This window comes from Amycolatopsis sp. NPDC058340 (genome assembly GCF_042723975.1).
Lineage (GTDB): Bacteria > Actinomycetota > Actinomycetes > Mycobacteriales > Pseudonocardiaceae > Amycolatopsis.
Map to the genome: position 1 here is coordinate 1 of NZ_JBHXIB010000015.1, position 114334 is coordinate 114334.

The 114334-nt window shown below is 69.4% G+C and carries 106 protein-coding genes, 1 tRNA gene and 1 pseudogene (1 of these 108 cut by a window edge); 66 read left to right on the top strand and 42 right to left on the bottom strand.

What is annotated here, in order from left to right; all coding sequences use genetic code 11:
• Window positions 1-62: 62 nt before the first annotated feature.
• A complete protein-coding gene (locus ACFWIW_RS19080; RefSeq protein ID WP_378369633.1) occupies window positions 63-740 on the bottom strand; it encodes a TetR/AcrR family transcriptional regulator in 678 nt (225 codons plus the stop codon).
• 111 nt (window positions 741-851) lie between these two features.
• Between ACFWIW_RS19080 and ACFWIW_RS19085 the strand changes: the two genes are divergently transcribed.
• The 3 genes from ACFWIW_RS19085 (at window position 852) to ACFWIW_RS19095 (ending at window position 3441) form a co-directional block, all read left to right on the top strand.
• Window positions 852-1265, top strand: a complete 414-nt coding sequence (locus ACFWIW_RS19085; RefSeq protein WP_378369634.1) for an SgcJ/EcaC family oxidoreductase — start codon at window positions 852-854, stop codon at window positions 1263-1265.
• 129 nt (window positions 1266-1394) lie between these two features.
• Window positions 1395-2195 carry a siderophore-interacting protein gene (locus tag ACFWIW_RS19090; protein WP_378369635.1) on the top strand — a complete coding sequence of 267 codons (801 nt, stop codon included), beginning with the start codon at window positions 1395-1397 and terminating at the stop codon, window positions 2193-2195.
• A 10-nt stretch (window positions 2196-2205) separates the two neighbouring features.
• Window positions 2206-3441, top strand: coding sequence for a serine hydrolase domain-containing protein (locus tag ACFWIW_RS19095; protein ID WP_378369636.1), 1236 nt, complete (start codon window positions 2206-2208; stop codon window positions 3439-3441).
• Between the two features lie 55 nt (window positions 3442-3496).
• Here ACFWIW_RS19095 and ACFWIW_RS19100 read toward each other — a convergent pair whose 3' ends face one another.
• Complete coding sequence (locus ACFWIW_RS19100; RefSeq protein ID WP_378369637.1) at window positions 3497-4954, bottom strand: alpha/beta hydrolase; 1458 nt, start codon at window positions 4952-4954, stop codon at window positions 3497-3499.
• A 174-nt stretch (window positions 4955-5128) separates the two neighbouring features.
• On the opposite strand from ACFWIW_RS19100, the gene ACFWIW_RS19105 reads away from it, so the two are divergent.
• Window positions 5129-6616: an FAD-dependent monooxygenase gene (locus ACFWIW_RS19105; protein ID WP_378369638.1), complete on the top strand. Its 1488-nt coding sequence runs from the start codon at window positions 5129-5131 to the stop codon at window positions 6614-6616.
• 53 nt (window positions 6617-6669) lie between these two features.
• On the opposite strand, the gene ACFWIW_RS19110 is transcribed toward ACFWIW_RS19105, so the two are convergent.
• The 4 genes from ACFWIW_RS19110 to ACFWIW_RS19125 are packed head-to-tail and all read right to left on the bottom strand — an operon-like array spanning window position 6670 to window position 11418.
• Window positions 6670-7659: a TIGR03842 family LLM class F420-dependent oxidoreductase gene (locus tag ACFWIW_RS19110; RefSeq protein ID WP_038517097.1), complete on the bottom strand. Its 990-nt coding sequence runs from the start codon at window positions 7657-7659 to the stop codon at window positions 6670-6672.
• Window positions 7660-7668: 9 nt separating this feature from the next.
• On the bottom strand, window positions 7669-9054 hold the full coding sequence (gene hydA / locus ACFWIW_RS19115; protein WP_378369639.1) for a dihydropyrimidinase: 1386 nt from the start codon (window positions 9052-9054) through the stop codon (window positions 7669-7671).
• The gene (locus tag ACFWIW_RS19120) at window positions 9054-9896 is read right to left on the bottom strand and encodes a nitrilase-related carbon-nitrogen hydrolase (RefSeq protein WP_073846488.1); all 843 of its coding nucleotides are present in this window, start codon (window positions 9894-9896) and stop codon (window positions 9054-9056) included. Before ACFWIW_RS19120 ends, hydA begins: the two co-directional genes overlap by 1 nt.
• Entirely contained in the window at window positions 9847-11418 is a 1572-nt protein-coding gene (locus ACFWIW_RS19125) for an NCS1 family nucleobase:cation symporter-1 (protein WP_378369640.1), read from the bottom strand. Before ACFWIW_RS19125 ends, ACFWIW_RS19120 begins: the two co-directional genes overlap by 50 nt.
• 241 nt (window positions 11419-11659) lie before the next feature.
• Here ACFWIW_RS19125 and ACFWIW_RS19130 point away from each other — a divergent pair, with 241 nt between their 5' ends.
• From ACFWIW_RS19130 to ACFWIW_RS19140, 3 genes are all read left to right on the top strand, one after another.
• On the top strand, window positions 11660-12343 hold the full coding sequence (locus ACFWIW_RS19130; protein ID WP_038524060.1) for a response regulator transcription factor: 684 nt from the start codon (window positions 11660-11662) through the stop codon (window positions 12341-12343).
• Window positions 12340-13365 carry a HAMP domain-containing sensor histidine kinase gene (locus ACFWIW_RS19135; RefSeq protein WP_240594530.1) on the top strand — a complete coding sequence of 342 codons (1026 nt, stop codon included), beginning with the start codon at window positions 12340-12342 and terminating at the stop codon, window positions 13363-13365. The genes ACFWIW_RS19130 and ACFWIW_RS19135 overlap by 4 nt, the downstream gene beginning before the upstream one ends.
• A gap of 128 nt (window positions 13366-13493) precedes the next feature.
• Window positions 13494-15053, top strand: coding sequence for a DUF4153 domain-containing protein (locus ACFWIW_RS19140; protein ID WP_378369641.1), 1560 nt, complete (start codon window positions 13494-13496; stop codon window positions 15051-15053).
• 154 nt (window positions 15054-15207) lie between these two features.
• On the opposite strand, the gene ACFWIW_RS19145 is transcribed toward ACFWIW_RS19140, so the two are convergent.
• Together ACFWIW_RS19145 and ACFWIW_RS19150 are read right to left on the bottom strand one after the other, a co-directional pair.
• The gene (locus ACFWIW_RS19145; RefSeq protein ID WP_378369642.1) at window positions 15208-15573 is read right to left on the bottom strand and encodes an SSI family serine proteinase inhibitor; all 366 of its coding nucleotides are present in this window, start codon (window positions 15571-15573) and stop codon (window positions 15208-15210) included.
• Window positions 15574-15632: 59 nt separating this feature from the next.
• Window positions 15633-17255: a PucR family transcriptional regulator gene (locus tag ACFWIW_RS19150; protein ID WP_378369643.1), complete on the bottom strand. Its 1623-nt coding sequence runs from the start codon at window positions 17253-17255 to the stop codon at window positions 15633-15635.
• Between the two features lie 142 nt (window positions 17256-17397).
• On the opposite strand from ACFWIW_RS19150, the gene ACFWIW_RS19155 reads away from it, so the two are divergent.
• Complete coding sequence (locus ACFWIW_RS19155) at window positions 17398-18894, top strand: CoA-acylating methylmalonate-semialdehyde dehydrogenase (RefSeq protein WP_378369644.1); 1497 nt, start codon at window positions 17398-17400, stop codon at window positions 18892-18894.
• 62 nt (window positions 18895-18956) lie between these two features.
• Here the strand turns inward: ACFWIW_RS19155 and ACFWIW_RS19160 are convergent, their stop codons facing one another.
• Complete coding sequence (locus ACFWIW_RS19160) at window positions 18957-20183, bottom strand: lipase family protein (protein WP_378369645.1); 1227 nt, start codon at window positions 20181-20183, stop codon at window positions 18957-18959.
• A 239-nt stretch (window positions 20184-20422) separates the two neighbouring features.
• Between ACFWIW_RS19160 and ACFWIW_RS19165 the strand changes: the two genes are divergently transcribed.
• The 21 genes from ACFWIW_RS19165 to ACFWIW_RS19265 all read left to right on the top strand — a co-directional run bounded on the left by ACFWIW_RS19165 (window position 20423) and on the right by ACFWIW_RS19265 (window position 37085).
• Window positions 20423-21031, top strand: a complete 609-nt coding sequence (locus tag ACFWIW_RS19165; protein ID WP_378369646.1) for a DUF1707 domain-containing protein — start codon at window positions 20423-20425, stop codon at window positions 21029-21031.
• An 83-nt stretch (window positions 21032-21114) separates the two neighbouring features.
• The gene (hrcA, locus tag ACFWIW_RS19170; protein ID WP_240594524.1) at window positions 21115-22140 is read left to right on the top strand and encodes a heat-inducible transcriptional repressor HrcA; all 1026 of its coding nucleotides are present in this window, start codon (window positions 21115-21117) and stop codon (window positions 22138-22140) included.
• A gap of 42 nt (window positions 22141-22182) precedes the next feature.
• Entirely contained in the window at window positions 22183-23346 is a 1164-nt protein-coding gene (gene dnaJ, locus ACFWIW_RS19175) for a molecular chaperone DnaJ (RefSeq protein ID WP_240594523.1), read from the top strand.
• A 3-nt stretch (window positions 23347-23349) separates the two neighbouring features.
• The gene (locus ACFWIW_RS19180) at window positions 23350-24102 is read left to right on the top strand and encodes a 16S rRNA (uracil(1498)-N(3))-methyltransferase (RefSeq protein ID WP_378369647.1); all 753 of its coding nucleotides are present in this window, start codon (window positions 23350-23352) and stop codon (window positions 24100-24102) included.
• Between the two features lie 614 nt (window positions 24103-24716).
• A complete protein-coding gene (locus tag ACFWIW_RS19185) occupies window positions 24717-25067 on the top strand; it encodes a histidine triad nucleotide-binding protein (protein WP_378369648.1) in 351 nt (116 codons plus the stop codon).
• A gap of 114 nt (window positions 25068-25181) precedes the next feature.
• The gene (locus ACFWIW_RS19190) at window positions 25182-26267 is read left to right on the top strand and encodes a PhoH family protein (RefSeq protein ID WP_378369649.1); all 1086 of its coding nucleotides are present in this window, start codon (window positions 25182-25184) and stop codon (window positions 26265-26267) included.
• Entirely contained in the window at window positions 26264-26818 is a 555-nt protein-coding gene (ybeY, locus tag ACFWIW_RS19195; protein ID WP_378369650.1) for an rRNA maturation RNase YbeY, read from the top strand. Before ACFWIW_RS19190 ends, ybeY begins: the two co-directional genes overlap by 4 nt.
• Window positions 26819-26828: 10 nt before the next feature.
• Window positions 26829-28181, top strand: coding sequence for a hemolysin family protein (locus tag ACFWIW_RS19200; protein ID WP_378369651.1), 1353 nt, complete (start codon window positions 26829-26831; stop codon window positions 28179-28181).
• Entirely contained in the window at window positions 28174-28500 is a 327-nt protein-coding gene (locus ACFWIW_RS19205) for a cytidine deaminase (RefSeq protein ID WP_378369652.1), read from the top strand. Before ACFWIW_RS19200 ends, ACFWIW_RS19205 begins: the two co-directional genes overlap by 8 nt.
• Complete coding sequence (gene era / locus ACFWIW_RS19210; RefSeq protein WP_378369653.1) at window positions 28500-29399, top strand: GTPase Era; 900 nt, start codon at window positions 28500-28502, stop codon at window positions 29397-29399. Before ACFWIW_RS19205 ends, era begins: the two co-directional genes overlap by 1 nt.
• A gap of 156 nt (window positions 29400-29555) precedes the next feature.
• A complete protein-coding gene (locus ACFWIW_RS19215; protein WP_007034858.1) occupies window positions 29556-29897 on the top strand; it encodes a CD225/dispanin family protein in 342 nt (113 codons plus the stop codon).
• Window positions 29898-29922: 25 nt separating this feature from the next.
• Entirely contained in the window at window positions 29923-30273 is a 351-nt protein-coding gene (locus tag ACFWIW_RS19220; RefSeq protein ID WP_007034859.1) for a CD225/dispanin family protein, read from the top strand.
• Window positions 30270-30722, top strand: coding sequence for a DUF2752 domain-containing protein (locus tag ACFWIW_RS19225; RefSeq protein WP_126729486.1), 453 nt, complete (start codon window positions 30270-30272; stop codon window positions 30720-30722). The genes ACFWIW_RS19220 and ACFWIW_RS19225 overlap by 4 nt, the downstream gene beginning before the upstream one ends.
• Before the next feature lie 146 nt (window positions 30723-30868).
• Window positions 30869-32218, top strand: coding sequence for an RDD family protein (locus ACFWIW_RS19230; protein ID WP_378369654.1), 1350 nt, complete (start codon window positions 30869-30871; stop codon window positions 32216-32218).
• A 55-nt stretch (window positions 32219-32273) separates the two neighbouring features.
• Window positions 32274-32747: a CD225/dispanin family protein gene (locus ACFWIW_RS19235; RefSeq protein WP_378369655.1), complete on the top strand. Its 474-nt coding sequence runs from the start codon at window positions 32274-32276 to the stop codon at window positions 32745-32747.
• 38 nt (window positions 32748-32785) lie between these two features.
• On the top strand, window positions 32786-33217 hold the full coding sequence (locus tag ACFWIW_RS19240; protein WP_378369656.1) for a CD225/dispanin family protein: 432 nt from the start codon (window positions 32786-32788) through the stop codon (window positions 33215-33217).
• A 49-nt stretch (window positions 33218-33266) separates the two neighbouring features.
• A complete protein-coding gene (gene recO, locus ACFWIW_RS19245; protein WP_240594515.1) occupies window positions 33267-34028 on the top strand; it encodes a DNA repair protein RecO in 762 nt (253 codons plus the stop codon).
• Between the two features lie 40 nt (window positions 34029-34068).
• Window positions 34069-34890 (top strand): isoprenyl transferase, encoded by an 822-nt coding sequence (locus ACFWIW_RS19250; RefSeq protein WP_037342848.1) that lies wholly within the window; start codon window positions 34069-34071, stop codon window positions 34888-34890.
• A complete protein-coding gene (locus tag ACFWIW_RS19255; protein WP_005158775.1) occupies window positions 34887-35309 on the top strand; it encodes a hypothetical protein in 423 nt (140 codons plus the stop codon). Before ACFWIW_RS19250 ends, ACFWIW_RS19255 begins: the two co-directional genes overlap by 4 nt.
• 37 nt (window positions 35310-35346) lie before the next feature.
• Complete coding sequence (locus ACFWIW_RS19260; RefSeq protein ID WP_016332474.1) at window positions 35347-36363, top strand: permease; 1017 nt, start codon at window positions 35347-35349, stop codon at window positions 36361-36363.
• Window positions 36360-37085 carry a TIGR03943 family putative permease subunit gene (locus ACFWIW_RS19265; protein WP_378369657.1) on the top strand — a complete coding sequence of 242 codons (726 nt, stop codon included), beginning with the start codon at window positions 36360-36362 and terminating at the stop codon, window positions 37083-37085. Before ACFWIW_RS19260 ends, ACFWIW_RS19265 begins: the two co-directional genes overlap by 4 nt.
• Window positions 37086-37157: 72 nt before the next feature.
• Here the strand turns inward: ACFWIW_RS19265 and ACFWIW_RS19270 are convergent, their stop codons facing one another.
• Both ACFWIW_RS19270 and ACFWIW_RS19275 read right to left on the bottom strand, forming a co-directional pair.
• Entirely contained in the window at window positions 37158-37571 is a 414-nt protein-coding gene (locus ACFWIW_RS19270; RefSeq protein ID WP_020629376.1) for a Fur family transcriptional regulator, read from the bottom strand.
• Between the two features lie 2 nt (window positions 37572-37573).
• The gene (locus tag ACFWIW_RS19275; RefSeq protein ID WP_037343441.1) at window positions 37574-37957 is read right to left on the bottom strand and encodes a helix-turn-helix transcriptional regulator; all 384 of its coding nucleotides are present in this window, start codon (window positions 37955-37957) and stop codon (window positions 37574-37576) included.
• Between the two features lie 265 nt (window positions 37958-38222).
• Here ACFWIW_RS19275 and ACFWIW_RS19280 point away from each other — a divergent pair, with 265 nt between their 5' ends.
• From ACFWIW_RS19280 to ACFWIW_RS19335, 12 genes are all read left to right on the top strand, one after another.
• Window positions 38223-39293 carry a hypothetical protein gene (locus ACFWIW_RS19280; RefSeq protein ID WP_378369658.1) on the top strand — a complete coding sequence of 357 codons (1071 nt, stop codon included), beginning with the start codon at window positions 38223-38225 and terminating at the stop codon, window positions 39291-39293.
• 7 nt (window positions 39294-39300) lie between these two features.
• The gene (locus tag ACFWIW_RS19285; RefSeq protein WP_378369659.1) at window positions 39301-39930 is read left to right on the top strand and encodes a class F sortase; all 630 of its coding nucleotides are present in this window, start codon (window positions 39301-39303) and stop codon (window positions 39928-39930) included.
• Window positions 39931-40085: 155 nt separating this feature from the next.
• A complete protein-coding gene (locus tag ACFWIW_RS19290; protein ID WP_378369660.1) occupies window positions 40086-40748 on the top strand; it encodes a class F sortase in 663 nt (220 codons plus the stop codon).
• Window positions 40749-40839: 91 nt separating this feature from the next.
• Window positions 40840-42228, top strand: coding sequence for a glycine--tRNA ligase (locus tag ACFWIW_RS19295; RefSeq protein ID WP_378369661.1), 1389 nt, complete (start codon window positions 40840-40842; stop codon window positions 42226-42228).
• Window positions 42229-42374: 146 nt separating this feature from the next.
• Complete coding sequence (locus ACFWIW_RS19300; RefSeq protein ID WP_378369662.1) at window positions 42375-43298, top strand: ABC transporter ATP-binding protein; 924 nt, start codon at window positions 42375-42377, stop codon at window positions 43296-43298.
• Window positions 43295-44023 (top strand): ABC transporter permease, encoded by a 729-nt coding sequence (locus ACFWIW_RS19305; protein WP_378369663.1) that lies wholly within the window; start codon window positions 43295-43297, stop codon window positions 44021-44023. The genes ACFWIW_RS19300 and ACFWIW_RS19305 overlap by 4 nt, the downstream gene beginning before the upstream one ends.
• A gap of 15 nt (window positions 44024-44038) precedes the next feature.
• Window positions 44039-45235 carry a sensor histidine kinase gene (locus tag ACFWIW_RS19310; RefSeq protein WP_378369664.1) on the top strand — a complete coding sequence of 399 codons (1197 nt, stop codon included), beginning with the start codon at window positions 44039-44041 and terminating at the stop codon, window positions 45233-45235.
• A complete protein-coding gene (locus ACFWIW_RS19315; protein WP_063274610.1) occupies window positions 45232-45837 on the top strand; it encodes a response regulator transcription factor in 606 nt (201 codons plus the stop codon). Before ACFWIW_RS19310 ends, ACFWIW_RS19315 begins: the two co-directional genes overlap by 4 nt.
• 32 nt (window positions 45838-45869) lie before the next feature.
• Window positions 45870-46502 (top strand): YdcF family protein, encoded by a 633-nt coding sequence (locus ACFWIW_RS19320; protein WP_378369665.1) that lies wholly within the window; start codon window positions 45870-45872, stop codon window positions 46500-46502.
• Between the two features lie 38 nt (window positions 46503-46540).
• Window positions 46541-47812 carry a deoxyguanosinetriphosphate triphosphohydrolase gene (locus ACFWIW_RS19325; RefSeq protein WP_378369666.1) on the top strand — a complete coding sequence of 424 codons (1272 nt, stop codon included), beginning with the start codon at window positions 46541-46543 and terminating at the stop codon, window positions 47810-47812.
• 103 nt (window positions 47813-47915) lie between these two features.
• Entirely contained in the window at window positions 47916-48992 is a 1077-nt protein-coding gene (locus ACFWIW_RS19330) for a serpin family protein (RefSeq protein ID WP_378369667.1), read from the top strand.
• 9 nt (window positions 48993-49001) lie between these two features.
• Window positions 49002-50801, top strand: coding sequence for a glycosyl transferase (locus ACFWIW_RS19335; protein ID WP_378369668.1), 1800 nt, complete (start codon window positions 49002-49004; stop codon window positions 50799-50801).
• On the opposite strand, the gene ACFWIW_RS19340 is transcribed toward ACFWIW_RS19335, so the two are convergent.
• Window positions 50791-52032 carry an aldehyde dehydrogenase family protein gene (locus ACFWIW_RS19340; RefSeq protein ID WP_378369669.1) on the bottom strand — a complete coding sequence of 414 codons (1242 nt, stop codon included), beginning with the start codon at window positions 52030-52032 and terminating at the stop codon, window positions 50791-50793. The genes ACFWIW_RS19335 and ACFWIW_RS19340 overlap by 11 nt on opposite strands.
• A 176-nt stretch (window positions 52033-52208) precedes the next feature.
• Here ACFWIW_RS19340 and ACFWIW_RS19345 point away from each other — a divergent pair, with 176 nt between their 5' ends.
• Complete coding sequence (locus ACFWIW_RS19345) at window positions 52209-52775, top strand: carboxymuconolactone decarboxylase family protein (protein ID WP_378369670.1); 567 nt, start codon at window positions 52209-52211, stop codon at window positions 52773-52775.
• Between the two features lie 57 nt (window positions 52776-52832).
• Here ACFWIW_RS19345 and ACFWIW_RS19350 read toward each other — a convergent pair whose 3' ends face one another.
• A complete protein-coding gene (locus ACFWIW_RS19350) occupies window positions 52833-53771 on the bottom strand; it encodes a sigma-70 family RNA polymerase sigma factor (RefSeq protein ID WP_378369671.1) in 939 nt (312 codons plus the stop codon).
• Window positions 53772-53867: 96 nt separating this feature from the next.
• Between ACFWIW_RS19350 and dnaG the strand changes: the two genes are divergently transcribed.
• Genes dnaG through ACFWIW_RS19365 form a run of 3 tightly spaced genes read left to right on the top strand, consistent with a single transcriptional unit; the run spans window position 53868 to window position 57085 of the window.
• Window positions 53868-55772, top strand: coding sequence for a DNA primase (gene dnaG / locus ACFWIW_RS19355; RefSeq protein WP_378369672.1), 1905 nt, complete (start codon window positions 53868-53870; stop codon window positions 55770-55772).
• 2 nt (window positions 55773-55774) lie between these two features.
• On the top strand, window positions 55775-56287 hold the full coding sequence (locus tag ACFWIW_RS19360) for a hypothetical protein (protein WP_378369673.1): 513 nt from the start codon (window positions 55775-55777) through the stop codon (window positions 56285-56287).
• Window positions 56288-56320: 33 nt separating this feature from the next.
• Window positions 56321-57085 carry a trans-aconitate 2-methyltransferase gene (locus ACFWIW_RS19365; RefSeq protein ID WP_378369674.1) on the top strand — a complete coding sequence of 255 codons (765 nt, stop codon included), beginning with the start codon at window positions 56321-56323 and terminating at the stop codon, window positions 57083-57085.
• A gap of 80 nt (window positions 57086-57165) precedes the next feature.
• Here ACFWIW_RS19365 and ACFWIW_RS19370 read toward each other — a convergent pair whose 3' ends face one another.
• Window positions 57166-57345, bottom strand: coding sequence for a hypothetical protein (locus ACFWIW_RS19370; protein WP_007031230.1), 180 nt, complete (start codon window positions 57343-57345; stop codon window positions 57166-57168).
• Window positions 57346-57508: 163 nt separating this feature from the next.
• Between ACFWIW_RS19370 and ACFWIW_RS19375 the strand changes: the two genes are divergently transcribed.
• Window positions 57509-57581, top strand: a tRNA-Asn gene (locus tag ACFWIW_RS19375).
• Between the two features lie 554 nt (window positions 57582-58135).
• Window positions 58136-59008 (top strand): alpha/beta hydrolase family protein, encoded by an 873-nt coding sequence (locus tag ACFWIW_RS19380; RefSeq protein ID WP_378369675.1) that lies wholly within the window; start codon window positions 58136-58138, stop codon window positions 59006-59008.
• 59 nt (window positions 59009-59067) lie between these two features.
• Here the strand turns inward: ACFWIW_RS19380 and ACFWIW_RS19385 are convergent, their stop codons facing one another.
• From ACFWIW_RS19385 to ACFWIW_RS19430, 10 genes are all read right to left on the bottom strand, one after another.
• The gene (locus ACFWIW_RS19385) at window positions 59068-60759 is read right to left on the bottom strand and encodes an ABC transporter ATP-binding protein (RefSeq protein ID WP_378369676.1); all 1692 of its coding nucleotides are present in this window, start codon (window positions 60757-60759) and stop codon (window positions 59068-59070) included.
• Entirely contained in the window at window positions 60756-62390 is a 1635-nt protein-coding gene (locus tag ACFWIW_RS19390) for an ABC transporter ATP-binding protein/permease (RefSeq protein ID WP_378369677.1), read from the bottom strand. Before ACFWIW_RS19390 ends, ACFWIW_RS19385 begins: the two co-directional genes overlap by 4 nt.
• Window positions 62391-62410: 20 nt before the next feature.
• Window positions 62411-63409: an ABC transporter substrate-binding protein gene (locus tag ACFWIW_RS19395; protein ID WP_378369678.1), complete on the bottom strand. Its 999-nt coding sequence runs from the start codon at window positions 63407-63409 to the stop codon at window positions 62411-62413.
• Entirely contained in the window at window positions 63402-64214 is an 813-nt protein-coding gene (locus tag ACFWIW_RS19400) for an ABC transporter ATP-binding protein (protein ID WP_378369679.1), read from the bottom strand. Before ACFWIW_RS19400 ends, ACFWIW_RS19395 begins: the two co-directional genes overlap by 8 nt.
• Window positions 64211-65326: a FecCD family ABC transporter permease gene (locus ACFWIW_RS19405; protein ID WP_378369680.1), complete on the bottom strand. Its 1116-nt coding sequence runs from the start codon at window positions 65324-65326 to the stop codon at window positions 64211-64213. Before ACFWIW_RS19405 ends, ACFWIW_RS19400 begins: the two co-directional genes overlap by 4 nt.
• 237 nt (window positions 65327-65563) lie before the next feature.
• Window positions 65564-65842, bottom strand: coding sequence for an HPr family phosphocarrier protein (locus ACFWIW_RS19410; protein ID WP_378369681.1), 279 nt, complete (start codon window positions 65840-65842; stop codon window positions 65564-65566).
• A gap of 11 nt (window positions 65843-65853) precedes the next feature.
• Window positions 65854-67314, bottom strand: a complete 1461-nt coding sequence (locus ACFWIW_RS19415; protein ID WP_378369682.1) for a PTS fructose transporter subunit IIC — start codon at window positions 67312-67314, stop codon at window positions 65854-65856.
• Window positions 67315-67316: 2 nt separating this feature from the next.
• On the bottom strand, window positions 67317-67769 hold the full coding sequence (locus ACFWIW_RS19420) for a PTS sugar transporter subunit IIA (protein ID WP_378369683.1): 453 nt from the start codon (window positions 67767-67769) through the stop codon (window positions 67317-67319).
• Entirely contained in the window at window positions 67766-68710 is a 945-nt protein-coding gene (pfkB, locus tag ACFWIW_RS19425) for a 1-phosphofructokinase (protein ID WP_378369684.1), read from the bottom strand. Before pfkB ends, ACFWIW_RS19420 begins: the two co-directional genes overlap by 4 nt.
• On the bottom strand, window positions 68707-69465 hold the full coding sequence (locus ACFWIW_RS19430; RefSeq protein WP_378369685.1) for a DeoR/GlpR family DNA-binding transcription regulator: 759 nt from the start codon (window positions 69463-69465) through the stop codon (window positions 68707-68709). The genes pfkB and ACFWIW_RS19430 overlap by 4 nt, the downstream gene beginning before the upstream one ends.
• 103 nt (window positions 69466-69568) lie before the next feature.
• Here ACFWIW_RS19430 and ACFWIW_RS19435 point away from each other — a divergent pair, with 103 nt between their 5' ends.
• On the top strand, window positions 69569-71158 hold the full coding sequence (locus ACFWIW_RS19435) for a phosphoenolpyruvate--protein phosphotransferase (protein ID WP_378369686.1): 1590 nt from the start codon (window positions 69569-69571) through the stop codon (window positions 71156-71158).
• A 160-nt stretch (window positions 71159-71318) separates the two neighbouring features.
• On the opposite strand, the gene ACFWIW_RS19440 is transcribed toward ACFWIW_RS19435, so the two are convergent.
• Window positions 71319-74438: a family 43 glycosylhydrolase gene (locus ACFWIW_RS19440; RefSeq protein ID WP_378369687.1), complete on the bottom strand. Its 3120-nt coding sequence runs from the start codon at window positions 74436-74438 to the stop codon at window positions 71319-71321.
• 133 nt (window positions 74439-74571) lie between these two features.
• On the opposite strand from ACFWIW_RS19440, the gene ACFWIW_RS19445 reads away from it, so the two are divergent.
• Window positions 74572-74703, top strand: coding sequence for a hypothetical protein (locus tag ACFWIW_RS19445; RefSeq protein ID WP_378369688.1), 132 nt, complete (start codon window positions 74572-74574; stop codon window positions 74701-74703).
• Window positions 74704-74715: 12 nt separating this feature from the next.
• Here ACFWIW_RS19445 and ACFWIW_RS19450 read toward each other — a convergent pair whose 3' ends face one another.
• Window positions 74716-75342 carry a winged helix-turn-helix transcriptional regulator gene (locus ACFWIW_RS19450; RefSeq protein WP_378369689.1) on the bottom strand — a complete coding sequence of 209 codons (627 nt, stop codon included), beginning with the start codon at window positions 75340-75342 and terminating at the stop codon, window positions 74716-74718.
• A 76-nt stretch (window positions 75343-75418) separates the two neighbouring features.
• Between ACFWIW_RS19450 and ACFWIW_RS19455 the strand changes: the two are divergent.
• Window positions 75419-76264: pseudogene (locus tag ACFWIW_RS19455) on the top strand (alpha/beta fold hydrolase); the annotation flags it as partial.
• A gap of 39 nt (window positions 76265-76303) precedes the next feature.
• Here the strand turns inward: ACFWIW_RS19455 and ACFWIW_RS19460 are convergent.
• A complete protein-coding gene (locus ACFWIW_RS19460) occupies window positions 76304-76672 on the bottom strand; it encodes a VOC family protein (protein ID WP_378369690.1) in 369 nt (122 codons plus the stop codon).
• 116 nt (window positions 76673-76788) lie between these two features.
• Here ACFWIW_RS19460 and ACFWIW_RS19465 point away from each other — a divergent pair, with 116 nt between their 5' ends.
• Window positions 76789-77181: a hypothetical protein gene (locus ACFWIW_RS19465; protein WP_378369691.1), complete on the top strand. Its 393-nt coding sequence runs from the start codon at window positions 76789-76791 to the stop codon at window positions 77179-77181.
• Window positions 77182-77233: 52 nt separating this feature from the next.
• Here ACFWIW_RS19465 and ACFWIW_RS19470 read toward each other — a convergent pair whose 3' ends face one another.
• Both ACFWIW_RS19470 and ACFWIW_RS19475 read right to left on the bottom strand, forming a co-directional pair.
• Window positions 77234-82096: an RHS repeat-associated core domain-containing protein gene (locus ACFWIW_RS19470; RefSeq protein ID WP_378369692.1), complete on the bottom strand. Its 4863-nt coding sequence runs from the start codon at window positions 82094-82096 to the stop codon at window positions 77234-77236.
• A 168-nt stretch (window positions 82097-82264) separates the two neighbouring features.
• Window positions 82265-83059 carry a helix-turn-helix domain-containing protein gene (locus ACFWIW_RS19475; RefSeq protein ID WP_378369693.1) on the bottom strand — a complete coding sequence of 265 codons (795 nt, stop codon included), beginning with the start codon at window positions 83057-83059 and terminating at the stop codon, window positions 82265-82267.
• On the opposite strand from ACFWIW_RS19475, the gene ACFWIW_RS19480 reads away from it, so the two are divergent.
• From ACFWIW_RS19480 to ACFWIW_RS19490, 3 genes are all read left to right on the top strand, one after another.
• Window positions 83046-83606 carry an FG-GAP repeat domain-containing protein gene (locus ACFWIW_RS19480; RefSeq protein ID WP_378369694.1) on the top strand — a complete coding sequence of 187 codons (561 nt, stop codon included), beginning with the start codon at window positions 83046-83048 and terminating at the stop codon, window positions 83604-83606. The two genes, ACFWIW_RS19475 and ACFWIW_RS19480, sit on opposite strands and share 14 nt — an antisense overlap.
• 24 nt (window positions 83607-83630) lie before the next feature.
• Entirely contained in the window at window positions 83631-83924 is a 294-nt protein-coding gene (locus ACFWIW_RS19485) for a hypothetical protein (RefSeq protein ID WP_378369695.1), read from the top strand.
• A gap of 170 nt (window positions 83925-84094) precedes the next feature.
• Window positions 84095-85408 (top strand): PQQ-binding-like beta-propeller repeat protein, encoded by a 1314-nt coding sequence (locus ACFWIW_RS19490; RefSeq protein WP_378369696.1) that lies wholly within the window; start codon window positions 84095-84097, stop codon window positions 85406-85408.
• On the opposite strand, the gene ACFWIW_RS19495 is transcribed toward ACFWIW_RS19490, so the two are convergent.
• Window positions 85398-88088: an AAA family ATPase gene (locus tag ACFWIW_RS19495; protein ID WP_378369697.1), complete on the bottom strand. Its 2691-nt coding sequence runs from the start codon at window positions 88086-88088 to the stop codon at window positions 85398-85400. The two genes, ACFWIW_RS19490 and ACFWIW_RS19495, sit on opposite strands and share 11 nt — an antisense overlap.
• Window positions 88089-88164: 76 nt before the next feature.
• Here ACFWIW_RS19495 and ACFWIW_RS19500 point away from each other — a divergent pair, with 76 nt between their 5' ends.
• The 4 genes from ACFWIW_RS19500 (at window position 88165) to ACFWIW_RS19515 (ending at window position 92251) form a co-directional block, all read left to right on the top strand.
• The gene (locus tag ACFWIW_RS19500; protein WP_378369698.1) at window positions 88165-89529 is read left to right on the top strand and encodes an MFS transporter; all 1365 of its coding nucleotides are present in this window, start codon (window positions 88165-88167) and stop codon (window positions 89527-89529) included.
• A gap of 25 nt (window positions 89530-89554) precedes the next feature.
• Entirely contained in the window at window positions 89555-90406 is an 852-nt protein-coding gene (locus ACFWIW_RS19505) for an SDR family oxidoreductase (RefSeq protein WP_378369699.1), read from the top strand.
• Complete coding sequence (locus ACFWIW_RS19510) at window positions 90403-90816, top strand: Dabb family protein (protein WP_378369700.1); 414 nt, start codon at window positions 90403-90405, stop codon at window positions 90814-90816. The genes ACFWIW_RS19505 and ACFWIW_RS19510 overlap by 4 nt, the downstream gene beginning before the upstream one ends.
• Before the next feature lie 181 nt (window positions 90817-90997).
• The gene (locus ACFWIW_RS19515) at window positions 90998-92251 is read left to right on the top strand and encodes a DUF222 domain-containing protein (RefSeq protein ID WP_378369701.1); all 1254 of its coding nucleotides are present in this window, start codon (window positions 90998-91000) and stop codon (window positions 92249-92251) included.
• Window positions 92252-92671: 420 nt separating this feature from the next.
• On the opposite strand, the gene ACFWIW_RS19520 is transcribed toward ACFWIW_RS19515, so the two are convergent.
• Together ACFWIW_RS19520 and ACFWIW_RS19525 are read right to left on the bottom strand one after the other, a co-directional pair.
• Complete coding sequence (locus ACFWIW_RS19520; protein WP_378369702.1) at window positions 92672-95023, bottom strand: ATP-binding protein; 2352 nt, start codon at window positions 95021-95023, stop codon at window positions 92672-92674.
• 30 nt (window positions 95024-95053) lie between these two features.
• Window positions 95054-96043: a helix-turn-helix transcriptional regulator gene (locus ACFWIW_RS19525; protein ID WP_378369703.1), complete on the bottom strand. Its 990-nt coding sequence runs from the start codon at window positions 96041-96043 to the stop codon at window positions 95054-95056.
• A 78-nt stretch (window positions 96044-96121) separates the two neighbouring features.
• On the opposite strand from ACFWIW_RS19525, the gene ACFWIW_RS19530 reads away from it, so the two are divergent.
• Window positions 96122-96460, top strand: coding sequence for a YybH family protein (locus ACFWIW_RS19530; protein WP_378369757.1), 339 nt, complete (start codon window positions 96122-96124; stop codon window positions 96458-96460).
• A gap of 51 nt (window positions 96461-96511) precedes the next feature.
• Here the strand turns inward: ACFWIW_RS19530 and ACFWIW_RS19535 are convergent, their stop codons facing one another.
• The 5 genes from ACFWIW_RS19535 to ACFWIW_RS19555 form a co-directional block, all read right to left on the bottom strand.
• Window positions 96512-97303: a hypothetical protein gene (locus tag ACFWIW_RS19535; protein WP_378369704.1), complete on the bottom strand. Its 792-nt coding sequence runs from the start codon at window positions 97301-97303 to the stop codon at window positions 96512-96514.
• 260 nt (window positions 97304-97563) lie between these two features.
• Window positions 97564-98961, bottom strand: coding sequence for an amino acid permease (locus ACFWIW_RS19540; RefSeq protein ID WP_378369705.1), 1398 nt, complete (start codon window positions 98959-98961; stop codon window positions 97564-97566).
• Window positions 98962-99003: 42 nt separating this feature from the next.
• Window positions 99004-99618 carry a DUF2238 domain-containing protein gene (locus ACFWIW_RS19545; protein ID WP_378369706.1) on the bottom strand — a complete coding sequence of 205 codons (615 nt, stop codon included), beginning with the start codon at window positions 99616-99618 and terminating at the stop codon, window positions 99004-99006.
• 34 nt (window positions 99619-99652) lie between these two features.
• On the bottom strand, window positions 99653-100432 hold the full coding sequence (locus ACFWIW_RS19550) for an isocitrate lyase/phosphoenolpyruvate mutase family protein (protein WP_378369707.1): 780 nt from the start codon (window positions 100430-100432) through the stop codon (window positions 99653-99655).
• Window positions 100433-100458: 26 nt separating this feature from the next.
• Complete coding sequence (locus tag ACFWIW_RS19555; RefSeq protein ID WP_378369708.1) at window positions 100459-102276, bottom strand: glycoside hydrolase family 76 protein; 1818 nt, start codon at window positions 102274-102276, stop codon at window positions 100459-100461.
• Between the two features lie 173 nt (window positions 102277-102449).
• Here ACFWIW_RS19555 and ACFWIW_RS19560 point away from each other — a divergent pair, with 173 nt between their 5' ends.
• The gene (locus ACFWIW_RS19560) at window positions 102450-102755 is read left to right on the top strand and encodes a hypothetical protein (protein ID WP_378369709.1); all 306 of its coding nucleotides are present in this window, start codon (window positions 102450-102452) and stop codon (window positions 102753-102755) included.
• 4 nt (window positions 102756-102759) lie between these two features.
• On the opposite strand, the gene ACFWIW_RS19565 is transcribed toward ACFWIW_RS19560, so the two are convergent.
• A complete protein-coding gene (locus ACFWIW_RS19565) occupies window positions 102760-104004 on the bottom strand; it encodes a PucR family transcriptional regulator (protein WP_378369710.1) in 1245 nt (414 codons plus the stop codon).
• A gap of 89 nt (window positions 104005-104093) precedes the next feature.
• On the opposite strand from ACFWIW_RS19565, the gene ACFWIW_RS19570 reads away from it, so the two are divergent.
• Genes ACFWIW_RS19570 through ACFWIW_RS19580 form a run of 3 tightly spaced genes read left to right on the top strand, consistent with a single transcriptional unit; the run spans window position 104094 to window position 107328 of the window.
• Window positions 104094-105587 carry a flavin-containing monooxygenase gene (locus ACFWIW_RS19570; protein WP_378369711.1) on the top strand — a complete coding sequence of 498 codons (1494 nt, stop codon included), beginning with the start codon at window positions 104094-104096 and terminating at the stop codon, window positions 105585-105587.
• Window positions 105584-106483, top strand: coding sequence for an alpha/beta fold hydrolase (locus tag ACFWIW_RS19575; protein WP_378369712.1), 900 nt, complete (start codon window positions 105584-105586; stop codon window positions 106481-106483). Before ACFWIW_RS19570 ends, ACFWIW_RS19575 begins: the two co-directional genes overlap by 4 nt.
• Window positions 106480-107328, top strand: coding sequence for an SDR family NAD(P)-dependent oxidoreductase (locus ACFWIW_RS19580; protein WP_378369713.1), 849 nt, complete (start codon window positions 106480-106482; stop codon window positions 107326-107328). The genes ACFWIW_RS19575 and ACFWIW_RS19580 overlap by 4 nt, the downstream gene beginning before the upstream one ends.
• Here the strand turns inward: ACFWIW_RS19580 and ACFWIW_RS19585 are convergent.
• The 3 genes from ACFWIW_RS19585 to ACFWIW_RS19595 form a co-directional block, all read right to left on the bottom strand.
• Window positions 107325-107969, bottom strand: coding sequence for a TetR/AcrR family transcriptional regulator (locus ACFWIW_RS19585; RefSeq protein ID WP_378369714.1), 645 nt, complete (start codon window positions 107967-107969; stop codon window positions 107325-107327). The two genes, ACFWIW_RS19580 and ACFWIW_RS19585, sit on opposite strands and share 4 nt — an antisense overlap.
• An 87-nt stretch (window positions 107970-108056) precedes the next feature.
• Window positions 108057-109367 (bottom strand): lipase family protein, encoded by a 1311-nt coding sequence (locus ACFWIW_RS19590; RefSeq protein WP_378369715.1) that lies wholly within the window; start codon window positions 109365-109367, stop codon window positions 108057-108059.
• 88 nt (window positions 109368-109455) lie between these two features.
• Window positions 109456-110631, bottom strand: coding sequence for an MFS transporter (locus ACFWIW_RS19595; protein WP_378369716.1), 1176 nt, complete (start codon window positions 110629-110631; stop codon window positions 109456-109458).
• Window positions 110632-110685: 54 nt separating this feature from the next.
• Between ACFWIW_RS19595 and ACFWIW_RS19600 the strand changes: the two genes are divergently transcribed.
• The gene (locus tag ACFWIW_RS19600) at window positions 110686-111429 is read left to right on the top strand and encodes a helix-turn-helix domain-containing protein (protein ID WP_378369717.1); all 744 of its coding nucleotides are present in this window, start codon (window positions 110686-110688) and stop codon (window positions 111427-111429) included.
• 56 nt (window positions 111430-111485) lie between these two features.
• Here ACFWIW_RS19600 and ACFWIW_RS19605 read toward each other — a convergent pair whose 3' ends face one another.
• The gene (locus ACFWIW_RS19605; protein ID WP_378369718.1) at window positions 111486-112640 is read right to left on the bottom strand and encodes a Cys-Gln thioester bond-forming surface protein; all 1155 of its coding nucleotides are present in this window, start codon (window positions 112638-112640) and stop codon (window positions 111486-111488) included.
• Window positions 112641-112966: 326 nt separating this feature from the next.
• On the opposite strand from ACFWIW_RS19605, the gene ACFWIW_RS19610 reads away from it, so the two are divergent.
• Entirely contained in the window at window positions 112967-114151 is a 1185-nt protein-coding gene (locus ACFWIW_RS19610) for a PQQ-dependent sugar dehydrogenase (RefSeq protein WP_378369719.1), read from the top strand.
• A 118-nt stretch (window positions 114152-114269) separates the two neighbouring features.
• On the top strand, window positions 114270-114334 hold the start of the coding sequence (locus ACFWIW_RS19615) for an SON protein (RefSeq protein WP_378369720.1). 1189 nt of this gene lie beyond the right edge of the window; 65 of the gene's 1254 nt are visible here — the first part of the coding sequence; its start codon is at window positions 114270-114272; its stop codon lies off the right edge, out of view.

A 114334-nucleotide genomic window follows, 5' to 3' on the forward strand; every position in this document is an offset into this window, starting at 1 on the left:
TGGTGCCGAAGTACGCGGCCGCGGTCGAACTGCTCTTAGCCTCTTTAGTGTAATGGACGGTTCTAACCGTCCTTACCACTCACGAGGCCGCGCAGGAAGAGGTCGATGGCGAACTCGAAGCGTTCCTGCGCGGTCTCCGCGGTGAAGTACTCACCCGCGGCCAGCAGGTTCGGGAAGGCGCCGGGCGGGAACGACGTCATGTACTCGACCATCCGCTTGCCGCGTTCCTCCTGTTCGGCCAGGTCGATGTCGCCGTGTTGCCAGCCCGCGCCTTCGTAGGCGAAAGCCTTGGCGTAGAGCCATAAAGCGTCGGCTGCGAACAGGGCCCGCTTGAGGTCGAGGCCGCCCGCGCGCAGCACCGCGAGCATCGCTTCGGCCTGTTGCAAGGCGTTCGCGCCTACCGGGACCGGGATCGCCCACGCGATCTTGGCGATCCCGGGGACCGACGTCAGCGCGCGAACGTTGTCGCGCAGCAGCTCCTTCGCCTGTTCGACCCAGCGATCCGGGTCGGGTGCGGGGAACGGGCCGAAGGCGAGGACGTGGTCGACCATCAGCTCGTGGAGCTCTTCCTTGTTCGCCACGTGGGCGTAGAGCGACGCCGGACCGGTCTCCAGCGCCTGGGCCACGCGCCGCATGCTCACCGCCTCCAGCCCCTCGGCGGCGAGGAGGTCCAGTGCCGTCTTCACCACGAGCTCCTGGGACAGCACGGGTTTCTCGGCGCGACGCCGGGGCCTGCTCACTTCGTTCGCCTCCTGATCCGGGGTTCGCCGGGAACTCTACTTGACGCGAACACCGTTCGCCTGTAGAACGGTGTTCGTTAAACGAACAGCGTTCGTCAACTGGAGGAAATCATGACCGGACGACAGACCGAAGTCCTCGCCGTGCTGGGCAAGCTCGCCGACGCGTGGAATGACGGCGACGCGGCCGCGTACGCGTCGCTCTTCACCGAAGACGCCGACTACGTGACCTTTTTCGGGATGAACATGCCCGGCCGGGCGATGATCGAAAGCGCGCACCGGTCGCTGTTCGAGGGGCCGCTGAGGGGATCGAAGCTGCAGGCGGGCGGCGGCGAGCCCAAGGTGCGGTTCGTCCGGCCGGACGTCGCGATCGTCGTGTCCGGCGGCGGGTCGTCGCTGTCGGGAGGGAAGCCGGAGCCGGGCCGTGAATCGACGCTGACGTACGTGCTCGTGGAGGAGTCCGGCGGCTGGCGCGTCGCGTCGTTCCAGAACACCCGGGTGAGCGATCCGGCCGCGAAGGCTTCGTGAGAGCTCCTGGTCGATATCTCCGGTGTGGTCCGCGTTCCGCTTTGATCGGATGATGGGAGACCTACCCCGTCCCGGCGGCGGGAGGCGTACCCTCGGTTAGGTTCACCTAACCAAGGAAAGGGAGTGTGCATGGCCGAGGCGCGGAGGGCGGTGTCGGCGATCCCGTTGCGTGTGCTGCGCACCGAGCGGATCACCCCGCATATGGTCCGGATCGTCGCCGGGGGCGAAGGGATCGCCTCGTTCCGGCCCAACGACTTCACCGACGCCTACGTCAAGGTGCACTTCCGGGTGCCCGGCGTCACCTATCCCGAGCCGTTCGACCTGGCGCGTGTCCGCGAGGAGCTGCCGCGCGAGCAGTGGCCGCGGATGCGCTCTTACACCGTCCGCGCGTTCGACGCGAATCTCGGCGAATTGGTGCTCGACTTCGTCCACCACGGTGACGACGGTGTCGCCGGGCCGTGGGCCGCCGCCGCGAAACCCGGCGACGAGCTGCTGATCTCCGGGCCCGGCGGGGCGTACGCGCCGGGCGAGGAGGCGGACTGGCATCTGCTGGCCGGTGACGAGAGCGCCCTGCCGGCGATCGCCGCTTCCCTCGAGGCGATGCCGGCGGGTGTTCCCGTGCACGCGTTCGTCCTCGTGGAGGACGCCGCCGAAGAGCAGTCGCTGACCACCAAGGGCGACGCGCGGATCACCTGGCTGCACCGGAGCCGGGGCGACGATCTCGCGGCCGCCGTCCGCTCGCTCGAGTGGCGTGAAGGTGTCGTGCAGGCGTTCGTCCACGGCGAGGCCGGGTTCGTCCGTGACCTGCGGCGTCATCTGCTGGACGACCGGGGGATGCGGCGTGACCTGCTGTCGATCTCCGGCTACTGGCGGATCGGGAAGACCGACGAGGCGTGGCGACTGGAGAAACAGGCCGAGCGGAACGCGTAGCCTCGGTCGCATGATCGAGCTGAAGGTGGACGTCGACCCGGCCGAGGTGGGTTTCGACGCGGAGCGGCTGCGACGGATCGACAAGCATTTCGACGGATACCTGGAGCGGAACCGGCTTCCCGGCTACCTGGCCGTGGTGACCAGGAACGGGAAGGTCGCGCATCTCGCGGCGAACGGGCAGCGTGACATCGAGGCCGGGCTGCCGGTCGAGACCGACACCATCTGGCGTGTCTACTCGATGACCAAGCCGGTCACGTCGGTCGCCGCGATGATGCTCGTCGAAGAGGGGCGCATCGATCTCAAGGATCCGATCGCCCGCTGGCTCCCGGAGTTCTCGGAGCCGCAGGTCTTCGCCGGCGGATCGTCGTTGAAGCAGGCGACCGTGCCCGCCACCGAACCGATCCGGCTCTGGCATCTGCTCACCCACACGGCGGGGCTCACCTACGGGTTCCACCGCACGCATCCGGTCGACGCGGTCTACCGCGACGCGGGCTTCGACTTCGGCACCGCGCCGGGACTCGATCTGGCGGGCGTTTCCGAGGCGATCGCGCGGCTGCCGCTGCTGTTCGAGCCGGGTTCGGAATGGAACTATTCGGTCGCGACGGACATCCTCGGCAGGCTGATCGAGGTCGTCTCCGGTCAGCCGCTCGACGTCTTCTTCGCCGAGCGGATCTTCACGCCGCTCGGCATGCACGAGACGGGTTTCCAGGCCGCCGCCGGCGATCTCGACCGGCTGGCCGCGCTCTACGTGCCGCATCCGGTCACCAAGGCGCCGTTCCGTCACGACGAGATGGGCGCCCTCGGCCGGGTCACCCCGACGTGCTTCTCCGGCGGCGGCGGGCTGGTCTCCACCGCCGGCGACTTCCACCGCTTCACCCAGATGCTGGTGCGCGGCGGCGAACTCGACGGTGTCCGCCTGCTCGGCCCGCGCACGCTCCGGCTCATGGCGACCAACCACCTGCCCGGCGGCGTGGACCTGGAGACCTGCGGACGGACAGGGTTCTCCGAGGCGCCGTACCACGGTTTCGGCTTCGGGCTGGGCTTCTCCGTGCTCGACGACCCGGTGAAGGCGAAGACCCTCGCCAGCGCCGGGGAGTTCGCCTGGGGCGGCGCGGCGAGCACCGCGTTCTGGGTCGATCCGGACGAGGACGTCACGGTCCTGTTCTTCACCCAGTTGCTGCCCTCTTCCACCTACCCCATCCGCGTCGAATTGAGGAACCTGGTTTATCAAGCCTTGCTCGACTGAGGGGGAGCCACGTGGTCGGGGCCGTGTCCTCGCCGGCGAGGACACGGCCCCTCGCCTATCGGGCGTCGAAAGGCGCGTGATCCGGGGCGCAGACGGTGCCGCGCTCCGGAAGACGGCCATGGGCCAGATAGGCGTCGAGCGCCGCGTCGACACACGCGCTGCGGTTCGCGGCGCCGTGTCCCCAGGCGTCCAGCGTCAGGAGCCGGGCGTTGCCGAGGATGCGTTCGGTGCGCTTCGCCCCGGCGTACGGGGTTTCCGGGTCGCCCTTGCCGTTGGCGAGCAACAGGATCGGCGCGGTCGGCCGGTTCCACGGTCCCGTGTACCGCGCCGGATCGGCGGCGGGCCAGAAGGCGCACGGCAGGGAGAGATACGCGTCGTACGAACCGAATCCGCGGCTTTCCCGGTCACTCGCCTTGGCCGCGCGAGGCCAGGCGGCCGGGTCACGCGGGTTCGTGGTGTCCGCGCAGACCGTCCCGCCGCCACCCATCGCTGAATCGAAAGGGGTCGCGATGGCCGCGGCGGGTTTCGTCGCGGACTGGAGGAATTCCGCCAGCGCGGGGGAGCGGGCCTCGTCGGTGAGCGCGTTGTGGGTACGCCGGATGACCTCCTGGTAGGTGATCGGTCCCGGCGTGGCTTCGAGCCGGTCGAGGAGCGCGTCGTACTTGGCCCGCAGATCGGTCCCGGGTTCGCGGAACGCGCACCGGGTGTCGGCCGCGCACGCGTCGAGGAACGCCTGGAGCGCGCGGTCCGCGTCCCGGAAGCCGCCGAGCCTGGTGCTGAACGGGACGTTCGCGTCCTCCGGGCGATGCCCGGTGGACCAGGCGATCGGATCGTCGACGGCGTCCAGTGCCAAGGCGCCGACGCGATGCGGGAACAGGTTGGCGTACACCTCGCCGAGATAGGTGCCGTAGGAAAGGCCGTAGTAGCGCAACCGGGGCTCGCCGGCGGCTTCGCGCAGCCTGTCGAGGTCCCTGGCGACGTTCGCGGTCGACAGATGGTTCAGCAAGGGCCCGCCGTTGCGGCCGCAGGACGCGGCGACCTCGCGGACGTCGGCGAAATGCCGGGTCTCCTGCTCGGCGGTGATCGGGAAGTTCCCCAGAACCCGTTTGAGCGGCTCGGTCTCGGCATCGGACGTGAAGCAGCGGACCGGCGTGCTGGCGCCGACGCCACGCGGGTCGAAGCCGACGATGTCGAACTGCCGGTGCAGCGCCGCGGTCTGGAACTTGGTGAAGCGGCCGGGATTGCCGGGGCCGCCGGGATTGGTGAAGAGGGTGCCGCGTTTGTGCTTCCGGTCGGTCGCGGGAAGACGGCCGAGCGCGATGGTGATCCGAGGTCCGCCGGGGTCCTGATAGGACAACGGGACCTCGATCTCGGCGCAGTCGTAGCCCGGTGGCGAGCCGGACGGGCAGGGCCCCCAGGCGAGCCCCTTCGGCGCGGCCGAGGCCGCGGGCGTGAGCGTGACGGCGGCGAGCGCGGTGAGAGTGAGCACAGTGGCGATGCGGATTCTGGTCACCAGGCCAGCGTCTCGCCTCGCGGGCGCGCGATCCCTGGTGCTCGTACCCGGAAAAATGGTGGGGTACGCCCCTCCATGTTCAACATATAGCGCACCGGGGGGCTTGCGGCAAGACCCCGGTGATACCGCAGAATCCTCGGCCGTAGCCAGAACAGGCCGAACAGGAGTGAAGATTTGACGGACGTCGACGTGATCATCGTGGGTGCCGGCCCGACCGGTCTGATGCTGGCCGCCGAACTGCGGCTGGCCGGTGCGCGCCCGCTGGTCCTGGAACGGCGGCCGGAACAGGGGAAGACTCCGAAGGCCCATGGCCTCAGCGGGCAGATCCTGGACCTGCTGCACTATCGCGGCTTGCTGGAGAAGGTGCGAGGGCTCGTCACCGATCCCGTGCCGCCGCACCGTTTCCCCTTCGGCGGGGTGCACGTCGACCTCACCAGGTTCGACGAGCCGCCGTTGAAGGCGCTGTCGGTCCGGCAGCAGTCGCTGGAGCGGCTGCTGGAGGAGCACGCCACGGCGCTCGGCACGGAAGTGCGGCGCGGGCACGAGGTCGTCGGGCTGCGCCAGGACGAGGAGTCGGTGACCGCCGAGGTGCGCGGCCCGGACGGGGCGTACGAGGTCACCGCCCCGTATCTGGCCGGCTGCGACGGCGGGCGCAGTCCCGTCCGGTCGATGGCGGGGATCGGGTTCCCCGGCACCACCTATCCCGAGGTCAACCGGATCGGGCAGGTCAAGATCCCCGAGGGGCTGACCGTGCACGACGACGGCGACATCGAAACGCCGGAGCTGGGCCGGATCAAGGCGGGTTTCACGCGCACCGACAGCGGTGTCTTCGCGCTCGGTTCGCTGACGCCGGGGATCCTGTTCATCCAGACCACGGAGGACGATCCCGGCGAGGTCGACGACGACGTGCCGATGACCCTGGCCGAACTCGGGGACAGCATCCGCCGCGTGCTCGGCGGGGACGTCCCGCTGGGCGAACCGGTCCGGCTCTCGCGCTACCAGTTCTCCGCCCGCCAGGCCGAGCGCTACCGCGAAGGCCGGATCCTGCTGGCGGGCGACGCGGCCCACCTGCTGCCCTCCACCGGCACGGCGATCAACGTCGGCATGTCCGACTCGGTCAACCTCGCCTGGAAGCTGGCCGCCGAGATCCAGGGCCGGGCGCCGGAAGGGCTGTTGGACACCTATCACGCGGAACGGCACGCCGCCGGTGCGCGGGCGCTCCTGCAGTCCCGGGCGCAGGTCGCGTTGCGGCGAGGGCACGACGAAGCCGCCGAAGCGCTGCGCGCGGTCTTCCAGGAACTGCTGGACGACGAGCAGGCCGCGCGACGGCTGGCCTCCCACGTCGCCGGGACCGACACGCGCTATCCGATGCCGGGTTCCCCGCACGCGCTCGCCGGCACGTTCGTCCCGGATCTCTCCCTGGAGACCGACGACGGCCCGACCAGCGTCGCCGGGTTGCTGCGTCCGGCGCGGCCGGTCCTGCTCGACCTCGCCGGCCGACCGGAACTCCGCGAACTCGCGCAGGGTCGCGTGGACGTCCACACCGCGAAGGCCGAAGACCGGCCCGCCGACGTCCTCCTGATCCGCCCGGACGGCTACGTCGCCTGGGCGGGAGACGACGCCGACGGCCTCCGGGAGTCGCTCGCCACCTGGTTCGCGTGACGTCTCGTGAGTGGCAAGGACGGTTAGAACCGTCCTTGCCACTCACGAGCTTTTCACCGGTTGATGACCTCCGAGCCGTAGCGCTTCAGGGTTTCCTCGCGCTGGTCGTGCATCAGGTACAGCGAGAACTGGTCGACCCCGAGCGAAGCCAGCTCCTCCAGCCGTTCGACGTGCGCCGAAGACGGCCCGAGCAGGCAGAACCGGTCCACGATCTCGTCCGGGACGAAATCGGTCGACGGATTCCCCGCCCGTCCGTGGTGCGAGTAGTCGTAACCCTGCCGCTCACGGATGTAGTCGGTCAGCTCGTGCGGCACCGGCCCGGAATCGCCGTACCGCGCCACGAGATCCGCGACATGGTTGCCGACCATCCCACCGAACCAGCGCAGCTGTTCCCGCTGATGCGCCAGATCGTCGCCGACGTATGCCGGGGCCGCGAGACAGATCGTGATCCCGGCCGGATCCCGCCCCGCCGCGCGAGCGGCCTCGCGGACGGAACCGATGGTCCACCGGGCGATCGCGGGGTCGGCGCACTGGAGGATGAAGCCGTCGGCGTGTTCGCCGACGGTCTTCAGCGCCTTCGGCCCGTATCCCGCCATCCACATCTCGAGCCTGCCGTTGCGGATCCAAGGGATCTGCACCGGCTTGTCCCGTAACAGGACTTCCCGTCCTTCGGCCAGTTCCTTGACCACGTGCATGCACTCGCGCACGGTGGCCAAAGTGGACGGTGGCATACCCACCACCCGGTGCGCCGAGTCGCCGCGGCCGATTCCGCACACCGTCCGGTTGCCGTACATGTCGTTGAGCGTGGCGAAGGTCGACGCCATCACCGACCAGTCCCGCGTGGCCGGGCTGGTCACCATCGGGCCCACGATCATCGACGACGTCGCCGCCAGGATCTGCGAGTAGATGACGAACGGTTCCTGCCACAGCACGCACGAGTCGAAGGTCCAGCCGTAGCGGAACCCCTGGTCCTCGGCGGCCTTCATCAGCCGCACGAGATCGCGCGCGGGCGGATCGGTCTGGAGCACTATCCCGAAGTCCACGGCCACCCCTCAATTCAGATACTGGTTGAGGTCGCGCGAGAGGAATTTCCCGTGCGTCGTACTGCCCGAGAAACCGGACGGCGACACCACCACGCGCCCGCGCGAGAGCACGGTCTCGACCTTGCCGGTGATCTCCATCCCCTCGTAAGCCGAGTAGTCCACGTTCATGTGGTGCGTCTCGACCGAAAGGGTCTGCTTCGCCGCGGGGTCGTAGACGACGATGTCCGCGTCCGAACCCGCCGCGATGACGCCCTTGCGCGGGTACAGCCCGAACATCCGCGCCGGGGTGGTCGAGCAGGTCTCGACCCAGCGGCCGAGGGTGAGCTCGCCCGCCACGACACCCTGGTGCAGCAGGTCCATCCGGTGCTCGACGCCGGGGATCCCGTTGGGGATCGCGCGGAAGTCGCCGCGGCCGAGTTCCTTCTGGTCCTTGAAACAGAAGGGACAGTGATCCGTCGACACCACCGAGAGATCGTTGGTGCGCAGCCCTCGCCACAGATCCGCCTGATGCGACTTCTCTCGCAGCGGGGGAGAGGCGACGTACTTCGAGCCCTCGAAATCGGGCTTCGCCAAGTCCTCGATGGACAGATAGAGATACTGAGGACACGTTTCCGCGAAGACGTTCTGCCCGTCGTCCCGCGCTTCCGCGACCGCCGCCAGCGCCTGCGACGCCGAGAGATGCACGATGTACAGCGGCGCCCCGGTCACCTTGGCCAGCTGGATCGCGCGCGAGGTCGCCTCGCCTTCCAGTTCGGGCGGGCGGGTGAGCCCGTGCTGCACCGGGTCGATCTTCCCGGCGGCGAACGCCTGCGCCGCCAGCTGGTCGATCGCGATGCCGTTCTCCGCGTGCATCATGATCGTCGCGCCGATCTCGCGCGCCTTCTGCATGGCCAGCAGGATCTCGCCGTCCGTGGAGTAGAACACCCCCGGATAGGCCATGAACATCTTGAAGCTGCCGACCCCGCCGTCGACACAGGCTTGCATCTCCTTCAACGAAGAGTCGTTGACGTCGGAGACGATCATGTGGAAGCCGTAGTCGATGGCGCAGTGGCCGTCGGCCTTCTCGTGCCATTTGTCCATAGTGGACAGCAGGGACGTGCCCTTGGCCTGGACGGCGAAATCGATGATCGTGGTCGTCCCGCCCCACGCCGCCGCCGTCGTGCCGGTGCCGAAGGTGTCGACGGAATGCGTCCCGCCGAACGGCATCTCCATATGGGTGTGCGCGTCGATCCCGCCAGGCAGCACGTACTTCCCTGTGGCGTCGATCACCGAATCGGCGGGCCCGAGCGTCCCGGGGGCGCCGACGGCCGAGATCGTCTCGCCGTCGACGAGGACGTCCGCCGCCGAAGCACCCGCCGTGGACAGCACCTGCCCGCCGCTGATGAGGGTGGTCATCACGCCTCCGCGAGGGGTCCGTAGCTGTCGGGCCGCCGGTCCCGGTAGAAGGCCCACAGGTCCCGCACTTCCGCGAGCTTGCCCATGTCGAGGTCGCGGACGACGATCTCCTCCTCGGTGTCGGACGCGGCTTCGCCGACTAGCTGGCCGCGCGGATCCGCGAAATACGACTGGCCGTAGAAGTCGTTGTCGCCCAGGGGTTCCACGCCGACCCGGTTGATCGTGCCGACGTAGTACTCGTTCGCGACGGCGGCCGCGGGCTGCTCCAGCCGCCACAGGTACTCCGACAGGCCCCGGCTGGTCGCCGAGGGGTTGAACACGATCTTCGCCCCGGCCAGGCCCAGCGCGCGCCAGCCCTCCGGGAAATGCCGCTCGTAACAGATGTAGACGCCGATGCGGCCGACGGCGGTGTCGAACACCGGGTAGCCCATGTTCCCGGGCCGGAAGTAGAACTTCTCCCAGAAGCCCTTCACCTGCGGGATGTGGTTCTTGCGGTGCTTGCCGAGGTACGTGCCGTCCGCGTCGATCACCGCGGCGGTGTTGTAGTACACGCCGGGCTGCTCGACCTCGTACATCGGGACGACCAGCACGACACCGTGCCGTTCGGCGACCTCCTGCATGAGCTTCGTCGTCGGCCCGTCGGGGATGCCTTCGGTGTAGGAGTAGTAGTCGGTGTCCTGCACCTGGCAGAAATACGGGCCGTAGAACAACTCCTGCAGGCAGACGACCTGCGCGCCCTGCGAAGCGGCCTTGCCGATGGCATCGACCGCATTCGCGATCATGGACTCCTTGTCACCCGTCCACCGCTGCTGGATCAATCCGGCTCGGACCACGTCGCTCACTTGCATCCTCCTCGATTCCGGTGGTGCGCTTGCGTTCGGGCAGGGACAGCAGCAGGTAGACGACGAAGGCGCCCGCCAGGCCGACGACCCAGTTGTAGTCGTAGAGGGGTTTCAGGAACGGGATCAGCCCGTCGGCGGGGAACGGCCCGCCGTACGCGCCGCCGACCGCGAGCACCGCGCCGACCAGCGTCGCGACGAGCGCGCGCCAGTTCCAGCCGCCGTTGAACCAGTAGACGCCGCGTTCGGTGTACAGATCCCGCAGGCGCAGCTTGGTGCGGTAGACGACCCAGTAGCCGGCGACCATCACCCCGGCGACGGCGCCGAGCAGGCCGCCGTAGAAGCCGAGCCACGCGAAGATGTAAATGTTCGGGTCGGAGTAGAGCCGCCACGGCTGGATGACGATCCCGATGATGCCCGTGATCAGCCCTCCGACCGCGAAGGTGATCTTCTTCGGGAAGGCGTTGGAGAAGTCGTAGGACGGGCTGACCACGTTGGCCGCGAGGTTCGCCGACACGGTCGCCAGCACCAGTGCGATCAGCGCGACCACCACGACGACCGGGGAATCGAACCGGTCGGCCAGTTTCGCCGGATCCCAGATCTGCTCGCCGTAGAGGACGCTGCCGCCCGAGGTGGTCAGGATGGCCACGATCGCGATGAACGTCATCGTGGTCGGCAGGCCGAGGATCTGGCCGCGGATCTGTTTGCCCTGGCTGCCGCCGAACCGGGTGAAGTCCGGCATGTTCAGCGACAGCGTCGACCAGAACGCGATCATCGCCATCAGCGCCGGGGCGAACACCTTCCAGAAGTCCGGGCCCCAGCCGAGTTTCCCGGGCTCGGCCAGGATCGGGCCGAGGCCGCCCGCCTTGATCAGCACGTACCCCAGCAGGATCAGGAAGCCGACCGAGACCAGCGGCGCCGTCCAGTTCTCGAACTTCCGGACCGCCTCCATGCCGCGCCAGATGATGAGCATCTGGAACAGCCAGAAGAGGCCGAACGAGAGCCACAGCGTCCAGTGCTGGCCGAGGACGACGGTGGAGTTCTTCCAGCCGGATCCGGCCAGTCGCCCGACGATGATGTAGATCGCCTCGCCGCCGACCCAGGTCTGGATGCCGAACCAGCCGCACGCGATGAACGCCCGCAGCAACGCTGCCAGATTCGCGCCGCGCATCCCGAAGAAGGCGCGGGCGAACACCGGGAACGGGATGCCGTACTTGGTCCCGGCGTGGCTGTTGAGCAGCATCGGGATCAGCACGATCAGGTTGCCGATGGTGATCGTGAGCAGTGCCTGGACCCAGTCCATGCCGAGTGCGATCAGCGAGGCCGCGAGAGCGTAGGACGGGATGTTGTGCGCCATGCCCATCCACAGCGCGAAGTAGGTGTAGGTGGTCCAGGTCCGCTTTTCGACCGGGACCGGGGCGAGTTCTTCGTTGTAGAAGCGGCTGTCCTTCAAGGACTCGACCTCGCCGAGTTCCACCCGGCCATCAGGATGCACGTGCTGCGTACCGCGTGCCGTCGGCTCCATTGCGGAATCGTGCTCGCCCGCGCCGCGCGGGTGGGACTGGCAGACTGTTCACTGTTGATGGCGTCGGAGCGCAGACTGTCGATTGCGCTCGACGGGTCCGAGTGCATGACCTGCGTCACACATACGGACGTAGTGATCCGGCAAACCGGCCGAAACATCTCCACAGGATCTCCACAGCTCACCCGGATGGTCTCCACGGCCGATGCCTACAGTCATCCCCATGGAACTGGGAGGACGCCGGGTGCTGGTCGTCGAGGACGACGTGACCATCGCGGAGAGCATCGCCGCGCGTTTGCGGGCCGAAGGATTCTCGGTCGATCTGGCGCACGACGGGCCTTCCGGCGTCGAGGCGGACGCCGAACGGGAGCCGGACCTGGTGGTGCTCGACGTGATGCTGCCGGGATTCGACGGGCTGGAGGTCTGCCGCCGGATCCAGGCCCGCCGCCCGGTCCCGGTGCTCATGCTGACCGCCCGGTCGGACGAGACGGACATGCTGATCGGCCTCGGTGTCGGCGCCGACGACTACCTCACCAAACCGTTCTCGATGCGGGTGCTCTCGGCGCGGGTGCACGCGCTGCTGCGCCGGGTCGAACGGTCCGCGCGCGCCGAGGGCGAGGACGCGGGCACGAAGATCGTGCTCGGCGACCTCGAAATCGACGTCGACCAGCGGCGGGTCACGCGGGCGGGCACCCAGGCCCAGCTGACGCCGATCGAATTCGACCTCCTCGTCCACTTCGCGAAACGCCCGAGGGCGGTGCAGCCGAGGGAACGGCTGCTCAGCGAGGTCTGGGACTGGGACGTCGCGGGCACCGGTTCGGGCACCCGCGCCGTCGACAGCCACATCAAGGCGCTGCGCCGCAAACTGGGCGCGGACCTCATCCGCACCGTGCACGGCGTCGGCTACGCCCTGGAGGTGGGATCGTGAAGCTCCGCCCGCTGCTCGGCCGCGTCGTCGACGCGCTCCCGAGACCGCTCGACCCGGTCCGCTCCATCAAGCTCAAGCTCGCGATCCTGCTGGTGTCGTCGGGCGGGATCGCGTTCGCCTTCTTCAACTGGCAGATCGGCTGGCTGCCGCCGCGCACCACGATCGCCGCCATGGTGCTGGCCGTGGTCACGTCGCAGATCCTGGCGCACGGGATGACCAGGCCGCTGCGGGAGATGACCGCCGCGGCCCGGGCGATGGCCAAGGGCGACTACACCCGCCGGGTCCGGGCGACCGCCCGCGACGAGGTCGGGGAGCTGTCGCACGCCTTCAACCAGATGGCCGCCGACCTCGACGCCTCGGATCAGCGCCGCCGCGAGCTGATCGCGAACGTCTCCCACGAGCTCCGCACGCCGATCACCGCGCTGAACGGGGTGCTGGAGAACCTGGTCGACGGCGTCGCCGAGCCCGACCCGGCGACGTTGAAGACCGCGCTGCAGCAGACCGAGCGGCTCGGCAGGCTGGTTTCGGAACTCCTCGATCTCTCGCGGATCGACGCGGGTGCTTTCCCGTTGCAGCTGGAGGAGTTCGATCTCGAACTGCTGCTGGAGGAGGTCGCCGCCGAAGCCGGGGCCACGGGGCGCGGAGTGTGCTTCTCCGTCGACGTCCAGCCGCCCGGCGCGACCGCCGTCGCCGACCGCGGCCGGCTCTACCAGGTCGTGGTCAACCTGCTCGACAACGCCGTCCGGCACGGACCCGCCGGGGGGCAGGTCCGGGTGCGGGCGGAGGCCCGCGAGGCCGACGTCGTCATCGAGGTCGAAGACGAAGGCCCCGGGATCCCGCCGGGGGAGCGGGACAGCGTGTTCGAGCGGTTCACCCGGGGTGAGCGGGCGGGCGGCGGGGGCACCGGCCTCGGCCTCGCGATCGCGCGGTGGGTGGTCGACCTGCACGACGGCAGCATCGCCGTGGTCACCCCCGAGGGGCGGCCGGGCTGTGTCATCCGCGTCGTGATCCCCGTTCCCTAGCGGGGGGCTGAAGGGGACTTTCCCCGCATGTGACGGGGCGAAAGCGTCCTTCACCGCATGAGATGAGGCGAAGGACGCTTTCAGCCCACGTGACCAACTGTATGTGCTTTCGCAAACTGGAGGATTCGATGAGCGAAGATCAGGAGAAGCAGGCGCACGCGTCGCCGCCCTCGGCGACGACCACCCTGCCGCCCGCCCCACCGGTGCCGCCGGTGCCGATCCTGATGCGGCCACGGGTGCCGCCGAAGTCGGCGATCATCCCGCTGCCCGCCTCCGTGCTGCCCGCGGCGGTCGCGGCCGGGCTCGTCACCGCGTTCGTCATGCCGGACGACCCCGGAGCGGGCTGGTTCGTGGCAGGGCTCGCCTTCGCGGCGGCTGTCTACTTCGCCGACAAGCGCGCCCGCGGCGACGCCGAACCACATTTCAGGCTGGTCAACGCGGTGTGGGCGGCGGCAGCCCTCGGTTTGCTCGCGGTCGGGATGTTCCGCGCCTCGGTGTGGCTGAACGTGTTGTGCGTGCTGGCGGCCTTCGTCGCCGGGTCCCTCGCGGTGGTCGGGAAACGCACCGTGAACACGATCATTTACGACGTCTTCGCGGTCCCCATCGAGGCGCTGCTTTCGATCCCGTGGATCGGACGCGGGCTCACGAAGCTCGGCAAGAAACAGGAAGGCCGGACGCGGCCGAGGTTCCTGGTGCCGGTGCTGGCGAGCGCCGTGCTGTTGCTGGTGTTCGTGCCGCTGTTGCGGGGCGCGGACGCCGCGTTCGCGAGCGTCGTCGACGCGGTGATCCCCGAGCTGAACCCGGGGACCTTCGTGCGCTGGGGTTTCCTGTTCGTGGTGGCCGCGTTCGCCGTCACCGGGGCGTGTTACCTGCTGGCGGCGCCCCCGCTGCCCGCGGCCGACGACGCACCGCGCAAACGGCTCGCGCACCGGCTCGAATGGACGTTGCCGCTGGGCGTGCTGGTGCTGCTGTTCACGAGTTTCGTCGCGGTCCGCCTGGTCGTGTTGTTCGGCGGCACCGAATACCTCCTGGCCACGAGCGGTCTGACGGCCGCCGAGTACGCCAGGAGCGGGTTCTGGCAGCTCTCCGCCATCACCGTGCTGACCCTGCTGCTGGTCGCCGCCGCGTTGCGCTGGGCGCCGAAGACCTCGGTGGCCGATCGTGCCTGGCAGCGCGGGCTGCTCGGCGCGTTGAGCGTGCTCAGCCTGGTGCTGGTCGCGTCGGCGTTGAGTCGCATGTGGACATACCAGCAGGCGTACGGGTTCACCGTGCTGCGGCTGCTCGTGGAGGTCTGCGAACTCTGGATCGGGCTGATCTTCCTGCTGGTGCTCGCGTCCCTGATCCCGCTGAGGTCGGCCTGGCTGCCGCGCGCGGCCATCGGGGCCGCCGTCGCGGCGCTGCTCGGGCTGGCCGTGCTCGATCCGGAACGGTTCATCGCCGATCGCAACATCGACCGCCTCACGCACGGCAAGACGCTCGACACCGGTTACCTCTCACGGTTTTCCGCCGACGTGGTGCCGTCGGCGGACCGGCTGCCCGAGCCGCTGCGGTCCTGTGTGCTCGGACCGGTCGTCCGAGGAATCCCGGAAGATGATTGGCGCGAATGGAACCTGAGCCGGTCCCTCGCGCGTCAGACCCCCGTTACCGCGAAGGACGGGATCGGCTGCCGGTACCTGACCCGTCCTTGAGCCGTGACCCACGGCCTTGATCGCCCTCTTGGGGGTGAGGGCGATCAAGGCGGCGGTGAACGGCGCCGCCGGGCCACCGAGGGGGAGGTCCGGCGGTCACCTGTGCCACGACGGCCTCATCGGACAGAAGTCCTTCGTGGCAACGATTTCCGGGTCAGAAGGTGAAGACGCCCGCCGACTCGGCGTCGGCGACGCAACGGTTGGCGTACGAGGTGCGGAAGGTGACCGGTTCACCGCGCCATTTGCCGACCGCCGAGACGTCCACCGGCGAGTATTCGAGGGTGCACGCCCGGGGTTCAGGGCGGAGCTTGTCGAACTTTCCGTCCACTTCGGACAGTTTGCCGCAGGCGTTCCCGCGGGTGGGGTGGGAACCCCCGGTGGGCTCGCAGGTGAGCGAGACGGTGCCGATCCGGCCCCTGGTGTCGTGGCTGGTCAGCTGAAACGTGGATTCGGCGGGTTGCGCCGGGGCCAGACAGGCCAACGTGAGCACGCAGGCGCCGATCGGTTCGAAGAAAGCCATATCAACCCTATCGGCTGACGTGGCCCGATCACTGTGTTCCACGCTCGGGTGAGATTTGCTCACCCGGACGTGTGGTCGTCGGCATTTCGGATGTCGTGGGCGAGCAAAGCGACATAAAGCGAGAGCATCGACTCCGGATCTTCGAGCCGCACGCCCAGTACCTGCTCGATCCGGGCCAGCTGCTGGTAGTACGCGGTGCGGGAGGTGTGCGCGGCGGCGGCCGCCGCGGACTTGTTGCCGCCGTGCTCGCAGTAATGCCTCAACGCCTGAACGAGTCTGCTGCCCTGCGCGGCGTCCCGGCTCAGCAGCGGGCCGAGCTCCCGGGCGGCGAACGCGGTGATCCGTTCGTCGCCCGCCAGCAGGTGCAGCAGTCCGCGCAACCGGACGTCGTCGAGCCGGTGGACCACCCGTTCGACGTTCTCGCTGAGCGCGGCGGCGGCGACCTGCGCGGCTTCGACGAGTGTCCGCCGTGCTTCGGCCGGTCCGCTCCCCGTGGTCCCGACCGCGACCACGGCGGGCGCGCCGGCGCGGGCCTCGTGGACGTCGGTGGCCAGCCGCCTCAGTACCGCGTCGACCCCGGCTTCCGGGGAGAGCGCGATCAGCGCGCGCACCTGGGTGTCGTCGGTGGCGACCAGTGCGGACACCTTGGCGTGCCGCGCGGCGAGCACGGTCGCCTCCGCGAGTTCCCGCAGCAGCACCGGGGTGGACTGCGCGGTCTTGGCGGTCACGGTGATCCGGGGCCGCACGGCGACCCCGACCAGCAGCCGTCCGGTCAGCGGGACACCCAGCGCGGAGGCCCGCGCGGTCAGTTCGGCGGGCGGCACCGGGTTCGCCAGCAGTTCGGTCAGGATCGCGCGGTGCGCCTGGCGTTCGAGGCTGTCGGTGTCCTTGGCGACCAGCCGGTGGACCGCGAGCGCGGACGCGGCACGTTCGGCGACCACGACGTGCCGGTGCGGCGGCGGATCCCCGCAGACGACGACCAGCCGTCCCCAGTCGTGCCCGCGCGCGCCGACCACGGTGATCAGCCAGCCCGCGCCCTGGTGGTAGCCGGTCCGCTCGCCGACCTGCACCGGCCGCGACCGGGACGGCCAGCCGGGCAGCAGTTCGCCGGGGTCGGTCCCCGCCGTGTCGTAGGCGAGGACCTCGTGCGACAGCGTCTCCAGCACGACGGGGTGTTCGGTGAGCCTCGCGACCTCACGCAGGATGTCGCCCGGCTCGGCGCCGGCGACCGTCAGCGCGGTGAAGGTCTCGTGGACCCGCTCGGCCGCGCGCAGTTCGTCGACCTGGGCGTCGACGATCAGCCCGTTAACCGCCTCGGTGACCGACACGAACCGCGTCTCGCGCGAAAGGGTGATCAGCGGGACACCGTGGCGGTCCGCGGCGTCGACCAGCGCGGGCGGCAGCTTCTCACTCCAATGCCGGACCAGTTCGACGACGATCCCGGCGACCCCGACACCCGCCAGGTCGCCGACGTAGCGGGCCAGCGCGGCGCCGTCGTCGGGCAGCGCGACCCCGGTGGTGAGCACGAGTTCCCCGCCCCGCAGCAACGGGGCGATGTCCGCGACCTCGGCGACGTGCGCCCAGCGGACCGGCGCGTCCAGCCCCGCCGCCCCCGCCACCACATGGGGCCTGCCCTGACGCAGCACCGGCAGCGCGAGCACCTCGGCGACGGTCGGGTACATCGGCCTCCCACCCGGTTCGACAACGCTGGAGACAGACTGTACGGGCGGGACCGGGAGTCCGTACACGTTGACGATGGCGTCGGTGTGGCGCGCGCACCCAGACTCGACCGGGAGCAGGTATCAGGACCAGGAAGGCGGAACCGTGACCGACCGCATCAACCACTGGATTGACGGCAAACCGTGCGAAGGCGTGAGCGAACGATCCGGTGACGTGTTCGATCCGGCCACCGGCCAGGTGCGGGCGAAGGTCGCCTTCGCGGCGCAGGACGACGTCGACGCCGCCGTCGCGGCCGCGTCCCGCGCGCTGCCGGGCTGGCGCGGGACGTCGCTGGCCGGGCGGACGCGAGTGCTGTTCGCCTTCCGTGAGCTGCTTTCGGCGCGGCGGCACGAACTGGCGAAGATCGTCACCAGCGAACACGGCAAGGTCGAATCCGACGCCGCGGGCGAGGTCGCGCGCGCGATCGAGAACGTCGAGTACGCCTGTGGCGCGGCACAGATGCTCAAAGGCGGCTTCAGCGAGAACGCCTCGACCGGCGTCGACGTGTACTCGATCTCGCAGCCGCTCGGCGTGGTCGGCGTGATCTCGCCGTTCAACTTCCCGGCGATGGTCCCGCTGTGGTTCGTGCCGAACGCGCTCGCCTGCGGCAACACCGTCGTGCTCAAACCGAGCGAGAAGGATCCGTCCGCGGCCGTGTTCATCGCGGAACTGTTCGCCGAGGCGGGCCTGCCCGACGGTGTCCTCAACGTCCTGCACGGCGACAAGGTGGCCGTCGACGGGCTGCTGGAACACCGCGACGTCAAGGCGATCTCGTTCGTCGGCTCGACGCCGATCGCGAAGTACGTCTACGAAACCGGGACCAGGCACGGGAAACGCGTGCAGGCGCTCGGCGGCGCGAAGAACCACATGGTCGTCCTCCCGGACGCCGACCTCGACCTCGCCGCCGACGCGGCCGTGTCCGCGGGCTTCGGCTCGGCGGGGGAGCGGTGCATGGCGGTTTCGGTCGTGGTCGCGGTCGACCCGGTCGGCGACGAACTGGTCGCGAAGATCGCCGAGCGGATCAAGCGGCTCCGTGTCGGCGACGGCATGCGGCCCACCTCGGAGATGGGGCCGCTCGTCACCGCCGCCCACCACGAACGCGTCGAGTCCTATGTGGAGGCCGGTGTCGAAGCGGGCGCCCGGCTCGTCGTCGACGGCCGCGGCATCGAGGTCGACGGCGAGGACGGCGGCTTCTGGCTCGGCCCGACACTGTTCGACCAGGTCACCCCGGACATGTCCGTGTACACCGACGAGATCTTCGGGCCGGTGCTGGCGGTCGCGCGGGCCGAGGGCTACGACGCGGCGCTGGAGCTGATCAACGCCAACCCCTACGGCAACGGCACCGCGATCTTCACCAACGACGGGCGGGCCGCGCGGCGGTTCCAGAACGAGGTCGAGGTCGGGATGGTCGGCGTGAACGTGCCGATCCCGGTGCCGGTCGGCTACTACTCGTTCGGCGGGTGGAAGGACTCGCTGTTCGGGGACAGCCACGCCTACGGGCCGGAAGGGTTCCACTTCTTCACGCGGACGAAGGTCGTCACCTCGCGGTGGCCCGATCCTTCGCAGGGCGGGGTGAACCTCGGGTTCCCGCGTAACAGCTGACGACAGCGCCTCGTGAGTGGCAAGGACGGTTCTAACCGTCCTTGCCACTCACGAGGGGTGGGTCAGAACCGGCCGCAGTTGCCGTCGCCCGCCTGCCCGTTGAACACGCTCTTCAACCACTCGGCGGCGTTGGTGGACGCGGCCGTCATGCCCAGCGCGTGGGAGAAGAACGGCGTGAGGGTCGGCAAGTCCTTCCACTGGACGTTGGCGCCCTTGCCGCACCAGTCCTTCGCCATCTGCTTGCCGACGGCGGCCGGGATGACGTCGTCCATCGGGCTCTGTTCGACCAGGACCGGCATGGCGGGTTTGATCGTGCCGATCCGGTTCTCCGCCACGATCGCGTCGAACGGCGGCTGGGACAGGTAGGCCGACACCGGCTTGCCCTCCTTGGTCAGCGAGCTGGACTGCTTGTACATGAACTGGAGGACCGCGTTCATGGTGCAGGTCTGGCGGGCCTGCAGGAACAGTTCGGCGCCGGTCGGGTTGGCCAGGTTCATCAGTTTGGCCTCGGGGTAGGCCTGGTTGATGCCGATCAGCGCGTAGCCGAGGAACCCGAAATACATTCCGCCGTCGAGCGATTTCGAAAGCGCCGCCTTGTCCGCGGGCGGCGCGCCGGAATAGACGCCCTTGACGTTCAATTCGGGCGCGTAGGTGGCGGCCAGTTCGGCGGCGGCCGCGGCGGCACTGCCGCCCTCGGAGTAGCCGGCGATGCCCACCGGGCCGTCGGCGGGCAGACCGGTTCCGGGCAGCCGCTGCGCGGCGCGGACGACGTCGAGCACGGTGTGCGCCTCGGACAACCGGACGACGTACTGGTGGTCGCCGCTGCCTTCCACCCACGGCCCGATGTAGTCGGTCTGCGCCACGGCGAACCCGGCGCCAAGCAACGCGTTGACGAACCCGCCCTGGAAACCGGAGACCAGGTCCGAGGCACCCTCGCCCGCGAGGGTCTTCGAGGGGGCGCAGTCCGGTCCCATGCCGAACGTGAAGGGCGCGTAGGCCACGATCGGCCGTTCGCCGGGACCGTTCCACGGTTTGTCCGGCACCAGAACGGTGCCGCTCACCGCGACCTGCTTGTCCTTGTTGTCCCGTGACAGATATTGGATCCGGGTCGATTTCGCCCCGTTGTAGGTCGAGGGTTGGGACTTGACGATGTCGCCGTTTTCGCCGGCGGGAAGCGGTGAAGAGGAGGCGTACACCGAATTCGTGTCCGCGCTCGCGGGCGCCGCGCCCGCGGCGACCAGCGTCACGGTCATGGCGGCGATCAGGACATGGCGAAGGGAAGAAGTCATATCGAGCTCCACACTGAGTCGGAAAGTGGGCCGGTGGACGAAAACTCCCGCACGTGGCCCTGCGCGGTCAATGACCGTTCGTCGAATTGTCACGTCAGGACGGCTGTTCGCGTCCGGGATTGTCAGGCGTGGCGGTTTTGTCATTCCGGTCAGCATGGGGAAAACGAATTCACTCACGACGGTCCGTTCTGCGGTCGTGTGATTTCCGGAATTCGCCGGTCCCGGTTATCGTCGCGGTCATGTCGGAACCGAAGCGGTCGGCGATGCGGGTGGCCGATTCCGATCGCGAAAACGTCGCGCGACTGCTGTACGAAGCCATGGGCGCGGGACGGATCACCGCCGGTGAACTGGAAACGAGATTGGACGCCGTCTACGCGGCCAAGACCTTCGCGGAATTCGAACCCGTCGTCGCGGATCTGCCGCCCGGCGGGGCGCTCTCCCCGACCCACGCCGGCGACGAAGGGCAAGGCGGACGACGCTCGTTCGCCGTCATGTCCGGCACCACGCGGCGCTTCGACGGGCCACTGCCGTCGAAGCATGTCAGCCGCGCGTTCTGGGGCAGCGTGCGTCTCGACCTGCGGCAGGCCCGGATCACGGCCGGGTCCTGCACGATCAGGGCGGTGGCGATCATGGGCGGCGTCAAGATCGTCGTGCCCGAGGATTTCGCCGTCGACGTCCGGGGGATCGGCCTGATGGGCGGCTTCGGCACCGGCCGCGGGACGGGGCGACGGCGGCCGGAGCCGGGCGCGCCGGTGCTGCGCGTCACGGGTTTCGCCTGGTGGGGGTCGGTGAAGGTGATCCGAAGGCCCGTGGAGCCGCGGCGGCGCTCCCTCCGGCGGCGCGGCTGAGGGGCCCAAAGAAGTCCGGTGGCCCGCCGGGCACTCCACCTTCCGTAAACTCGTTGTGAGGACGAGCCGAGGGAGGTGTGCGGGTGGCCAACGCGGAAGAGCGCCGCTTCGAAGTGCTGCGCGCGATCGTCGCCGACTACGTGGCGAACCAGGAGCCCGTCGGATCCAAGGCGATCGTCGACAAACACAACCTCGGTGTGTCCAGCGCCACCGTGCGCAACGACATGGCGGCGCTGGAAGAAGAGGGCTACATCACACAGCCCCACACCAGTGCGGGCCGGATCCCCACCGACAAGGGGTACCGGCTGTTCGTCGACCGGATCGCCGAGGTCAAACCGCTCAGCGCGGCCGAGCGCCGGGCCATCACGGCTTTCCTCGACAGCGGCACCGACGTCGACGACGTCCTTCGCCGCTCCGTCCGGCTGCTCGCGCAGCTGACCAGGCAGGTCGCGGTCATCCAGTACCCGATGATGACCAACTCCGCCGTCCGCCACCTGGAAGTGGTGCCGCTCACCCCGGCCCGGCTGATGCTCGTGCTGATCACCGATTCGGGCCGCGTCGACCAGCGCACCGTCGACCTCGGGGACGTCATCACCGAGGAGAACGTCGGCAGGCTGCGCACCGTGCTCAACGGGGCACTCGCGGGCCGCCGTCTCTCCGAGGCCGCGGCGGCGGTCGCCGAACTGCCCGAAAAGTCGCCGGGCGAACTGCGTGACAGCCTCACCCGCGTCTGCACCGTGCTGGTGGAATCGCTGGTCGAGCACCCCGAGGAGCGGCTGGTGCTCGGCGGCACGGCGAACCTCACCCGCAACGTCTCGGACTTCCCCGGATCGCTGCGGCAGGTGCTCGAAGCGCTCGAGGAGCAGGTCATCGTCCTCAAGCTGCTCGCGGCCGCCCGCAACCCCGGTGCGATCACCGTGCGCATCGGTGAGGAAAATGAGGACGAGCAGATGCGCAGCACCTCGGTGGTGTCCATCGGCTACGGCATGGACGACCTGCTGCTGGGCGGGATGGGCGTCGTCGGGCCCACCAGGATGGACTACCCGAACACCATCGCCGCGGTGCGCGCGGTGGCGAACTACGTGGGGCAGATCCTCTCCGGTCGCTGAACGCGGCGGTGAGGTCGAAGTCAGAAGGAGAAGGCGAAGACGGTGGCGAGGGACTATTACGGCATTCTCGGGGTGGCGAAGAACGCGACGGATCAGGAGATCAAGCGCGCGTACCGCAAACTGGCCCGTGAACTGCACCCCGACGTCAACCCGTCGGAGGACGCCCAGCACCGCTTCGGCGAGGTGACCACCGCGTACGAGGTGCTGTCGGATCCGCAGAAGCGCAAGGTCGTCGACCTCGGCGGCGACCCGATGGACGGCGGTGCCCGCGGTGGCGGCGGAGACCCGTTCTCGGGCTTCGGCGGCCTCGGCGACATCATGGACGCCTTCTTCGGTGCCGCCGGAGGTGGTGGCGGCCGTGGCCGTGGCCCTCGCAGCCGCGTGCAGCCCGGCTCCGACGCGCTCATCCGCCTCGGCCTCACCCTCGAGGAATGCGCCACCGGCGTCGACCGCGAGATCACCGTCGACACCGCCATCGTGTGCGACCTGTGCCGCGGTGCCGGCGCGGCGGAGGGCACGAGCACCAAGACCTGTGACACCTGCGGCGGCGCGGGCGAGGTCCAGTCCGTGCAGCGGTCGTTCCTCGGCCAGGTCGTCACCGCCCGCCCCTGCCCGGTCTGCCGCGGCTTCGGCGAGGTCATCCCGGACCCCTGCCGCCAGTGCGGCGGCGACGGCCGGGTCCGCGCCCGCCGCAACGTCACCGCCAAGATCCCGCCGGGCGTCGGCGACGGCATGCGCATCCGCCTCTCCGGACAGGGCGAGGTCGGCCCCGGCGGCGGTCCCGCCGGCGACCTCTACGTCGAGATCGACGAAGCGCCGCACGAGGTGTTCGTCCGGCAGGGCAACGACCTGCACTGCAACTTCCGCATCCCGATGACCACCGCCGCCCTCGGCGCCACGGTGCCGATCGAGACCCTCATCGACGGCGACTACGAACTCGACATCGAGCCGGGCACCCAGCCCGCCACCGAACTCGTGCTCACCGCCAAGGGCATGCCGCGGCTGCGGTCCTCCGGCCGCGTCGACGGCCGCGGCGACCTGCACGTCCACATCGACGTCGTCGTGCCGACCAAACTCGACGACGCCCAGCGCGACCTCCTCGTCGAACTCGCCCAGCAGCGCGGCGAAGACGTGCCTTCGCTGTCCTCGAACGGCTCCAAGCCCGGCGGGTTGTTCTCCAAGCTGCGCACCAAGAACCACCGGTAACCCGTGCCCGAGACGACACTGCCGGTCTTCCTCACCGCCGCGCTGCCCGGTTCCGGGCGCACCACCCTCGACGGCGAGGAAGCCCGGCACGCCGCCACCGTCCGCCGCCTGCGCGTCGGCGAACGTCTCGTGCTCTCCGACGGCGAAGGCGGCATGGCACGCTGCGTCGTCGAAGCCGTCCAGGCCGGCCGCGACGCGGCACTCACCCTCGCCATCGAAGAACACTGGACCGAGGAACCTCCCGCGCTGCGCGTCATCGTCGCCCAGGCCCTCGCCAAAGGCGACCGCGGCGAACTCGCCGTCGAACTCGCCACCGAAGCCGGCGCCGACGCCATCGTCCCCTGGCGCGCCGCCCGCAGCGTCGCCCGCTGGGAAGAAGGAACCCGCGGCGACAAAGCCCTCACCCGCTGGCGCACCACCGCCCGCGCGGCCGCCAAACAAGCCCGCCGCGCCCACGTCCCCGAAGTCGCCGAGCCCGTCACCACGCGCGAACTCGCCGAACTCGCCCAGACCGTTTCGCGCGCACTCGTCCTCGAATCCGGCATCACCACCCGCCTCACCGGGATCGAACTCCCGGCACAAGGCGACATCCTGCTCGTCGTCGGCCCCGAAGGCGGCATCACCGACGACGAACTCGCCACCCTCACCGACGCCGGCGCCACCGCCATCCGGTTGGGCCCCACCGTTTTGCGCACCTCCACCGCGGCCGCCGTGGCACTCGGCGCGCTAGGGGTTCTCACCGACCGCTGGAAGTGAAAAAACACCCCACTAATTTGCGGCGAGTTATGGCGCGATCACGCAAACAGCCGTTACTCTCGTTAACTGACGCGCAACACACGGTTTCGGCGCGCTACTGGGGGATGAAGCCCGGTCGCGCGCGTGAATCCCCGCCGGGCACCTCCCCCCTCGGTCCGGCGGAGCCGCGGCGGCGGTGGGCCGACCCCCAGGGCCCACCGCGCCGCGGCATCTTTCATTTCGGGGCCTTCGCAAAGCGCTTCGCTCGTTGCTGCGCTCCGAATTCGCGCCCCACGGGCGAAGGGTGTCTTCAGGACCCTTCACGGACTTGGGAACACAGGCGCGGCGTGAGTGAAGGCGTGACTCGCGTGATCAGGGACGTGACTCGCGTGATTGGAGGCCGCACTCGGGGTCGAGGGGGCCTGCACGCGGATCTCGAGGTAGTGAAGGCCTCCTTCACTACCTTCAGGGTAGGCAAGGAGTCCTTCACGGACTGGGCTTGCGTTCAGCCACCGCCAGAACGACTACCTCGACCGAGAGGCGTGGACGCGAAGGGGACTTTCCTCGCGTGCGACGCGGCGAAAGCCCCCTTCGCCCCGTCCGCGTGGGGCTCTCGTGGGGGATAGGGTGGGGGAATGAGTGACGCGGAGACGTTGTTCGAGCGGATCATCGCGGGGGAGATCCCGTCCGAGAAGGTGTACGAGGACGCGACCACGTATGCGTTCCGGGACATAGCGCCGCAAGCGCGGGTGCATGTGCTCGTGGTGCCGAAGAAGCGGTACCGGAACTTGGCCGAGCTGGCTGCCGGCGACCCGCAACTCCTCGCCGACGTGGCCTCGACGGCCCGTAAGGTCGCGGAGATCGAAGGGATCGCCGAGTCCGGGTACCGGGTGGTGTTCAACACCGACGGTGACGCCGGGCAGACCGTCTTCCACGTGCACGCGCACGTGCTCGGCGGCGAGCAGCTGGGGCACTTCGGGCGCTGAAGCGCGCGGCCTGCGGAAACCGGACTGCGTGCCGCCACCCGCAACCAGTAACATCGAACTCGTCACTGTCGTTGAAAATCGCAGCGTAAGCGCAGGAAGTAGGCCCGAGGCCACGTGGCCGGAACCGTACCGGGTGAAGCCGCCCGACCCGACGTTCCCGCGGACGTCACCCCGACGAAGGCTGATGAAGCCGCGATCACCGAAGCGGCCCAGTCCCGATTCCCCATCCCCGACGCCGCCGCGCTCAGCCTGCTCGGCTCGAGGGACGAAAACCTCCGGGTCGCCGAAGAGCTCCTCGCCGCGGACGTCCACGTCCGGGGCAACGAGGTCACCTTGACCGGAGCCCCCGCCGACGTCGCCTTCGCCGAACGTGTCTTCGCCGAACTCGTGACGCTCGCCGGCCGCGGCCAGCAGGTCGACCCGGCCACCGTCCGCCGCACCGTCGGCATGCTCTCCACCGGTGACCACGAGTCACCGGCCGAAGTGCTGAGCATGAACATCATCTCCCGGCGCGGCAAGACGATCCGGCCCAAGACGCTCAACCAGAAGCGCTACGTCGACGCCATCGACAAGCACACGATCGTCTTCGGCATCGGCCCCGCGGGTACCGGCAAGACGTACCTCGCCATGGCCAAGGCCGTCCAGGCGCTGCAGGCGAAGCAGGTCACGCGCATCGTGCTGACCCGCCCCGCGGTCGAAGCCGGTGAGCGTCTCGGCTACCTGCCGGGCACGCTCAACGAGAAGATCGACCCGTACCTGCGCCCGCTGTACGACGCGCTGCACGACATGGTCGAGCCCGAGTCGATCCCGCGGCTGATGCAGGCAGGCACCATCGAGATCGCGCCGCTGGCGTACATGCGCGGCCGCACCCTCAACGACGCCTTCATCATCCTCGACGAAGCGCAGAACACCACGCCGGAACAGATGAAGATGTTCCTCACCCGGCTCGGCTTCGGCGCCAAGATCGTCGTCACCGGCGACGTCACGCAGGTCGACCTCCCCAACGGCCAGAAGAGCGGGCTGCGGGTGGTCCGCGACATCCTCGACGGCGTCGAGGACCTGCACTTCGCCCAGCTCACCAGCCAGGACGTGGTGCGGCACAAGCTCGTCGGCGACATCGTCGACGCGTACGAGAAGTGGCAGGCGTTGCAGGACAGCCAGGACAAGAGCAACGGCTGGAAAGGGCAACGCCGTTCATGAGCATCGAGATCGCCAACGAATCGGGCGTGAACGTCGACGAGGCCTCCATCGTGTCGGCCGCCCGTTTCGCGCTCGACAAGATGGAGGTCAGCCCGCTCGCCGAGCTGTCCATCCTGCTCGTCACCCTCGAGGTGATGGAGGATCTGCACGAGCGGTGGATGGACCTGCCCGGTCCCACCGACGTGATGGCCTTCCCGATGGACGAGCTCGACTCGTCGCGCCGCCCCGACGCGCCCGACGCCTCGCCCGCGCTGCTCGGTGACATCGTGCTGTGCCCGGCGTTCGCGAAGGACCAGGCCAAGACGGCCGGGCACGCGCTGATGGACGAGCTGCACCTGCTCACCACGCACGGCGTGCTGCACCTGCTCGGCTACGACCACGCCGAACCCGCCGAGGAACGCGAGATGTTCGGTCTGCAGAAGCGGATCCTCGGCGAGTTCCAAGCCGCTGTGGCCGCGCTGAACAAGCGTGACGCGCAGCGCTCCGCGGACGACAGGCTCCTCGGCACCGCCGGCCTCGACGCCGCGCCCGCCGACGAACCCCCAGCCTAGGCTCGCGGACATGGGTAGTCCCACGGCCCTGCTGGTCATCGCGATCGCGCTGATCCTGCTCGCCGGGGTGTTCGCGGCCGCCGACGCCGCGGTCAGCACGGTCTCCAAGGCCCGTGCCGACGGTCTCGTCCGGCTCGGCCGCCCCGGCGCGCGCCAGCTGTCGCTGGTCATCGCCGAACGGCGCCGCCACATCAACCTGATCCTGCTGCTGCGGATGACCTGCGAGCTGACCGCCACCGTGCTGGTCACCGTCGACATCCTCGGCTGGATCGAGCCGTTGTGGCTCGCCATCGTCGTCGCCGCGGGTGTGATGGTCGTGGTGAGCTACGTGCTCATCGGGGTCGGCCCGCGCACCCTCGGCCGCCAGCACCCGTACCGGATCGGCCTCGTCGTCGCGGGCCCCGTCCGCGTCCTCGGGTCGATCCTCGGGCCGCTCAGCAGGCTGCTGATCGTCCTCGGTAACGCCATCACCCCCGGCCGCGGCTTCCGCGAAGGCCCGTTCACCTCCGAAGTCGAACTGCGCGAACTGGTCGACCTCGCCCAGGAACGCGGCGTCGTCGAGGAATCCGAACGCGAGATGATCCACTCGGTGTTCGAACTCGGCGACACCGTGGCGCGCGAGGTCATGGTGCCGCGTACGGAGATCGTCTGGATCGAGCACGACAAGTCCGTGCGGCAGGCGCTCGCGCTGGCCCTGCGCACGGGGTTCACCCGGCTGCCGGTGATCGGCGACTCCGTCGACGACGTGGTGGGCGTGGTGAACATCAAGGACCTCATGCCCGCGTACATGGCCGAGGGCGGCTCGCAGCGGCAGGTCGAGGAGCTGATGAACCCGGCGAGTTTCGTGCCGGACTCCAAACGGCTCGACGACCTGCTCAAGGAGATGCAGCTCTCGCACAACCACATGGCGATCGCCGTCGACGAGTACGGCGGCACCGCCGGCCTGCTCACCATCGAGGACATCCTCGAGGAGATCGTCGGCGAGATCACCGACGAATCCGACACCGACGAACGCCCCGAGGTCGAGGAACTCGAAAACGGCGCCGTCCGCGTCTCGTCCCGGCTCTCGATCGACGACCTGGGCGAACTGTTCGGGATCGACCTCGAAGACCACGACGTGGAGACCGTGGGCGGGCTGCTCGCCGAGCGACTGGGTAGGGTCCCGCTGCCGGGGGCCGAAGCCGAGGTCGCCGGACTTCGGCTGTTCGCCGAAGGCGGTAAGGACCGGCGCGGGCGGATGCGGATCACCACGGTGGTCGTCCACCCCGCCGACGCGGACGCGGTGACCGACGCAGCCCAGGGCAGGCGCCGGACCCGGGTCCCGCAGCCCGATGAAAGTGACAGGAGTGTCGAACATGCCTGAGCTGGACGCCGAGGACCAGAAGCTGGTGACCCTGGCCAGGTCCGCGCGAGCCCGCACCCAGGCCGCCGAAGGCGCCGCGCTCCGCGACACCGACGGCCGCACCTACGCGGCGAGCACGGTCGACCAGCCGTCGTTCAAGCTCACCGCGTTGCAGGCCGCCGTCGCCGCCGCCGTTTCGAGCGGAGCCGAAGGAATCGAGGCCGCCGTCGTGGTCAGTGGTGACACCGTCCTGAACGACGCTTCGCTCCAGGCGGTGCGGGACATCGCCGAAACCGCCCCGGTCCATCTCGCGGATCCCAGCGGCAAGGTGCTGAGCTGATGGCCGAGCCGCATCGTTCCGGTTTCACCTGCTTCGTCGGGCGGCCCAACGCGGGCAAGTCGACGCTGACCAACGCGCTCGTCGGCAGCAAGGTGGCGATCACCTCCAGCAAACCGCAGACCACCCGGCACGCCATCCGCGGCATCGTCCACCGCGACGACGCGCAGCTGGTGATCATCGACACACCGGGGCTGCACCGGCCGCGGACACTGCTCGGCGAGCGCCTCAACGACATCGTCCACTCGACATGGTCCGAAGTGGACGTTGTCGGGCTTTGCGTGCCCGCCAACGAAAAAGTCGGTCCCGGTGACCGGTTCATCGCCGCCGAACTCAAGAAGATCGCCAAGCGGACCCCGGTGATCGGCGTCGTCACCAAAACGGATCTCGTGAAACCCGAACAGGTCGCCGAGCAGCTGCTCGCCCTGCAGGAGGTCATGGAGTTCGCCGAGCTGATCCCGGTGTCCGCTGTGGACGGTTTCCAGGTCGGCGCGCTCTCGGACCTGTTGGTGCGCCACCTTCCCGAGGGGCCGCAGCTGTATCCGGGCGGTGAACTCACCGACGAGCCGGAACAGACCCTGGTCGCCGAGCTGATCCGCGAGGCGGCGCTGGAGGGGGTCCGGGACGAACTCCCGCACTCGATCGCCGTCACCGTCGAGGAGATGCTGCCACACGAGGGCAGAGACGACATGATCGACGTGCACGCGTTCCTCTATGTGGAACGACCGAGCCAGAAGGGCATCATCCTCGGGCACAAGGGTGAGCGGCTCAAGGACGTCGGCGCGCGCGCCCGGCAGCAGATCGAGGGCCTTCTCGGTTCGAAGGTGTACCTCGACCTGCACATCAAGGTGGCCAAAGAGTGGCAGCGCGACCCCCGTCAGTTGCGACGGCTGGGCTTCTGACTGAACGGAATGTCTCGATTCGGTCGCGGAGACCGGTTGATGATGTGGAACCGGACGGGTGACCTTAGAGTCTCAACCCTTGACTCCGGGGATCGCTGATCGGGCGGCGCGCCCGGGTCGGAGTTCGACATCTCATTCGTGAAGGGAAAGCGGTAAATGACCGACAACCAGGGCCTGCCCAACTACTCCGGCGACCCTCAGGGCGGTGGCGGCTTCAACAACCCCGGCCCGCCGCCCAACAACAACCTGGTGTGGGCCATCCTCACCACGATCCTGTGCTGCCTGCCCTTCGGTATCGTCGCCATCGTCAAGGCGAACCAGGTGAACACCCTCTGGGCGCAGGGCCAGCCCGCCGCGGCGCAGGAAGCGGCCGACGCCGCCAAGAAGTGGTCGATCATCGCGGCGATCGTCGGTGGAGTCCTCATCGTTCTGTACGTTGTCCTCGTCGTCGTCCTGGGCGTCTTCGCGGCCTCGGTGGACGTGAACAACTACCGCTGATCCCGGCGCTCGAGGGGGAGACCTCATGACCGACCAGTACCCGAACTACCCGCCTCCGGGCGGGCCACCGCCGCAGCAGCCGTACTACGGCGGCATGCCGAACTACGGACCCCCGCCGGACAACAACCTGGTGTGGGCCATCCTCTGCACGGTGTTGTGCTGCTTGCCGCTGGGTATCGTCGCGATCGTGAAGTCGAGCCAGGTGCAGACGTTGTGGTCGCAGGGCTTCCACGCCGAAGCCCAGAAGGCCGCCGACGACGCGAAGAAGTGGTCCATGTGGGGAGCGATCGCCACCGGCGGCCTTTTCCTGCTGTACATCATCTTCATCGTGGTGATGGTCATCATCGGCGCGTCGGCGGGAAGCTTCACGCCGTGACGTCGTCCGTCTACACGGGATTCCCGGCGCGCGGGTTCAAAGCGAAGGCCCGCGCGCTGGGACCACCCCTCGCCATCGCGGCCGGGGCGGGCCTCGGCTGCGTCGTCCTCTGGCTGGGTGATCCCACCACTCCGGGCGGGCCGCTTCCGGTCTGTCCCACCAAGACTCTGCTGGGTATCGCCTGTCCCGGCTGCGGCGGCATGCGCATGGTCTACAGCGCGCTGCACGGGGACATCCCCGCCGCACTGCACTACAACGCGGTGTCCTTTGTGGTCCTTCTGCTGCTCGTCTGGAGCACCGTCGCCTGGGCGGTCGGCAGACTCCGCGGCCGCGCGGTGAACAGCTGGCTGCACTGGCGCTGGACGCCGCTCGCGTTCGGTGTCGTGTTCGTCGTCTGGTTCGTCATCCGTAACCTGCCTTTCGCCCCGTTCACCTCGCTCTACGTGTGAGTGCCGGGCCGAGGCCCGGATCGTCGGTGGTACCGAGTACGCTCCCGCGCACCGGTCTGCTCGGTGTGTACCCATGCCGTACATTCAGCCCGGGTCGCGCACGAGGCCCCGTGCGCCAGGGGCGAGGAACCAGCGAGGGGATTTCGATGACCACTCCCTACGGCCAGCAGCCGCCGGGACAGCAGCCGCCGCCCGGATCCGGGGACGGGCAGCAGCAGTCACCGGGACCGCAGCAGCCGTTCGGACAGCAGCCGTCGGGAGACCAGCCCTCGCCGTTCGGGCAACAGCCTCAGCAGCCGGTGGCGGGGGACCAGCCCTCGCCGTTCGGCCAGCAGGCCCCGGGAAATCAGCCTTCGCCGTTCGGGCAGCAGCCTTCGCAGCCGCAGCAGGGCGAGCAGCCTTCGCCGTTCGGGCAGCAGCCTGGGCAGGGGGCGCAGTCTTCTCCCTTCGGCCAGCAGCCCGCGCCGGGCGAGCAGCCGTCTTCGCCGTTCGGGCAGCAGCAGTCCCCGCCGCAGGGTGCCCAGCCTTCGCCGTTCGGTCAGCAGCCGCAGCAGGGCGAGCCGCCCTCTCCCTTCGGCCAGCAGCCGAGCCAGCCGTTCGGTGCGCAGCCGCAATCCCCGTTCGGGCAGCAGCCGGGACAGCCTTCGCCGTTCGGCCAGCAGGGCCAGGCCTCGCCGTTCGGCCAGTCCTCCCAGTTCGGTCCGCAGACCGACTACGCCCACTGGGGCCTGCGCGCGGGCGCGACGCTCATCGACTTCGGCCCGATCGTCGTCCTGCCGATCATCGGCGCGATCATCTCGGCGGCGGGGCCTGACACACTCGGCCTGTTCATCGCCGGCCTCGGCTATCTCGCCGGGTTCGCGTGGACCGTCTACAACCGGTGGATCAAGATGGGCACCACCGGCCAGTCGCTCGGCAAGAAGATCCTGAAGATCAAGCTCGTCCGCGAGAGCGACGGCCAGCCGATCGGCCCGCTGATGGCCTTCGTCCGGGATCTGTGCCACAACCTGGACGGCTGGGTCTGCGGCCTCGGTTACCTCTGGCCGCTGTGGGACGAGAAGAACCAGACGTTCGCCGACAAGATCCTCAGCACGGTCGTCGTGCCGGGTGAGGCCGACGCCGCGTCGGCGCCGTTCGGCCAGACACTGGGATTCCCCGCGCCGCCGCAGCCGGCTTCGTCGTCGTTCCCAGCGCCGCCCTCGCCCTTCGGGCAGCAGCCGCAGCAGCAGCCGTTCGGCGCGCCGCAGCAGCCCCAGCCGCCGCAGCCGTTCGGGCAGCAGCCGCAGGGAACCGCGGCGCCGTCACCGGAGTCCCAGCCTGGGCCGGCCCTGGGTGAGGCCGAGCCGACTCAGGTCCTTCGCCCGGGGCAGCAGCCTCAGCAGGCACCGTCAGGGTTCGACGAAGCCGAGCCGACGCAGAAGATCACCCCGGAACAGCTGAGGCAGCAGCTGCCCGGAGCGGATGGGCCGAACGGGCCTGGAACACCGCAACAGTAAGGAAAAACCGGCGGGATCCACCCGCCGGCAAATGCGACAAAAGTGGGGAACCCCGATGACGAACCCGTACGGCCAGCAGCCCGGCCCCGGCCAGCAGCAGCCCTATGGCCAGCAGCCTCAGCCCGGATACGGGCCCCCGTCCGGCGCCACCCCCGCGCCGTACGGCCAGCCCTCCGGGCCGAACCCGATGCCGTACGGCCAGCCGGCGCCGTACGGCCAGCCCGCGCCGTACGGTCAGCCCGCGCCATACGGCGCTCCGGGAGGTATGCCCGGCGGTGGCGGTGACATCAACTCGATCCCGGATTACAAGGGTTGGGCGATCGGCTGCATCTTCCTCTGCTGGATCATCGCGATCTTCGCGATCATGAAGTCCAACGAGGTCAACACGTACAAGATGCAGGGCAACTACGCCGCCGCCATGGACGCGTCGAAGTCGACGAAGACCATGTGCATGATCGCCTCGATCATCGGCGGTGTCGGCTGCCTGTTCTCCATTCTCTGGATCGTCCTGGTCGCCGCGAGCATCTAGCCCGACCCGTAGCCGAAAGAACGACGAGGACCACTTTCATGACCAACCCCTACGGCCAGCAGCAGCCCTACGGACAGCAGCCTGGCTATGGGCCGCCGTCCGGTGGCATGCCCGCCCCCTACGGCCAGCCGGCTCCGTACGGCCAGCCTGCCCCTTACGGCGCACCGGGCGGCATGCCCGGTGGTGGTGGCGACATCAACGCCATCAAGGACTACAAGGGCTGGGCGATCGGCTGCATCTTCCTCTGCTGGATCATCGCGATCTTCGCGATCATGAAGTCCAACGAGGTCAACACGTACAAGATGCAGGGCAACTACGCCGCCGCCGCGGACGCGTCGAGGTCCACGAGGACCATGTGCATGATCGCGTCGATCATCGGTGGCCTCGGCTGCGTGTTCGCCATCGTGATGATCATCATCTCGATCGTCGCGGCCGCGTCGGTGCCGAGCTGCTACGGCCGCTACTGCTGATTCCGGGGCGCACCACCCCGATGTCGGTCCCAGGTGGGACGATGTCGGGGTGGTGAACCTCTATCGCGACACCGGAGTGGTGTTGCGGACGCACAAGCTGGGCGAGGCCGACCGGATCGTCACCTTGCTCACGCGGCGGCACGGCAAGGTCCGTGCGGTCGCGAAGGGCGTGCGTCGGACGTCATCGCGCTTCGGGGCGCGCCTGGAGCCGTTCGGGCACGTCGACGTCCAGTTCTACACCGGCCGCTCCCTCGACGTGATCACCCAGGTCGAGACGGTCGACGCCTTCGCGCTGCCGCTGGTGGCCGACTACCAGCGCTACACCGCCGCGAGCGCCATCGCCGAGACCGCGGACCGGTTGTCCGCCGAAGAAGGCGAGCCGGTGCTCAAGCTCTACATGCTCGTCGTCGGAGCGCTACGGGCGCTCGCGGGCGGGGAACGGGACAGTTCCCTCATCCTCGACGCCTTCTTCCTGCGGGCCATGGCCTACGCCGGCTGGGCGCCCGCGATCACCGAATGCGCCCGCTGTGGCCTGCCCGGGCCGCACAAGGCGTTCAGCGTGTCCGCCGGCGGGTCGATGTGCCCGGATTGCCGGGTTCCCGGCTGTGTCCACCCGTCCCCAGAGGTGCTGACGCTGCTCGCGGCGCTCCTGCACGGCGAGTGGCCGGTGGCCGAGGCTTCGCTGCCGGTGCCGCGGCGGGACGCGTCCGGCCTGGTCGCGGCGCATCTGCAGTGGCATCTGGAGCGCCAGTTGCGGTCGCTGCCCCTGGTGGAGAGGCGTGCGCGGGAGAGCGCCACCGGAGCGCAGTAGGGTCGCAGGCACAGGTTTCACTCGATCAGGAGGCTCGAAGGTGCTGCGCAGGGGACGCGAGAACAAGGCGTCACAATTCGAACTTCGCGCGCCGGAGCCGCATCCGTCCGGTGCCCGGCCGCCGGAGATCCCCAAGGAACTCCTCCCGAAACACGTGGCGCTGGTGATGGACGGCAACGGCCGCTGGGCCAACCAGCGGGGACTGCCGCGGATCGAGGGCCACAAACGCGGTGAAGCGGTGATGATCGACGTCGCCAGCGGCGCCGTGGAACTCGGCGTCAAATGGCTTTCGGTGTACGCGTTCTCCACCGAGAACTGGAAGAGGAGCCCGGAAGAGGTCCGCTTCCTGATGGGCTTCAACCGCGACACCATCCGCCGCCAGGTCGACTACCTCGGCTCGATCGGCGTCCGCATCCGCTGGGCGGGCCGCCGCCCCAAGCTGTGGGCGAGCGTCATCAAGGAACTGCAGGTCGCCGAGGAGAAGACGAAGCACAACACGGCGCTGAACATGACGATGTGCGTCAACTACGGCGGCCGTGCCGAACTGGGCGACGCCATGCGCCGGATCGCGCAGGACGTCGCCGACGGGAAGCTGAATCCGGACAAGGTCACCGAGAAGACCATCGGCAAATACCTGTACCAGCCCGACATGCCGGACGTGGACCTGTTCCTGCGGCCGTCGGGGGAGCAGCGGACCTCGAACTTCCTGCTCTGGCAGTCGGCCTACGCCGAGATGGTCTATCAGGACACGCTCTTCCCCGACTTCGACCGCACCCACCTGTGGCGGGCCTGCCTCGAATTCGCGAAACGGGACCGCCGCTTCGGCGGAGCCGTCGACAAGGCTTCGGAAGGAACCTCATGACCACCGAGGCGGCGGATACGGCGGCCCTGCTCACCTCCGCGCGTGAAGCGCTCGAGCGCTATCTCGAAGTCCACGTCGACGACGACGGCGCACTGACCTTCTCGCACGCGGACGTCCCGTGCGTCATCCAGGCGACCCGGCTGGCCGAAGGCCTCACCGTGCTGAGCCTGACCTGCGTCGTCGCCTGGGATCTGCCGGACGACCCGGCGATCGCGGCCTCGGCCGCCGAACGCGCCGGGCAGGGCCTGTTCGGGACGCTCGGGGTCGTGCGTTCGGAGAAGGGCATCGACATCACGCTGAGGTACGCGTTCCCGGCCGAGGGCATGGACCCCTCGCCGCTCGGAACGCTGCTCATGCTGGTCGTCTCGACGGCGTCGCAGCTGCGTTCGGACCTGCTGGGTACCGCTCCCGGGGAGTGACCGCCGGAACACAGGGTCACCTGGCATCATCGCGCGCATGGAAACCATTTCCAGGAGCGCCCCGGAGAAGAAGCCGGCCCGGCGGTTCAAGATCACCTCGATCGAGGTGCTCTGCGCGATCCTGCTGATCGCGATCCTCGGGCAGAGCTGGCTCCAGCAGGTGTTCGACGTGCCCGCGCTGCGGACCGGCTCGACGGTGTTCGTCGCCGTCTGCGTACAGGCACTGCCGTTCCTGGTGCTCGGGGTGCTGATCAGCGGCGCGATCGCGGCGTTCGTGCCCGCGCGGGTGCTGGAGAAGGTGCTCCCTCGCCGGGCCGGTGCGGCGGTCGGGGTCGCGGGGCTGGCCGGGGTCGCCCTGCCGGGGTGCGAATGCGCGTCGGTGCCGGTCGCGCGGCGGCTGATCGGCCAGGGGGTCGCGCCCGCTGCCGCGCTGACGTTCCTGTTGGCCGCGCCCGCGGTGAACCCGGTGGTGCTGGTCGCCACGGCGGTGGCGTTCCCCGGGAATCCGGAAATGGTGTTCGCCCGGTTCGCCGGTTCGCTCGCCACGGCGATGGTGATGGGCTGGCTGTGGGCGAAGTGGGGCAAGCTCGACTGGATCGCGGAGCGGGCTCTGCGGCGACTTCCCGAGGTTCAGCACGGTTCGCGCTGGAAGACGTTCGCCGAGACCGCGCGGGCGGATCTGGTCGAGGCGGGCGGGTTCCTCGTGCTCGGCGCGATGATCGCCGCCGCGATGAACGTGCTGGTGCCCGCCAAATGGTTCGGGGTGCTGGGGGAGCAGATCGTGCTCGGCGTCCTGGTGATGGCGGTGCTCGCCGTCGTGCTGGCGCTGTGCAGTGAGGCCGACGCCTTCGTCGCCGCGTCGCTGACCGCGATGCCGCTGCTGCCGAAACTGGTGTTCCTGGTGGTCGGGCCCGCGATCGACGTGAAGCTGTTCGCCCTGCAGACCGGCACCTTCGGCAAATCGTTCGCGCTGCGGTTCGCGCCCGTGACGTTCGTGGTCGCGCTGTCCTGCGCCGTCGTGTCGGGTGTGCTGATCCTCGGAGGTGGGGCGTGAAACGCGAGACCCAGAACATCCTGCTGATCCTGCTCGGCGGCGCGCTGCTCAAGATCACGATCAACGGCGACTACCTGCGTTACGTCAAACCCGCGCAGCAGCCGTGGATCATCGCGGGCGGCGCGGTGATGGTCGCGTTGGGCGCGGTCGCGATCGTCCGCGACCTGCTGGCCGCGCGGGCCGCCGCCGTCGTGTCCGGTGACGTCCACGCGCACGACCACAACACCCGGTCGGCCTGGCTGCTGATGGTGCCGGTGCTGGCCGTGTTCCTGGTCGCGCCGCCCGCGCTCGGCGCCGATTCGGTGACCCGTACCGAGGCCAGGGCGCCGCAGAGCGCTTCGGCGAGCAACGCGGCCGCCTTCCCGCCCCTGCCCGCCGGGGACGTAGTGCCGCTGGAGGTCAACGAGTTCGTCAGCCGGGCCGGGTGGGATTCCAGCGGCTCGCTGAACGGCCGGACGGTGCGGCTGTCCGGGTTCGTCGTGCACAACGAGGGCAACACGATGCTCGCGCGGATGGTGATCGGCTGCTGCGCCGCCGACGCCTTCCCGATCACCGTGCGGATGGTGGGCGAGGGCGTGCCGGGCTACGGGAACGACACCTGGCTGGAGGTCACCGGGACGGTCGTGCCGGGGACCGCGGTGCGGGAGAACAGCTACACGCCGGACCTGACGCTCACGTCGGTGCGGCAGGTGCCGGCGCCGAAGGACCCGTACGAGTACTGAGCGGACCGTGTCACCTCGTGAGTGGCAAGGACGGTTCTAACCGTCCTTGCCACTCACGAGACGCACGGCTCGTCAGTGGTTCGAGCAGGTCCCCACGATCTCCACGGTGTGGCTGATGTCGGAGAACCCGTGCTCCGAAGCGATCTTCTCGGCCCACCGCTCCACCGCGGGCCCCTCGACCTCGACGGTGCTGCCGCAGAGACGGCACACCAGGTGATGGTGGTGGTGCGACGAGCAGCGCCGGTAGATGGCCTCGCCGGTGTCGGTGCGCAGGACGTCGATCTCGCCCGCCTCCGACAGCGACTGCAGCGTCCGGTACACCGTGGTGAGACCGATGCCGTCTCCGCGTTTACGCAGCTCGTCGTGCAGTTCCTGGGCGGAACGGAAGTCGTCGATCTCCTTGAGCAGCTCGACCACGGCGGCCCGCTGTTTCGTCGACCGGCGTCCCGGCACCGGCGCGGAACTGTTGGCCGTCGTCGGACTCATGCTCACTTCCCCTCCTGAACGTGGGCTACGGCGTCCACCACGATATGCGCAAGGTGATCGTCGACGAGCCGGTACACCACCTCACGGCCGCGTCGCTCACCCTGTACGACACCCGCGGTCTTCAGCACCCGCAGGTGCTGGCTGATCAGCGGCTGCGCCACATCGAGCGTGTCCACCAGTTCGTGCACGCACCTGTCCGCGTTACGCAGCTGCAGGACGATGGCGATGCGCACGGGCGCGGCGAGCGCCCTGAGCAGGTCGCCGGCGTCCGCGAGGACGGCGGGCGAAGCCGACGTGGCGGGTTCGGCGGGGGGACGGGCTGACGAATGCGGTCCGGGGTCTTCCGCGAGGCCCGGGGCGGCAGAGTCCGGGGTCACCGTAGCCATCGCCGCCTCCATGTCCATCATGATTTCCGAAGTCATTGCCAGTAACAGTCCAGCCCATCTTAGTGTTCCCGCCCCCGGTGGTCTGTTCGCCGACCGGGCGACCACTTGGCGGCGATGTTACTGCTCCATTCGGGTGACTTCGCAAAGAAATGACCATTCCACTTCGCATGTGGTCGCCAACGGTGCAAGGTTGTCGCGGAGCGTTTCGTCGCTTCTCGTACGCTGACGACCGCGCTCTGAGGGCCCGGAGAGGCAGTGGGGAGACATGACTCGTTTCGTGACGAAGCTGGCCGCCGCGACGGCGGCCGTCGCTTTGGCGTCGGTTCCGGGGCTCGCCTCGGCGCAGACGACGCAGGCCGTCGATGAGAAGACCGGCCCCGTGTCGTTCGCGAATGTGGCGTCCGTGCGCATCGGGAACCCGGGATCGCTGATCACCGAGACCCAGCGCTCGCCGCTGACGCCCGGCCAGTCGAAACTCTCCCCGGACCGCACCGTCGTCCCGCGCGACGACGGCGAGAAGAACACCTTCGGCGACAAATGGGCCGTCAACCTGGGCCGCTTCGGCGCGCAGAGCCCGTTCCCGCCCGGTATCGCCAGCCGTGACCACAACGTGGTCGCCGCGCTGCAGCAGACCACGGTCCCGACGGCGGTCGCCGAGAGCAACTACGCCCTGCTCGACAACGGGCGCGGGGGCGCGAAGCCCGCCGACAACACCGTGCTGGTGCTCGAAGGCGCGAAGAGCGCCGTCGACTGCTCGTCGCCGGGCAAGGTGACGTCGTCGACGAGCGTGGGCAAGATCTGGGTGCGGGACGAGACCGGCGCGCTCAAACCGTCCGGCGCCTCGGGTGTCGACGTCAAGGGGCTCAAGCTCGGCCCGCCGTCGGTCATCAAGAACGAGAACATCGGCAAGGACGAGACCACCTCCGACCTGACCGTGTCCCGTGTGACCGCCTTCGACCAGCTCATCCGGCAGGACGGCTGGCGCAACGGCGACGTGACCGCGGTGGCGGGCTGGAAGGTGGACATCGTCACGCACGTGCGCGACGACGCGGGCAAGGACCTGCGCGAGGCCCGCACGACGCTCGTGCTCGGCGGCGTGAGCTGCTCGATCCCCAAGAACTTCGTCGCGAAGCCCGCCGGCGGTACCGGACCGGGCGCGGCGCCCGAGCAGCCCGCGGTGCCGGGGACGGTGCCCGCGGGCGGTATCCCGCCGCAGGCCGAGGACTCGACGCGGACCGTGGTCGGGCTGGGGCTGCTGGGCGGCGGCATCATGATCGGCGCCGCGGCCATGCTGCTCTTCCGCCGTCGCAAGCCCGTTCCGGTGCGGGAGAAGTAGCGGCCCCGTGCGGCCCTGGCTGGCGGCACTGTCCGCCGTCGTCTCCGCGCTCGCCATCTCCGCGGGCGTGATCGTGCTGACCTGGATCCCGCCGGAACAGACGGTGTCGTTCGCCGAACCCGCGGTCTTGCCCGGTGAGGACGGCGCTCCCTTGGCGCTGCCCGCCGACAGTCACGTCCGCGGGCAGCGGCCCGGCACCATACGCCTGCCCGAAGGCGGATCGGCGAGGCTCGTGCGCTCCGAGGTCAACTCCACCGGCGTCCTCCCGATCCCGCGCGGGCTCGGCGACGCGGCCTGGTGGGGTGCGCGGCTCGGCGCCGAAGCGGGTACCGCGCTGATCTCCGGGCACGTCAACTGGGGCGGCGTCAAAGGGCCGTTCGACGAGCTGTGGCGGATGCGGGAGGGCCAGGAGGTGGCCGTCAGCGACGCGGCGGGCGGTATCTGGGTCTATCGCGTGCGGGAGATCGTCACGGTGCACAAGAACGACCTGCCCGCGCAGGCGGCGAAGCTGTTCGCGCAGAGCGGGCCGCACCGGCTGGTCCTCGTCACCTGCGGCGGCGACTACCTGGGCGGGACCGACGGCTACCGGGACAACCGGGTGATCGTCGCGACCCCCGTTTCGGGGCCTCCCGCCTGACCTGCGTTTCGTCCTCTGAATGCGGTCCTTGCGCGTGCAACTACCGCATTCAGAGGACGAAACGCGGAATGTCATGCAACCCAGGTCGGCTCGCGTCGCGTGTCTAGCGACACCGGCCGCTCCGGCGGCCAGACGCGAGCAAGGAGTAATACCCGATGGTGGGACAGTTCGACGACGAGACGGCGAGCGAGGAGCAGCCGAAGAAGCGCTCCAGCCTGGGGTTGATCCTCATCGGCGCCGCGATCTTCGTGGTGGCGGCCGTGGTCGCGGTGTTCGTGTTCACCGGAACGAGTGATCCTGTCGTCGCGGCCACGCAGGACCAGGCGAACACGTCCGCGGGACAGACGCCCCAGACCCCGGCGGACGCGGGACAGGCGCCCGGAACGGTCAAACTCCCCGGCGGCGGCACGGCGAAACTGATCCGCAAGGAGCTGACCGCGGACGGGACCCTTCCCATCCCCGAGGGCCTCGACGAAGCCACCTGGTGGGGCGCGAAACTGGGCGCCGAGCAGGGCGCTTCCCTGCTTTCCGGGCATGTGAACTGGAAAGGGCGGAAGGGCCCGTTCGACGAATTGTGGCGGCTCAAGACCGGCCAGGAGGTCGACGTCGTCGACACCGACGGCGGCAAGTGGGTGTACAAGATCGGCGAGATCGTCACCGTGCACAAGACGAAGCTGGCCGAGCAGGCGGAGAAGCTGTTCGGGCCGGACGGGCCGCATCGCCTGGTGCTGGTCACCTGCGGTGGCGAGTACGTCGGCGGGACCGACGGTTACGAGGACAACCGCATCGTCACCGCCTCGTTGGTCAGCAGGCCCTGAGCGGTCCGACCTCGCCGGAGGTCGTGCGGGGACGGGCGGTTAGTCTTGTCCTTCTAGCCCATACCCGTCCCCGCATGCTTCGGAGCGTGGAGTGCCCGCCAACACCATTGAGACCGTCGTCAGCCTGTGCAAGCGTCGAGGCTTCGTTTTCCCGTGTGGAGAGATCTACGGCGGTACCAAGTCGGCGTGGGACTACGGGCCCCTCGGTGTCGAACTCAAGGACAACATCAAGCGCCAGTGGTGGAAGACCGTCGTGCAGAGCCGCGACGACGTCGTCGGCCTCGACTCGTCGGTGATCCTGCCGCGCCAGGTGTGGGTCGCGTCGGGTCACCTCGACGTCTTCACCGACCCGCTGATCGAATGTCTCTCCTGCCACAAGCGGTTCCGCGCCGACCAGCTGGCCGAGGACTTCTCCGCGCGTTCGGGCAAGGAGGTGTCCGAGGACGACCTGTCCGAGGTGCCGTGCCCGAACTGCGGCAACCGCGGGCAGTACACCGCGCCGCGTGACTTCAACATGATGCTCAAGACCTTCCTCGGCCCGGTCGAGTCCGAGGAAGGCGTGCACTACCTCCGTCCGGAGACCGCGCAGGGCATCTTCATCAACTTCCTCAACGTGCAGACCACCGCGCGGAAGAAGCCGCCGTTCGGCATCGGCCAGATCGGCAAGTCGTTCCGGAACGAGATCACGCCGGGCAACTTCATCTTCCGCACGCGCGAGTTCGAGCAGATGGAGATGGAGTTCTTCGTCGAGCCGGGCGAGGACGAGACCTGGCACCAGTACTGGATCGACGCGCGCACCGAGTGGTACAAGGACCTCGGCATCAAGCCGGAGAACCTGCGCCACTACGAGCACCCGAAGGAAAAGCTCTCCCACTACTCGAAGCGCACCGTCGACATCGAGTACCGCTTCGCGTTCAACGCGGGCCAGGAATGGGGCGAGCTCGAAGGCATCGCGAACCGCACCGACTTCGACCTCACGACGCACTCGAACCACTCCGGCGTCGACCTGTCGTTCTTCGACCAGGCTTCGAAGCAGCGGTTCCGCCCGTTCGTCATCGAGCCCGCGGCCGGTGTCGGCCGGTCGATGATGGCGTTCCTCGTCGACGCCTACCACGAGGACGAGGTCCCGAACGCCAAGGGCGGCGTCGACAAACGCGCCGTGCTGAAGCTGGACTACCGGCTCGCGCCGTTCAAGGTCGCCGTGCTTCCGTTGTCCCGCAACGCCGATCTCACGCCGAAGGCGCGCGACGTCGCGGCGGCGCTGCGCAAGCACTGGAACGTCGACTTCGACGACGCCGGCTCGATCGGCAAGCGGTACCGGCGTCAGGAAGAGATCGGGACGCCGTTCTGCGTCACCGTCGACTTCGACACGCTCGACGATCTCGCGGTGACCGTGCGGGAGCGCGACACCATGGCGCAGGAGCGGGTCGCGATCGACAAGCTGGAGTCGTACCTGGCGGGCCGGCTGATCGGCTGCTGAGGTCGTATTGCGCGTGAAGGCCCCCTTCCCTCGGCTCAGCCGAGGGAAGGGGGCCTTCACGCGCTGTGCCACCCCTGACAACTGTCACCCTCAGGTCATGACGCGCGGCCCACGTCCGCGGCGCCCCCGCGCGACAAGCTCGAGGTATGCGAGAACAAGACATCACCGCGGGGGCGGCGGTACGGCTTTCCGGGCTGCGTAAGCACTATGGCGACGTCCACGCGGTCGACGGCGTGGACATGACGATCGCGCCGGGCGAGGTGGTCGCGCTCCTCGGCCCCAACGGCGCGGGCAAATCCACCACCGTCGACATGATCCTGGGCCTGAGCGTGCCCGACAGCGGCACGGTGACCGTGTTCGGCCGCGAGCCGGGTGACGCGGTCGGCGACGGGATGATCGGCGCGATGCTGCAGGGCGGCGCGCTCGTCGAAGATCTCACGGTCGCCGAGACCGTCGGCATGGTCGCGGCGCTGCACCGCGAGCCGATGCCCGTGCGGGAGGCGTTGCGCCGCGCCGGGATCGAGGACCTCGCGAACCGGCGCTCCACCAGGCTTTCCGGTGGGCAGAAGCAGCGTGTGCGGTTCGCCGTCGCGCTCGTGAGCGACCCCGATCTGCTGATCCTCGACGAGCCGACCGCCGCGATGGACGTCGGCACGCGCCGCGAGTTCTGGAAGTCCATGTACGAGTACACGGACTCCGGCCGCACGGTCCTGTTCGCCACCCACTACCTCGAAGAGGCCGAAGAGTTCGCCGACCGTGTCGTGCTGATGCGGTCGGGGCGGATCGTCGCGGACGGTTCGGTCGCGCAGGTCCGTGCGCTGGCCGGGGGACGCACGATCCGCGCGGTGGTGCCCGCGGCGGCGGAGCCGGTGATCGCGGGGCTGCCCGCGGTCACCGGGTTCGAACTCCGCGCCGGCCGGGCGGCGATCTCCAGTTCCGATTCCGACGTCACGCTGCGGGCGTTGCTGGCCCACGTGCCCGAAGCACGCGACATCGAGATCGGCGCCGTCGGCCTCGAAGGCGCCTTCCTTTCCCTGACCACCGATGCCACCGAGGAAACCGTCCGATGAACCCCACCTACCTCAAGACCGAGATCGTCCGCACCTTCCGGTCCACCCGGTTCGTGCTCTTCGCCATCGCCTTCCCGGTGCTGATGTTCCTGTTGCAGGCCAACGTTTTCGCCTCGGGCCAACTGAACATCGCCGGCGTGATCATGGTCAACATGATGGCCTTCGGCGCCTTCTCCGCCGCGATGACGAGCGGCGCGAAACTGGCCATCGAGCGGTCCACGGGCTGGCAGCGCCAGCTGCGGCTGACCCCGCTGACCGGCGCCGGCTACCTCGGCGGCAAGGCCCTCTCGGCGATGCTCGTCGCGCTTCCGTCGCTGCTCGTCGTCCCGCTGATCGGCGTCCTGTTCCAGGGCGTCCACCTCGACGCCGCCGGCTGGCTGCGGCTGGTGCTGGGCTGCTGGCTCGGCGCGATCCCGCTGGTGCTGCTCGGCCTGCTGCTGGGCCAGTTCGGCACACCGGAGTCGATGCAGCCGCTGAACATGATCGTCATGATGGGCATGGGTTTCCTGGGCGGCCTGTGGATCCCGATCGACGGGATGCCGTCGTGGATGGCCGACATCGCCCAGGTGACGCCGACGTACTGGCTGATCCAGCTGGTCCGCCCGGTGGTCACCGACCAGCTGACGGTGAGTCTCCCGGCCGCGCTCGGCGTGCTGGCGGCGTGGACCGCGGTCCTCGGGGCGCTGGTGATCAGGCGTTACCGTAAGGACAGTGCGCGGGTTTGAGAGATGGGTGAACCGGTGAGCGACTACCCGGGCAGGGTCGAGACGGGCTTGAACAGCCGGGAGAACTGGTGGGCGGACATGCCGCCGCGAACCGGCCGCGGTCCCCGGCCGAGGCGGTGGGTGCTCTTCGGTCTCGCCTTCATCGGGCCCAGCCTCGTCCCCGCGGCGGTCGATCTGGCCACCGACGGGGTGACCGGGAAAGAGCTGGTGATCGCCGCGCTCCTGCTCTTCTACGGCTCCTGTTACGTGCTGTTCCCGCTCAGCCTGCGGCCTTCCCGCCGGAAGCTGACCTACGTCTTCTCGGTGGTGATGCTGCTCATCGGTCTCACCCTGGTGTTCCTGCACGGCAACAACCCGTACATCCTGATCTACGCGACGGCGGTGCTGGCCTTCACGTTGCCGCCGGCGTGGGCGCTGATCCTGGACGCTGGCGCGCTGCTGGTGGTGCTGGCCGTCCACCTGGTCATCGGGAAGGACGACTTCGGCGACCTGGTGGCGGTCACCTCCATCACGGCGGCGATGTTCTTCATGGCGAACCTGGTCCGCGCGGTGCGGAAACTGGAGGCGGCGAACCGGGAGATCGCCACGCTCGCGGTGGCGGGCGAACGCGAGCGGCTGGCGCGGGATCTGCACGACATCCTCGGCCACAGCCTCACCACCATCACGGTCAAGGCGGGGCTCGCCCGCCGCATCCTGGAGAGCGGCAAGGACGACACCCGCGCGCTGCAGGAGATCCGCGAGGTCGAGAGCCTGACCCGCAGCGCGCTTTCGGATATCCGCGCCACGGTCTCCGAATATCGCGAGGTGTCGCTGCCGGCGGAGGTCGCCGGTGCGCGGGCGGCGTTGCGGGCGGCCGAGATCGACGCGGATCTGCCGCACGCGGTGGACGACGTCGACCCGGCCCTGCAGCGCATTTTCGGCTACGTGCTGCGGGAAGCGGTCACCAACGTGATCCGGCATTCCGGGGCGAAGCGGGTGAAGGTCCGTCTCGGCAAGACCTGGCTGGAAGTCGAGGACGACGGCGAAGGCGGCGAGGCGATGGAGGGAAACGGCCTGCGCGGCCTCACCGAACGGCTGGACGCGGTCGGCGGGACCTTGACCGCCACCACGCCGCCTGGGGGAGGATGGCTCGTCCGGGCGGACGTACCCGAGTCCGCGCTGCGGAGTGGCGTGCCCGCGCCGCTCTCCGAACCCGCTGGAGGCTGCGCGTGATCCGGGTCCTGCTCGCCGACGACCAGGCGATGGTGCGCGGGGCGCTGGCCACCGTGCTCGGCCTCGAAGCCGACATCGAGGTGGTCGCCCAGGTCGGCTCGGGCGACGAAGTGCTCCAGCGGGCGAAGGAGACCGCCCCGGACGTCGCGCTGCTCGACGTGCAGATGCCGGGCAAGGACGGTCTCGAAGCCGCCGCCGAACTGCACGGCGCGCTCCCGTTGTGCCGGATCATCATCTGCACCACCTTCGGGCGGCCCGGCTACCTGTCGCGGGCGATGGCGGCGGGTGCCGCGGGATTCGTGGTCAAGGACGCCCCGCCAGAACAGCTCGTCGACGCCGTCCGCCGGGTCCACGGCGGGCTCCGGGTGGTCGATCCCGCACTCGCCGCCGAATCGCTCGCCACCGGCGCGAGCCCGCTCACCGGACGCGAACACGACGTGCTGAAGGCCGCCAAGGACGGCAGCACGGTGGCCGATATCGCCCGCTCGCTGCACCTTTCCGAAGGCACCGTGCGCAACCATCTTTCGGCCGCGATGGGCAAGACCGGGGCGAGGACCCGGGCCGAGGCGGTGCGGCTCGCGGAAGAGCACGGCTGGCTCTGAGATCACCCTGCCGCTCTGCGAGAATCACCCCCGTGAGTACCGCCGAACGGACCAAACCCACCCGCGCGAACTGGGTGCGCCGGACCTTGGCGGGGTTCCTGCTGATCGTCGTCGCGCTGATCGGCGGAACGGCGTTCCGGGTCTGGCAGGTGGCGCGGGAGGACGTGCGCGACCGGGCCGACGTCATCGTGGTGCTCGGCGCGGCCCAGTACAACGGCAGGCCGTCGGAGATCTTCCAGGCCCGGCTGGCCAAGGCGAAGACGCTGTACGACCAGGGCGTCGCGAAGGTGATCGTCACCGCGGGCGGCAAGAAGGCCGACGACAACTACACCGAGGCCCACGCGGGCGCGCAGTGGCTGCGCAAACGGGGTGTGCCGGTGTCGGCGACGCTGCCGGTCGGTGAGGGCAGCGACACCCTGCGCAGCCTCCGCGCGGTCGCCGAGCAGGTGCAGCAGCGAGGCTGGAAGACGGCCGTGCTGGTCAGCGACCCGTGGCACTCGTTCCGGGCGCGGGTGATGGCCGACGACCTCGGGCTCGACGCCTGGACGTCGCCCACCCACCGCGGCCCGATCGTGCAGGCCCGCGAGACGCAGGCGCGCTACATCGTCCGCGAGACCGGCGCGTTGCTGTATTACCGCCTCACCAGGTTCCCCGCGGAGGTCTGAAGCCGATAAGTGTCGGTGATCGCGCCTAAGCTTGGCTGGTGAGCGACATCTACACCGAGGCCGACAGGGCGCGCCTGCTGCCCGAGCGGCCCAAGGGCGCGGCGCTGGAGGGCGCGGAAGACGGGCGGAGCGCCTTCGCCCGTGATCGCGCACGCGTGCTGCACTCGGCGGCCCTGCGGCGGCTGGCGGGCAAGACCCAGGTGGTCGGCCCTGGTGAAGGTGCCGAGGTCAGCGGCGTGCCGCGCACACGGCTGACGCATTCGCTGGAGGTCGCCCAGATCGGCAGGGGGATCGCGGACGAGCTGGGCGCGGACCCGGATCTGGTGGACACCGCCGGTCTCGCGCACGACATCGGGCATCCGCCGTTCGGGCACAACGGCGAGCGCGCGCTGGACGAGGTCGCGCAGCCGTGCGGCGGGTTCGAGGGCAACGCGCAGACCTTGCGGATCCTGACCAGGCTGGAGCCCAAGGTCCTGCTCGAAGGCGGGGCCGCCGGCGGGCTGAACCTCACCCGCGCCTGCCTCGACGCCTCGACGAAGTATCCGTGGACCCGTGAGGAAGGCAATCCGAAGTACGGCGTGTACGCCGACGACGCCGAGGTCTTCGCGTGGGTCCGGCGAGGAGCGCCGGAGCGCCGCACCTGTCTGGAAGCGCAGATCATGGACTGGTCCGACGACGTCGCGTATTCCGTGCACGACGTCGAGGACGGCGTGCTGGCGGGCCGGATCTCGTTGCGGGTATTGGCCGACGCGGAGGAACGCGCGGCGGTGGCCGAGGCGGCGCGGAGGTTTTCGCACCAGTCCCAGTCCACTTTGGAAGGTGCGGCGAAGGAACTGCTCGACCTGCCCGTGGTCGCGGAACTCACCGGACCGGGGCTCGACGGCTCGCTCAAGGCGCAGGTCGCGCTGAAACGGCTGACGAGTGAGCTGGTCGGCCGGTTCGCGACGGCGGTGGTCGGCGCGACGAGGGAGGCGTACGGCGAAGGACCGCTGAGCCGCTACGCCGCGCGCCTGGTCGTTCCGGAGCAGGTCGCGGCCGAGGTCGCGCTGTTCAAGGCGCTCGCGCTGCGGTACGTGATGAGCGACAGGCGGCGCCTCGCGATGCAGGACGGCCAGCGTCAGACGCTCGCCGAACTGGTCGGCGCGCTGTGCCGCCGCGCGCCGGACGCGCTCGACGGCCTGTTCCTGCCCGCCTGGGAGGCCGCCTCGGACGACGCGGCCCGTCTGCGCGTGGTCGTCGACCAGGTGGCGTCGCTCACGGACGCCCAGGCGTACGCGTGGCACGCCTGGCACACCGGCCGCCACGGCTGAGGTCCTCGTGAGTGGTAAGGACGGTTCTAACCGTCCTTACCACTCACGAGGACCTACCTTCGGACAGGAGACGGACGGGCCCGTGCACGGTACGGTCTGCGGCATGGGAGCTGTCGAAAGCCACCTCCGGTTTGGTCTGGACCTCTATCGGGTGCTGGCGAGCCGCGGGCAGAACGCGTGCTTCTCGCCGTACTCGATCGCGAGCGCGCTCGGCCTGGTGACCCAGGCCGCCAAGGGGAAGACCCGCGAGGAGCTGATCGCGCTGCTCGGCGACCCGGACGAGCTCGCCGACCTGCTGGGCAAGGCCTCGTCCCTGCTCGAAGACGGTCCCGAACTCGCGGTCGCGAACACGCTCTGGGCCTGGGACGGGCTGCCGCTCGAAGACTCCTTCCGCGACGAACTCGCGACCTGGCCGGGCGGGAAGGTCGAGAGCGCCCCGTTCGGCGAAGATCCGGAGGCCGCGCGACGGCTGATCAACGCCGACGTCGCCGAGGCCACCCGCGAACTGATCCCCGAACTCCTGAAGCCGGGGACCGTCGCGCGGGACACCGTCGCCGCGATCGTCAACGCCCTGTATCTCAAAACCGCCTGGACCAATCCGTTCTCGCGTGACAACACCGCGCCCGCGGACTTCCACGCGCCGTCCGGCACCCGTACGGTGCCGACGATGTGGCTCGAAAAACAGCTCGACCACACCCACGAGGACGGCTGGCAGGTCGTCCGGCTCGGCGCGGAGGGCGGGGTGGAGGCGATCGTCCTGCTGCCCGACGGCGACCTCGACGACGCCGAACTCGACGCGGCGAAGCTGGCGCGGCTGCTGGAGAACACGCGGTCCAAGACGATCGCGCTGTCCCTGCCGAAACTCGATCTCGACGTCGACAGCCCGTTGACGTCGAAGCTCCAGGATCTCGGCGTGCGGACGATGTTCACCGGCGGCGCCGACCTCACCGGGCTCGCCGACGACGACCGGCTCGAAGTGTCCGAGGTGCTCCACCAATCCGTGCTCCGCATCGACGAACAGGGCCTCGAAGGCGCCGCCGCGACAGCGGTGCTGATGCGGCTGACGTCGCTCATCGTCGACGAACCCCTGGAAGTCGCCGTCGATCGCCCCTTCCTTCTGCTCGTGAGGCATGCCTCGACGGGTGTGATCTACTTTCTCGCCCGCGTAGTCGAGCCGTGAGGACGGTCAGTGAGTCTTTTCCAGGCTGAGGCGGACGTGGAAGCCGGGGACACTCCCACGAGACCTCGCCGGTTCGCCGCCGCCGACGCCGCCATCATGGGCGGCTTCCTGCTGTTCGCCTTCCTGCTCTACAACGGGCTCTGGCTCGACCTCAAGGAAGGCTATCTCTGGAACAGCGCGTCGGATCAGAACCTGTGGGAGTGGTTCTTCTCCGTCACCGCGGACAACGTGCTGCATCTGAGGAATCCGCTCAGTTCGCATTTCCAGAACCATCCGCTCGGCGTGAACCTGATGGCCAACACGGCGATGCTCGGCATCGGCATCCCGCTCTCACCGGTCACGCTCACCTTCGGCCCGACGGTCACCTGGGCCATCGCGCTCACCGGCGGTCTCGCCGGCACGGCGGCGGCCTGGTACTGGGTCTTCTCACGGCATCTGGTCACGCACCGGGTCGGCGCGGCCATCGGCGGCGCCTTCGCCGGCTTCGCCCCGCCGATGATCTCGCACGGCAACGCGCACCCGAACTTCGTCGCGTGGTTCGTGCTGCCGTTCATCGCGTTGAAGGTCTTCAAGATCGCGCGCGGCGAACGCCCGGTCCGCAACGGGATCTTCCTCGGCCTGCTGGCGGCGTACCAGATCTTCCTCGGCGAAGAACCGCTGCTGATCTTCGCGATGGCGTTCGCGATCTTCGCCATCGCCTACTTCGCGACGAACTACCGCGAGTTCCCGCCGATGGCGAAACCACTGGGGATCGGCGTCGGCATCGGGGTGCTCGTGGCGCTCGTGCTGTGCGCTTTCCCGCTGTGGTGGCAGTTCTTCGGCCCGCAGAGCTATCAGGCGATCGAGCACGGCCCGGTCGGGAACGACACGGCCGCGTTCACCCGGTTCGCGACGCAGTCCGTCGCCGGGCAGCCGCAGGCGGCCGCGGACGTGTCGATGAACCGCACCGAGGAGAACGCCTTCTTCGGCTGGCCGTTGATCGTGCTGATGGTGGTCGTCACCGCCTGGCTGTGGCGCGAGGTGTTCGCGCGGGCGCTGGCGATCTCGATGTTCGTGATGGCCTGGCTTTCCCTTGGTGTGCAACTGATCGTGGTGCACGAGGAGACCGGCATCCCGGGGCCGTGGAAGCTTCTTTCGGAACTTCCGTTGTTCGAGTCGCTGCTGGAATCGCGGCTGGCGATGGGCTGCATCCCGCTCGTCGGCGCCTTGCTCGCGCTGGCGACCGAACGCGTGTACACGGTCGCCTCGAAACTGCCCGAAGTGCCGGGGGAGCGGCGATTCCCGTTGCGGCTGCTGTGGATCGGCGTCGTCATCGCGGTCCTGCTGCCGATCGCGCCGACGCAGCTGGTCGTCAAGGATCGGCCGCCGACGCCAAGGTTCCTCGCCGACGGCACCTGGCGGAACTACGTCGCGCCCGGCGGGACCGTGGTGCCCGTGCCCTTGCCGAGTTCCGGCGAATCCGAACCGCTGCACTGGCAGATCGACGCGGGGCTCGGCTATTCGATGCCGGAGGGCTACTTCGTCGGCCCGAGCGGGCCCGACGACAAACGCGGCCGCTACGGCGCCATCCAGCGGCCGACGTCGGTCATCTTCGACCAGATCAAGCAGACCGGTGTCCCGGCGACGATCACCGAATCGCAGCGGGTGCAGGCGCTGGCGGATCTGCGGTACTGGAACGCCGACGTGCTCGTGCTGATCCCGCGCGAGCACCAGGACGCCTTCCGGACCACCGTGGACCTTCTGCTGCGGAAGCCCGCCGAATTCGTCGACGGCGTCTGGGTGTGGGACGTCCGGACGATCACTCCCTGAGGTCCTGACGGCTCGCGGACCATCGCGAGCCGGCGAACGGTTCGACGGCCCGGTGTTCGTTGACCCGGACGGTGCCGCGAACGAGCCGTGCCGCGACCTCGGCGGCGTGCTCCTCGTCCGCGCCCCACACCGATCCGCACAAGCCGGGCGCCGTGGCGTTCGCGAGCCCGACCGCTTCGTCCACTGTGGAGCACCGGACGACCGGCAGCACCGGCCCGAACTGCTCTTCGGTCACCACTCGCATCCCGTCGTGTGCTTCGGCGAGGATCGCCGGGGCGAAGAAATAGCCCGGCCCGTCGAGCGGTCCGCCGGTGACGATCCGCGCGCCGCTCGCCCGCGCTTCGTCGGTGAGACCGGTGACGCGGTCGTGGCGCGGCCGGTTGTTCACCGGGCCGATCTGGGTCCCCGGTGTCCTTCCGTCGCCCACCACGACTTCCGTCGCCATGGCCGCCAGCGCCTCGACGACGCCGTCGTAGACCGGCCCGACGGCGTAGACCCGCTCGACCGCCACGCCGATCTGCCCGCAGTTGGCGAAAGCGCTCCAGAAGAGCCGTTCCGCGATGGCGGCCGGGTCGGTGCCGGGAAGGACGATCGCGGGATCGTTGCCGCCCAGTTCGAGCGCCAGCCGCCGCCATTCCGGCGCGGCCGACACCCGCTTCCCGGTTTTGGCCGAGCCGGTGAAGGCGACCTGCCGGATCCCGGGATGCGCGATGAGGAGCTCGCCGAGGGGATCCTGGCCGGTGAGCACGGTCAGCACGCCCGGCGGCAGCACCTCCGCCAGCATCCGGCCGAGGTGCAGGGTGGTGAGCGGGGTGCGCGGCGAAGGCTTGAGCACCACCGTGTTCCCCGCGGCGAACGCCGGTGCGAGCATCGCGACGGCCAGCTGCACGGGGAAGTTCCACGGCGCGATCGCGGCGACCGGTCCGTCGCCGGCGATCCGGGATCCGGGCCGCGCCCCGGCGAAGTACCGGAACCGGGCCGCCGCTCCGGCGAACTCGGCTTCGGCTTCGCGAAGCGGTTTCCCTTGCTCCTCGGTGAGAACGGGGGCCAGCACGGATGCGGCCTCCTCGACGACAACCGCGCACGACATCAAGGCCGCGCGCCGGTCCGCGGCGCGCCACGCGGGGGAGGCGGCCGCGGCGGCACGTACCGCTTTGTCGACTTCGGCGGGCCCGCAGTCGGGGACGGTCGTGATCCGTTGTCCGGTGGCGGGATCCTCGACGGCGAGCATCGGTCCTCCTCGGTGGAAGGAAAAAGTGCCGATTTACCAGCCTACCGGCGATGATCGACTGGCGGTTCCGGCGAAAAGGCGAAAAAGACGGCGTGGTGCGCGTCACCGACGGTGCTGTCACGTCCGCGCGGGCCGCCTCGTCCAGTCGGTGAACGCACTCGCACGAGGAGGACACCATGCCGCGCATTCCCGCCGTGAAGACCGCCGACGCCGGCTTCCTGCTGAAGCTGTTCTACAAGTTCGCAGGCAAGCGGTTCGGCGCCGTGCCCGAGCCGATGGCCGTCTACGCGCACCACCCGGCCCTGCTCCGGGCGAACGGCATGCACGAGATGATGGCGGAGAAGGCCAGCAGGACGCTGCCGTCGAACGTGCGCGAGCTGGCCGTGTACCGCGTCGCCACCCGGCTCGGCTGCTCGTGGTGCATCGACTTCGGGACCATGCTGCAACTGCACGAGGGTCTCGACATCGAACGGCTGAAGAACATCGACGACTACGCGAAGTCGCCCGCCTTCACCGGCCAGGAACGGCTCGCGCTCGCGTACGCCGACGCGATGACCGCGAGCCCGGTGACCGTCACCGACGAGCAGGTCGCCGAACTGGAACGCGAGTTCGGCCGCAAGGGCGTCATCGAGCTGACCTACCAGATCGGCCTCGAGAACATGCGTGCCCGGATGAACAGCGCGCTCGACATCACCGCGCAGGGTTTCACCTCGGGCGACGCCTGCAAGATCCCGCTCCCCTGACCACCCGCGTTTAGTCCTCTAAATGCGCTTTGGGCGCATTTAGAGGACTGAACGCGGTCAGGAGCCGAGACGGGTCCGCGCGGTGGTGAGCTTGTCCGGGTTCGCCATGTCGTAGATCGCCACGATCTTCCCGTCGCGGATGACGAAGGCGTCGACGTGCTCGTCGAGCGCCCGGTACCGCTCGGACCCGGGCTGCGGCGGGAGGTAGTACCCGAGGTCGCCGTTGACCAGCGCGAGCCTCGCCTGCTCCATCCCGGCCGGGTCGTACATCCGCATGAGGCCCTGGAACAGCCGGGTGACCTTGTCGAACCCGGCGACCGTGTGCACCGCCGTGCGCGCCTTGCCGCCGCCGTCGCCGACGAGGACGACGTCGGGATGCAGGACCTCCGCCACCGCCTGGATGTCCCCGGTGAGCATCGCCGTCATGAACTTCTCGATGATCTGCTGCTGCTCGGCGAGCGCGGTCCGGGGCGGCGGATCGGCGTCGGCGACCGCGCGGCGGCCGCGGGAACCGTGCTGGCGCGCGGCGTCCGTCGTGCAGCCCAGGATCTCGGCGATCTCGCCGAACGGCACCGAAAACGCGTCGTGCAGGACGAACGCGACACGCTGTTCCGGCGTCAGCCGGTCGAGGACCACCATCGCGGCCATGCGCATGCCGTCGTCGCGGACGGCGACGGCCAGCGGGTCTTCCGACGAAGGTGTGCCCAGCGGGCCGAGGACCGGCTCGGGCAGCCATTCCCCGACGTACCGTTCGCGGCGTACCACCGCGGACCGCAGCCGGTCGAGGCAGATCCGGCTGACGACGGTGGTCAGCCAGCCCTTGTGGTCCTCGATGGCGGAGCGGCGGCGTTCGTCCATGCCGCTCAGGCGCAGCCACGACTCCTGTACCGCGTCCTCGGCGTCGGACAGCGTGCCGGTGAGCCGGTAGGCGACCGACACCAGATGGGGCCGCAATGCGGCGAAGTTCCCGGCGAGTTCGTCCAGGGCGGTGCTCATTCCCCGAGTGTGCCGCACAGTGCTCGGCGAGCGGGGACTAGGCCGTGTCCGATCACGAAGCCCATCGAAGCGACGAACCGGACACGGCCTAGAGTGATGAGCGTGGCAGGACGGATTCGGGAGAGCGACATCGCGGAGGTGCGCGAGCGCAACCGGATCGACGAGGTCATCGGTGATTACGTGGCGCTGCGCAGCGCCGGCGGGGGCAGCCTGAAAGGGCTTTGCCCGTTCCACAACGAGAAGACCCCGTCGTTCAACGTGCGCCCCACTCACGGCACGTTCCACTGCTTCGGCTGCGGCGAAGGCGGTGACGTGATCAAGTTCATCCAGAAGATGGACCTGATCTCGTTCGTGGAGGCCGTCGAGCGGCTCGCGGATCGGGTGGGTTTCCGGCTCACCTACGAAGGCGGCGGCGGAAGCGTCCAGCGTGATCGCGGCACCCGCGCCCGGCTGATCGAGGCGCACCGCGCGGCCCAGGAGTTCTACGCCGAGCAGCTGCTCACCCCGGACGCGCGTGCGGCGCGCGACTTCCTGTCGGAACGGGGTTTCGACGCGGCCGCCGCGCAGACGTTCGGCTGCGGGTACGCGCCGGCGGGCTGGGACAAGCTCACCAAACATCTGCTCAACCGCGGGTTCGAGGTCAAGGAACTGCTCACGGCCGGGCTGGCCAAGGAGGGGCAGCGCGGGCCGATGGACCGGTTCAACCGGCGGCTGCTCTGGCCCATCCGCGACGTCGGCAACGAGGTCGTCGGGTTCGGCGCGCGGCGTCTCTACGACGACGACCGTGTCTCGGCGAAGTACCTGAACACCGCGGAGTCGCCGATCTACAAGAAGTCGCAGGTGATGTTCGGCCTCGACCTGGCCAAACGCGAGATCGCGAAGCGGCACCAGGTCGTCGTCGTCGAGGGCTACACCGACGTGATGGCGATGCACGCCGCCGGGGTCCCGACGGCCGTCGCGTCCTCGGGGACGGCGTTCGGCGAGGACCACATGAAGGTCCTCCGGCGGCTGATGATGGACGACGACGCCTTCCGCGGCGAAGTGATCTTCACCTTCGATGGTGACGAAGCCGGTCAGAAGGCGGCGTTGAAGGCCTTCGAGGGCGACCAGACCTTCGCCGGGCAGACCTACATCGCGGTCGCCCCCGACGGCATGGACCCGTGCGAACTGCGGCTCGCCAAGGGCGACACCGCGGTGCGCGACCTGGTCGCGCGGCGGATCCCGCTGTTCGAGTTCGCGATCAAGAGCATGCTCAAGGCCTTCGACCTCGACTCCGTCGACGGTCAGGTCGCGGCGCTGCAGAAGACCGTTCCGCTGGTGGCCGGGATCAAGGACCGCGCCAGCCGCGACGGCTACGCGTCGAAACTCGCCTGGTGGGTCGGGTGGCAGGACGCGGCGCAGGTGGTGAACCGGGTGCGCGGCAGCGCCGGGGCGGCGGCGAAACGCTCCGCCACCATCGAGGTGCGGCGGCCGGCCACCGCGGCCACCGCGACCGCCGAAGAGGACCTGCCCAGGCCGGCGCCCGGGGATCCCCGGTTCATCGCGCAGCGCGAGGCGCTCAAGGCGGCTTTGCAGCAGCCGATGCTCGCCGGAGCTGAGTACGACGCGCTGCCCGAGGACGCCTTCACCCATCCGGTTTACGTCGCCATCCACAAGGCGTTGCTGTCCGCCGGGGGAGCGGGTTCCGGCCTGACCGGGCCCGCCCTGCTCGACGCGGCCGCCCCGCACTGCCCGCAGGGAACGGTGCGGCGAGTGCTCAGCGAGCTTTCGGTGGAACCGTTGCGCGCCAAGGGCGAGGTCGACTCGCGCTACATCTCCGCACAGCTCGCGGCGGTGCAGGAAAGCCTGGTCGGCCGCCAGATCAACGAGATCAAGTCGAAGCTCCAGCGGCTTTCCCCGGTCGAGGCGCCGGACGACTACCGCGCGCTGTTCGGCGACCTCGTCGCGCTCGAGCAGTACCGGAAGGCGCTGAAGGAACAGGCCATCGGCGGATTGGACTGAGCATGGGCTGGCTGCGTCACCTGATGGGTGACCGTGTCCCGGCGGATTTCGACGGCACGCTGGACGACGGCGAGCACGTGGTCGGCAGCGCCGCGGTCGAAGGCGGCGGATATCTGCTGGTCACGCCGCTGGGACTGTGGATCCCGGGCCCGCGCCGGGTCGGCTGGCATCTGATCGGCAAGGCGGCGTGGTCCGCCGGGGTGCTGACCCTGACCGAGTCCGAGGAGACCGGCATGGCGGGGGAGGCCGTGCTGCTGGCCGACAAGGCCCCGGTCCGGTTCGAGCTCGGGCGGCCCGGCAAGGTCCCGATCCTGATCCGGCAGCGGGTCGACGGCTCGATCCGGGGGCGGTACCGCAAGGATCTCGGGACCGGGGGAGCGTGGTTCGTCGAGCGCAAGGTCCCCGGCCGGGACGGCACGGTGCTGCAGGTGCGGCCCGACCCGGGCACCGACGCCGGCGTGGTCGAGGCGATCGCCGAGGAGGCGGCCAGGAAGCTGGCGAAGCCGGACAGCTAGCAGTACGCTCGTACTGTATCGCTGGGAGGCGCCATGTGGGATCCGGTCAAGTACCTCGACTACGCCGACCTGCGGGCCCGGCCGTTCCACGACCTCGTCGGGCGGATACCGGCCAAGGCGCCCCGGCGCGTCGCGGACCTCGGCTGCGGCCCCGGGAATCTGACCGCCGGCCTGGCGGAACGCTGGCCGGACGCGATCATCGAGGCGAGCGACAGTTCACCCGAAATGGTCGAAGCCGCACGATCACGCGGTGTCGACGCGCGCGTGCTCGACGTCAACGACTGGGTGCCCGAACCGGACACCGACGTGGTCATCTCCAACGCCGTGCTCCAGTGGGTCCCGGAACACCGTGACCTGCTCCGCCGCTGGGTGGAGCTCCTGCCGTCCGGGGCGACGCTCGCGTTCCAGGTCCCCGGCAACTTCGACGCCCCGTCGCACGCCCTGGTCCGCGCCCTCGCGCGCACCGACGAGTGGGCTCCGCGCCTCGCCGACGTCGTCCTGCGGGAGAACGAAGCCGTCGACAGCCCGCTCGGCTACGGGAATCTGCTCGCCGACGCGGGATGCGCCGTCGACGCCTGGGAGACGACGTATCTGCAGCGGCTGTCCGGTGAGGACGCCGTACTCGAATGGATCACCGGCACGTCGCTGCGGCCGGTCAAAGAGGCCCTCTCGGGGGAGGACTGGGACCACTTCCGCGCGCAGATCGCCCGCAAACTGGACGAGGCCTACCCGCCGCGCCCCGACGGGACCACCTGGTTCGAGTTCCGGCGGGTCTTCGTGGTCGCCGTCGTGGGCTGAAAGGGACTTTCACCGCGTCAGATGCGGCGAAAGGGCCCTTCACCGCGTCGGACGCGGTGAAGGGCCCTTTCGGTCCGGGGTCAGCGCTGAGGCCGCCCGAACCGCTCACCGACCTTGGCGCGAGCGACCCCGGCGGCGCCCTGCACCATGGGGTGGTCGGCGATCTTGCGGTAGGTCCGCACGATCTGCTCGTACCGCCCGCGGCCGGCCTTCGCGCCCAGCACATAGCCCGCGGCCGCACCCAGCAGGAACATCTTCATCCGAGTCCACGCCTCCGTTCGATCTTGCTCCGGCTGTCATTGTCCCTCAAAACGCGAGCTTGACGAGGTGATGTCGAAAGTGGGGGGTGGGTGCGCGGCCGCCGGAGGGCATAGGCTAAAGTTCTCTCATCGGTCGGAGCGATCCGGCCGGTACGGAGCACGATCCCCTGTAGCTCAACTGGCAGAGCATTCGGCTGTTAACCGGAGGGTTCTTGGTTCGAGTCCAAGCGGGGGAGCTTAAGCCCAGGCCTGATGGCCTGGGCTTCTTCGTGTCTGGGGCCTGCTCGTACTTCATCGCGAACTTCACGCGCTTGAACGACTCTTCGGAGAGTGAGGAGCTGGAGCGAGCGCGACAAACACGTCTTCGGCCTGATCGACGCGCTTCCCGCCGAGCCCGACTCGAACACGTCGTCTACCGGGCCCCGTCTGTCCGCTGATCGGCGACGAGCCGGCGCGGCCGAGCGGTCGGTCACGAGCTGGTCGTAGCGCGCGAGACGCCGGCTCTTCGATCGCGATTTCATGCCGTGGATGACAATTCCGGTATTCCGAACTGTTCTCGGCGTGATGGCCCGCGTGCGAACGTATCCGTTTCTCTTGTTGTCACTCTTCGAGAACGATAGCGTACGCGAAGTACGAAGCAGTACTTCGAGTTATTCGCCGCGCCGGCCATGTCACCGCGAACAGGGCGGGTTTCGTAATGCGCGGAGTTCGCTTTGGCGGCCGTCGATCGATATGACAGACCATTCCCGCTTCCGCCGTCACGGCTATTCGGCTGAGGAGTAGTACGAATATGCGAATTCGGAACAAGATAGCGGCCGCGATGGCCGCCGCGGTCGCGTTCGCGATGCTCGGTTCGGGTGTGGTGCCCACCGATGCCGTGGCCGGCCAGGACGAGTCCTATCAGCGGGGCCCGGATCCCACGATGGCGAGTATCGAGGCCGAACGAGGGCCGTTCGCGGTGACAGAGATATCGGTCGCCCGTGGGAACGGGTTCGGCGGCGGCACTCTCCACTTCCCGAACGACACAAGCCAGGGCACCTTCGGCGCGGTCGCCGTCGCGCCCGGTTTCGGCGAGTCGGAACTGTTCCTGCGCTGGTTCGGGCCCCGGCTGGCTTCGCAGGGGTTCGTGGTCCTGACCGTCGAAACCAACTCGGTGTTCGACTTTCCCTCCGCTCGCGCGGATCAATTGCTGGCGGCGCTGAAGTTCATGGTGGAACAGAGCCGGGCCAAGGACCGGATCGACACTTCCCGGCTGGCGGTGATGGGTATTTCGATGGGCGGTGGCGGAACACTGGAGGCGGCGGTCCGCAATCCCGCGCTCAAAGCGGCCATCCCCATCGTCCCGTGGAATATCGGAGGCGGGTACGCGGGTATTCGCACGCCGACCCTCGTCATCGCAGGCGAAGGCGACATCATCGCGCCGACCCCGATCCACGCGAAGGCGTTCTACGACAGCCTCGCCCCCGGGCTGAACAAGGGCTATGTCGAGATCGCGGGCGGAGGCCACATCGCTCCGGCGCTGCCGAACGTCACCACCGCCAAGTACAGCATCTCCTGGCTGAAACGTTTCGTGGACAACGACACCCGGTACGAGCAGTTCCTCTGCCCGATTCCGAAGGACCCCAAGACCTCGGCTTTCCTCGGGAACTGTCCGCACTCCTGATCCCGGATGGTGCTCTGTCCCGCGCGCCGGCGGTCCGGTGGCTGTCGCCGGGGTGGCGGTCACGCCTGTCTCGCCGGGTCGATGCGGGGGTGGTGGGCCGTCCGGCGCACCGATCCTTCTCGCAGCGCGACCACGCGGTGGCAGCTGGCCAGTGTGGCGGGGCGGTGGGCGATGACGAGGACACCGATGTCGTTCCCGGCCGCGGCGAGTGCCGCGGTGATGGCTTCGTCGGCTTCGGGGTCGAGGTTGGCGGTGGCCTCGTCGAGCACGAGGATCCGCGGATTGATCAGCAGCGCCCTGGCGACGGCGACCCGTGCTCGCTGGCCACCGGACAGCCCGTCGCCGGCCTCGCCGACGGCGGTGGCGAGTCCGGCGGGGAAGCCGGCTCCCGGGTCGAGGATCCCCGCCCGCCGCGCGGCCCGTTCGACCTCGGTGTCGTCGGCTTCGGGTTTTCCGAGCCGGATGTTGGTGGCGATCGTCCCGGTGAACAGGCCGGGTTCCTGGGGAACGGCGCTGATCGCGTGGCGGAGGTCGTCGTCGGCCAGTTCGGTGAGGGCGACGCCGTCCAGGGTGATGTGACCGGTGTCGGGATCCCACATCCGGGTCGCGAGCAGCGCGCACGTGGTCTTGCCCGCGCCGGACGGCCCGGTGAGGGCGACCCGTTCGCCGGGGCGGACGGTGAACGACACTTCGCGCAGGACAGGTGGAGCGTCGTCGCGGTAGCCGAAGGACACGCGGTCGAAGACGAGTCCGGTCGCGCGGTCGCGGGGCGGAAGGGGCCGGGGCACGCGGGGCTCGTGGACCGCCGGTGCCCGGTCGAGGATTCCGGTGATCCTGGTACCGGCGGCGCGCAACGTGCCGACGTTGCGCAGCAGATCCGAAATCTGCGCGATCGGGCCGAGTGCCGCGGTGGCCAGCACCATGGCGACCGGTGCGAGCGCGCGGTCGATCGTGTCGAGATTCGCCGCGCAGACCGCGAGCGCGCCGATCGCGCCGATCGCCAGAGCCGCGTCCGTGACCGCGCGTTCCCCGCCGATCCGGGAGCCGATCCTCGTTTGCACGGCGGTCATCGCCCGCGTCTGTTCCTCCAGGGCGGCGATGCGACGGTCCAGGGCGCCCGCGCTGCTGAGTTCGCCGAGGCCGCGGACGGTGTCGACGAGTTCGGCGTTGAGGGTGGCGGCGGCCTCGGTGAGTTCGGTGCCCTGCCGCGTTCCCGCTCGGCCGGAGAGCCACGGCAGCGCCGCGGTCACGGCGACGAACGGTACCCACGCCAGCAGCAGCCACGGCGTGACGAGGAGCGACAGGGTCGCGGTGGCGGCGACCATCATGGCCGAGGTGAGTGCCTGGGCGGCGGTGTGGGCGTAGAGCCATTCGAGACGGTCGATGTCGGCGAAGGCGACGGAGACGAGGTCGCCGCTCCTGCGTGGCTTCCGGCGGTCGGGCAGGCTCACGCGCAACCGGTCGAACACCCGGGCGCGCAAGGTGCCGATCAGCCGGTAGGCCAGATCGTGGGAGACCCAGGACTCGCGCCAGGTCATCGCCGCGGTCACCACGGCAAGGCCGCACAGGACGGTCGCGACGAGGGCCAGTGGCGCGGTGCCGGTCGCCGCGGCCCGCCCGGCCAGCCACGTGCCGAGCACGGTCGTCGTCAGCGCGCCGAGTTGGACGGCCGCGTTGCTCACGACCGTCCAGACGAAGGTGGCCCGTTGCTCGCCGACGACCGGCAGCAGCCGCCGGAGCGGCCCGCTCACGAGCGGACCGCCTGTCCGGCGACGCGGCCGGACTCGATCGTGACGATCGCGCCGGCGTCACGCAGGGCGGTCTCGCGGTGGGCGATCACGATCCGGGTGGTGCCGTCGCTGTGCTCCGCGAGCCGGGTGAGGACGCGGTTCTCGGTGTCGACGTCCAGGGCCGAGGTCGCTTCGTCGAGCAGCAGCACCGGAGGCGCGGCGAGCACCGCCCTGGCGATGGCGAGACGTTGCCGCTGACCGCCGGACAGCTGGGCCCCGTTCTCGGTGAGGACCGTCGCGAAGCCCTGGGGGAGTGCCTCGACGAACTCGATCGCGTCCGCGACGTGGGCGGCGGCGCGGATCTCGTCGTACGTGGCGCCGGGCCGGGCGAGCCGGAGGTTCTCTTCCACGGTGCCATGGAAAAGACAGGTGTGCTGGCCGACGACGCCGATGCTCGCGCGCAGCGCGGCGAGGGTGTACCCGGTGATCGGGGTTCCGTCGAGTTCGATCGTCCCCTGCTGCGGGTCGGCCTCGCGGACGAGAAGCCGGGCGATCGTGCTCTTCCCGGCACCCGACGGGCCCACGATCCCGGTCGTGCTCCCCGGCGCGCATTCGAAGCCGATGCCGGAAACGCCCGCGCCGTTCGGGTACCGGTACCCGACGTCCCGCAGCAGCAGCCGAGCCCCGTGCCGGGCGGGTTCGGTGCGGGTGCCGGTGTCGGCGACCTGCGGGCGCGCGGTCATGATCTCGTCGATGCCCTCGACCGCGCCCAGTCCTTGATAACCGACGTGCCAGTGGGCGGACAGGTCGAGTACCGGGCGGAAGCATTCCCTGGCGCACAACAAGAACAGGAACACCGACGCGGCGGGCGCCGGACCGCCGACGACCCCGGCGCACGCGACGACGATCGTGGCCGCGAGGCCGAGGTGCAGTGCCAGGGCGCTGACTCCCGCTTCCACCAGCGAGACGCGCAGCTGGGCCATCGTGACCCGGTGCAGGCGGTCGCCGCGGTGGGCGAGTGCCTCGCCTGCCCGGCGTCCCGCGCCGAAGAGCCGGAGGACACCGATCGACTGGGTCGCCTCCAGATAGTCGGCGGCCAGCTTTTCGTAGGCGCTCCACCGGGTTCGGCCCGTCCGGAGCAGCCGGGCGTCCCAGAAACGGGGGACGGCCACGGCGCACAGGACCGCCGTCGCGAGGATCGCGGCGGCGGGGACCGACACGGTGAACAGCCACCCGGCGACGGCGGCGGGAACCAGACAGGTCACGAGCAGCTGCGGCAGATAGCGGCTGTAGTAGGCGTCGAGGGCTTCGACCCCGTCGACGACCGTGTGCGTGATCGCGCCCGCGCGCTCTCCCCGCGTCCAGGCCGGTCCCAGTGCGGCGATGCGGCGCAGTAGTTCGCCGCGCAGCCTGGTGCGGATGGCGATGCCGAACCTGGCCGCGGCGACCTCCCGCGTCCACAGCAGGACCGCGCGCACCGCGACGACGCCGGTCAAGGCCGCGATCGCGGGTGTCACGGTCGCGAAGTCCCCGCCTCGGGTGAGTTCGGTGAGGACGGACGCAGTCAGGACCGCTCCGCCGACGTAGCAGGCCGACACGAGTATCGACAGCAGCGCGAGCAGCAGGACGGGCGCGAGGACGACACCCGCCAATCGCAGGAGCCTGCGATGGATCACCGGGTGAACGCGTCCGCGTGGAGTCGTTGCGCGATCTCCCGCACCACCGAGATGTTCCCGAGGGTGCCGGGATAGGTGTCGGCCGCGTCGATCGCGATCAAGCGCTGTTCGCGGACGGCGGTCATGGCGGGGAAGGTACGGGTGAGGTAGTCGATGCTCGCCTGCTTCTGCGCGGCCCCGTTGACCGCGAACACGATCGCGCCGGGATTCTTCGCGGCGAGCGCCTCGGGGGTGATCTGCGCGGCGAAGAACTTGGCGAACTGCGGGTCCTTCGGCGAGAACACGTTGTCCCCGCCCGCCCTGCGGATGATGTCGTACTCGATGCCGGCGCCGATCGCGGTGACGGTGGTTCCTTCCAGGAACACCTGGGCGACGGTGGGACGGGGACGGCCCGCGATCGCTTTGTCCACAGTGGCCAGATCCGTCCGGCCCTGATCGACCAGAGCCTTCGCCTTGTCCGGCACGGCGAAGATCCTGCCGAGGTTCTCCAGGTCGGTGAAGAGATCTTCGACCGTGCCGTTCATGCGGCGTTCGGCGCAGCCGCCCGCGGCGACATAGGCGGCGACTCCGCTTTGCCGCAGTTGCTCCAGGCTGGCGAAGCCCTTCTCCGCGGTGAATTCGTAGGTGGTGGGGGAGAAGACGAAGTCCGGCTTCGCGGACAGGAGCTTCTCCCTGCTCGGCGGTCCCGACTCGCTCAGCACCGGGACGGCGGCGGCTTGGGCGGCCACGTCTTCCGGGAGCGGCGCGGTGGCGGTCTGCGCCTGTCCGACGAGCGAGCCCGCGAGACCGAGCCGCAGCAACAGTTCCGTCTGCGACGGGCTGAGCCCGACCGCGGCGCGGGGTACGGCATTGACGGTGACGTCCCGGCCGCAGTTGGAGACGGTGACCGCCGTGCCCGCGTTGTTCGGCGGCGCGGCCGGAGTGACCGAGGTACCGCAACCCGCGATCAGCGACAGGCAGGCACCGAACGCGGCGAAGGACAGGGTTTTACGCATGGTTCTCATTTCCGGGTGTGCCGAGAGGTGAACGGGTTTCCGCACGACGGCCGAAGACCAGCACCGGCCTGCCGTCGCGTGGATGGGTGAGCTGGTCGACGGCGACACCGAACACGTCTTCCACGACGCGTGGGGTGAGCGCTTCGTCCGGCGTTCCGGTGGCGACGACGCGGCCGGCGTCGAGCACCGCGATGTCGTCGCAGTAGGTGGCGGCGAGGTTGAGGTCGTGCAGGGCGGCGACGATGGTGCGGTCGAGCCCGGCCGCGATCCGCATGAGTTCCAGCTGGAAGGCGATGTCGAGGTGGTTGGTCGGTTCGTCGAGGACGAGGACGGGGGAGTCGGCCGCCAGCGCGCGGGCCAGCATCACCCGCTGCCGCTGTCCGCCCGAGAGCCGTCCGATGGGCCGGCCGGCGATGTCGGTGGCGCCGACCCGGTCGAGCGCGGCCCACGCGAGATCGAGGTCGGCTTCGGTGTCACGGCCGAATCCGCGCTGGAAGGGCACCCGGCCCAGCAGCACCACGTCGAGGACCGTCAGGTCGAACTCGGACGACGTCTCCTGAGTCATCACCGCCACCGCCCTGGCGACGGTCCGCCGGTCGGTGCGCCACACGTCGTGCTCGCCCAGCAGCACCCGGCCCGATGACGGCGCGACGGCGCGGTAGAGCGTGCGCAGCAAGGTCGACTTGCCGCTGCCGTTCGGGCCGACGAGCCCGAGGAAACGGCCGGAGCGGACCTCGATGTCCACGTTCCGCAGCACCCGGTCGCCGCCCAGCGTGGCGCTGACCTCGTGGAAATGGACCCTCACCGGCCGAACCCCGCCCGCGTGGCCGTGTCCCGGCGCATCAGCCACAGGAAGAACGGCGCGCCAACGACCGCGGTGAGGATCCCGATCGGTATTTCGCCGGGCGCCGCGACCGTGCGCGAGAGCAGATCGGCGACCATGAGGAACAGGGCGCCGCCGAGTACCGCGACCGGCAGCATCCGGCGATGGTCCGAGCCGACGAGGATCCGCGCCACGTGCGGGATCACGAGACCGACGAAACCGATGCCGCCGCTGACCGACACGATCGACCCCGTCAGGAGGGCGGCGGTCACGAGAAGCATGGCGCGGAGACGGTTCACGTCGACTCCCAGCGCCGTCGCGGACTCGTCGCCGCTCAGCAGCGCGTTCATGGCCCTGGTCCGCAGTCCCACGACGACACAGGCGGCCGCGAACGCCGCCGCCGGTACGGCCAAGGAAGCCATCGAGGCGGCGGAAACGCTGCCGAGCAAGAAGAACAGGACGCTGAAGACGTTCTGTGCCTCGGTGGTCAACGTCAGATAGCTCGTGATCGCGCTGAACAGGGAACCCAGGGCGACACCGGAAAGGATCATCCTGGTCGGCGACAGGATGCCGCGATGCCGGGCGACGAGCGCGACGCACACACTGGCCACCAAAGCCCCGGCGAAGGCCGCCGCGCCAAGGGGGAGCCCGCCCACGGCGGCCGAACCGAGGGTGATCACGAGGACCGCGCCGACACCCGCGCCGGACGACACGCCGAGCAGGTACGGCTCCGCGAGCGGGTTCCGCACGATCACCTGCATGATCGCCCCGGCGAGCGCCAGCCCGGCCCCCGCGAGCCCCGCCAGTAGCGCGCGGGGGAGCCGGAACTGCCATACCGCCTGGTCCTGCAACACGGTCAGGCTGCCGTCCGACATCCACGGCACGTTCGGCACCAGATGGCCGATCACGATCCGGGCCGCGTCCACGAGCCCGACCTCGACCGTCCCCACCGAACCGGAGACGACCAGCAGCGCGAGGATCGCGACGGCGAGGACCGTGACCGTCCCCCGGAGCAGAAAGCGGGACCGGGCAAGCGCCGCCTCCCGGTCGCGAACGCCCGGGGGCGACGCGGACGGCCGCGAACGAACAACCATGGGGACGCCGATCGATCTGTGGTGGAAGGACACCGGAGCTTAACTGCACTCGATAATCGTTATCAACAGTTCGGGGATCGGCTGCCCGTGGAATTGGCAATGATTATCATCACTGTGTGACGGCGATGGCAGGCTTCGACCCGCTCGCCGGTGGCAAGCTCACCGGAACCTCCCCGCCGTCGCAGGGTTTCGTGTCGAGAGCACGACAAGCGACGCGATCTCGTACGCGGGAGACGGTCAGGCGTCGAGGTCGGCGGCGATGAGTTCGGCGAGGGCGTCGACCGCTTCGCGGGCCTGGTCGCCGTCTGCGCTGAGTTCGATCTCGTCGCCGTGGGCGGCGCCCAGGGCGAGCAGGCTGAGGACGCTGCGGGCGTCGACCGCGTCACCGGCGGTCCCGTCGGTGACCTTGGCGATCCGTACCTCGGCGGGCTGGGCGGCGGCGGTTTTGGCGACCAGGCCGGCGGGCCGGGCGTGGAGGCCGACGGAGCTGGCGACGAGGGTGCGGCGTTGGTACACAGTGGACTCCTTCAGGCGTTGACGGGGCGGGTGGTGACGGTGGAGCGTTCGGCGCCGCGGAAGCGCAGTTGCTTGAGCAGGATCACCGAGGCACTGGCGACGGCGGTGCCCGCGATCAGCGCCACGACGAACGGCAACGGGCTGCCGATGAGCGGGACGACGAAGATCCCGCCGTGCGGTGCGCGCAGTGTCGCGCCGAAGGTCATCGACAGTGCGCCGGTGACGGCCGAGCCCAGCATGATCGACGGGATCACCCGGAATGGGTCTGCCGCGGCGAACGGGATGGCGCCTTCGGTGATGAAGGACGCCCCGAGGAGCCAAGCCGCGCGGCCGTTCTCCCGTTCGGCTTCGGTGAACAGTTTCTTGCGCACGGTGGAGGCCAGGGCGAGCGCCAGGGGCGGCACCATTCCGGCGGCCATCACCGCGGCCATGATCTGCAACGAGGCGGTGGTGCCGGTGGTCAGGCCGCCGACGGCGAACGCGTAGGCCGCTTTGTTGACCGGCCCGCCCATGTCGAACGCCATCATCAGGCCGAGCAGAGCGCCAAGCAGCAGTGCGCTGGCGCCGCTGAGGCCGTTGAGCCAGTTCGTCAGTCCCGATGTCGCGGCCGCGATGGGCTTGCCGACCACGACGTACATCAGGACACCGACCACGATCGATCCCAGCAACGGGTAGACGACCACGGGCATGACCCCGCGCATCGCCTTGGGGACCTGGATCCGTTTGAGCGCCATGACGACGCCACCGGCGAGCAGCCCGGCCACGAGCCCGCCGAGGAATCCGGCGCCGACGGCCACCGCGATCGCGCCACCGGTGAAGCCGGGTGCGATCGCGGGCCGGTCGGCCATCGCGAAGGCGATGAATCCGGCCAGTACCGGCACGAGGAAGTCGAAGGCCGCGCTGCCGATCTGGAAGAACAGCGCCGCCCAGCCGTTGAGCGAAGCGGCGTCGAAGTGTTCGGTGACCTTGGGCGCGTCGACGATCTGGTAACCACCCAACGCGAAGCTGAGGGCGATGAGGAGACCACCGGCGGCCACGAACGGGATGAGGTAGCTGACCCCGGTCATCAGCCACTGGCGGACACGGGTGCCGAGCCGGTCGTTGTCACCGGCCTTCGTGGTCAGCTCCGGAGCCGAGGGGGGAGCGGGGGTGGCGGCCGGGACGGGTTCGCGGGCCGCGGCTTTCGCGCGTTCGAGCAACCCGGCCGCGTCGTTGATCGCCGTCTTGACCGGTGCTTCGACGATCGGTTTGCCGTCGAACCGTTCCCGGCCCTGTACGGCGAGGTCGGCGGCGAAGATCACCGCGTCGGCGGCTTGGATGTCCTCTGTGGACAGTGGGATGGAGCCTGCCGAGCCTTGTGTCTCCACGACGATCGTGTCGCCGTTGGCCTTGGCGGTCTGTTCCAGGGATTCGGCGGCCATGTAGGTGTGGGCGATCCCGGTGGGGCACGCGGTGATGGCGACGAATTTCATGGTCAGGCCACCTCGCTCACGATGTAGTCGGCGACCTCTCCGGGGTCGGTGGCGTCGAGGAGGTGTTGCTTGAACTCGGCGCGGACGAGCCTCCGTGCGATGGCGGCCAGTACTTTGAGGTGTTCGCTGCCGCCGCCTTCGGGGGCGGCGATGAGGAAGATCAGTTTCGCCGGGCCGTCGGGTGCGCCGAAGTCGACCCCTGCCGTGCTGCGCCCGAAGGCCAAGGTCGGTGTGGTGACGGCGGCCGAGCGGCAGTGGGGGATGCCGATGCCGCCTTCCAGCCCGGTTGCCATCTGCTCCTCACGGGCGGCGATGTCGGTGAGGAACACGTCGAGGTCGGTCACCCGGCCCGCGGAGACGAGCCGTTCGGCGAGCGAGCGGATGGCCACCTCCTTGCCGGGGGCGTCGAGTCCGAGGTCGACCAGGTCGGCGGTGATCAGGTCTGAGGTGGTCATGCGGCGGCTCCGCGGAGGGTGAAGGTGGGATCGGCTTCGAGCAGGCGCACCTGGTCCGGGTGCACCTCGTGCGGGGCAGGCATCCGACTGCCCTCCTGCGTGACCGCGGCGGTGCCGTAGGCGACCGCGGTCCGCAGGGCTTGGGGGCCGTTTCCTCCCGCGTGGAGGAAACCGGCGAGGGTGGCGTCTCCGGCGCCGACCGTGCTGCGCACCGCGACCAGCGGTCCGAGCGCGTGGTGGGATTCGGTCTTCCCGACGAGTACGGCGCCGCGCGCGCCGAGGCTGACCAGCACTCCGCCGACACCGCCGGAGATCAGCTGCCGGCTGAAGGTGATGACGTCGCCGAGTGTCGGCAGCGGGTGGCCGGCGAGTTCGGTGAGCTCGTCGAGGTTGGGCTTGACCAGGTCCGGGCCTGCCGCGCAGGCCGCCGCCAGTGGTGCGCCCGAGGTGTCGACGGCGACTTTCGCCCCGGCTTCGTGTGCCAGCGCGGTGAGCCGCGCGTAGAAGTCGTCCGGTACCCCCGCCGGGAGACTTCCGCAGCACACCAGCCATTCCCCGCGGGCGGCCAGTTCGACCGCCCGGTTCTCCAGCGCGGCCAGTTCGGCGGGGGAGATCTCCGGGCCGGGTTCGTTGATCTTGGTGGTGGTCCCGTCGGCTTCGACGAGCGTGATGTTGCTCCGGGTCGTCCCGGCGATCGGCACGGCCACGACCGGAACGCCTTCGGGGGCGAGCAGGTCGGCGAGCCGCTCGCCCACGGCCCCGCCGGCGGGAAGCAGCGCGACGGCCGGGGTGCCCGCGGCGGTCAGCGCGCGGGCGACGTTGACACCCTTACCGCCAGGGTCGAGCCGGACACGCGTCGCGCGGAGCACCTCGCCGCGGCGCAATTCGGTCAGCCGCGCCGTCCGGTCGAGGCTCGGGTTGGGGGTCACGGTGACGATCACGCCAGCACCACCTCGGGGCCCGCTTCGGCGAGTTCGCCGACCGCGGCCGGGTCGATGCCGCTGTCGGTGATCAGCACGTCGATCTCGGAAAGCGTGGCGAACCGGCTGAGCTGGTCGGTGCCGTACTTGGTGTGATCGGCCACCAGGACACGCTTCCGGGCGGCGGTGACCACCGCGGCCTTCACCGCGGACTCGGCGATGTCCGGTGTCGTGCAGCCGTGTTCGGCGGAGAAACCGTTGGCGCCGACGAAGGCGACGTCGACCAGCAGACCGTCCAGCATGCGCAGGGTCCAGTCTTCGACCGCGGCGAGTGTGGTGCCGCGGACCCGGCCGCCGAGGATGTGCAGCGTGATTCCCGGGCGGTTGGCCAGGATCGAGCTGATGGGGATCGAGTTGGTGATCACCGTCAGCTCGCGGTCGTGCAGCAGGGTCGCGATCCGGCTGGTCGTCGTGCCGGCGTCGAGCAGGATCGAGCCGCGGTCGGGAACGTGATCCAGCGCGGCGCGGGCGATCGCGTCCTTTTCGGCGGCGTTGGTCTGGTCGCGCTGGGCGACTTCGGGCTCGAAGTCGAGCCGTTCGATCGCGACCGCCCCGCCATAGACCCGGCGGACGGTGCCCTGGCGCTCGAGGACGCCGAGGTCGCGGCGAATGGTCTCGGGCGCGACACCGAGTTCGGCGGCGATGTCGCCGACGTCGATACGACCGTCGCGACGTGCGCGCTGAGCCAGGAGCTGATGCCGTTCAGCGGCGTACATGCCCGTTCCTCTCCGAAGTTTGCCCGTTGTCATTTGATTGTGCCTGTTGTTACCTTGATGTCAATCCCCTGTTTCAGGCTTCATCCCTCATGGAGGTCATGCGATGCAGCTGTCCGGAGTCGGAGTCAGCCCAGGTCGGGCCGCTGGTCCTCGGGTTCTCGTTGCCGTCGGCCTCCCGGAACCCGCCGCCGGTCCGGCGCCGGACGACGTCGAGGCCGAAGCGGGCAAGATCGGGCCCGCGGCCGCCGAAGTCGCCGCCCTGTTGTCCGATCGGGCCCGGTCTGCGACCGGTGAGGCACGGGCCGTTCTCGAGACGACCGCGTTGATGGCAGGCGACCCGGCACTGGTGACGACCGCGGAAAGGCTCGTGCGGGAACGATCGTTGCCGTCACCGCGGGCGGTGTGGGACGCGGCCGCGGAATTCAGCGAGGCCCTCTCGGCGAGCGGCGGCTATCTGGCCGAACGGGTCCGCGACATCGCCGACGTCCGCGACCGGATCGTCGCCGCGCTGCTCGGTGTCGACCCGCCGGGCATTCCCGAGCTGACCTCGCCGAGCGTCCTGGTGGCGCGTGATCTCGCACCGGCCGACACCGCCGGTCTCGATCCGGACCTCGTGCTCGCACTGGTCACCGAGGAGGGCGGCCCGACCAGCCACACCGCGATCCTGGCCCGCGCCTTGGGGATCCCCGCCGTCGTCGCCTGCGCCGGCGTCCTCGCACTGGACGGTCCAGGGCTCGCGGTCGACGGCGATTCCGGCACCGTCGTCGCCTCCGACGGCACGGTGCGGGCCGTCGCCCGGACGCCTCGCGCCACGTGGGACGGAATCGGCAGGCTCGCCGACGGGCATCGTGTGAAACTGCTGGCCAACGTGGGCTCGGCCGCCGATGCCCGCGCCGCCGCCGAAGCGGGGGCGGAAGGCATCGGCCTGTTCCGCACCGAGTTCTGTTTTCTGTCGGCGCCCGAAGAACCGACGGAAGCTCGCCAACGCGAGGCATACGGCGCGGTGCTGGAACCGTTCGCGGGGAAGCCGGTCGTCGTCCGCACCCTCGACGCCGGATCCGACAAACCACTCGCGTTCCTGGCCATGGGCACGGAGCCGAACCCCGCGCTGGGCGTGCGTGGCCTGCGGATCGCTTTCGACCGGCCCGACGTGCTGGACCGCCAGCTGGCCGCGATCGCCGGAGCGGCCGAAGCCACCGGCGTCGAGCTGTCGGTGATGGCCCCGATGGTCGCCACCGCGGCCGAAGCGGCGTGGTTCGCCGCCCGCGCCCGCGCGGCAGGCGTCCCGCGCGTCGGCGTGATGATCGAGATCCCCGCGGCGGCCTTGTGCGCCAAGGAAATCCTGGCCGAAGTCGACTTCGTTTCACTCGGCACGAACGACCTGGCCCAGTACCTCTTCGCCGCGGACCGGCAACTCGGCGCGGTGGCGGAACTGAACGCCCCGGACCAGCCGGCCTTGCTGCGCCTGGTGGGCTCGGTGGCCGAAGCGGCCGAGGGGGCAGGGAAACCCGCCGGGATCTGTGGTGAGGCGGCGGCCTCGCCCGCGCTGGCCCCGGTCCTTGCCGGGCTGGGAGTCACCAGCCTCTCGATGAACGCCGTCGCGCTGGCCCAAGTCGGCGCCGCCCTCCGCGCCGTCGACCTCGCGACCTGCCGGGAGGCAGCGGCGAAAGCGAAGGAGCTCGTCGGCGGCTGACCGGCGTCGCGTGATCGTCATGGACGCCACTGGTTACGGCGGTTCGCCCCGGGGCGTACCGGCTGAGCACGGGAAGCCCGACGTGAAAGTCTCCTGGTGACTCGAGAGCCCGCGCGAGACGCGAGAACTTCCTGTGGGCACCGCGTGTGCCGGAAGACGCTCACACGGCGCGCGTCGTCCCGCAGACCTGCCGGATCGGCCGTGGTGTGACGCCTTCGAGGGTCGGCGTGACCGGCACGATCCGGCCGTCCCGGGTGAAGGTCAGTCTGTCGATGGCGGTCTCGCGGTGCGTGCCGTCGCCGCCGGGAATGGCGAAGCGGTGGTAGGCGATGTACCACTCGTCGGTTCCGGGCACCCGCAGCATCGAGCTGTGCCCGGTGCCCTTGATCCCGCGCGCGGTGTCCTTGTTCAAGATCAGCCCGCGGTTCGTGAACGGGCCGGTCGGGCTGCCGGCGGTGGCGTAGGCGACCCGGTAGTTCTCGCTACGGGTGTCGTCGATCGACCAGGTCAGGTAGTACGTGCCGGTCCGCTCGACCATGAACAGGCCCTCACGGAAGTCGTCGAGCCCGGTGATCCGCTGGACGGCGGCCGGATCGAACGAGACCATGTCGTCGTTGAGCGGAACGACGTAGGCTTCGCCGTTGCCCCAGAACAAGTACGGTTTGCCGGTGCGGTCGATGAAGACCGCCGGATCGATCGCCTGGCCGCCGCCGGGGTTCGTCGCGATCAACGGTTCGCCGGTGTCGGTGAAAGGGCCGGTCGGCGAGTCGCCGACGGCGACCCCGATCTTCGCCTCCGCGCAGAAATAGAAGTAGTACTTGCCGTTCCGCTCGGCGATCGCCGGTGCCCAGGCGTTCTTGTCGGCCCAGCCGACGCCGGGTCCGAGGTCGAGCGCGACCCCGTGGTTCGTCCAGTCGACGAGATTCTTCGACGACCATGCCGAGAAGGTGGTGCTGCCCCAGCCGTCGAAACCGTCGGCGGTGGGGTAGAGGTAATACGTGTCGCCGAACGCGACGATGTTCGGGTCGGCGTTCAATCCCGGCAGAGCCGGGCCGCGGAACTCGCGGGCTTCGACGGTCCAGACGCGGGTGCGGCCGTCCGGCGCGACGACGGTGTACTTCTTGGGCCGCCGCAGATCGACCGGGCGGTCGTCGCCGGGAGCGATCCGCGCGCCTGGAGCGAGCGTGAACTTCGGGTTCAGCCGTCGCAGGTCGGTGCCCGGCCGGACGGGGAGCACGATGGTCCCGCCGGTCGTGTCGACGACGGCAGGCACTTCGAGCGCGTCGAGGGCGACCGAACGGATCACGGTGCTGTTCGACGGCAGCCCGGCGATCTCGGCGCCGGACAGCGCCCGGTTGTGGAGCCGGACGTCCTTCATCCTGCCTTTGAAGGTCTTGTCGGCCGAGTAGACGGAGCGGCCGAGATAGTTCGCCGCCGTGACCCCACCGCCGAGGTCCGACGGTCTGATGGTGACCTTGTCGTCGCGTCCGACTTCGACGCCGTCCAGGTACAGCACCGCGCTGCCGCCGCCAACGGTGAGCGCGACGTTCTTCCAGACTCCCCGCGGCAGCCCGCCCTTCGAGGCCGCGCCTTGTTCGGTGGTCCAGTTCCCGGACGCGATCGCACCGCGGAAACCGTCGCCGTCCGTTCCACCGGTGCTGAAGAGGTAGCCGTCTCCCGCGCCGGACGGGCCGGTGTTGCCGAACCCGTACAGGAAATAGGGCGTCTGCTGTCCCGGGTCGACGAAGACGTCGGCGGACACCGTGGCGGCGGCCGCTCCGTTCAGGAGGTTGTTCGGCAGTTGCACGTGTCCGTTGCCGCCACCGAACTCCAGCGAGCCCCCGGACCACTTGACGTCACCCGCGGGAGCACCGTCGTAACCGTGACCGGTGGCGTCTTTCGCGTTGTCCTTGAGCGGCCAATGCGCGACGAGGCCGTCCTTGTCCGCTTTGGCGGGGGAGGGCGGCGCGGTCAGCCGGTCGAGTTCGGCTTGGGTCACCGGCAGGACCGTGCCGTGCCGCGGTGACGCGGGCAGCTTCGCGCCCGCGGACATGGTCCACTTGCCGGACGCGAGATCGGTGGTCTCGAACGGGACGTAGCCACGCCCGCCGTATTCGTCGATGAACAGGTACCACTTGTTCTCGGTGTTGGATTTGAAGCCGGTCGGGCCTTCGCCGCGGTCGAGGCCGGGGTTTCCCTTGCCGATGCAGTCGGCGACGAAGTCGTAGGACAGGTCGAGAAGGTCGGTGGACTTCTCGGCGGTGATGTACTTGCTGCACGGCGAGGACGAGGTGGGATTCCGCTCGTCCTTGGTGAAGCGGTAGTAGGTGCCTTCGTCCTGGATGATCGTCGAGTCGATCACCGAGTAACCCGGATCGATCCACACCCGCGGCGCGCTGAAGGTGTGGAAGTCGCGAGTGGTGGCGTAAAGCATCCGGTTGTAGCTGTCGCCGGTGTGCGCGGGATCGTTTTCGGCGTAGAGCTTCGATGCCCAGTACACGACGTAGGTCCCGCGCTTGGCGTCCCAGAACGCCTCGGGCGCCCAGGTGTTCCCTGCTGTCGGCGGCGAGACCTGCACGCTGCGCTGGCGTGACCAGGTGACCAGGTCGGTGGATTCCCACACCATGATCGACCGGCTGCCGGTGCGCTGCGCGGCGTCCCAGCCCCGGCCGTCGTGGATCTTGAGATCGGTGGCGAGCAGGTAGAACTTGTCGCCGTCGGGGGAGCGGAGGATGAACGGGTCGCGGACGCCGAGTTCGCCGAGGCTCGACCTCAGTACCGGCCTGCCGTTGTTGAGTTCGGTCCAGTTCAGCGGGTCGTTGCCCTTGCTCGCCGCCGTGTAGATCTGTTCGCCGTCCGGTGTTCCTTCGCCGGTGAAGTAGAAGAAGCTGTAGCCCGCCAGCGGCTGCCGGACCGGTTTCGGCGGGACCGTCGCGGTGAAGTCGCGGGTCACCCTGTCACGACCGTCGGCGATTTCGGCGGTCAGGGTCACTCGGGTCGTGGAGCCGCCGGCGGCAGGCCTGCTGACCTCGCCGGTCGGCGTGATGACACCGGGATCCGAAGACCGCCAACGGATCTCGGTGCCATTCGGCCCGGCGGCGGGCAGCACCAGGTTCCCCCGGACGTCGTCGATACCGGGGATGGTGAGCGCATCGGCGGTGGTCCGGGCCCGGTTCCGCTCCGGCGTGGACGCCGTCGCCGGAACAGGGATCGCCGCCGTGGCCAGAACCGCCACGGAAACGAACAGGACGCCGAGACGGCGTGGACGCAAGGGGATCATCGTCGAGTGCTCCCTTGACCGGAGTAGTGTTAACGTTAACACCCGCTGGTGTATCCAGACGTTAGAGCCGGTACCTCCTCGGGGTCAAGGGGTGCGACGGCTTCTCTCGCAGGGGCAGGGTGGGCCGAATTTCGTGCGGAACGCGATTCTCGGGCCGCTCGCGGACAAACGGGCGGCGGCGATCGACCGGATCGCGATCGCCATCGGCCGCGCCGCGGGGAAACCTGCCGGTCTCGGTGACCTCGCGCGCTGCTCGCTGAGGTGATGGGGCGCCCGTTCAGGCGGCGAAGACGGTGCGGACGACGGACTCGTCCCCGTCGATCTCGACCAGTCCGAGGGCGCGCGCGTCTTCGAGGGTGAGAGCGCCGGCGGCGAGTCCGAGGACGCAGGCGGGGACGGCGTGAACGGTGGCGTCGAGTTCGCGGCCGTCATGCGGATCGACCTCGAAGCCGGAGCGTGTCGCGCGGAGCTGGTACGGCGGGCCGCCGATTTCGAGGCCGATCGTCACCGCGGAGCGGATCTTCACCCTGGCACTGAGCAAGGTGGGGACGGCGAGGGCGAGCCACTCGGGCCGGAACGAATCGTCGCCGGGACCTCGGGTCATCAACGGGGTGGACCAGCGGATCAGGCTCTCGATCGGCTCGCGGAGCTCGGCGCCCCACGGTGTGAGGGCGTACTCGACCACGCTGCCCGTGCCGGCCAGCCGCCGCTCGACCACGCCCGACGCCTCCAGGTCGCGGAGCCGGTCGGCCAGCAGATTGGTCGCGATACCGGGCAGGCCGTCGAGCAGCTCCCGGTATCGGGCGGGGCCGATGAGGAGCTGGCGGACGATGAGCAGATTCCACCGGTCGCCCACGACCTCGAGTGATCGGGCGAGCCCGCAGTACTGGCCGTAGCTCCGCATCGTGTCCTTCAGCTTGTTTTTCTCAAGTGTACGTGACAAGCTCAAGTCTACCGGAAGCCAGCGGAGAGGGGCCGCCATGTCGGATGTCACCGCGAACGTGAGGCCCTCGTGGGTCGATGACCGGCTGTTTCCCTTCGAGAGCCGTTTCGTCGACATCGACGGGAACACCGTCCACTACGTCGACGAGGGGGCAGGCCCGACACTCCTGTTCCTGCACGGCAACCCGACCTGGTCGTTCCTGTGGCGGGACGTGATCCGCGCGCTACGCGAAGACTTCCGGTGCGTCGCCCTCGACTATCCGGGCTTCGGGCTGTCGACGCCGAAGCCCGGATATCGTTACTGGCCCGAGGAACACGCCGACGTGGTCACCGCCTTCGTCGACGCGCTCGGCCTCGAAGAGGTCACTCTGGTCGGGCAGGACTGGGGCGGTCTGATCGGCCTGGCCGCCGTGCAGCGGCGGCCGGAGGTCTTCACCCGGCTGGTGCTCGCCAACACCTGGGCCTGGCCGGTGAACGGCGTCTTCCACTTCGAGTACTTTTCCCGGATCTTCGGCGGTCCTCCCGGCCGCTTCCTGGCTCGGCGGCTGAACTTCGTCGTCAACATGTTCGTCCCCTTGGGACACCGGCGCCGCAAGCCGAACGCGCTCGAGATGACCCATTACCGGCGGCCGATGGACGATCCCGGGCGACGCCGGGCTTCCGCCGTGTTCCCCAACCGTGTCCTCGCCAGCCGCGCTTTCTTCGCCGAGATCGAGGCCGGGCTTCCGGGCATCGCCCACTATCCGACGCTGATCGTGTGGGGCGACAAGGACATCGCTTTCCGTCCCCAGGAACGTGAACGCCTGGAGGCCACCTTCGCCGACCACACGACCGTGATCGTCGAAGGCGCGGGCACCTACGTGGAGTCCGACGCGCCCGAAGAGTTCGTCGCCGCGTTCCGCGACTGGACGGCGGCGCTCGCCTCAGGCGCGGTCGTGGAGGGTGATCCGGTAACCGTCGGGGTCGGCGAAGGTGAACGTCCGGCCGAAGGGGCCGTCGATCGGCGCGGAGACGATGGTGTGCCCGTCGGCGACGAGGGCGTCGTGAATGGCTTGGACGTCCGTGGCGTGGAGCCAGATCGCGGTACCGATGCCGGGCTGGGCGACGGATCCCAGGTCGGTGCCGGGAATGACCTCGCGGAGCGCGAAGGCGATCGGCTTCGTCTCGAAGACGACGGCGTGCGGAGGTCCGGCCGGTGAACGGACGAGGCCGAGGTACTGCTCGTAGAACGCCTGCGAAGCATCGAGGTCGCGCGCTTGCAGTGAAATGAAGTCGGGGCCGGTGGCGGGCAAGGTCGTGCTCCTTGTCGTCGTGTCAGTGTCCTGACATAGGGTATGTCAGGACACTGACACGAGTCAAGGTGGCCGCCGGTTGACCTCTAGTTAGGTCGAGGTTGAAGTATGGCGGCATGACTCTCGAAGCGGACGAAATGCTCCTGTTCCGGAACACCATGCGGATCACCGACGGCCATCTGGAGGAGTTCACCGCCGCGGTGCGCGAGGCGATCGACTTCGTCGAGCGCAACGCGCCGCAGGTGATGGTGCAGACCTTCGTGGACGCCGACCGGATGCTGGCCTACAGCCACCAGATGTACGCCGACTCGGCCGCGGTTCTCGAACACTGGCGGATTTCCGAGGACCGGATCAACGCCGTGTCGGCGCACTGCACGGTGGTGGACTTCCAGGTGCACGGCTCGCCGGACGAGCGGGTGCTCGCGGGAATGCGGGGCATGATCGACGACGGCACCGCCGTTGTCACACCGCGGATCGCGGGCTTCGTGCGCGGCGTGGTCGGCCCTTGAAACATCATCGTGCCAGCGGGCGTGAGTGGCTCTCCCTGAGGTACGACGTCGGTCACAGCGGTGGCTTGAACTCGCCGCTGATCGTGTCCATCCGCGTGCCCACCGGCGGGAATTTCGTCAGGAAGTCGTCCTTCATCCGGAAATCGATGAACTTCTGCAAATCGGGCGTCAGGTTCTTGTATTCGGCGCTGAGCACGAGGTGTTCCCGGATGCCGCGCTCTTCCGGGTTGACGGCGTCCGGCCATTTGACCTTGTCGCTGGCGGTGACCGAGTAGTCCACCTCCAGGCGCCCGGCCTCTTGCCGGAACTCCGCCGGGGTCTTGTTGATCCCCAGTGCGTCCAGCTTTCGCTGCAGCTCCGGATCCTTCATCCCGCCGACGGCTTCCTTCACCTGGCCGATCTTGATGTCGGCCTCCTTCAGCTTCCCTTCGAAGTTGCCCGACATCTGGGCGTTCGCCTTACGGGACAGGGTGGTCATGTTGTCCGCGGTGCCGGAGCCGCCGAGCACCTGGTTCTGCAGGTGTCCCTTGATGAAGTAGCCGTTGGGGTGGTCGGGTTTGTACCCGATCTTGTCGTTGGGATCGGGCGAACGCAGCTTGTCGAGCTCGGCCTGCAGGCGCGGGTCGTAGTTCGAGTGACCCTTGCCGTTCAGCCCGTCGACGTCGGTGAGATGGTTGCCCGCGGGCTCGGTCCCGCCGGGGTACTGGCCCTTCCCGGAGCCGTCGAGCGTCCCCTTGCCCTCCTTGCCGCCGCCCTCCATCACCGTGCGGCCGGAATCGCCGTGCGACTTGTTGGCATCGCCGGTGATCGGGGGTTCGTACCTGCTGGTCTTGGGCCGCTTGGCGAAACCGGCGCCGTTGCCCGCGTTGCCCGTCCCCGGGTTCTGGTTCACCGCCGGCCTCTTGGCCTTCTGGCACGGGGCGGGGGCGTTGAAGGTGTCGTCGTCGTCGAGGTAGGCGTACGGGTCGTCGGCGTAGTTGGTCTGCTTGCCCGAGTTCCTGGTCAGGCCGAGCGGGTCGGCTTCGAGGAACGGGTCGTCGACGTAGGTCTCCGGATTCGGCCCGGGGGTCAGGCCGAGCGGATCCGGGGAGAGGTAGCGGGCGTTGACCGGGTCGTAGTAGCGGAAGAGGTTGAAGTACAGCCCGGTTTCCGCGTCGTGGAACTGGCCGGGGAACCGGAGCGGCGTTTCCGGGCGGGCGCCGGGGGCGACGAGGCCCCAGACGCTCGTCCGGACCGGGCTGACCCGGCCGTCCGCCGGGCCGACCAGCTCCGTCGGGGTGCCGATCTCGTCGGTGATCACCGCGGCGACCTCGGTCCGCCCGCCGGGCAGGGTGCGCGCCTGCGCCACCACCCGGTCCCCGTGCGGATGGCGGATCCAGGTCAAGGTCTCCACCGGGGCACCGCCGAAGCTGTGCCGGGCTTCGACGAGATCGTTGCCGTCCCAGGTGAAGTCGACCCGTTCGGCGACCGCGCCCGCGAGGTCCAGCCGCTCCTTGGCCACGCGCCGGTCCAGCGCGTCGTAGCGGTATCGCCACCGGCCGCCGTCCGGCGTGTGCACGGTGACCAGGTGGTCGTGCGCGTCCCAGCCGAACACCCAGGTCAGCTCGGTCCCGTCCGGTGCGGGCAGGGTCCGCCGGATCACCCTGCCCTGCCCGTCGTGGACGTAGCGCGCCGCGCCGAGTGACGAGGAGAGCAGATTGCCGAGCACGTCGTAGGCGTAACGTTCGGCGGCGGCGTGATGATGCGCCGCGGTGATCCGGCCCGCGTGGTCGTACTCGTAGCGCACTCCGCCCGCCGGGTCCTCCCGTGCGGCGACGCTGCCGTCCGGCCGCCGGTGGTAGCGCTTGGTGCCGGCCGGGGTGTGCTGCGCGACGAGCCTGCCTGCCGCGTCGAATTCCTGCCGCAGCAACGGGTTCGGCCCGGCGGAGAGGGCGACCGTGCGACCGGCGGAGTCTTCGCGCAGGGTCAGCTCGGTGCCCGCGATCCGCAGCAGCTCCGCCCCGTCCCCGGTCTGTCCCCAAAGGACGTCCACTCCGGACGGAGTGCGCATCGTCTTGGTGCCGCCGGAATAGCCGACGGCGGTGTCCCCGGCCCCGCTCGTCTGGCGGACGACCCGGCCCGCGTCGTCGTGTTCCAGTTCCAGGACACCGTCCGGGCCGGTGGCGCGCACGAGGCGGCCCACCGGGTCGTAACGGTAGGTCTCGGTACCCGACGGGCTGATCCGCTCGATCGGGTTGCCGAGCAGGTCGTAACGCCACTCCACGATCTCGCCGTCGGCGCCGACCCGCCGCACCCGCTGCCCCGCGGCGTCGTAATCGCACCGGGTGATCCGGCCCGCGAAATCCTGCTGCGTGAGCAGCCGTCCTTCGGCGTCGTAGGTGAAGTGCCAGGTCTGCCCGGCCGGGTTGGTCACCGCGACGAGCCGCAATTCGGTGTCGTAGCGCCAGATGGTGCGTGCGCCGGCGGGATCGATCGTGGCGGTGATCGTGTCCATCGGGCCGTTCTCGGTGCGGAAGGTCCTGCCGAGTTCGTCGATGCGGGCTGTTTCCCGGCTCTCGCCGTCGAAGGCCCACTGACGGCGGGTCCCGTTCGCGGCGACGACCTCCCGCAGGGAGCCCTCCACCGTCCACGCGTAAGTGGTCCGGCCGTCGGCGTCGTCGATCGCGCGCGGCCGCCCGAAGAGATCGACCTCGAGCCGGGGCACCACTTCACCCGGGCCGGGTTCGTCGCCGTAGGTGTCCTCGAGGTGCTGGTCTTCGGTGACCCCGAGCGGGTCCGTGTACGGATCCGGCACGTTCGGGGCCGTGTACCGCCGCCGGAACACCCGGTCGCCGTCGGCCACCTCGATCGCGAGCTCGGTGTGGGTCCATTCCGTGAGCACCACGCGGGAGCCGTCGGCGCGGAGCACCGAACGCAGCCGCCCGGCCGCGTCGTGCTCGAACACCGTCCGCCTGCCGAGCTGGTCGGTGCGGTTGAGCAGCACGTCGCGCGGGCCGTACTCGCTCCGGGTCACGCCGCCGAGCCGATCGGTCACCCCCGCGGTGTTGCCGTCCTCGTCGAACTCGTACACCGTGCGGAAGCCGAAGGAGTCGGTGACCGTGGTGGTCCGCTCGCCGAAGACGAGCGACGTGTCGAGGTAACCCTGGTCCCCGACGCCCCGGACACAGCGGCCGTGTTCGTCGTAGACGTAGCGGTACCAGGCGCCGCTGTGGTCGGTCCAGCCGGTGATCCGGCCCTCGGCGTCGTGGCTGTAGCGGGCCGGAAGGGGCGAGGAATTCGCGCGGGAGCTGAGATGTCCACGCGTGTCGTAGTCGTAGCGGGCGACGGGGACTTCGGTGGCTTCGGCCAGCGCGCGGATCGCGCGGATCCGGCCGTCGGCGACGTCGAAGGCGATCCAGGCGCCGCCGGAGTGCCTGAGCGTCGAGGGGGCGCCGTGGTCATCGTGTTCCAGCTCGACGTAGGCGTGCTCCTCGGTGCGGATCTCCTTGAGCAGGAACAGATCCGGGTCGCCGTCGGCCGGGGCGAACCGGCGTTCGGTGCCGCGCCCCGGATCCGTCAGGAAGTACTCGGTGCCTTCGCCGCGCAGCCGCCGGAGTGGTCCGTGCAGCGCGGTGGTCTCCGTTCCCGGCGCGGGCACCGGGAACCGCAGGATCATCGCGTCGGCGGAATAGTAGGTGACGGTCCCGTTCGCGATGGTCAGCCGCTCGTCCACCAGTGTCGCCCACGACGGGCCGAACCAGCGGCCGCCCCGGTAGGACGAGACGTGGTTGCGGACCACGAGCTGGCCCAGCGGTCCCGGCACGACCAAATCGCTTTCGGTGACCAGCACGTCCCCGCTCTGGACGTCGATCGGGTCACCGCTGCCATCCTTGCAGCCCGGTTCCTTGGTCTCGGACGGATTCCGTTTGTCACCACTACCGGTTTTCGCGCCGGAGGCCGTGGTCGAGCCGCCGCCCGGCGGACCGTCGAGGCCACGCGAGTTGTCCGGCGGGTCGTTCTTCGGCGGCTCGTTCTTGGGCGGCGGGTCGGTCCTCGGCGGGTCGTTCTTCGGGGACGAGTGGTCGCCGGACGGCGTGGTGGACTCGTCGCCGTTCTTGTCCTTGGGCGGGCCCTTGGGTTTCGTGTCCAGATCCTTCGGCTTCCCCGAAGGAGTGACCTTGCCGCCCTTGAGGTTCTTCAACGCCTTCGCCGCGTCGTCGAACAGGTCCCCGGCCTTCTTCAGCAGCGGGACCAGCGCCTTGAGCGCCTTCACCAGTTTGGTCGTGAGGTCGGTGATCTTCGCCGCCGTCTTCGCCACGGCCGCCACCACCTGCGGCACCACCCAGGTCAGCCCGATGCCGAGGGTGAACACCACCTGCAGCGCCCACGAGATCAGATGCCCGATCAGCTCGGCGATGATGTCGCGCACCAGGGTCCGCACCGCGGCGACGACCTCGCCCGCGGTCTTCACGCCGGACGACGCGCCTTCGGATCCCTTTTGCGCGGACTGGATCACCGTGGCGGTGTCGGCCGCCTGTGCGCGGTAGGCGTCCGCCGCCTCGCCCTTCCACGACTCGAGGTCCTTCTTGACCAGGACGGTCAGTTCCTCGCTGACCTCGCCCAGTTCCTTGGCCACGTTCGCCCACGTCTGCGCCTGCGCCTGGACCTCGTCGGCGTTGCCCGCCAACGCGTCCAGCGCGTCCTTGAGCGGACCCACGTGCTCCATCAGCCACGACACCCCGGCCGCCAGGATCGCCCCGAACGGGTCCAGCGCCATCGACAGCGCGTCGAGCGCGGTCCCGACCACGCCCATCGCGACGCCCGCCCAGTCCCCGGATTCGATCGCCGTCTTCAGCCCGTCCGCGGTCTCCAGCAAGGAGACGCCGGTGAACCACTTCGTCGAATCCTGAGTGGGCGCGATCAACGGATTGGACACGTGACTTGCCTCGCTTCAAGATGATCGGAACGCCGGGGTGACAACCTTGTCATTCAATCATCACGAGCCCGGCCGGATCAGGCGGCCTGTCCCGGGATCGCCGATGAGGCGGGAAAAGTCTGCCCGAACGGGCAAGGGACTCGGACGTTCGAAAACCGCGTTAGGCGCTCAAAGGGACATCGGCGACACGGGGCCGGCCTTGCGCACCAGCGCCGCGCCGAGGGTGCGGGCGGCGCGGGCGACCGTGTCGGACAGCGCGGCGAGTGGCTGTGGCGGCGCGAGCACGGCCGCGATCGAACCGACCGCCCTGCCGTTCGGCAACCTGATGGCCGCTTCGATGGCGACGAGCTCGTGTTCCGCCTGCCAGACCGGGCAGAAGCGGCCGATACGTTGCGGCACGGTCGATCCAGGGCGGAAAAGGAGGTGGTCTTCCGGCCGGGCGAGGCTGGCGGCGGCGATCAGGATGTTCCCGTCGCAGGGCACGGCGAGCACCGAACTCGCTCGTGTGGTCGCGGTCAGGCGCCGGAGCTCGCCGCGGGCCAGCTCCAGCAGGCGCGGATAGGGTTGCCACGATTGGCCGAGCCGGAATGCCTGCACGCCGACGCGATAGCGGTTTTCGCTGCGCTGGACAACCTCCAGTTCGGTCAATTGCTCGAGTAATCGATGTGCCGTCGCTTTCGGTATCGAGCAGGAATTCGCCAGCTGGGTCAAGCCCGCTTCACCTTGATGCCGTACCAAGGCATCCAATAGGGTGAAAGCGCCTTCGAGGACGCTTCTCGCTCTTCTCTTGGTCTCCATTGAAATCCCCTCGCGCGGTCCACTGGACGGAAACCTTGCTGACAAGGCCAACACGTCGGTGTCAGGGTGGAACGGTCCCGGTGCGTATCTTCGGTCAAAAAGCGCGGACTGGGAAGAGTGCATCCACCGAACGGAAAGAGGTTCGAGCAAAATGCGAAGATCCATTCGGCTGGGGACGGCGTTGGCGGGTTTGCTCGCCGGTCTGCTCGTGGCGCCCGCGGCGGCCGCGGACGAGGGCGATGTCCGCGTCGCGGCCTCGCCCCCGTCGCAGAAGACCGCCGCGGACTTCGACGGCGACGGGTTCGCCGACAAGGCGGTTTGGCGCCCTGGCAACGGTGTCTGGTATGTGATCCGCAGCAGCAACGGCAGTGTGGTGACACAGCAGTGGGGTGTCTCGGGTGACGTGCCGGTCGCCGCGGACTACGACGGTGACCACCGGGCGGACTTCGCCGTCTGGCGGCCGTCCAACGGTATTTGGTACATCATCCAGAGCAGCAACGGCGCGGTGGTGACCCAGCAGTGGGGTGTGGCCGGTGACGTTCCGCTGACCGGCGATTTCAATGGCGACGGCCGCTCCGATTTCGTCGTCTGGCGGCCGAGTAATGGGACCTGGTACGTGCTGGGTATCGCCACCGTGCAATGGGGGGTGGCCGGTGACGTTCCGGTGGCGGGTGATTTCAACGCGGACGGACGCGCCGACTTCACCGTTTGACGGCCGAGCGACGGTGTCTGGTACGTGCGGGGAATCGCGACCCAGCAATGGGGTGTCGCGGGCGACATTCCGGTGGCGGGCGATTTCAACGCGGACGGACGGGCGGATTTCGCCGTCTGGCGCCCGGGTAACGGCGTCTGGTACGTGCTCGGTATCGCCACCCAGCAATGGGGGGTGGCGGGCGACGTGCCGATGGCGGGTGACTTCGGCGGCGACCCGCGGGCGGACTTCGTGGTGTGGCGACCGTCGAACGGGACCTGGTACGGCCTGAACCTGTTCACCACCCAGTGGGGGATATCGGGCGACATCCCGGTCTGAGCGCCGATCCGCCGCCTTCCGGGCCCGGAAGGCGGCGGGCCGGTCTGCCCCGCCTTGACCAGCGAATAGTGACACTTTGGCGCAAAGTGCCACACGAGGGGTGGAAGTTCGGCTAACGTCCTGCCGCGGCTCCGACCGGAGCGAAGAACCGAGCAGGAGAAGGTGCGCGCATGCGGCGATTTCTGGTCATCGTGGCCTGCCTGGGGGCCGTGCTGACGGCGTCAGGCTGCGGAACGGACGGCGACCCGGCCCCGGTATCGAGCGGCACGCCGCCCGCCGGGCAGCCGCCCGCGTCGGCCACGCCGGAGGCGAAGACCGCCGATCCGCCTCTGTCGTTCGACAAGAGCGCGCCGGTCGGGCTTCCGGCGGGCGCGTTGCGCGCCAACGTGGCCGGCAACGTCACCTCGCTGTTCACGACGTTGCGCGGCCGCACCGGCCACATCGTCACGCCGACCGCGCTGAACGCGGTGGATGTGCTGACCGGGCAACAGAAATGGACCGTCCCTTTCGAACAGCGGCCGGGTGACCCGTACAACCAGAGCGGGCCGTTCGTCAACACGACCGGACCGCGCCCGCCAGCGGTCGGGGACAGGCTCGTCGTCGCCGCCGTCCCGGTCGCCATTCCGGAGCAGGGCACCACGCCCGGCTACATCGCGCTGTCGGTGATCGCGGCGGACGTGGAGAAGGGCACCAAGGTCTGGCAGTCCGAGACCAGGGTCTCCAAGGACGAATACGGCAGCGCGAGCAACGCCGTCACCGAGGTCGTCGCCATCACCGACAAGGCCGTCGTCGCCCGTTACGGCCGCTCGGACGACCACATCACGGTCGCGCTCGACCCGGCCAGCGGTAAAACCCTGTGGCAGCGCGAAGACTACGAAGCAGGCAGCGTGCACGGCGACGTCGTCGTCGGCGCCGACTTCAACGTCGCCGAGAACTCTTCGATGGTCCAGGCGACCGCGCTCGATCTGATCACGGGTGAGCAGAAATGGGTCGCCGCCGCGAAGTCTTCCCAAATCGGCGTGACCCCCGCCGATCCGGCGCTGGTCGTGCTCACCAGGACCGACTACGGCAGTGGCGACCCGTCGCTGCTGTTCCTCGATCCGGTCACCGGCGCGGAAAAGACCAAGGTCGCGGGCGAGGGCGGGTTCGGCTCCAGCTCGTACGGAACCTGTTACCACGACAAGCGATCGGTGCTCGTCTGCGACGCGGGCGGTGTGCTCACCGGCTACGACGCCGCGACCGCCGCCAAGCTCTGGACCCTGCCGGACAAGGCGGCCGACCGGGTCGCTCCCGGTATCACGGTGGCGTGGCACGGCGCCGTCTACGGGAAAACCGGCGGCGGCAAGCCGATCGTGCTGGACGCCAGGACGGGTAAGGACCTGGCCACCGACGACGTCGGCGTGGTCCCGGTGCTCGTGAGCGAATACGCCGGGATCGGCGCGGGCGAAAACGGGGCTCCGTCGGCCTATCCGGTCAAGAAGTGACCCCGGCGTCGAGGAGATCGGGCATACCCCTCAGCTGCCTGCGCGAGGTGATGCCGAGTTTGCGGAAGATGTTGCGGAGGTGGGCATCCACCGTGCGGGGACTGAGGAACAGGCGCGTGGCCACCTCCTTCGAGGTCGCGCCCGCGGCGACCTGGCGCGCGATATGCGTCTCCTGCATGGTCAGGTGGTCGTAGGAATGCCCGGTGCGGCTGCGGGCGACCTCCCCGGTCGCGCGCAGCTCGCCGGCCGCCCGCCGGGTGAACGCCTCCAGCCCGATGTCCGACAGCCGTTCGTGTGCCGTGCGCAGATGCTCGCGTGCCTCACGACGGCGGCCCTCGCGGCGCAGCCACTCGCCGTACCGCAGCTGCGCCCGGGCGAGGTGCACCGCGAGCGGGCCGTTCTCCAGCTGCCCGAGCGCTTCCAGATGGTCGGCCTCGGCGTCGGTGACCAGTGCCCGCGCGGCCGCCGCGATGCCGAGGGCGAAAGCGGTTCCGGCGGCTTCCGTGCGTTCGGCCAAGGCGTCCAGCGCCGACCGGGCGGCGGCGTGCTCCCCGCACCGGACCGCGGCCTCCACGAGCTCGGGCAGCGCGATGCCGGTGAGGAAGAGGTCACCGCTCGCCACGGCCCGGTTCGCCGCGTCGAACGCGGCCGGGTACTCGGCGAGACCGTTGTACAGCACGGCCGTCGCCCAATGGACGTTCGCGGTCAGCTGGCCGTTGCCCCGGGTCGTCGCCTCGGCGAACAGCTCGAGCACTTCCTCACGACGGCCGCGCATGGCCGCCAGATGCACTCGGGGATAGAGCTGCGGCGCGTCGCCGACGGCGTCGGCGATCGCCTCCTCTTCCGCGATCGCGGCCATCGCCCGGCCGAAGTTCCCGGTGAGCACCGCGTGCAGCGCCACCTGCGACAGGCCGAGCCGGATGGTCATCGGCGATCCGGTGTCCCGCCCGGTCCGCACGAGCCAGCCGACGATCGTCGCGTGCAGATCGATGTCCCACAGTTCGCCCGCGAGCACGGTGGCCAAGGCCGGCGTCCTGGTCCAGCCGTCGTCGTCGCCGGTGAGAACCCGGCGAAGCGCGGGCACTCCGGCATGGTGTCCTTCGGTGGTCAGCCGCACGAGCGCATCGAGGAGGTCCGGCGGCCCTGGAGGCGCCGAGCGGGCCGCGTCGAGAACGCGGTCCAGCACTCCCGCGGCCCTGCCGACGACGAGCCCCATTTCCAGTGCCAAGACGAAGAACTCGCGCGATCGCTCCGGATCGACGTCGGCGAGCCGTTGTGCCGCCCGCAAAATGAGTTCCGGCCCCCGGACGGCGCCCTCCGCGCCTTGGACGAAGGCGATCCGCCCGCGCAGCAGATCGACGGAAGCGTGCTGCGGGACGTCCAGTGTCTCCGTGTCGACGCTGGCGAGCAGATCCGCCGCCGCGTCCGTCCCGCCCGCTTCGAGCGTCGTCCTGGCGGCCGCGAGGGTGCGCTCGGTCTGCTTGGCGGGATCGAGCGAAAGCGCGGCCGCCCGCTCGAGGAACGCGGCGGCGGCCGCCACGCCACCACGCGCCTGCGCACGCGACGCCGACAACTCCAGCTCCGCCGCGACCTCTTCGTCCGGTCCCGTGGTGGCCTGGGCACGGTGCCAGGCCCGCCGGTCACCGGCGGTCTCCGGATCGGTGACCTCGGCCAGCGCCCGATGCGCCGCGTGACGCCGCTCCGGTTCGGCCGCGCGGTACGCGGCGGACCGCGCCAGCGGATGACAGAAGCGCGCCCGCGTGTCGAACCGGATCAGCCCGGATGCCTCGGCGGCGGCGCTCGCGGCGGGCACTTCGATGTCCAGCCGCCGCGCGGCCGCCCACAGCAGGCCGGGGTCGCCGGTGGGATCGGCGCTCGCGAGGATCAGCAGCCGTCGCGCGTCCACCGGCAGTTCCGCCATCCTGGCCAGGAAACTGCGCTCGATCCGGCTCGCGACCGGCGACGGCTCCGGCAGCGCGAAGCCGCCCGCTTTCGGCAGCTCGATCAGGGCGAGCGGGTTGCCGCGTGCCTCGGCGAGCAGGCGGTCACGCACCCGCTCGTCCAGCGTCACGGTCTTCTCCCCGGCCAGCAAGGCGCGCGCGTGCGTGTCGGTCAGCCCGCCGACCGTCAGCCCGGGCAGTTCGTCCAGCCCACGGACCGGATCCCGGTCACGCGCGGCGAACACCATCGCGATCGGCTCGGCCGCGATCCGCCTCGCCAGGAACGTCAACGCCCTCGCCGACGCGGTGTCCAGCCAATGCGCGTCGTCGACCAGGCACAGCACCGGACGCGTCCCGGCGGCGGTCGCCAGCAGTTCGAGCGCGGCGAGGCCGACGCGGAACGGGTCCGGCGCGCCGTCGGCCAGCCCGAAGGCGACGAGAAGGGACTCGCGGTACGGAGCCGACAGCGCGTCGAGGTGCTCGAGCGCCGGAACGCACAGCTGATGCAGCGCCGCGAACGGCAGCTCGCCCTCGAACTCCGACCCGGACGCGCGGATGAGCTGGAATTCCCCCGCGGTCGCCTGTTCGACGTGGTCCAGCAGCGCGCTCTTGCCGATCCCCGGCTCACCACGGAGGACGAGCACCCCGCCCTCGCCCCGGGCGGCCGCGCGGACCAGGGCGAGGAGGCGATCGATCTCGTCCCGCCTGCCGACGAGCGGGCGGGAGGACGTCGTGGGCATGGCCTGAACCCTAGCGAGGAGAACTAGGTGATTGTCGCCGACGCGAGCGGAGAGGGGCTCGCGCGATCGTTGCGGCATGACAGTACGGGAGACGAAACGGATCTCGCGCGGCGTGGCGATGGCAGGCCTGGCGAGCGCCATGTTCCTGGTCATCCTCGACGCCGCGATGGTCAACCTCGCCGGCTCGACCATCCGGCAGGGCCTGGGACTCACCGCCGCCGAGCTCACGGTGGTCGTGGACAGCTATCTGGTGACCTTCGCCGGCCTGCTGCTGCTAGGCGGCAGGCTCGCCGACGTGCTCGGCGCCAGGAAGGTGTTCCTGACCGGAATGGCGGGCTATCTCGCGGCGACGGCCTTCTGCGCGCTGGCCACCGGTGGCGGGATGCTGATCGCCGGGCGGATCGGCCAGGGGATCGGGGCCGCGATCCTGATGCCCGCCGCGCTTTCGCTCGTACTCGGCCTCTACCCGTCTCCCGCGGAACGCACCAGGGCGATGGGGATCTGGGGCGCGATCGCGGGGGCGGGCAGCCTCGCCGGCGTCTTCCTCGGCGGAACGCTGACCGAACTGCTCGGCTGGCAGGCGGTGTTCGTGGCCCCGGTGCCGTTCGGTGTCGTCGGCGCGTTCGTCGTGTGGCGGGCCGTGCGGCCGGTACCCGGAAGGCCGGGCCGGTTCGACGCGCTGGGCGCCGTCACGATCACCATCGGGATCTCCGGGCTCGCGCTGGGCATGGTCTCCGCCTCGGACGCCGGCTGGACCGCTCCCGGCACCGTCGCCGGGCTCGCCGCGGGTCTCGTTTCGCTGGCGGCGTTCGTGATCGTCGAGCGGCGTTCCGCGCGGCCACTGGTCCCGCTCGGGGTGTTCCGCCGGAAACCGGTGGTGACCGCGAACCTGGTGATGGTGCTGATCGGCGGCACCCTGACGAGCCTGTTCTTCTTCCTGCCCCAGTACCAGCAGGACGTACTCGGGATGAGCCCGCTGGCGACCGGAATGACCCAGCTCCCGCTCGCCGTCATGATCATCGTCGGCAGCGTCCTCGCGCCGATGCTGGCGAAACGCGTCGGGCTCGGCCGCGCGCTGCCCGCCGCCCTCACCGTTCTGCTCGCCGGTTTCCTTTGGCTGGCTTGGGATCCGACGACCAGCGGCTTCTCGGTCGGTCTGCTGGGCGCGTTCCTGCTGATCGGCACCGGGCTCGGGCTGGGCGCCGTCAACGCCACCGCGATGGCGGTCCGCGACAGCGCGGACGGTGAAGCGGGGCTGCTCAGCGGACTGGTCAACGCCGCGCAGCAACTGGGCGGCGCGGTCGGGCTCGCCGCACTCGCCGGAATCGCCATCGGCGCCGCCGGAACAGCCGGCGACATCTCGTTCACGACCGCGTTCCTCGGCGAAGCCGCCTTCGTCGTCATAGCCCTCGCGGTGTCACTCGTCTCCGCGAAACGTTGACCCCACCAGGAAAGGACACTCCACAATGGACACAGTATTGGTGACCGGCGCGACCGGAACCGTCGGATCCGCGTTGATCCCCGCCCTGCGAACCCGCGGAGTCACGGTCCGCGCCATGACCCGGGACCCCGGCCGTTCCGTTCCCGGTGCCGAGACCGTCGTCGCCGACCTGCGTGACCCGGAATCGGTCGCCGCGGCGCTGAAAGGCGTCGACGTGGTCTTCCTCAACAGCCCGTCCGCGGCCGACGCCGCCGCGGTTCAGATCCGGTTCGCCGACCTGGCCCGCGACGCCGGCGTGAACCGGCTCGTGCTGCTCTCGCAGTACGCGGCGCGGATCGACTCGCCGGTACGATTCCTGCGCTGGCACGCCGAAGTCGAGGCGCACGTCCGAGAACTCGGGATCGACCACACCGTGCTGCGCCCCAACCTGTACCTCCAGGCGCTGCTCGCCTTCGCCCGCACCATCGCGCAGGGCTTCATCGCCGCCCCCATCGGTGACGCCGCCGTCAGCGCGATCGACACCAGGGACATCGCGGACGCCGCCGCGGCCGTGCTGACCGGTCCGGGACACACCGGCCGGACCTACACGCTGACCGGCCCTCGCGCCGTGACCCACACCGAGATCGCCCACGCACTTTCCGTGGCCATGGGACGGAGCGTCGTCTTCCACGACACGCCCGCCGAGCAGTTCGCCGCCGCGCTGAGCGGTCTGCTCCCGCCGTGGCAGATCGACGGTCTCATCGAGGACTACGCCCACTACGCCCGAGGCGAAGCCGCCGAAGTACACAGTTCCGTCGCCGACCTGACCGGGAAACCCGCGCGTGACGTCACCGACTTCGCCCGCGACCACGCCGATGCCTTCAGGTCGGTCCGATGATCTACCACTGCATCCGGTTCACTCTCAAACCCGGAGTCTCCGAAGAGGAGAAAGCGGCGGGTCTGGCGCGGATGGGCGAGCACGTCAACGCGATTCCCGCGATCGAAGCACGCGTCGTCGGTCCCGATTTCGGTGGTGAATTCGACTACGGCGCCGTCACCGTGCTGAAAGACATCGAGGCGTATGAGCAGTACATGAATCATCCGGTGCATCTCGCGATGGACCGGGCCGGATTGCCGCTGATCGACCGGTTCGTGTCGTACGACGTCACCGACGACCCGGATCCGGAGATCGGGGCGAAGATCGCCGACGTGCACCGGCGACGGTTCGAGAACGTGCCTGACGTTGCCGAGTTGGTCGCGGGTCTTGGGGAATACACCGGGAGTGCGGCGCCCGGTTCTATGCGGTGAGGGGCTTTTGCGGACGGGGTTTCGCTCGTCCGGTGGCGCTTTCTGTGATCGGCCTGTCAGGAGGGTTTCGCCGAGGGTGAATATCCTTTGAGGCCGATTCACTCTTCGGTGTTGTTCGTGCGTTTCGCCGGTCGCTTAAAATTACAAACACGTGTTCGAAGAAAGGTGCTATTATGGAGTCGTGTCCGAGACCTTCCTCCCCGAGTTGCCGCAGGAGCTGTGGCGTGCCGGCAAGCTGGAGCTTGCCCATGGTGTGCAGCAGTCTCTGCAGGTGATCCGGGTGGCGACCGCCGCGTTGGGGCGGTTCTTGGCGGAGATCGAGTCTCGGGGCGTCAAAGACTTGTACGGCCATGGCAGTACGGCCAGCTGGCTCGCGGATGTGGCGGGCTTGTCGCGCGGCGAGGCCGGTGCGATCGTGAAGCGGGCCATCGCGCTGAACCCCACCCGGGCTCTGGACGGCACGGAGGTTCCGCCCGTCGCGCCCGCGACCGCCGCCGTCGCCGCCGAAGGACTGATCGGGAACGAACGGATCGATCAGATCCTGGAGATCTTGAAACGGCTCCCCGCCGACACGTCTGCCGAGGATCGGGCGAAGGCGGAGAAGATCCTGGCCGACCTCGCCCCGAACGCCGGACCCGCACAGCTCACCAAGGCCGAGGCGAACCTGCTGGGCTGGCTCGACCCCGACGGCAAGGAACCCAAAGACCCCGAGCCTAAGGAACCGCGGCGGGAAATCACCCTGGAGCGCCGGAAAGACGGGTTCTGGAAACTCACCGGCCTGCTCGACGACGAGACCGGTGCCCGCACCGCCGCCGCACTGGAGGCGCACGCCCAGCCACGGCCGGTCGACGAATTCGGGCAGGCAGATCTGCGGATGAAATGCGAACGCATGGGAGACGCCTGGGCCGACCTCCTCGACCTGGCCATCGCCTGCCCGGACCAGCCCGGCACCAGCGGCTACCGCACCCTCGTGCACGTCACCATCGGACTCGACGAACTCAAATCGGGTCTCGGCACCGCGTGTCTCGATTTCGTGGGGACGATGACCGCTCGGGAAGCGCGGCTCGCGGCCTGCGACTGTCTCATGCTGCCGGTCGTGATGAGCACCTCGGGCGAACCCCTCGATATGGGGCGCCTGCGAAGATTCGTCACACCCGGGCAGAGACGCGCCCTGAACATCCGCGACAGGGGCTGTGCGTTCCCGGGCTGCCATCGGAAACCCAAGAACTGCCACGCTCATCATATTGAGCACTGGGCAGACGGCGGACCCACCGACCTCCGAAATCTCGTGCTGCTCTGTAGCTTCCACCATCGGTTGATTCACCACGGCGACTGGGAAGTACACATGGCCGCCGACGGGCTACCGGAATTCATCCCACCCCAATACCGAGATCCGCTCCGACAACCCCGCCGCAACACCCTGCATCACAGCTGACCACCGAGGAGCCCGTCGGCCACACCGACGACGGGCTCCTCGGCATGCCCACAGTCGCGCCGGGCACCTGAGAGCCTCCGGAACCTGGTCTCGGCTCGGCGGCTTCGACCACCGCCGACGGATGTCCGTGGATGGGTTACCAGGGTTCGTTCCGAAGACCTCGGCGCGGTACCCGCCCGCTGCACCAGGTCACCCGCCTCAGCGCCGGGAGCCGCCCCGTAGATCCCGGCGCAAAGCGAAGACGAAGGAACCGGCAGAAATCCCCGCCCCGTTCTGCCGGAAAACCTGCCTGGACCCCATCGTCACACCGGCTTAGGTTTGTGCCGGTCGTTCAGCGGCGACTCGGAACCGATGGCCACCGGACACGGCCATCGGGCTCCGAGCCGGAACCGGTCATGAACGAGGCCGGCGCGCCACGGTTCAGGGGAGTCCGCCGAGCCGATCACCGAGACCACGAGCGCGTTCCCGGTCCGCGCGCGCCGACTCCGGATCTCCCATCTCGTCCGCCACAGCCGCTCGTTCGCCGAGGGTGTCGATCTGAGCCTGGGTCAGCCCGATGCGTTCGTAGAGTTCCTCGGCCTCGGACAGGCGGCGGTGCGCGGTCGCGTGGTCGCCCTGCCGGCGCAGGAACCGTCCGGTCTCCTGGAGCGCGCGGGCCTGTCCCATGGCCGCTCCGTGACGGCGGAACAGGGCGAGCGCCGTTTCGCATTGGGTGAGCGCGCGATCGGGCGCGTCGAGTGCGGCCAGGTTCTGTGCCGAACGCAGCAGCACGAACGCGTAGTTGGTGTCGTCCACCGGGGTCCGCGTGCCGCCGTGCTCCTGCGCGAAGTACCGGACGCAGACGTCGAATTCCTCGGCGGCGTCGGCGAACCGGCCGGTCCGGTACCAGTACGAAGCCCGCATCGTCCGTGCCACATGGACTCCGAGCGGGTAGCCGGCCTCTCCGAACAGGCGCGCGGCCTCGTCGAAGAGTTCCGGTGACGTGTCGCGGGCATGGGCGCTCGTCAGATACACCCGTGCCCAGCCCTGTTCGCGAGGGTCGCCCGCCTCCACCGCGGCGTCCCACGCCAGCCGGGCCATCCGGATCGCCTCTTCCGCCCGGTCGCGCAGCGAAGCCTGCACCCAGGACAGATAGTTCCGGTGCACCGCCTCGTCCCGTTTGCTGCCGAGCGCGATGGCCGAGTTCACGGCGAGTTCGAACACGTCGTACCAGACGCTCGCGGTTCCGCCGATCTCCGAATACCAGTGCATCGACTCGGCGAGATCGAGGACCGGCCGGTGGTCGCCGCGCGCGGCGGCGCTCTTGACGGCGGCGAGCCAGTTCTTCAGCTCGACTTCGAGCCATCTGCCCGCGCCGGTGTGGTCCCCGAACGACGGCGTGGCGACCGGGAGCGGGCTGACCCCGTCGGTCGGGTGGAAATAGCGGCCCGCCGCCGTCGCGGTGCGCACCAGCCAGCCGGTCAGCCGCTTCTCCGCCGCGGCGACGACTTCCGGTGATTCCTCCAGGGCGAGCCGTTCGGTCGCGAAGACCCGCAGGAGGTCGTGGAACTGGTACCGCCCGTTCTCCTGAGACGTCTGCAGCAGGCTCGCGTCGGCCAGTTCCTCCAGGAAGACGGCGGCGTCGTCCTCGTCGGCGGCTTCGACGAGCGTCATCGCGGCGCCCACCGGGAAATCCGCCGCCGGGACGAGCGACAGCCGCCGGAACACCGTGGCGGCGTCCGGGCTGAGCTGGCGGTACGAAAGTTCGAACACGCTGCGCACGTCGAGATCGCCGGCGGTCAGGGTGGTCAGCCGCCGGCCGCGGTCACGGAGCTGGTCCACCAGACGCGTCAGCGGCCACGCCGGACGGCTCGCCAGCCGGTTGCCCGCGATCCGCAGCGCCAGCGGCAGCCTGCCGCACAGTTCGACCAGTTCGAGTGCCGCTCGCCGTTCGCGCGTGACGCGGTCCGCCCCGACGATCGCCGACAGCAGGGCGATCGCGTCGTGCTCACTGAACACGTCGAGGGGGAGCCTGCTCGCGCATTCCAGCCCCACCAGCATCTGACGGCCGGTGACCAGGGTGAGACATCGCGGCCCGCCGACCAGCAGCGGGCGGACCTGGGCTTCGCCTGCCGCGTCGTCCAAGACGATCAGGGTGGCCCGATCCCGCAACAGGGACCGGCACAGACCCGCCCGGTCCTCCGGATCGGCGGGGATGCGGACGGCGTCGACGCCGAGCGAGCGCAGGATCAGGTGCAGCACGTCGGCCGGGTTCGCCGGCTCGGCGGACATGCCGCGCAGCTTCAGGAAAAGCCGCCCGTCGGGGAATTCCCCGGCGAGGTCGTGCGCCGCGCGGACCGCGAGGGTGGTCTTGCCGGTCCCCGGCGGCCCGCTCAGGATCGCGACCCGCCCCGACCGGCGCCGTCCGTCGCACAGATCCGCGGAAAGGGCGCGCAACGCGTCGAGATCCCTCTCGCGTCCGGTGAGATCGTCGACGTCCGCCGGGAGAACACCGATCGGATGTGCCTTGTGGATCCCGGGTGAGGGGGTACGGCCCTGCCTCGCCGCCTTCTGCAGGCCGGTCAGCTCTTCGTCGGTCAGCGACAGCGGCGTGGCGAGTGCTTCGATCGTCCGGCGTTGCGGGCTTTTGGCGATCCCCCGCTCCATGTCGCTGATGGCCCGGACGCTCACCCCGGATCCCTCGGCGAGCTCCTCCTGCGTGAGATCGGCGCGGACGCGGTAACCCTTCAGCAGCACTCTGAAACTCGCCCTTTCCAGGGCGGCGTTCGTCATGACCGGATTATCCCGTCCCGGTCGGCGGGCTCAACTTGACTTTGGTCTCAGCGGCACGGGGTACCGGGCGGTGATCGCCGCGGCCCGATCCCGCAGCGAAGCGCGTAACCAAGGCGGGGCAAGGGCTTCCGCGTCCGCTGCGAGCTGCCACAACGCCCACTCGGCATGCCGCGCGTCCTGGAAGGTCACCTCCAGCTTCAGCCTGCCGTCCTCTTCGGTCTCCTCCGAGAGCACGGCGAGCGCGGTGCCCACCAGCTGGTCCCGGCGAGCGGGATCCACCCGCACCTCGACCGCGACCAGGTCCCCGCCGGTCCGGAACCGCGTGCCGCGTTCCTGCCAGGCCCGGTCCAGATCGACGCGCTCCGCTCGTTCCGCGGGTTCGGGGAGTTCCTCGGCGGCCCGCAGCCGGGACAGCCGGTAAGTGCGGTCTTCACCGGATCTCGTGGCCAGCAGGTAGCCCTGATCCCGGACGGTGACCAGGCCGATCGGATCCACCGTGCGCCACCGCGCCGTCTGGCCCGAAGCCGCGTAGTGGATGCGCAGTTTGTGCCCGGCGAACACCGCCCGCCGGACCTCGGCGACGATGGCGTCGGGCACCTCCTCGGCGGCAACCCGGCGCGAGAGGAGATCGGTCTCCGGGTCGATGAGCAGCCGCCGGGCCGCGCCCGCCGCGGTGTCCCGCTGCCCTTCCGGCAGCGCGTCGATCACCTTGAGCATGGCCGACGCGAGCGCCGAGCCGAGGCCGAACGCCTGCGCCCCACGCCGTGATCCCGCGATCAGCAGCGCGAGCGCCTCGTCGTGGTTCAGCCCGGTGAGTTCCGTCTGGAAACCGGGCAGCAACGCGAAACCGCCATGCCTGCCGCGTTCGGCGTACACCGGCACACCCGCGGCGGACAGCGCCTCGATGTCCCGCAGCACGGTGCGGGTGGAGACCTCCAGCTCGCGGGCGAGCGTGGTCGCGGACAGCCGTCCCCGGTGCCGCAACAGCAACACCAGTGAGACCAGCCGGTCGGCGCGCATGCCGAAAACCTTAGCGGAATACACGACACAGGATGTCGTGTATTCGCTGCGAAGCTCCTCCCCATGACAAGCAGGACTGTGGCCACTGAGCCGAACGATCTTGGCAAATTCTTCATCGAACGGGGCAACGCGGGTGATGTCGACGGACTGGTGGCGTTGTACGAACCGGACGCGGTGCTGGCGTTCCCGCCGGGCAACATCGCGAAAGGGCACGCGGAGATCCGCAAGGTGTACGAGGAGTTCGTCGCGGCCGCGCCGGAACTCCTGCCGGGCAGGCAGCATCCGGCGCTGGCGGGCGGGGACCTCGCGCTCACGGCGTCCACGCTGACCACCGGCGAGATGACCGTCGAGGTCGCCCGCCGTCAGCCGGACGGATCCTGGCTGTGGGTGCTCGACCAGCCGGTGTTCGTGCCGTGACGGGACGGCTCGCCGGTGACGGGCCCCGTCATCGGCGAGCCGGATACGGTGTCAGGCCGTGCAGTTCCTGGCCGTGCCCGTGTTCACCTTGGCGCCGGTGAACTCCTCGATGATCGCGATGTTCTCCGGGGCGTAGTTCTTGGCGACGATCTTGGCCACGTCCGCGCTGCCGAGTTTGGCGGCATGGGGCGCGGATCGATCCAGCCAGTAGGCCGTCCGGAGGAACTCGATGAGCACGAATTCGCGTAATTCGGGCTGCGCCTTGATCTTGGCCCAGTAATCGGGATGCTTCGTCTTGGCGACGCGCAGGTACAGCTGGAGGTAGCGCAGGTTCGTGGCCGCGATGTCGCGGGAATTGCTCGCGCCCACTCCTTGGATGTACTCGGCGACGACGGTCGCCGCGGGCAATCCCATGAGCCCGGCGTTGAGTTCCGCGATGACGCCTTGGATCCGGTACGAACCCTGCTGCTGGTCGCGCAGGTAGATGTCGTCCATCGACCGCGTCAGATCGTCCGTGATCAGCGGCAGTATTTCGCGGCGGGGGAATCCGCCGTGGATCGGGACCTTCATCGCCTTGCGGGAAGCGTCGATCCAGGCGGAGACATGGACGTCCCACGAGGTTCTCGAAGGATCCAGATCCCACATGTGGGTCTCTTCGTGGATCGCCACCATCAGCGATTCGGCGAGCGCGTTGAAGCTGGTCTTGTTCACGAACTGGCTGAAGTACTTGTCCTTGGCCTGGGCGATCGCGAGGCCTTCGCCGCTGGGCCAGCGCCGCTTGTACACGGCCTGGATCGTCTGAAGCCACTTCGTGGACTGGAAACCGGCCTTTAAGTCACTCACATCGGCTTTCGGCTGGACGGGTTCTTCATAACAGAAGGGAGCCGCCGCCTCTTGAGCGGCGGCAGGGGAGACGGGGAATGGGGAGAGGGACAGGACGAGGCACGCGGTCAGCACGGTAATGCGATTTCGGCGCATGAATTCCTCGGTTCACGGTAGGGTTTTCCGTGGTCGGACGGAAGTGTCCCCTATCGATCACCGTCACTTCAACGATCCGGCCGGTACTGCGGCTGGACAGGCTAGGAATTATGGCGGCGAACGGGCTATTCCGCGGCCAGCCGGGATCGGCGCATGCTGTAACCGAAGTAGATCAGCAGGCCGAGTGCCATCCAGCCGGCGAAGACGATCCAGGTGGCGCCGTCGAGGCTGAGCATCATGTAGCCGCAGCACAGCACCCCGAGGATCGGCGTGACGGGGGAGAACGGCACCCGGAACGAACGCGGTGCCTCCGGCTGCCGCCGTCGCAGCAGCAGGACGGCGACGTTCACCAGCCCGAAGGCGAAGAGCGTGCCGATACTGGTGGCGTCGGCCAGCTTCCCGAGCGGGATGAACGCGGCCAGCGCCGCGACGAAACCGGACACCACCAGGGTGTTGATCCGGGGCGTACCGCTCTTGGGATCCACTTTGGACAGCGAAGCGGGCACCAGGCCGTCGCGGGACATCGAGAACAGGATGCGTGTCTGTCCGTAGAGGACGGTCAGCACGACACTGGAGATCGCCACGATCGCGCCGACGGCGAGCAGCCCGGCCCACAACGGATTGCCCGCCACGACGCCGAGCACATGCGAGAGCGCGGCTTCCTGGCCGTCGAACTCCTGCCACGGCAGCGCGCCGACCGCGGCGACGGCGACCAGGCAGTACAGCACGGTGACGATGGCGAGCGAGAGCAGGATCGCCCTCGGCAGGTCGCGTTGCGGGTTCTTCGCCTCCTCGCCCGCCGTGGACGCGGCGTCGAAACCGATGTAGGAGAAGAACAGTTTCGCCGCGCCGGCGCTCAACCCCGCCAGGCCGAGCGGCAGGAACGGGGTGAAGTTCGCCGCCCGCACCGCCGAGAACGCGATCGCGCAGAACAGCACCAGCGTGCCGACCTTGATCACGACCATGATCGCGTTGGCCCGCGCGCTCTCCTTCGCGCCGGACAGCAGCAGGAACATGGCGAGCAGCACGACGACGATGGCCGGGACGTTGACGATCCCGCCCGATCCCGGAGGCTGGCTCAACGCGTCGGGGATGGCGAAACCGAACGTCAGCCGCAGCAGTTCGTTGAGGTATTGCCCCCAGCCGACGGCGACCGACGCCACCGAGACGCCGTATTCGAGCACCAGGCACCAGCCGCAGACCCAGGCGACCAGCTCGCCGAGCGTGGCGTACGCGTAGGAGTACGACGAACCGGACACCGGGATCATCCCGGCCAGTTCGGCGTAGGAGAGCGCCGAGAACAGCGCGGTGACACCGGCCAGCACGAACGACAGCACGACCGCGGGACCCGCGACGGGAACCGCCTCACCGAGCACGACGAAGATCCCGCTGCCCAGCGTCGCGCCGATGCTGAGCATGGTCAGCTGCCCGAGACCGAGGGAACGCTTCAGCGTGCCGTGATCACTTTCGGTGATCAGGTCGGCGACCGGTTTACGCCGCACCGCCGCGGCTCGCAAATTCATGACGACGACCGTATCTGCCGCCTCGGCGGCCGACGGTCCCGGCTATCGCCCGATGAGTTGCCGGTCATGCGCCCGGCGCCAGACCAGCAAGGACACCACCGCGCCGCACAGGCAGAGGAACATGTCCCACTGGGTGTCCCAGACGTCTCCTTGGGTGCCGAGGAAGTCGTCCGCGCCCGAGCCGAGGAGGAGTGCGCTGGCCCACTCCACGAATTCGAAGCCGGCGGCGATCGACAGGCAGACACAGACGGTCAGGAACGCGACCCAGCCGCCGGGGCGCAGCGGCGTCCGCCGCAACAGCACCTCGCGTACGGCGATCGCGGGGACGAAACCCTGGACGAAATGGGCGAACCGGTCGTAGTTGTTCCGCTGGGTGCCCAGCCAGTCCTGCACCCATTCCCCGGCCGGGGTCTCCGCGTAGGTGTACTGCCCGCCGTAACAGAGCACGAACGCGTGCAGCACCAGCAGCCAGCAGAGCAAGCGGGTCAAGGGAAAGCGTTTGCGCAGGGCCACCACCAGCGGCAACCCGATCAGCACCCAGACGACTTCCAGCAGCCAGGTGCCGGGCGATCCGGCCTGGACCCCGGTCGCCACGAGGACCGCGAGCACCGCGCCGGCCAGCAGGGTCCCTTCCGTCCGGCCGACACCGCGCACCATGGGAGGGACCCTACTTCGACGGGCTCCGGCTCGCTCAGTTCAGCTTGCGCATGTCGGCGGGCAGGCCGCCGCCGGCGTAGACGTCCTCGGCGAGCTTCGCCAGCGCGGTGAGCGCGACGTTCTGGCTGAACGGCCCGTAGGACACGCGGGAGACGCCGAGCTTCTGCGCGGTCGCCAGCGGGATCGAGCCCGGGACGCCGATCAGGTTCACCTTGCGCTCGCCCAGCGCCTCGACCAGCCTGCCGACCTGGCTCTCGTCGAGCTTGCCGGGCACGAAGACGTTCGACGCGCCCGCGTCCAGGTACGCGCGGCCGCGGGTGATCGCGTCGGCCAGCACCTCCTCGGGGTCACGGTCGCCCGCCCGGAGGAAGGCGTCGGTGCGGGCGTTGAGCACGAAATCGATCCCGGCGGACTGGGCGGCGGCGACCGCGGCCTCGACGGCCTTGACGGACTCGGCCAGCGGTTTCATCTGGTCTTCGAGGTTGCAGCCGACCGCGCCCACCTCGATCGCCCGGGCGACCGTGCCGCCCGGGTCGCCGTAGCCCGCTTCCAGGTCGGCGGTGACCGGCAGATCGCCCGCCACACGGACGACCAGGGCGACCTCGGCGATCATCTCGTCGCGGGGGATCACCTCACCGTCCGGGTAGCCGCGGGCGGCGGCGATGCCGTGGCTCGGCGTGGCGAGCGCCTGTGTGCCAGGGGTTTCGGCGACGACCTTCGCGGTGATCGCGTCCCAGACGTTGACTACGAGCAGCAGTTCGGGGGCGGCGTGCAATTCCTGCAGCCGCTTGGCCTTGTCGGCGGTGGAAACCATGTCTCCAATCTAGAGGTTCGCCAGGCTCACGACGAGGCGGTGAGAGCGCCGAGCCCGCTCGCCTGCGTCCGCCAATCGGCCTGGTTCGGTGTCCCGCCCGCCCAGCGCTGGCCGATCCGGTTCAGCGGGTCGCGATCCGACGCCCACAGCGTGTCCGCCTGCCGCCGGGCGTAGTCGCGGTAAGCCGTGGAGTTCGTCGCGGCGGCGAGATCCGCGAGGAACCGCATGAAGATGCCCTTGAACTGCTTTTGATTGTCGTCACAGGAGTTCTGGCCGACGTCGCACGATTCGGTGAGCACTCCGTTCTTCGTCAGCACCGTGCCGGTCACCGCCGCGTCGCCCAGCCGCCGGGCCGCGTCGAGCCAGCGGGTCTCGCCGGTGGCACGCCAGATTTCGACCAGGCCGCCGATGCCCAGCCCCTGGTTGTAGGTCCACACCGTCTGGCCGTTGTTGCGGCAGTCGCGGGTCAGGCCGTCGTTGACCAGCCCGGACGCGTTGATCATCCCGCTGCCGAGGTACCAGTCCGCGGCGGTCCGCGATCGGTGAAGCCATACCGAGTCGCCCGGCGTCCGGCGGTGGACCGAAGCCGCGAGCCGCAGGTACAGACCACTCGTGACGGCGTTCTTGTAGGTCCGCTCCCGGTCCCACCAGACACCACCGCCGCACGTCCCCGGATCCCAGTACCGGTGCACGTACCCGGCGATCGTGGTCGCCATGGAGAGATACCGCGGATCGCCGGTGTGGTCGTAGGCGGCCACCCACGCCAACCCCCACCAGGCGCTGTCGTCGATGGCCCGGCTGGCGAAATTCCCTTCGATGGCGTCAGAACTTCGCTCGCCCGCGGCGAAAACGCCGCGGTTCTGCTCGAAGGTCCGCGCGATGATCCAGTCGAACCGGCGATCCCCGGTGGTCCTGGCGTGGTCGATGACCGCCGTCAGGGTCGCCGCCGAATTCCACCAGCTGCTCGGCCACCAGCCCGGATACGGATCGTAGGAGTACAGGAGCGCGTCGGCCGCCGCCCGCGCGCGATCCGGCGCAGGCCGGGCCCACGCCGTACATGATCCTTCCTGGTGCCCGGCTTCCCGTCCGCAGGCACGGATCGCGCCGCCGTAATGGCGGCCGCGGGGATCGCGGGTCGCGAACAACGCCGTCCGTCCGGTGCTCGCGCCCGCGGCGACCGGTGTCCGGCCGAGCGAGGAACCGCCCGCCCAGCTCGCGCCCGCGTCCCACGAGCGGTCCAGCCAGATTTCGTCACCCCGCGCGCCGGATTCGATGGTGCCCCAGGCCATCGCGTTCCGGTCGACGTGCAGGCGGATCGTGCGGCCGGACAACGTCGTCGGCGGAACCGGCTGGGTGTCCCCGTCCGCCTGCGTCGACCCGTCGCAGACGACATCGCAGACCTTCGGATAAATCCACTGAGTACAGCCGATTCCGGCGGCGTCCCCGCACGCGCGGATCAGGCCGCGCCGGTGTTTCCCGGGATCGGTCACGTTGTACATCAAGGTCCGCGTGCCGGTCCAGGTGCCGGGAATGCTCGCCTTGCCCAGCAACCCTTCCCACGTCGCGCCGCCGTCCCACGACCGGTCGAGCCAGACCGCGTCCCCGGTCGTGCCCCGGTCGATACTGCCCCAGGCCATGCCGTCGGCGTCGGACACGTGGAGGCGAAGCAGCCTTCCGTTGATCAACGCGTCGGGAACCGGGAAGGTGTCCTCCCTGGCACGGGAAGGGTCGAGGGTGTCGCACGAGAGCACGCAGACCACCGCCGCGGCGGTCACCGGTTTCCCCGCCGGTGCGGGAATCGCCGTCAGGATCAGGCAAAGCACGAGATGGAGCAGCGATGACATCGTTGTCCGCCCTCGGGATCGGCCGTGCGCCGGAGCTGGGATGCCTTTCATGATCCGGGTTTCGTCACCGGGCGGTCAACGGGGACCACCGGTCAGATCTCAGGACAGGATTTCTGTTACGTGCCGGGCCGGGGCCACGACTGGTAGGGACAGCACGTTCGAGGGAGGCCTCCGTGGAGCTGACGATCAACGCCGCCGGTGACGAACAAGCGCTGACCGAGTTCTACAGCTGGCTCCGCGACGACGCCGACGTGACGCGGTCCGCGACGATCAGCTTCGCGGGGTCGCGGAACACCGAGGTCTTCGAGGTCATCTGCATGTCCATCGGCTCCCTGACCGGGCTGGCGAACCTCGGGATCGCTTGGGGCAACTTCCTGCGCTCCCGCGAGGAAACGCCGCCGTTCGTCATCTCGGTCGAGGGCGAGCTGACGGCGGAAGAGCGCGCCATGATCCGGAACCTGGACCTGCCGTTCTCGTGACGGCTCAAGCCCCGCTTCCCAGCCACCGCAACGTTTCCAGCGCCACGGCCACGTCCACCGCGTTCTCCGCCAACGGCCGGGGGAGCAGTTCGTCGGCCCGCGCCAGCCGCCGGACGACGGTGTTGCGGTGGGTGTAGAGCCGTTCCGCGGTCCGCGTCGTGTTGCCCAGCTCGTGCACGTAGGTCCGCACGGTCTCCCGGGTTTCGGCGTCGGCGTGCCGGAGTTCGCCGAGGGTGTCGGCGATGAACTCGCCAGCCTGCGCCGGATCGCCGGTGAGCAGCACCAGCAGCTGGATGTCCTGGTACCGCGCGATCTGCTGCGGTGAGGTGAGCCGGGCGAGCATCCGCTGGGTGGCGGCGGCGTCCAGATGGCTCCGGCGGAAGCCGTCGATCCCGCTGCCGGGCCGCCCCAGTGCGACCCGGACGTCAGGGTGCGGCGCGAGGTCTTCGGCGAGCCGGTCCGTGCGCGGCGGCGTCCGGCCGGGGAGCCAGACCCATAGCGCGGCGGCGCTGGCGACGACGGTCAGCCGGTGTGAAGCGCCGCTGGCCCGCATGAGCGTCTCCGCGGCGGTTTCGAGCTGCTGGGACGACGGGGTCACCGAGCCGCTCCAGACGATCGCGGCCGTATGCGGGCCGGCGAGCGGGTAACCGAGCTGGGCTTCGGCACGCGACCGGCTGATGGGCGCGCCCTCCAACAGCAGCGTGACCGTCGCCCGCCGTTCGGCGTGGGCGCCGCGGGTCAGCTCCGTGCGTTCGGCGGCCATCCGCTCCGACACCGCGGCGACGGTGTCCTCGATGAACGTGGTGATGGACAGCGACGAAACGTCGAGCAGTTCGCGGAGCAGGACCGGATCCGACGTGAGGTCGAAACAGATCTCGATCCACCGCCGCCAGGCCACCCCTTGCGCCCGCCGATAGGCGTCGAGACCGCCGGAATCGAAGCCCCGGCGCACCATGTCGCGGGCGCCGTCGAGCACTTCCTGGTTCAGGTTGGCGGCGACGCGTTCGCCGGGACGCTGCACGTTGGCGGCCGCCCAGTGCAGCAGATTCGCCAGATTCGCGCGTTTGGTCCCCTCGGTGAGCACGGGATCCTCGGCGACCGCGCGCATGCTGTCGCCGCCGAGGGAGGCCGCGTGCAGTTCCTCGATCCATTCGGCGCGGGGATGCAGCACGATTTCCGCGCCCCGCCGGAAGAGGTCACGCGCCTCAGGGGACAGGGTCGGCCACGGTGATGCTGCATTTTGCACCATGAGTGCATCATGATGGTGCAGATAGTGCTAGCGCAAATCCCCGCCCACCCCGCATCGTGGAGAGAACCGAGACGAGGCTGGAGTACCGCATGACGACGAGCACACCCGTCGAGCACCTCGACGTGGTCATCATCGGTGCCGGGATTTCCGGGATCGGGGCCGCGCGCTACCTGAAGACCGAGAACCCGGGCAAGACGTTCGCCATCCTGGAGGCCCGCGGCACGTCCGGCGGCACCTGGGACCTGTTCCGCTACCCGGGTATCCGCTCCGACTCCGATCTCCACACCTTCGGCTACGAGTTCAAGCCGTGGCGGGACAGGCAGTCGATCGCCGACGCGCCCCGGATCCTGTCGTACCTGCGCGAGACGATCACCGAGAACGGGATCGAGCCCAGCATCCGCTACCACCACAAGCTGCTCTCGGCGGCCTGGTCGAGTGACGAGGCGCGCTGGCTGCTGGAGATCGAGCGGACCGACACCGGCGAGCGCACCCGGCTCAGCGCGGGCTGGCTGTTCAACGCGGGCGGCTACTACCGCTACGACGAGGGTTTCACCCCGCGCTTCGAGGGCCGTGACCGCTTCGCCGGCACGATCGTGCACCCGCAGCATTGGCCGGAGGACCTCGACTACGCGGGCAAGCGCGTCGTCGTGATCGGCAGCGGTGCCACCGCGGTCACCCTGGTCCCGGCGATGGCGGGCACCGCGGCGCACGTGACGATGCTGCAGCGCACCCCGACCTACGTCATGCCGGTGCCGCGCGAGGACAAGATCGCGAACGGGCTGCGCAAGATCCTCGGCGACGAGCGGGCGTACGCGCTCACCCGCCGCAAGAACATCCGCAAGGGGCTCGCGGTCTGGCAGTTCTGCCAGAAGTTCCCGAAGACCGCCCGCGGGCTCATCCGGTACGTCAACAAGAAGCAGCTTCCCAAGGACTATCCGGTCGACGAGCATTTCAACCCGCCGTACGACCCGTGGGACCAGCGGCTGTGCGCCGTGCCCGGTGGCGACCTGTTCGCCGCCATCCGCAAGGGGCAGGCCGATGTCGTCACCGACAAGATCAAGACGTTCACCGAAAAGGGGATCCTGCTCGAATCCGGGCGCGAGCTGGCGGCGGACATCATCGTCACCGCCACCGGCCTGAACCTCCAGGTGTTCGGCGGGGCCACGCTCAGCGTCGACGGGAAACCGGTGATCCTGCCGGAAACCGTCGCGTACAAGGGAATGATGCTCTCCGGCGTGCCGAACGCCGCGTTCGCGATCGGCTACACGAACTCGTCGTGGACGCTCAAGATCGGCCTGCTGTGCGAGCACTTCTGCCGCCTGCTGACGCATATGGACACCCACGGCTACGACGTCTGCCGTCCCGTACTCGCCGATCCGGACATGCCGACGAAGCCGTTCCTGGACTTCGCCGCCGGATACGTCCAGCGCGCGCTCGACCAGCTCCCGCGTCAGGGCGACCGCATGCCGTGGCTGACTTCGATGAGCTACCACTCGGACATCAAACTGCTGCGCGCGGACGACATCACCGATCCCGAGCTGCATTTCACCCGTGCCGAGGTCCGGGAAGCGGTGAGCTCGTGACCGACGGCTTCGCCGAACTGCCCGGCGGCCTCCGGCTCTGTTACCGCGAAGACGGCCCGGCCGACGGGGTGCCGCTGGTGCTCATCGCCGGCCTCGGCCTGGACCTCACGTCGTGGCCGCGGCCGATGATCGAGGGGTTCACCGGCCGCGGCTTCCGCGTCGTCCGGTTCGACAACCGGGACGCGGGCTGTTCGGATCGCGTCAAGGCGCCGAACCCCGGCAAGCTCCGGCAACTGCTGGCCAAACCGCTGCCCGGCGCGTACGACCTCGGCGACATGGCGGCGGACACCGTCGGCCTGCTGGACCACCTGGGCATCGAGAAGACGCATCTGGTCGGCATGTCGATGGGCGGCATGATCGCCCAGACCGTCGCCGCCCGGAACCCCGGCCGCGTCCTGTCGCTGACGTCGATCTTCTCCACCACCGGACATCGCCGGGTCGGGCAGCCGGCGAAGTCGACGTTGGTGCGCATGGCGAGGCGGCCCGCCCAGACGGTGGAGGAATCCGTGGCCGGGCACCTGTCGCTGATGGGCCACCTCGGTTCGGCCACGTTCCCGCTGGACAAGGACGTCGAAACGGCGTGGGCCGAAGGGCTGTGGGAACGCGCCGGGGGCCGGCGCGCCCGCAGCGGCATCGCCCGCCAGATCGGCGCGATCCAGGCCAGCGGCGACCGCACCGCCGAACTCGCGCGCATCACCTGCCCGACGGTCGTGGTCCACGGCGACACCGACCGGATGGTCCACCACAGCGGCGGTCGCGCGACCGCCAAGGCCATCAAGGGTTCCCACTACGTCGAAATCCCCGGAATGGGCCACCACATCGCCCCGGACCTCGTCGACCGGCTCGTCGAACTCACCGCCGAAGTGGCCCTCGACCGGGCAGGAGAAACCCGATGAGCAGTGTTCGCGGCAAGGTCGCCGTCGTCACCGGCGCCGGTTCCGGCATCGGCCGTCAGCTGGCGCTCGAACTCGCGCGGCGCGGAGCGCGGCTCGCGGTGTCCGATGTGGACGAAGGCGGGCTGGCCGAGACCGTCTCCCAGGTCAAGGCCCTTGGCGCGGAAGTGCAGGGTGCCACGCTGGACGTCAGCGACCGCGCGGCCGTGCAGGAGTACGCGACCACCGTCGCCGGGCAATTCGGTGTGGTGCACCAGATCTACAACAACGCGGGGATCGCGGGCGGCGGGCAGACCGTGCTCGACGCCGAATGGGAACTGTACGACCGCACGCTCGCGGTCAACCTCTTCGGTGTCATCAACGGCACCAAGGCCTTCCTGCCGCATCTGATCGACTCCGGCGACGGTCAGGTCGTGAACGTCTCCAGCCTCAACGGTTTCATGGCCCAGCCGACGCTGAGCGCCTACTGCGCCAGCAAGTTCGGCGTCCGGGGGTTCACCGAGGCGCTGCGCACGGAGATGATCGCGGGCAGGCACCCGGTACGGGTCACGGTCGTTCATCCTGGCGGGGTCAAGACCGGCATCGCCTCGGCGGCACTGAAGGAAGCCGAGGCCCGCGGTATCGAGCCCACCGCCGAACAGCGGGAACGCGTCCGCGTGTACAACGAAAAGCTGCTGAAGATGCCGGCGGATCAGGCCGCCCGCATCATCGTCGACGGGGTCGAGGCGGGGAAACCGCGGGTGCTCGTCGGGAACGACGCGAAACTGGTCGACCGGCTCGTCCGCCTGCTTCCGCGCCGGTACCCGAAGCTGATCGTCGATTTTGAGCGGCGGCGCCTCGCCCGCTAGGCCTCGACGCTCCGGTGCCCGAACAGGCCGAGCAGCCAGGTGTATCGGACGGCTTCGCGTGCCTGGTCGTAGGCGTCCGGAGTGCCGATCCAGATGGCCTGCGTGATCAGCTCGATGGTGGCGGCGACGACCGTGCGCGCGGTGAACGGCGGCGGTGACGGCAGCGCGGGATCGGTGGCGCGCAGCCATTCCGCCGTCCGGTCGAAGACGGCTTCCCCGGCGCGCAAGGTTTTCTCGCGTGCTTCGAGTCCCGCGTCGCCGAGCGCGTAGATCTCCAGCAGCGCGGCGCGGACGGCCGTGGGACGCCGGTGCACGAAGTCGACGAGGAAATCGCAGCAGACGGCGACGGCGTCCAGCGGGGTGGCCGCCTCGGCGCCCACGGCGACACCCTGGGTGATGAACTCGGTGGTGATCTCGCGATAGGCGGCGAGGAACGCGTCCTGTTTCCCGGTGAACTGCTCGTAGAACGAGGTCCGTGACACACCCGCCGTCGCGGTGATGTGGCCGACCGTGGTGGCGACGTAGCCGCGTTTGCCGGTGTTCTCCAGTACCGCGTCGATCAGCCGGGCCCGCTGGGTTCCGGCGACCTCGTCGCGGCTGAGGTTGTGCGGCCCCTTCGGCAGCTTGCGGTGCTCGGTCACGTGCGGCACCGTACCGGTCCCGGAAATCCGTGAGGGCCTCCTTGAGGGACCCAGGGTCCCTCAAGGAGGCCTTCACGGACTGAGCGGTCAGCTGACCGGCACCTCCGGGGCAAGGGAGTTGCCGGGCGCGATCTTCCCGCAGCTGGACGGCGCGGTCTTGCCCGCGAACCGGTCGTTGATCCAGCCGATGGCCTGCGGCGCCCAGGCGACGGCCGCCCCGACGTGGCTCAGCAGGTCGTACTGGTCGTACTTGATCGACTTGTTGCCGGTGTCGCAGTACTGCCGGGCGAGCGAGCGCACGTCACCGGCGACCATCACGCCGTCACCGGTGCCGATCCCCGGCGGGTTGCCGAAAGTGCCTTCCACGACACCGTTGTTGCCCTGCGCGATGTAGCCGGGCACGGTGGGCGTCGGCGCGGAGCCGAGGTTGATCTTGTTCACGGCCTCGACGTACGGCAGCACCTTGTTCGGGTTCGTGTACTCGGGTTTGACGAATTTCTCCCACGTCAGCCCGGGATAACGGCCGAGCGCGTCGACGATCGACGCCTTTTCCATGTCCTTGAGCACCTGGAGCCCGTACGAATTCGCGTACGGCTTGAGATCGATGTCGAAGGATCGCGAGACCCCGATGAGCGCCATCGGAATGACACCGGTCCACGCGACGCTGCCGTTGACGTATTTGAGGTTGTGCGACGGCTTGACGAGCACTCCGCCTTCGGTGAAGCCGACGAGATTCTTGTTGACCTCGGGCGCGTAATCCGGCGCGAGCGCGGCCGCCCAGCCCGTCGCGATGGCACCGCCCGAATAGCCGATGAGCCCGAACCGGGTCTTGTCGTTCATCCCCGTCGACGGCGACCTCGTCGCGGCGCGGATGGAATCGAGGGTGTTCGTCCCGTATTCCGGCCCGGCGGCGAAGTTCGCCTTCTGGCCTTCGGTGTCGGGGATGACGACGTTGTAGCCCAGCAGCAGGGCCGGCGCGATGAACAGCGACTCCGCGTTGGCGATCAGGCCGCCGAGCGAGACGTCGCCGGCGATCGCCCTCGACGGGCCGTGCTCCGGATTCAGCGAATCGTAGAACGATTGGTACGAAACGGCTTTGGTGCTGTCGCCGGTGAGGCTGCGCAGCACCGACGTGACGTTGGCGGACGGCTTCCCCTGCGCGTCGGTGGACCGGTAGAGCAGCTGGGTCACCTTGAGCGGCGTGGAAATGCCGAGGACGTGGTAATTGAGCGTCCGGGTCTTCAGCACGGTCCCTGGACTGTACGAAGACAACGGTTCGCTGCCGTCGTAGCTGTAGAACGGATCGGTGGCGGGGGCGGCGGAGGCGGCGGGCGCGGCGGCGAAACCGACGATGAGGGCGATCGCGACGGCCAGCAGACGAGCGGGCTTTCGGGTCATGACTCCCCTTTGAATCATGAAGTGGATCACGTTTGGATTCCCGGAACCTACCAGCCGGTAACCGATGATGTACAGGGCCGTACACCATTTATTGTCGCGACACTGACACTTTTTCCGGTCCCGTTCGGACGGAGCACGGCTCGGACAGGGTGCGGGTTGTGATCCAGCACAAAAGGGGCAGTGCGATCAACGGGATCAAGGCCGTTTGAAGGGAAGTGTGGTCGGCGACCGTGCCGATGACGGGACTCGCGAGGCCGCCGATGCTGACCGTCAGGCCGAGAGTGACGCCGCTGGCGGTGCCGACCCGTGTGGGGAGGTAGTCCTGGGAAAGGGTGATCTGCAGCGAGAACGGGATGTACAGGCTCACCGCGGCCAGCAGGACGAACGGGAAGAACGCCGGCCCCGGCACGAACACGACTCCCGCGACCGTGCCGACGGTGGCCAGGTACGACCAGCGGACCACGGTGACCCGGCCCCGGCGTCCGGCCAGCCTGCTTCCCAGCAGAGTGCCCACGGCGCCGCCGACATAGAGCAGGAACAGCGCGGCGCTGCCCGTCGTCGTGCCGCCTCCGGTCCGTTGCTGGGCGTAGAGGGAGACGAACGTGCTCAGCCCGATGAACACGATCGAACGGAAGACGACGGCCACCGACAGTTTCGCGAACGATCGCCAGTCGTCGACGCCGGCGACCTCCGACGACGAGCCGCTCGTGCGGGCATTCCGCGTGAGAGCGCGCAATACGGGCAGGCAGAGCACGGCTCCGGCCAGCGCTGGAACGACGAGCAGCGGCGACATCCGGAGGCCGCCCAGTGCCATGACCGCGGCGACGAGCACGGGCGCGGCGGCGAATCCGATGTTCCCGCCGAGGGAGAACCAGCCCATGCCCGTATGGCTGCCACCGCTCGCGATCCTCGCGACCCGTGCGGCTTCGGGGTGGTAGGCGGCCACGCCGATGCCCGACACGGCCACGAAGGCGAGTGTCAGCGAGTAGGAGCCGACCAGTCCGCCGAGGCCGATCCCGAGGCCGCCGACGAGGGTGGCCGACGGCAGCAGCCACGGCATGGCCCAGCGGTCGGTCAGCGCGCCGAACAACGGCTGCGCCACCGACGACAGCAGCGACGCGGCGAGCACGATGCCCGACACCGCCGCGTAGCCGTAGGCGCGTTCGGCCGCGAAGAACGGCACCAGCGCGGCGACCGAACCTTGATACACATCCACACACGCGTGCCCGGCCGAGAGCAGGGCGATCGCTTTGATCTTCGACATGCCGCCATGCTCGTCGCGGGCCACGGTGTCGCGCTTCCGATAAAATGACAAACGATGACGGAAATCCGCCACCTGCCCGAAGCGCCGACCCAGGTCCGGTCGCTGGCCTCCGGCACGATCGTCGACGCGCACCGCCACGACGAGCACCAAGTCGTGTACGCCGCCCGTGGCGTACTGGCGATCACGACCGACAGGGGTTCCTGGGTCGCGCCGGCCACCAGGGCGATCTGGGTGCCCGCCGGGACCGTGCACGCCCATCAGGCACACGGGGACCTGGAACTCCGCCTCGTCGGCCTGCCCGCCACGGTGAACCCGTTGCGGCTGAACGAGCCGAGCGTGCTGGCCGTCGGCCCGCTCCTGCGGGAACTCATCCGCACCTACACCGATCCGCCGCGCGAAGACACCCCGGAACGCCGTCGGCTGCGCGCGGTCCTGCTCGATCAGCTGCGCGCCTCGCCGCAGCAACCCCTGCACCTGCCGACGCCGGACGACCCGCGGCTGCGCGCACTGTGCGAGATCCTGAGCGCCGATCCGGCCGACAATCGGACGCTGGCCGCCCTCGGCGCCCGGGTCGGGGCGAGCGATCGCACGCTGGCCCGGCTCTTCAAAGCCGATCTCGGCATGACGTTCCCGCAGTGGCGCACGCAGTTGCGGCTCTACCGTGCGTTGGTCCTCCTGGCCGAAGACACTCCGGTGACCGCGGTGGCGCATGCCTGCGGCTGGTCGTCCACCAGCGCGTTCATCGACGTCTTCCGCCGCGCCTTCGGACACACGCCGGGTACGCACTACGACCGGTGAACGCGAAAGCGGGGCCGGTCCACAATGGACCGGCCCCGCTTTGCTTCGTTCGCTGTTTACGCCTCGCTACGGCGACGGCGCACCAGCAGCACCATCAGCACACCCGCGCCGAGGAGCGCGCCGCCGATCACCAGCGGCATGGTCGCGGAGGCACCGGTGTTGGCCAGCTCGTCGCCGCCACCCGACTCGGCGCCACCGGGGGTGGTGGGCGCCGGGGTGTCGGTGGCGGGCGCGCCACCCTGCTTCCAGCTCGCGGTCGCGTTCGCGACGACCGAGGTCTTCTCGGACTCCGCCACGATCAGGGACTGCGCGGGCACCTTGGCGTAGTTCTCGCCGACGAACAGGCGACCGGTGTCGAGGTGGCCGCTCACCTTCAGCGTGAACGAGCCGTTGCCGTCCTTGGCGTCCTTGGGAACGTCGACGTAGACCTTGGTGCCGTCCTTGATGGCGGAGGCCTTGATCTCCTTGCCGTCGGCGTCGGTGACCTTGACGCCCTCGGGCAGCTTGCTCGTCAGCTCGGTGATGTCACCGTTGGTGGCGATGCTGAACGGGCCGATCTTGGAGCCGGTCGCGCCCGAGGCCTTCGCCGGGCCGATGTCGAGGGTCGGCTTCGGCTGCGCGCCGATGCCGACGTTGTCCTTGCCGGTGAGGTAGTCGTAGACGGCCAGCACGTCGGCGGACTCTTCGGCGCTCTCGAACGGCAGCGGCTTCTTGCGGTCGAGGTTCTTGCCGTCACTGAAGTGCCAGACGGCGGCCTGCGTCGCGGTCACGGCCTCCTCGACGGACAGGCCGCCGGTCAGCTTGACGTCCTTGCCGAGCGCGCCCTCGAGCGCCTTCACGGCGACGGCCGGGTAGCCGTGGTGCAGCACCCAGTTGATCTTCGAGCTGTTCTTGTTGAACGGCGAAGCGGCGTCCGGGTACTTGTTCCACGGACGTTCGATCATGTCCTGATCGGTGCGCATGCCGACCTCGACCTGCACGCAGTACATCTTGAGCTTGCTGCCGTCGGACAGCTTCAGCCCGAACAGCTTCGTGACGTAGTGCTGCCCGCCCTCGAAGTTGACGCTGAAACCATCGGTGCCGGAACCTTCGACCACCCGGCCCCGCGCCGCGCCGTCGTCGGCGAGGGCGGCCGGAGCGGCCATCGTGAGCGCGACGGCCGCGGTGGCGACCGCGATCCCGCCACGAACCAGAACTGACCTGCCGTGCATGTGTCTCCCATCCGAATACGGACCACGAATGCCAGTGCCGCATGCGACCACAGGCCCCGACCGCAACGGCTCGCCCGGATGGGGGATGAATAATCCCATCGAGCGAGAGCGGAGCATACAGAGGTCATACATGCGGCTACTCAGGGGTATGGCTCATGTCCGAATTGCCCCGAAAGAAGGGTGAACGGCAAGAAAACGATCTTGGGCGAGTAGATGACGGGCTCCGGGGGAAAGAAACCGACCGAAACCTCGCGTATGGAGGTACCGCCGCTCCCCTGATCGCTGTTGAATTGGACCAGACCATTCACTGGCGATTGGAGTCCCTCATGACGCGACGGCACCTCCGCCGGGGGTTGTCCCTGGTGGCCGGGCTCGCCTTGGCCGGCGCGCTGCTCCCGGCCGCGAGCAGCGCGGAAACCCAGGAAGCGCGGGGTGTTCCGCTCGGTGAGCTGACCGCCACGGCGACCAAGGTCGCGTCCGGGCTGGTGAACCCGACCGCGATCACGGCGATGAACGACGGGAGCGGCCGGATCCTCGTCGTGGAGAAACGAGGGGTCGTCCGGGCCTACCACCCCAGGACGGGGCTCGCCGCCAAGCCGGTACTGGACATCAGCGACAAGGTGAACGGCGCGGACGTCGAACGCGGGCTGCTCGGGCTCGCGATCGCCAAGGACAGGCGGGTTTACGTCGCCTACACCCGCAAGTCCGACAGCGCGGTGACGTTGTCCCGGGTCCGGCTCGACACCGGTGAGCTCACCGAGCTGATCACGCAGCCGCACGCCGAGTTCCCCAACCACAACGGCGGCCAGCTGGCCTTCGGGCCGGACGGCTATCTGTACTGGGGGATCGGTGACGGCGGCGGAGGCGGCGATCCGCTGGCCAGCGGGCAGCGGCTGGACACGCTGCTGGGCAAGATCCTCCGCGTCGACGTCAACCGCGAGTGCCGTCCGCTGCGGTACTGCGTGCCGCCGGGCAACCCGTTCGCCGGCGTCGCGGGGGCGCGGCCGGAGATCTGGGCGTACGGGCTTCGCAATCCCTGGCGGTTCTCCTTCGACCCGGCCGACGGTTCGCTGTGGATCGGCGACGTCGGCCAGGGCCGCTTCGAGGAGGTCGACCACCTCGCCAAGGGCAAGGGCGGCGCGAACTTCGGCTGGTCCTGCAAGGAGGGGCCGGTCGTGTTCGACGAGACGCGGTGCGAGGACGGCGTGACCTACACCGAACCGGTCTTCCACTACATCTCCGGCGCGGAGGGCTGCGCGGTGATCGGCGGGCACGTCTACCGCGGCCGGAAGTACGCCTCGCTGGCGGGCGGGACCTACCTCGCCACCGACTTCTGCCAGGGAACCGCCTGGGCCGTCCGCAAGAAGACCGACGGCACCTACGAAAGCGCCCGTATCGGCCAGTTCCCGCTCGACGCCACCACCTTCGGCACCGATCAGCACGGCGAGCTGTACCTGGCCGACGAACAGCCCGGTGGACTGCACCGGATCTCGTTCGCCCGCAAGGGCTGAACCGGCTTCCCCTGCCGCGTCCGCCCGGCGCGGCAGGGGACCCGATCGCGTTTCATCAAGTTTTCATCCTCCCTCCATAGCTTGGGTTCGTTCGGTGAATTCGGTGATGGAGGGCGACGTGGAGCAATCATTCCCACCCGGAGGCGCGCAATGGCCGCCGCCGCAGGGCTGGGTCCCGCAACC

Bases quoted from the DNA above. Each gene is read 5' to 3' on its own strand.
- ACFWIW_RS19085 (WP_378369634.1), top strand. From the start codon at position 852: ATGACCGGACGACAGACCGAAGTCCTCGCCGTGCTGGGCAAGCTCGCC.
- ACFWIW_RS19090 (WP_378369635.1), top strand. From the start codon at position 1,395: ATGGCCGAGGCGCGGAGGGCGGTGTCGGCGATCCCGTTGCGTGTGCTG.
- ACFWIW_RS19095 (WP_378369636.1), top strand. From the start codon at position 2,206: ATGATCGAGCTGAAGGTGGACGTCGACCCGGCCGAGGTGGGTTTCGAC.
- hydA (WP_378369639.1), bottom strand. From the start codon at position 9,054: ATGACCACCCTCATCAGCGGCGGGCAGGTGCTGTCCACGGCGGGTGCT.
- ACFWIW_RS19125 (WP_378369640.1), bottom strand. From the start codon at position 11,418: ATGGAGCCGACGGCACGCGGTACGCAGCACGTGCATCCTGATGGCCGG.
- ACFWIW_RS19140 (WP_378369641.1), top strand. From the start codon at position 13,494: ATGAGCGAAGATCAGGAGAAGCAGGCGCACGCGTCGCCGCCCTCGGCG.
- ACFWIW_RS19145 (WP_378369642.1), bottom strand. From the start codon at position 15,573: ATGGCTTTCTTCGAACCGATCGGCGCCTGCGTGCTCACGTTGGCCTGT.
- ACFWIW_RS19150 (WP_378369643.1), bottom strand. From the start codon at position 17,255: ATGTACCCGACCGTCGCCGAGGTGCTCGCGCTGCCGGTGCTGCGTCAG.
- ACFWIW_RS19160 (WP_378369645.1), bottom strand. From the start codon at position 20,183: ATGACTTCTTCCCTTCGCCATGTCCTGATCGCCGCCATGACCGTGACG.
- ACFWIW_RS19165 (WP_378369646.1), top strand. From the start codon at position 20,423: ATGTCGGAACCGAAGCGGTCGGCGATGCGGGTGGCCGATTCCGATCGC.
- ACFWIW_RS19185 (WP_378369648.1), top strand. From the start codon at position 24,717: ATGAGTGACGCGGAGACGTTGTTCGAGCGGATCATCGCGGGGGAGATC.
- ybeY (WP_378369650.1), top strand. From the start codon at position 26,264: ATGAGCATCGAGATCGCCAACGAATCGGGCGTGAACGTCGACGAGGCC.
- ACFWIW_RS19200 (WP_378369651.1), top strand. From the start codon at position 26,829: ATGGGTAGTCCCACGGCCCTGCTGGTCATCGCGATCGCGCTGATCCTG.
- ACFWIW_RS19205 (WP_378369652.1), top strand. From the start codon at position 28,174: ATGCCTGAGCTGGACGCCGAGGACCAGAAGCTGGTGACCCTGGCCAGG.
- era (WP_378369653.1), top strand. From the start codon at position 28,500: ATGGCCGAGCCGCATCGTTCCGGTTTCACCTGCTTCGTCGGGCGGCCC.
- ACFWIW_RS19215 (WP_007034858.1), top strand. From the start codon at position 29,556: ATGACCGACAACCAGGGCCTGCCCAACTACTCCGGCGACCCTCAGGGC.
- ACFWIW_RS19220 (WP_007034859.1), top strand. From the start codon at position 29,923: ATGACCGACCAGTACCCGAACTACCCGCCTCCGGGCGGGCCACCGCCG.
- ACFWIW_RS19230 (WP_378369654.1), top strand. From the start codon at position 30,869: ATGACCACTCCCTACGGCCAGCAGCCGCCGGGACAGCAGCCGCCGCCC.
- ACFWIW_RS19235 (WP_378369655.1), top strand. From the start codon at position 32,274: ATGACGAACCCGTACGGCCAGCAGCCCGGCCCCGGCCAGCAGCAGCCC.
- ACFWIW_RS19240 (WP_378369656.1), top strand. From the start codon at position 32,786: ATGACCAACCCCTACGGCCAGCAGCAGCCCTACGGACAGCAGCCTGGC.
- ACFWIW_RS19255 (WP_005158775.1), top strand. From the start codon at position 34,887: ATGACCACCGAGGCGGCGGATACGGCGGCCCTGCTCACCTCCGCGCGT.
- ACFWIW_RS19260 (WP_016332474.1), top strand. From the start codon at position 35,347: ATGGAAACCATTTCCAGGAGCGCCCCGGAGAAGAAGCCGGCCCGGCGG.
- ACFWIW_RS19270 (WP_020629376.1), bottom strand. From the start codon at position 37,571: ATGAGTCCGACGACGGCCAACAGTTCCGCGCCGGTGCCGGGACGCCGG.
- ACFWIW_RS19275 (WP_037343441.1), bottom strand. From the start codon at position 37,957: ATGGCTACGGTGACCCCGGACTCTGCCGCCCCGGGCCTCGCGGAAGAC.
- ACFWIW_RS19280 (WP_378369658.1), top strand. From the start codon at position 38,223: ATGACTCGTTTCGTGACGAAGCTGGCCGCCGCGACGGCGGCCGTCGCT.
- ACFWIW_RS19290 (WP_378369660.1), top strand. From the start codon at position 40,086: ATGGTGGGACAGTTCGACGACGAGACGGCGAGCGAGGAGCAGCCGAAG.
- ACFWIW_RS19300 (WP_378369662.1), top strand. From the start codon at position 42,375: ATGCGAGAACAAGACATCACCGCGGGGGCGGCGGTACGGCTTTCCGGG.
- ACFWIW_RS19305 (WP_378369663.1), top strand. From the start codon at position 43,295: ATGAACCCCACCTACCTCAAGACCGAGATCGTCCGCACCTTCCGGTCC.
- ACFWIW_RS19330 (WP_378369667.1), top strand. From the start codon at position 47,916: ATGGGAGCTGTCGAAAGCCACCTCCGGTTTGGTCTGGACCTCTATCGG.
- ACFWIW_RS19340 (WP_378369669.1), bottom strand. From the start codon at position 52,032: ATGCTCGCCGTCGAGGATCCCGCCACCGGACAACGGATCACGACCGTC.
- ACFWIW_RS19345 (WP_378369670.1), top strand. From the start codon at position 52,209: ATGCCGCGCATTCCCGCCGTGAAGACCGCCGACGCCGGCTTCCTGCTG.
- ACFWIW_RS19350 (WP_378369671.1), bottom strand. From the start codon at position 53,771: ATGAGCACCGCCCTGGACGAACTCGCCGGGAACTTCGCCGCATTGCGG.
- dnaG (WP_378369672.1), top strand. From the start codon at position 53,868: ATGAGCGTGGCAGGACGGATTCGGGAGAGCGACATCGCGGAGGTGCGC.
- ACFWIW_RS19360 (WP_378369673.1), top strand. From the start codon at position 55,775: ATGGGCTGGCTGCGTCACCTGATGGGTGACCGTGTCCCGGCGGATTTC.
- ACFWIW_RS19365 (WP_378369674.1), top strand. From the start codon at position 56,321: ATGTGGGATCCGGTCAAGTACCTCGACTACGCCGACCTGCGGGCCCGG.
- ACFWIW_RS19370 (WP_007031230.1), bottom strand. From the start codon at position 57,345: ATGAAGATGTTCCTGCTGGGTGCGGCCGCGGGCTATGTGCTGGGCGCG.
- ACFWIW_RS19380 (WP_378369675.1), top strand. From the start codon at position 58,136: ATGCGAATTCGGAACAAGATAGCGGCCGCGATGGCCGCCGCGGTCGCG.
- ACFWIW_RS19395 (WP_378369678.1), bottom strand. From the start codon at position 63,409: ATGCGTAAAACCCTGTCCTTCGCCGCGTTCGGTGCCTGCCTGTCGCTG.
- ACFWIW_RS19405 (WP_378369680.1), bottom strand. From the start codon at position 65,326: ATGGTTGTTCGTTCGCGGCCGTCCGCGTCGCCCCCGGGCGTTCGCGAC.
- ACFWIW_RS19415 (WP_378369682.1), bottom strand. From the start codon at position 67,314: ATGAAATTCGTCGCCATCACCGCGTGCCCCACCGGGATCGCCCACACC.
- ACFWIW_RS19420 (WP_378369683.1), bottom strand. From the start codon at position 67,769: ATGACCACCTCAGACCTGATCACCGCCGACCTGGTCGACCTCGGACTC.
- ACFWIW_RS19430 (WP_378369685.1), bottom strand. From the start codon at position 69,465: ATGTACGCCGCTGAACGGCATCAGCTCCTGGCTCAGCGCGCACGTCGC.
- ACFWIW_RS19435 (WP_378369686.1), top strand. From the start codon at position 69,569: ATGCAGCTGTCCGGAGTCGGAGTCAGCCCAGGTCGGGCCGCTGGTCCT.
- ACFWIW_RS19440 (WP_378369687.1), bottom strand. From the start codon at position 74,438: ATGATCCCCTTGCGTCCACGCCGTCTCGGCGTCCTGTTCGTTTCCGTG.
- ACFWIW_RS19450 (WP_378369689.1), bottom strand. From the start codon at position 75,342: ATGCGGAGCTACGGCCAGTACTGCGGGCTCGCCCGATCACTCGAGGTC.
- ACFWIW_RS19465 (WP_378369691.1), top strand. From the start codon at position 76,789: ATGACTCTCGAAGCGGACGAAATGCTCCTGTTCCGGAACACCATGCGG.
- ACFWIW_RS19480 (WP_378369694.1), top strand. From the start codon at position 83,046: ATGCGAAGATCCATTCGGCTGGGGACGGCGTTGGCGGGTTTGCTCGCC.
- ACFWIW_RS19475 (WP_378369693.1), bottom strand. From the start codon at position 83,059: ATGGATCTTCGCATTTTGCTCGAACCTCTTTCCGTTCGGTGGATGCAC.
- ACFWIW_RS19490 (WP_378369696.1), top strand. From the start codon at position 84,095: ATGCGGCGATTTCTGGTCATCGTGGCCTGCCTGGGGGCCGTGCTGACG.
- ACFWIW_RS19495 (WP_378369697.1), bottom strand. From the start codon at position 88,088: ATGCCCACGACGTCCTCCCGCCCGCTCGTCGGCAGGCGGGACGAGATC.
- ACFWIW_RS19500 (WP_378369698.1), top strand. From the start codon at position 88,165: ATGACAGTACGGGAGACGAAACGGATCTCGCGCGGCGTGGCGATGGCA.
- ACFWIW_RS19505 (WP_378369699.1), top strand. From the start codon at position 89,555: ATGGACACAGTATTGGTGACCGGCGCGACCGGAACCGTCGGATCCGCG.
- ACFWIW_RS19510 (WP_378369700.1), top strand. From the start codon at position 90,403: ATGATCTACCACTGCATCCGGTTCACTCTCAAACCCGGAGTCTCCGAA.
- ACFWIW_RS19520 (WP_378369702.1), bottom strand. From the start codon at position 95,023: ATGACGAACGCCGCCCTGGAAAGGGCGAGTTTCAGAGTGCTGCTGAAG.
- ACFWIW_RS19525 (WP_378369703.1), bottom strand. From the start codon at position 96,043: ATGCGCGCCGACCGGCTGGTCTCACTGGTGTTGCTGTTGCGGCACCGG.
- ACFWIW_RS19540 (WP_378369705.1), bottom strand. From the start codon at position 98,961: ATGAATTTGCGAGCCGCGGCGGTGCGGCGTAAACCGGTCGCCGACCTG.
- ACFWIW_RS19545 (WP_378369706.1), bottom strand. From the start codon at position 99,618: ATGGTGCGCGGTGTCGGCCGGACGGAAGGGACCCTGCTGGCCGGCGCG.
- ACFWIW_RS19550 (WP_378369707.1), bottom strand. From the start codon at position 100,432: ATGGTTTCCACCGCCGACAAGGCCAAGCGGCTGCAGGAATTGCACGCC.
- ACFWIW_RS19555 (WP_378369708.1), bottom strand. From the start codon at position 102,276: ATGTCATCGCTGCTCCATCTCGTGCTTTGCCTGATCCTGACGGCGATT.
- ACFWIW_RS19565 (WP_378369710.1), bottom strand. From the start codon at position 104,004: ATGGTGCAAAATGCAGCATCACCGTGGCCGACCCTGTCCCCTGAGGCG.
- ACFWIW_RS19570 (WP_378369711.1), top strand. From the start codon at position 104,094: ATGACGACGAGCACACCCGTCGAGCACCTCGACGTGGTCATCATCGGT.
- ACFWIW_RS19580 (WP_378369713.1), top strand. From the start codon at position 106,480: ATGAGCAGTGTTCGCGGCAAGGTCGCCGTCGTCACCGGCGCCGGTTCC.
- ACFWIW_RS19590 (WP_378369715.1), bottom strand. From the start codon at position 109,367: ATGACCCGAAAGCCCGCTCGTCTGCTGGCCGTCGCGATCGCCCTCATC.
- ACFWIW_RS19595 (WP_378369716.1), bottom strand. From the start codon at position 110,631: ATGTCGAAGATCAAAGCGATCGCCCTGCTCTCGGCCGGGCACGCGTGT.
- ACFWIW_RS19600 (WP_378369717.1), top strand. From the start codon at position 110,686: ATGACGGAAATCCGCCACCTGCCCGAAGCGCCGACCCAGGTCCGGTCG.
- ACFWIW_RS19605 (WP_378369718.1), bottom strand. From the start codon at position 112,640: ATGCACGGCAGGTCAGTTCTGGTTCGTGGCGGGATCGCGGTCGCCACC.
- ACFWIW_RS19610 (WP_378369719.1), top strand. From the start codon at position 112,967: ATGACGCGACGGCACCTCCGCCGGGGGTTGTCCCTGGTGGCCGGGCTC.